Here is a 115343-nt window from a genome sequence, read left to right on the forward strand (position 1 = left end):
GGGTTTTCAACGAAGAGCTGGATGCCGAGCCCGAGTTCTCGCACGACCACGAGATCATCGATCTTCACCACAAGTCCAAGAGCGGTTCCGAAACAGGCGCGAATCCTGCAACCGGCGAATTGCCCTCGGTCAAGAATCTTTAGCGCTGGGAACGGCTGACGCGCTCGTTCTCCAGCAGGTGTTCGGTCACCTCAAGATCCGGATGTACCAGGACTACGGAGCCGTCTTCTTTCCACGCCCCCAAAGACGCTGCAAGGCTCGACTCCAGGCCCTCAGCTGCGCGTACCAAAAGCCGGACGCCCGGTTCCTGGGCGGCAGCAAAGCCATCCATGAGTTTTTCATGGGACAGCCCTGTGGTTCCGCGTACGGCGGGCAGGCTTGCCTCGGGTTCGTTATGGGCCATGAACACGTCACCGTGGGATCGGACTTCAGCCGCATAATCCACGACGCCGGATGGCAGCTCACCCGGCCACCGCATCGCAAGTGCCGCCAGCGGAACGGCGACGATCGCCTCGAAGCCGGCCCCGGCGCCGTCGTCGGGCTTGTCCGTTGCCAGCAGGTCCGCCGAGCTATGGTCGAAGACCACCTCCATGCCCAGTTGCCAGGCGGCCAAGGCCCACACGAACGACTTCCAGTGCGCCGGGAGATCCAGCCGGATTGACATTCCTGGTTCGGCGTCAAGTTCGTCCTGGAGCAGGTTGCTGGTTTTGGCCACCCAGTTGTCCAGGACCCGGCCTGAAAGCTCAACCCGCTCGGAGTCGGGGCCGTACCACGTGAGGCGTGGTGAGGTTGAATGCCCGGATCTCAGGGCGGTCATCAGGTTCGCTGCCGGGATGCTCATGCGTCAATCTTGCCACGCTGATTCCGCGGCGTGCCGGGGCAAGGTGGCGCGATTGTGAAATGCGACACACAAGCGTTTGTCCAGTCGATGGCCTCTTGGATCCAGGGACTCGGATTTCCGCGGAAATTCAATGAAAGTTCACGTAAGCCGAGGGAGGGCTTCCATTTGGCGCTGCGACACGCGGCGGCGCGGTCAGAATGTTGGGCGTGGCGCATCCCACGTTTTTACAGATTCTTGATTATTATCCCGGCGCGGCTTGACTGACGGGTAGTTACACGCGTGTAATTAGTAATCAACGCCGCTGCACAGATACCCGGAACGTCACCGGGAATCGGAAACACATCCAAGCAGCAGCTGCAAAATCAGGAGGGACGCCATGGGGCAAGCGTTGCGTATCCAGGAAGATGCAGTCGTCGCAGAACATGCGTCGGTGAAATACCGTTCGCGGGAAGTACCGGGGGATTGGTACGTTGACCCGGCGGACCCGGAGGCGGCAGACCGGTACAACCAGAACGTGCAGCAGTCGCTGGAGGATCAGGCTACGGCCCTCCTCGCCGCACATGAGGCCTTGATTGGTGACCTGCCGGCCGGGCCGGACGAAGATTTGGACGACCCTCCCATGGAGTTGCGCCGTCCCCTTGAAACGCCGGGGCAACCTGTGTGGATTGGCCTTCCCCAGGGGGACTTCGATGACGAAGGCGAACTGGGCTGGCAGACTGACGCTTTGTGCGCGCAGACCGATCCTGAAGCCTTCTTCCCGGAGAAGGGCGGGTCAACCAGGGATGCCAAGAAGGTCTGCGGAGCGTGCAACGTCCGCTCGCAGTGCCTGGAATATGCTCTCGCCAATGATGAGCGGTTCGGAATTTGGGGTGGACTCTCCGAGCGGGAGCGTCGCCGGCTAAGGAAGCGAGCGGTCTAATTCTCAAGGAAGTGCATGTTACCGCCGTCGTGGTTTCCCACGACGGCGGCAACTATCTGCCCAGAACATTGGCGGCATTGTCGGACCAGACGCGTCCGGCAGATGCCGCCATTGGCGTTGATACAGGTTCGGCGGATAACTCGCTGGAGCTGCTCAGCGAGGCTCTTGGCCGGGACCATGTGACCTCGTTCCATCATGCGAAGTCAGGTTTCGGTGCAGCCATCCGTGCCGGTCTTCAGGTGCTCGCCCCCTCTGCTGGTGCGGCCGATGGGGGCAAGGACAGCGCTGCCGGGGAAAGTTCCGGCGCGCAGTCCGTCGAATGGATCTGGCTCCTGCACGACGACGCCGCACCAGCGCCGGATGCCTTGGCGGAGCTTCTTCACGCTGTTGAACGCGCACCCTCCGTAACCGTGGCAGGCTGCAAGCAGCTTGGCTGGGACAACAAACGGCACCTGGTGGATGTGGGACTCTCAACCAGCCGCTGGGCTGAACGCCTGACGCTGATTGACGCTGACGAAGTGGATCAAGGGCAATACGATGCCCGCACCGACACCTTCGCGGTGAACTCCGCGGGCATGCTGATCCGCCGCGATGTGTGGGAACTGTTGCAAGGATTTGACCCCGCCCTGCCCGGGAGCGGCGATGACGTGGACTTCTGCTGGCGAAACTGGCTCGCAGGAAACCGCGTAGTTGTAGTCCCTGCTGCCCGCATGTTCCATGTGGAGCACCGCCCGCATGGACTGGGCACCTCCTCCGCTGCACGAAAAGCCCAAATCCACATGCGGCTCAAGCACACGCCGTGGTGGAATGTACCGTTCCAGGCGGTGGGCGCCTTGTTCGGTGCCGTGATCCGGCTCGTGCTGAGCATCCTGGTCAAGGAACCGGGGTATGGCCTCTCTCAGTTCAGCGCCACAGTGGCTGCGCTCATCCGCCCCGTTGCCATTGCCAAGGGCCGCCGCGTCGCAGCCGGAACACGCCGGGTCCACCGATCCGTGGTGCGCGGGCTGCAGACACCCACGCGGGAGGTGCGAGCCAACAGGCGGTCCTTGCTGGAAGCCATCCGGCCAGCCGATGAAACGCCGGCCTACTCCGATCTCCTTGCTCCCGAGCCCAGCGGAGACGCTGCAGATGATTTCGCGGCGCTGGCCACCAACGAGCGCGGCTGGGTAGGCACAGGTGCCGTGGCTGCTGTTGTGCTGGCCCTCGCCGCAGCACTGGTAGGACTGTTGGGACTCCTCCGTTCAGGCATTGTGGCCGGCGGGGGCCTCCTGCCTCTCTCAACCGCACCGGCAGATATCTGGGCCAACGCTTCCACTTGGTGGATCTCCTTGGGCGCTGGACTGCCCGGCCACGGCGATCCTTTCGGCTATGTGCTGTGGCTGCTTGCACTTGTTGGAGGCGGTGACGGCAACGCCGCCATGGTGTGGTTTCTGATCCTTGCCATGCCGTTGTCCGCTCTGGGTGCCTGGTTCGCGGCAGGCGCACTGACCACCAAACGCCGTTTTCGGATGGCCGCAGCCCTGGCATGGGCCGGGGCTCCAGCTCTGCTGATTGCCATCAACGAGGGCCGTGCAGGGGCTGTGGTAGCCCACGTCATGATGCCACTGCTGCTCTTGGCGCTGATTCGCGCCTCCGGCTCCTCAATCGCCCAAGGTCCGGCGTTGGCAAGGACACAGTTCAGCCGTCGACCAGCCGCCATAACCGGAAAGCCGGGCATTAACGGAACCCCGTCCTGGACTGCCGCTGCCGCAGCAGGTCTTGCCATGGCCGTGGTCACCGCCTCGGCGCCGTCGTTGTTGGGTCCGGTGATTGTTGCTGTGGTTCTGGCCGCCGTGGTCCTGGGGCAACGGGGCAAAACACTGTGGTGGTCACTCCTGCCTACCCTCGCCTTGTTCCTGCCCTATGGCATATCCGTGTTGGACAGGCCACGCTCGTTGCTGGCCGATCCCGGACTGCCAATGACCTTTGAAGCCGCGCCGTTGTGGCAGCAGCTTCTTGGCCAACCGCTGGCGTTTGATGTGGACGGCGGATTGACCGGTTTGGCGGTTTTCGCACCGGGCGCTGTGCCGTGGGCCCTGTTGCTGGCTCTACTGGTCAGTGCACCAGTCCTGATCCTCGCGGTGGCCGCCCTGTTCCTGCCCGGTAAACGAGCTGCGTTGGCGCGGGTCTTCTGGTTGGTTGCCTTGGCTGTCCTTGCCAGCGGCTGGCTGGTGGGGCACGTAGCCACCGGGGTCAACAACAACGTCATTGTTGGCCCGTTCACAGGCCCGGCCGTTTCAGCAGCTGGTGTGCTGCTCCTTGGGGCTGCCATCCTCGGTGCTGAGAAGCTCTTCTCTGCTCCCCGCCAAGCACCTAAGACTTCAAGTCGTTCGCTGCCGCTCCGGCGCATTGCCTCCGCTGTTGCCATGACGCTCCTGGTTGCCGGGCCCCTTGCAGGCATGGCCGCCTGGGCTGCCCAGAATGTTCTTCAGCCCACACCGATTGCCGGATCCAATGCCGCAACCGGGAACGGCGCTCCGGCATCTTCCCTGGGGACACCCCGCCAGGTTTGGCCCGTGGATACGGGAACGCTGCCGGCCACCGCCGTGGATCGTGGACAGGGACCCGAGCGCACGCGAACATTGGTGATCACCAGCGGCGAGCAGGGGGCCTTCTCCTCATCACTGATGCGTGGAGCCGGCACCACCCTGGACAGCTTGTCCACCATTGCCTCGGCCCGGACCCTCATTGGTGCGCCCGGACGTGAGGAAATTGCGGAAGACGACGCCGCAACGACCTCCCTGCGCCGGGCCGTGGCTACCATAGTGGCTGGCACGGGCGTGGACCCACGGCCTGACCTTGAACAGCTTGGCGCCGGATTCATCGTCCTTAAAGCAGAGGACAACGCCGCCCAGCTCACCGCCAGCAGGATTGACGCAGTCCCGGGACTGGTGGCCGTTGGTCAAACCGACGCCGGGTGGTTGTGGCGTGTGACCCCCCGGAACCAGGAAGCCGCAACAGCGGCTGACACTGCACACCGGGTGCGGATAGTGGACTCCCAAGGCGCTCTGGTCAGTACTTTGCCGTCTGAGGAAGTCAACGTGGATGCCACGGTGCCGTCAGGGGGCGAGGGCCGTAAGATCATCCTCGCCGAACGTGCCGATCCCGGCTGGACCGCGTGGGTGGATGGTCGCCAACTGCAGGCCACAACCTCCGGATGGTCACAGGCGTTTGAGTTGCCTGCCAGCGGCGGGGACCTTGAAATCCGTTTCACCAACCCCTGGGCCCTGTGGTTCGGATTATTGCAGGCGGTGGTGATCGGATTGACGGTTCTGTTGGCTGTACCGATGCCCGCGCGCCGTAGCCGTACCGGCATGTCGAGGGACGAAGTATCCCTCCGTAAGGAGTACAGCAGTGTCTGAGGACCAAAAGAACCCGTCCGCCGGCAGCCATGGGGCCCCGGCGCCTGCCAAGTCCCGCAGCACCAAGGCCCCCAGCACCAAGTCCCACAGCGCCAAGTCCCGCTCCAGCAACGGGGGTTCCGGCAGCCGCAGCTCCAACAAGGGTGTCATCACCGGCGTTCTCTCCGCCGTGGTTATCCTGGCGGCGGGCGGAGGGGCGGTGGCCGCCACTTCCATGGTGCCCGAGCCTTCCGGCGGAACCACCATGGATATCCGCCAGGCAGACGTACCGGCCGGCCGGGCCCTGGGAGTTTGTCCGGAACCGGCGCGGCTGGTGAACGGAACAGTAGTGGGAACCGACGCAGAATTCAGCCCCGTCTCCACCACTGCTGCCAGCGCCCTGAACGCGGTGGTGCTGAGCAACCCAGCCGGGACGGTGCCCGGCAGCAGTGTGGCATCGCTCGGTGGTGGCATGGTGGCGAAAATCGCGGACGCGCCAACCAGCACTCCCACGCCAACTGTTGGACCGCCGGTTCTTGCAGCCGGCGTTGCGTCCATTAGCCCTGTGACCTCGCCGGCAGTAGTGGGCGCCGATGCCGTGGGAAACGAGCAGGCGTCGTTGGCTGCGAACCTCAGCTACTCAGCCACTGACGGCGATCTCCGGGGGCTGGCATCAACTCAATGCCAGCCGCCGGGAAACGACTCCTGGCTTTTGGGCGCGAACACGGCCGTGGGCCGGACCGCGGTTCTGAACGTAAGCAACGCCTCCGAGACCCCGGCCACTGTGAACCTTGAACTTTATGGAGATGCAGGGCAGATCCAGGCGCCCGGTGCGCGCGGCCTCCTGGTGGCTCCAGGAACCACCCGTTCGGTGAACCTGGCGGGCCTGGCTCCCGGCGAATCCCAACTTGCCGTGCACGTGCGAAGCACAGGCGGACCGGTTGCAGCCACCATCCAACAAAGCGTGCTGCGTGGCATCGCTCCGGGTGGCGTGGAATACCTCTCTCCTGGCGCGGGGCCGTCGAACCAACAGGTGATGTCCGGCGTCGATATTCAGGACCCGGCCGGAGTCAAAGCTCTGGGCGCTAAGTCAGGTTTCGCTGATGCCGTGCCAGCTCTTCAGCTTGCGGTACCTGGATCTACTGACGCCGTGGTCCAAGTCAGCCTTTATGGTGCCAACGGTGAACGCAAGATTCCCAACGGGGGAGTGGTGACGGTCAAAGGCGGGACTGTGGCAACCCTGAACCTTGACGGCGTTCCGGCAGGCAGCTACACGGTCAGGGCCAGTTCCGATGTCTCGTTCCTGGCGTCATCGAGGATAACCCGGGGCGTCAAGGCCGAGGACGCAACGGACTTTGCCTGGTCGCCTTCTTCGGCCCGCCTCGGTAGCCAGCATCTGGTGGCCATACCGCGGGAGGGCCAGAGGTTCTTGAGCCTGGGAGTTCCTGAGGGGCGGGGCACCGTCAGCTACGCTCCGGTGACTGCCGATGGCAAGGTGGGCAAGGCTGTTGACGTTGATATGTCCGGTGGGACCACTTCCATGATTGAGCTGCCTGAGAAGTCCGGGGGCTCGGTGGTGGCCGGATACGTGGTTTCCGCCTCCGGTGACCCGGTGTACGGCGCATTGGTCCTGGGAAAGCAAGGCCGCACCGATGTCTCGGTGGTGGCAATTCAGGATGCAGCCGCAGGACTGCAGAAGGTGCCAGTCTCTGTTGGCTACTAGTCCTGGTTGGCTACTAGGCGTGCGGGTGGTTACTCATGAACTATTGGTATCGACGCCGGTAGACAGGGTCCAGCGTCTCCGGCGGCACGCCGAGCATTTCGGCAGTGTACTCCACCACGACGTCGTGGACGAGGTCTTGGAGTTCCTCCCGGGTGGACGCGCCCTGCTCCACCACCCGGCGGTAAACCGTGATCATGGGAGCCTCGCCGCGCCCTCCGGGAGTGTACGAGCCCATTGGGGCAGTGTTTCCTGAGGCGACAAGCTGCTCAAGGTTGGGCGGAATTTCGTCCACAGCAAAGAGGACACCGTCCAGTTGTTTGCCCCACATGTCCTGAAGCCGCTCTGCGGAGTCCAGCACCATGTCATCAAAACGTTCTGCGCGGGTCCGGAACCCGGGAAGATTGGGGAGCATCAATTCTCCGCGCAGTCCCCGTCCGTGACGATTGCGCCGGCGTCGTCGGAAACCCCGTACTTCCGAACCGGCGTGTTCCTGGGCCTGATCGCCATCGGCGTCAGTCCACCGGATATTGAACCCGGGAACATGTGGCTGTGACTGCATATATCGACTTTAGTACCGAGGAACCTTCAACGCGACCTCATGGCGTCCACCGCGCCGCGACGCTTGTTACCGCGGGACGCTTTACAGCTGATGCCCCCGCGAGATAGCGGGGCACGGGCCATCAATACACAAAGTAGGCGCCCAATGGCGCTAATCTGGGATGTTGTGGGTGCCATTCGTCAGTGTTCGAGATCAGCCTGCCGCCAATCCGCGGTGGCCACTTTGACGTACGTGTACGCAGAGTCAACAGCAGTTCTGGGGCCTCTGGCCACGTTCGCGGAACCGCATGCCTATGATCTTTGCTCACAGCATGCGGAGTCCCTCACGGTTCCTCGCGGTTGGGAAGTCCTGCGCCTGGCCATGCCCACAACACCGCAGGAACCGGGCCCGGATGATTTGCTGGCTCTGGCCAACGCTGTCCGCGAGGCGGCGTCTGCCCCTGCGGAAACTCCTGCCCGGCAGGGTCACGCCCAGATGGAGCCGCCCGTCGGTACTGAAGGCACCCGTCGCGGGCACTTGCGTATCCTCCGCGAACCGTCTTAGCAGGTCGCATTCCGGAACCTGACCGGTGCCCGGAACGCAATTCGTCGCCGGTATCAAAACACGATCTCCCTGCGCGGTAGTCTGGAATCTGCAGATATATCCGCCAGCGGCGCCTTCCCGGCGCCACCCAGGGAGCATCATTCATGCCAAAGGTCAGTCCTGAACTGTTGTCCATCCTGCGTTGCCCTGTAACGGGTTCACCGTTGGTCCAAGAGGGCGATGAGTTGGTTTCCACCGACGCCGCCGCGGACGGCGAGAAGCTCCGCTACACCATTGAGGATGGCATCCCGTTGCTCCTGCCGCCGGAACTGCTGGCCGCCGCCAACACAGCTACCTCCGGCCAGCACGATTCCAAGGCCTGAGTCGCCCTCTCCCACCCCACCCGCACGGTACCCCTAAGGACTTCCATGACTTTTGACTTCAAAGTGGCTGACATCACTCTCGCGGAGGCCGGGCGCCACCAGATCCGCCTCGCCGAGCACGAAATGCCGGGCCTCATGTCGCTCCGCGCTGAATTCGGCGCCTCCCAGCCCCTCAAGGGTGCCAGGATCGCAGGGTCCTTGCACATGACGGTCCAAACCGCTGTGCTCATTGAAACCCTCACTGCCTTGGGCGCGGAGGTTCGCTGGGCCTCCTGCAACATTTTCTCCACCCAGGACGAAGCCGCTGCCGCCGTCGTCGTTGGCAAGGGCACCCCGGAGAACCCGCAGGGTGTCCCGGTGTTCGCTTGGAAGGGCGAAACCCTGGAGGAGTATTGGTGGACTGCGGAGCAGATCCTCACCTGGCCCGGAGCTGACGAGAACCCTGAGCTGGGCCCGAATATGATTCTCGACGACGGCGGCGACGCCACGCTGCTGCTGCACAAGGGCGTCGACTTCGAAGCCGCAGGGGCCGTGCCCACCGCCACCGAGGATGATCCGGAAGAGTACGTCCTCATCCTGGATCTCCTGCGCAGGACCCTTGCCGCTGATCCGCAGAAGTGGACCCGTCTGGCAGCCCGTATTGAGGGCGTTACTGAAGAGACCACCACCGGCGTGCACCGCCTTTACCAGCTCGCTGAGCAAGGCAAGCTGCTGTTCCCGGCCATCAACGTCAACGACTCCGTGACCAAGAGCAAGTTCGACAACAAGTACGGCATCCGCCACTCCCTCCCGGACGGCATCAACCGGGCCACAGATGTCCTCATGGGTGGCAAGGTTGCCGTTGTGTGCGGCTATGGCGACGTCGGCAAGGGTGCCGCTGAGGCGCTGCGCGGCCAGGGCTCACGCGTCATTGTCACTGAGATTGACCCCATTTGTGCGCTCCAGGCCGCGATGGACGGCTACCAGGTGGCCAAGCTGGAGACGGTGCTTGCCCAAGGTGACATCTTCATCACCACCACAGGCAACAAGGACGTCATCATGGCCGAGCACATGCTGGGCATGAAGAACAAGGCAATCGTTGGAAACATCGGCCACTTCGACAACGAGATCGACATCGCCGGGCTCGCGAAGATTCCAGGCGTCAAGAAGGTTGAGATCAAGCCGCAGGTTCACGAGTGGGTGTTCGAGGCCGGCACGGATTCGGAGCGATCCATCATTGTGCTGTCCGAGGGCCGGTTGCTGAACCTGGGCAACGCCACAGGCCATCCGTCGTTCGTGATGAGCAACTCCTTTGCCAATCAGACCATTGCCCAGATTGAGCTCTGGACCAAGAAGGACCAGCCGGCCGGTGAGCGCGAGTACCAGAACCAGGTGTACGTGCTGCCCAAGATCCTGGATGAAAAGGTTGCGCGCCTTCACCTTGACGCCTTGGGCGTGGAGCTCACGGAACTGAGCAAGGACCAGGCAGACTACCTGGATCTGGATGTTGCAGGCCCGTACAAGCCGGAGCACTACCGGTACTAGCCGAGGCGGTTCGCCCGGCGCTGCTAACCCAAATCGATGGCGAAAGGCCGGACACGCGATCTGCGTGGCCGGCCTTTCGGCTAGAATTGGGTGTTCAGTAATGCTTGCGGGGGACAGGATGACGGGAACCATGACGGAAGTCGCCAAACGGAAAAAGGGCAAGGTCCTTGCCATCATAGGAGTCTGCGCAGCCCTTGTGCTGGGCGGAATCGGCGTGGTCACGGTACCGGGACTTCTGGCTGGTTCTCCCCAGGGCGCGGCCGTCACTCCGTCGCCGGCTCCCACTGTGGAGGCCAAACCCGTGGAGTTGGGCATCACCCCGTTGGACGGCGCAATGGAGTGGAATCCTGTGGTGGGTCCGCAGATTAAAGCGGTCAACGGCAAACTCAAGGATGTCACCCTGACGCCCGTGGGTGGCGGGGTGCCCGTGCAGGGGCAGACCAGTCCCGATGGAAGCACCTGGACCACCCTCGAAGTCCTGAAGTTCAAAACGCAGTACAACTTTGCCTTTACGGTGGTGGATACAGCGGGCAAGGAGACCCGGAAGTCCCAAACCTTCTCCACGGTTTCGGCGGCCTACGAGGCAGACGCTTCCATCTACCCCCGCAACGGCACCACGGCAGGTTCGGGGCAGCCTATTGAAATCAACTTCAGTGAGCCGGTAGTGGACAAAGCGGCCATGGAGAAGCGGGTTGCCATCACTGTTTCGTCCGGCCAACCTGTGGCCTGGCACTGGTACTCGGACAAGAAGGTCAGGATCCGTCCTGAGGCGTTCTGGGCCTCCGGCACCACCGTTACGGTGGACATGAAACTTCTGGGCGTGGACTTCGGCAACAACATGATCGGCAACGGGGACGTCGTTTCCACGTTTACCACCGGTCCGCAGAGGATTGCCGTAGTGGATGACAAGACCAAAACCATGAATGTGTACTCGGACGGCCAGTTGGTACACACGGCACCCGTTTCGCTGGGTGGGGAAGATTGGCTTTCGCCCACCGGTTATGCGGTGATTATGGAGCAGGAACGCCACTCCAACTTCAACGCCGGCACCATTGGTCTGAAACCCGGGGACAAGGGCTACTACCCGCCCCTCGTGGTGGAGTATGCCAACCGGCTGACGTGGTCCGGTGTCTATGTGCACCAAGCCCTTGAAGCTGCCTGGAGCTCCATTGGAGTGGCTAATGTCTCCCACGGCTGCGTTGGCTTGCTGCCTGCCGATGCTGCATGGTTCTTCAACAACATGAAGACCGGAGACGTTGTGCAGATCCTTAACACCGGAGCGCCGGCAGTGGAGCCGTTGGAAGGCTTCGGGGACTGGAATATTCCCTGGGCGAGCTACGCCCAACGGTAGTCCTGCTGTTAAGATAGCGGCAGTGATTCTTTCCTGCGCGCTTTGACCCATTTCTTCAGCGCTGACAACACGTCAGTACTGCTCTTCGTGCTGCCCTCCAAGGTGATCACGGGTGTCCCACAGGGGAACCCGTTCATGGGTTCCCCGGCTCTTCCACCGGATACTTTCTCTTCACCTGGAGCATGCATGACCTTCTCACCAAACCTCAGCCCTGACTGTGGCAACTGCTTTGCCCTTTGCTGTACCGCATTGGGATTTTCCCGATCCGCTGACTTTGCGATCGACAAACCTGCCGCTTCGCCATGCCCGAACATGGCAGACGATTTCTCCTGCACCATCCACCAACGCTTACGACCCCGGGGTTTTAGCGGTTGCACGGTTTTTGACTGTTTCGGGGCCGGCCAAGTGGTGTCCCAACATACGTTCTCCGGAACCAGCTGGACACAGGATCCGTCCTCCAAGTCCTCCATGTTCGCCGTGTTCAAAGTGGTCAGGCAACTTCACGAGATGCTGTGGTACTTGGCAGAAGCCCGCGAAAGGACGTTCGATCCCGAGCTGGCTGCTGCGGCGGACCAGCTGTCCGGGGGCATTGCTGCCACTGCCCGAGGCGACGCATCCACGGTCCTCGCCGCCGACGTCGAAACACTTCATGGCGAGGTACGGGCGCTTCTGATGGAAGTCAGCGAAGAAACCCGCGCCTCCTACCGGGCCGAAGACCAAAACCTCGACGGCGGCTTCCAGCCGGGTGCCGACCTCATGGGAGCGAGGCTGGCGAACCGGCGTCTCTGCGGATCCGACCTCCGCGGTGCCTACCTGATCGGAGCAAACCTCAGCGGCAGCGACCTCATAGCCGTGGACCTCCTGGGAGCTGACCTACGCGGAGCACAGCTCCACGGAGCTGATCTCTCCAAGGCGCTCTACCTGACTCAACCCCAGATCAACGCCGCCGAAGGCGACCCCAAAACCCTCCTACCCCCAAGACTCACCAAACCGGATCACTGGTGAGTGCAACTGGTGCGGCGGTCGCCAGCTGTCCGGCAGCCTGCGTCCAAGCGAAGAATGAGCGAGCAGGCAGAGGATGTCGGCCATCGGCCGATCGTCAGGCCAAGTTTCAGGCTTCAGTGAACGGCAGCTTCCTGAGTCGCTCGCCTATGACCGCGTTCCGCTGTTCTGCTTGTCGCAGGCGGACAAGTTCGCGGTTGCGCCGTTCCCCGAGGACTGCGCCTATGTAGTCTTCGGGGATGGTGCCGGCCGGTGGGGGCGGGGCCACGTAGCGCGCAAGTTCGGATGCCAGCGACGCAGCCATGTTCACGCGTGAGGCCGGTGCCATGAGGTAGGCCTGTTGGACGAAGGTGCCGGCCCTGCGCGCGGTGGCGTCCGGGACCCGTCCGATGTCCGCCATAGCCACCCAGGATTGCAGGTGGTGGGGGGCTACGGGCATGATCCGGGGCTTTGAGGGTACGCGTTGCCGGAGGGAGTATGTGCCTGCAACGATGTCGCCGAGACGCTTGGATTTGTCGTTGAAGATGGCCACGCCGATCGCCAGGCCGCCGAAGGTCAGATAGATCTCCAGGAACCCCAGGAGTCCGCGGATGAGGGCGTGCCGGAAGCGGATGGACCCGCCGTCGTCGCGGACTATGCGTAGCCCTGCTGCAAGCTTCCCCAAGGACCGCCCGCGGGTCAGTGTCTCCACGGTGACGGGGACGATCACCACAGAAAACACGACGCTGCTGAGGATCAGTGCTTGGACAGCGGCATCGTCAAGATCCCGGGAGGCTGAGGAGATGAGGATGATCAGGAGTATTGCGAGGATCACCTGGGAGATGACGTCCAGGATGAGGCCCAACGCACGGGCGGCAAAGGACGCGGGGCGAAGCTCAAGGACTACTGCCTCGCCAGTGATGATTGAACTCATGCCGCCCCCAGGTTTTCCCATGCTGCGGGCGCTGTGAATGCCCGCACCAACGAGTCTAGCGGCGGGGCTGACCGTGCGGTGGATACAGGCGCTAGGGTGGTGGCGTGGACATTGATGCCTTCTCGGCCGTACATGGGGACAAATGGTCGCGGCTTCACTTCCTGGCGCATAAGCGCAGGCTTAACGGAGCCGAGGCGGACGAACTGCTGCGCCTGTACCAAACTGTGTCCGGGCACCTTTCCCTGATCCGTTCAGTGGCACCGGAAACGGGGTTGTCGGCATCCTTGTCCGCAGCGCTGGCCCAGGCACGGACGCGTTTTACCGGGGCCCGTTCCAATTTCATGGAGGATCTGGCACGATTCTTCGTCATTTCCCTCCCCGCCGCGTTCTACCGAATCCGGTGGTTGACCCTCTGGTGCGGACTCGCCTTTGTGTTGGTAGCGGGTGCCTACGCTCTGTGGATTGGAACCTCACCGGAGGCATTGAGGGCCGTTGCCTCCAGCGACCAAAGAGTCCAGCAGTACGTGGAGGAGGACTTCATTGACTACTACTCCGAGAATCCCGCGGCGTCCTTCGCCGGACAGGTGTGGACCAACAACGCCTGGATTTCCGCCCAAGCCGTAGCTTTCGGGGTTACCGGCTTTTGGGTGCCCTTCATCCTGTTCATGAATGCGCAGGGGTTGGGAATTGCTGCCGGACTTTTCCTTGCCACCGGCAAAATGGATATTTTCTTCAGCTACATCCTTCCGCACGGCCTTATGGAACTCACGGCCGTCTTTATAGCCTGTGCTGCGGGACTCAAGATTTTCTGGGCCATGGTGCGGCCGGGCCCGAGGACGAGGCTGCAGGCCGTGGCTGATGAGGGCCGTTCACTGATCACCATCGCCATGGGGTTGGTCCTTGTCCTGCTGGTCTCCGGCATTGTGGAAGGCTTTGTCACGCCCAGCCCGCTCCCGGTCTGGGCCAAGATCACCATAGGCGCGTTGGTTCTGGCCGGCTACTGGGTGTACACCCTGATTCTGGGCGGGAAGGCCGTCCGCGCCGGCGTGACGGGGGATATGGACGCCAACGACGCCGGCTACCGCAGCATCGCGGCGTAGAGCTTACAGTTACGTTTCAATCTGGTCGCAGGCGGGGTGGCACCGCGTGTCTCTGACATGCCGGGCGGTAGGCTCGAATGCAGACAAGAGAGCCGGCAGCAAGCAATCGCCGGTGGATGCCTACGGAAGTGAACCCCGCTGTGAGCGACAAGAGCCCAACACCACACGAACCGGACACGGACGTCCACGAGGACCCCAACGAACCGGCCTTCGACTGGATGAAGCCGAAGACGTCCGGTGGCTCTACCGAGGCCACTCCTGCAGCCAACACCGGGGCCACACCCGTGGCAGCAAAACCGGCAGCGACTTCCTCAACTGCGACGCCGGCCAACGGTCAGCCGGAGAGCCGAGCGGACCGCAAAGCTGCTGAGGCCGCTGATGCCGGTACTGAAACTCCCTTGTTCGCCGACACCCTTGCGGAGGCGTCCACCCCCAAGGCGTCGTCGCACTATTCGGAACCTTTGCCGACGTCGGCCCTTCAGATCCGTCCACCGGACGATGAAGTTGCGCGGCGAAATGCCGAGCGCGAGCAAGCAGCAAAGGTCAAACCCATTGGGCCACGAATTTTCCAGGTGCTGCTGGCTGTTTTCTACCCCGTCATTCTCCTGGTGCTCGCCGTTCGGGCAGTTACCAGTCCGCTGTTCCTGTGGGTGGAATACAACCGTCCGGGATTCCCCGGCGACGGATATGGCTTCAGCACTGATGACCGCATGACCTATGGTTCCTATGCCGTGGACTACCTCAGCAACTGGGCCGGCCCGCGCTACCTGGGAGGCTTGGTCAACCAGGACGGTGAGAAGCTCTTCACGGACAGCGAAGTCTCCCATATGGCCGACGTGAAGCTGGTCATCCTGTCCTCCTTTGGGGCAGGTCTCCTGCTCATCATCCTCAGCATCATCGCCATCCTGTATCTGCGCAAGCGAAGCAACGGCGGAATCCGGCGAGGTCTGTTTGCAGGCTCAATCGTCACGTTGGTCATCATCATTGGTCTCACAGTCCTGGCTGCCCTGAGCTGGCAGCAGTTCTTCACAGAGTTCCACCGGATCTTCTTCGCCAATGGAACGTGGACCTTCTCGCTGGAAGACACGCTCATCCGCCTCTTCCCGGGCCAGTTCTGGATTGATGCGGGCATCGTGATCGGCGCTCTGGTGTTCCTTGCAGCGACGCTGACGTTCATCTTCACGTGGCCCACCAAGCGGCGTCGTGGCCTTGCGGACAAGCAGGAGGCCGCGGACGAGAATGCAGAGCTTTCGGACGAAACGCCTGAGGATGCCAGCCTGTCCAAGGACACAACGGACGCCACACGCTAGTCGAGGTACCGTACTGCTGGATGGGCCGCAGTTGCGAATTACAGGAGCAGCAGGGGCGGTTTGTGGGACAACGTGTTCTGCTCTTCTAGCTGGTTGACCCGGTAAGAATGCTGATGAGGGTTTCGGGTTTGTTAGTGCTGGCGAGGACGGTCTTGCGGTTTTTCATTTCGATATTGATCTCGGGACCGCCGACGAGGTAAGCGACCATGCCGGGCCCCATATATCGAAATCCGTAGCCGCTGGGACCGGCCGCGTTGTCGGTGGTCACCGTTGCGATGTCATCCCTGGGCAATGTCCGTTTGAAGATGTCGCAGAAGGCGATCATGACGTTGTGCTGGTCGACCTTGACGGTGACTGTCATTAGCGCGACGAATGAACCAGCTGTGGTGGTGACCAGCGGTACGAAGAGCACCTCTGGCGTGTTCTTCAGGATGGCCAGAACGAACAGCACAGGGCCGAGCGCAACCATCGCATAACCCACAATCCGCGGTACCAAGGTAGCCCGGACACGTGAGTAGTAAAGCGCCGGTGTTGGTAGGCCTGATGGTGTTGCCATGAGTTCCCCCTTTAACGTGTGGTTCGTGAGGGCAACGCTACGGGCCGCACACGGACCCCTAGATAAGGGAACAGCGAATTAGGTGGCGATTTGGACCGAATTAGGTGCTGAATTGATAGGGCTAGGTGGTGCTTTAGGGCGGCCTAGGTGGAGCCGCTACTTCTGGTACAGCTTTTCCACTGCCGCTGAGAAGTCGCTGAGCACCGCGGCCCGCTTCAGTTTCAGTGACGGCGTCAGGTGCCCGGACTCGACGCTGAGCTCCGCCGTGATGAATGCGAACTTCTTGATGGACTCAGCAGCTGAGACGAGCTTGTTGGCCTCGTCCACTGCAGACTGAACGGCTGCCTTCACCCGGTCATCGGACGCGGCTTCCTCGGGGGAGAGGACCCCCAGCTTGTTCTCCGCGCACCAGTCGGCAAGGCCCTCAGGGTCCAAACCGATCAGGGCCGCCACGAACGGCCGGCCATCGCCAACCACCACTGCCTGTCCCACCAAAGGGTGTTCACGCAGCTTCTCCTCCAGGGGAGCCGGGGCCACGTTCTTGCCTCCAGCGGTGACCAGGAGGTCCTTCTTCCGGCCGGTGATGGTGAGGAAACCATCGGCGTCGAGCTCGCCCAGATCGCCGGTGCGGAAGAAGCCGTCAACAAAAGCAGCCCGGGTGGCCTCGTCATTGTTGTGATAGCCCTTGAAGACGCCAATGCCCTTGACCAGCACCTCCCCGTCCTGGGCCACCCTGATGGTGGTTCCCGGCAGGGGAATCCCCACCGTACCGATCCTGGACATGCTGGGCGTATTGACGGTGCAGGGCGCGGTGGTCTCCGTCAGCCCATAGCCCTCAAGAACAGGAACACCGGCGCCATGGAAAAAGTGGTTGTCCCGGAGGCTAAGGGGGCTGGCACCGGAAACGGTATAGCCGACGTCGCCGCCGAACAGTTCCCTCACCTTGGGGTAGAGGAGCTTGTTGAAGGTGGAATGCTTCAGGCCCAGGAGCCAGCCCGGACCCGGCCCCTCGCCACGGGCGGCGAGGTCCACCGCCGTCGAGTATTGCACCGCGGCAGCGGAGGCTGCCGTGAACAGGGCAGACTTGCCGCCCATGGCCGCCTTGTGGCTGGCACCGGCGTAGACCTTCTCGAAGATGCGGGGGACAGCCAGCAGGAAAGTGGGCTTGAAGGATCCAAGGTCAGCCATGAGGCCACTGGCCCCGGCACTGTGCCCCAAAGTGATACCGGCGGTGAGGCAGACAACCTGGACTGCCCGGGCGAGGACGTGCGCCAAGGGCAGGAACATCAGCGTCCGGGCGCCCTCCTGCATGAGGAGCTCGGGCAGGAACGGGATGACATTCCGCGCCACAAGGACAAAATTGCCGTGGGTAATTTCGCAGCCTTTGGGCTTGCCCGTGGTTCCGGAGGTGTACACGATTGAGGCTACGCTGGCCAGATTTGCTGCGCTGCGCTGACGCTCGAGTTCGCTGTCCATAATGCCCACCCCCACCGCGGAGACGCTGGTCAGGTTGGGTGCATCGCCGTCGTGCTCCATCCGGATGATGGTCACGGGATCCTCGCCAAGAACGGCGGATTGCTCCACCAAGGCGTGGACGAGTTCTGCTTTGGCGGTGTCCTCCACGAAGATGCGCCGGGCTCCGGAATCGGCGAGGATCCACTCGATCTGGCTCGCAGAGGACGTCTCATAAATGGGAACCGTGACGCCGCCGGCCATCCAGATGGCGAAGTCCACCAGCGTCCATTCAAAGCTTGAGCGGGACAAAACAGCCACAGGATCCCCGGGGTTGAGCCCGCCCGCAATCAAGCCCTTGGCCAAGGCAGTGACATCGGCGAGGAACCTCGCCGCGGACACGTTCAGCCAGCCGTTCGCCGTCTTGTGTGCGTACAGGTTACCGAAAGGATCCTTGTGGCAGCGTTCCAGGAGGAGGTCCGTCACGTTGCTGTCCGGGTCCGCTTCGACCAGAAGTTCCGTGCTTGCTTCCCTCACTGTTTGCCTCCTCCTAAATCCACGATGGCATCCACATTCTCATCCGCCATTCCTGGTAGCTGATGACTTCCGCTGTGAGCACAGGATAGAAGAACGCGGTGGCCAGCACGGCCAACACCAGGACCAAAGCCACAATGTACAGCCCGGACCTTCGACGCCAGACGGGGTCGCCGCTGCGTCCCAAAACCAGCCCCAGCACATACGTCAGGGCCAGAACCAGGAACGGTTCAAAGGACACAGCGTAGAAGATGAACATGGTCCGTTCCGGGTACATGAACCACGGAAGGTAGCCGGCGGCCACGCCGGCGAGGATGGCACCGGCACGCCAGTCGCGGCGGCCGGCCCACCAGAACAGCACAATGACCAGTGCGATGGTCCCGCCCCACCACACCACCGGATTTCCTACAGGCAGGATGGCCGAAGAACACGTCTCAACAACACAGCCGGGAGTGCCTTGCTTGGGCGTCTGGTAGAAGAATGAGGTGGGTCGGCCCATGATGAGCCAGGTCCACGGACTGGACTCATAAGGGTGGTCTGAGCTGAGACCCTGATGGAATTTGTACGCTTCAAGGTGGTAGTGGGCCAAGGATCGCACGGAGTTGGGCAGCCAATCCCAGCCCGGGGCAGGGTTGGTGGCGGCCCATTGCCGGTAATACGCGTCCTTGGAAAGGAACCAACCCGTCCACGTTGCCACATAAGTCACTGCGGCGACCGGAATAATGGTGACGAACGCGGGCAGGCCGTCCTTAATGACGCCGGCGCTGAACCAGCTCCGGATTCCGGCAATGCGCCGGGCGTTCATATCCCAGAGCACGGTCATGATGCCGAAGACAGCTACGAAGAACAGTGCCGACCATTTGGTCCCCACGGCAAGGCCGAGGCAGAGACCAGCAACCAGGCGCCACCACCGCATACCGAGCCAAGGACCTGCCACCAGTTGCGTGGGTGCCGGGCGGCCCCCGGGCGAAGCAGCCGCTTGCGCGGCGAGCCGGGATGCCAGACGACGGCGGCCGTCGTCGCGATCCATCAACAGGGCACCGAAAGCGGCAAGAATCCAAAGGGCCAGGAAAATATCCAGCAGCGACGTCCGGGAGAGCACCAGATGATGGCCGTCGATTGCCAACAATAGCCCGGCAACAGCACCGAGGGTGTGGGAGCGGAACAGCTTCAGCGCGATGAGTGAAACCAGGAACACCGTCAGTGTGCCCGCCAAAGCTGCACTGAACCGCCACCCAAAGGGGTTGTCTCCACCGAAGAGCCACATGCCGAAGGCAATCATCCACTTGCCCACGGGCGGGTGGACAACGTACTCAGGAGTGTTGAGGAGGACATTGGGGTTTCCGGCAATGAAGGAGTCATTGGCATTTGCCGGCCAACTGCGTTCGTAACCGCTCACCACATAGGAGTAGGCATCCTTGACGTAGTAGGTTTCATCAAAAACCAGGCTGCGCGGTGCATCCAGCCGGAAGAATCGCAGGATGCCGCCCAGAATGGCTGTGAGAGTGGGGATCAGCCAGAACCACAAGCGCAACGACGCCGGGTAGTCCCTCCAACTCCGGACTTCGCCCATCAAACGTTCCTTCAGGGCCTGGGCGGTGTAGGCCTCGGATGGCCGCGCAATCCAACGGTGCCCCTCCAGTCCTCGACCCGTCCGGAAGCGGCGGGACAAAGCGGTGCCGGCCCAAGCGCCACCTGCACGTTCAGCGCCGGAGGGCTGCTGGGATTCCGGTAGTCCGTGGCTCTCCTTCACCGTTGAGTCGCCTGGTTCCGGGGTGGCCGGGGTTGCAGGGGACCCTGCCGGGGATCCGGAAGCGGTGGCAGGAACGGGCGACTGGTTCACCCGCCCATGCTACCTTTCCATCCTTGCTGTATCCCTGAACCCGGCTGCTGCATCTTTGAACCCCGCTCGGCATTAGGCTTGGCAGGTGGACGAACAACGCGGCACCCCTGACGATGCTCCTTTTGACGACTCCCTGGAAGCAGCACCTTCTGCTTCAGGGGCAACCCCCGGCGTCGGCAGGATTGTCCTGGCGGCAACGCCTATTGGCAACGTTGGGGACGCTTCTGCGCGTCTGATTGAGCTCCTTGGAACCTCGGACATTGTGGCCGCGGAAGACACGCGGCGTTTGCACCGGCTGGTCACTTCCCTCGGCGTTGAAGTCACCGGACGCGTCATCAGCTATCACGAGCACAATGAAGTGGCCAAGACCGGTGAATTGCTGGACCACGTCCGCGCGGGCAAGACCATCCTGATGGTCAGCGACGCCGGCATGCCGGCAGTCTCGGACCCCGGATTCCGTCTGGTGGAGGGTGCGGTTGCTGCCGGGCTGACAGTCACTGCGGTTCCTGGTCCCTCCGCAGTACTGACGGCTCTGGCACTGTCCGGTTTGCCCACCGACCGTTTCTGCTTCGAAGGATTCCTGCCCCGGAAGTCAGGGGACCGGAACTCGCGTCTTGCAGACCTGGCAGACGAACGCCGCACCATGGTTTTCTTTGAGGCCCCGCACAGGCTCGAAGTAATGTTGCGGGCACTCCATGAGCGCTTCGGATCGGATCGCCGCGCAGCGGTTTGCCGTGAGCTGACCAAGACCTATGAGGAAGTCATCCGCGGCAGCCTGCGTGAACTGCTGGAGTGGGCGGAGAACAACGAGGTCCGCGGTGAGATCGCAGTGGTAGTGGGCGGTGCGCCCGAACAGGAGCCGGGCAAACCGGAGGACCACGTGGCAGCCGTTAACGAGCTCATTTCCCAGGGCATCCGGTTGAAGGAAGCCGTAGCAGCAGTGGCCGAGGACGCCCGTGTCAGCAAGCGCGAGCTCTACTCGGCGGTTCTCGCGGCACGCTGACTCAAGCTGTGCACCTGCACAAATCAGCGACCATGTGGCAGTGCGTGAAGGCGTAGACACTGCTTCTCGCGGGGCAGTACCGTGGCAGTAATTCAAGCCACTTCCGGCAACGAACCCCAGTGGTGCAATTCTCCAAAGCACCCTAGACGAAGGAGTCGCCATGACTGTCACGGTTGAACGCGAAAGCGAACTGCTGGCTTCCGTCCCTACCGGCCTGCTGATCAACGGTCAGTGGCGCCCGGCCGGTTCCGGAAAGACCTTTGATGTTGAGGACCCGGCAACGGGCAAAGTACTCCTCAGCATTTCCGACGCCGGTGCTGAAGACGGCGCTGCCGCCCTCGACGCCGCTGCTGCCGCCCAGGCCGATTGGGCCCGCACCGCACCGCGCGAACGCGGCGAGATCCTGCGCCGCGCCTTCGAGCTGGTCACCGAGCGTGCCGAAGACTTCGCACTGCTGATGACCCTCGAAATGGGCAAGCCCCTGGCCGAAGCCCGTGGTGAAGTCACCTACGGTGCGGAGTTCCTGCGCTGGTTCTCCGAGGAAGCCGTCCGCGTGTCCGGCCGTTACTCCGCAGCTCCGGATGGCAAGAACCGCCTCCTGGTGCAGAAGAAGCCGGTGGGTCCCTGCCTGCTGATCACCCCGTGGAACTTCCCGCTGGCCATGGCTACCCGTAAGATCGCCCCCGCTGTAGCTGCCGGCTGCACCATGGTGCTCAAGCCCGCCAACCTGACCCCGCTGACCAGCCTGCTGTTCGCACAGGTCATGCAGGAAGCCGGCCTGCCCGCTGGTGTCCTGAACGTCATCCAGACCTCCACCGCCGGCGCCGTCACGGGCCCGCTGATCAAGGATGACCGTCTCCGCAAGATCTCCTTCACCGGCTCCACCCCGGTGGGCCAGGCCTTGATCCGCGAAGCCGCGGACAAGGTCCTGCGCACCTCCATGGAGCTCGGTGGTAACGCCCCGTTCGTCGTCTTCGAGGACGCCGACCTGGACAAGGCCGTTGAAGGCGCCATCGCGGCCAAGATGCGCAACATGGGCGAGGCCTGCACCGCAGCGAACCGCTTCATTGTGCACGAGTCCATCGCCGATTCCTTCGCGGAGAAGTTCGCCGCCAAGATCGGTGCCCTGACCACCGCCCGCGGTACCGAGGCCGAATCCAAGGTGGGCCCGCTGATCGACGGCAAGGCCCGCGACGGCGTTCACGCCCTGGTGTCCGAAGCCGTAGCAGGAGGTGCCACTGCCGTCACCGGTGGTGCCGCCGTCGAGGGCCCCGGCTACTTCTACCAGCCCACCGTGCTGAAGAACGTTGCCGCCGATGCTCGCATCCTGCGCGAAGAAATCTTTGGACCGGTAGCGCCCATCATCACCTTCTCCACCGAAGACGACGCCGTCCGTCTGGCCAACAACACCGAATACGGCCTGGTTGCCTACGTCTTCACCAAGGACCTCAACCGCGGACTGCGCATCAGCGAGCGGATCGAGACCGGCATGCTCGGCCTCAACGCCGGCGTGATCTCCAACGCCGCAGCACCCTTCGGTGGCGTCAAGCAGTCCGGTCTGGGCCGCGAAGGCGGTTCCGAAGGCATCGAAGAGTACCTCTACACCCAGTACGTAGGTATCGCGGACCCGTACGCCGACTAGGCAGGACTGGATCCGGTTCGCCGCTCTCGCAACAAGAACGGCTGACAAACACAGGGGCCCGGCCCCGGAACCACAAGTTCCGGCGTCGGGCCCTTTGCTGTCTGTACCCCAATCAGCGGTCCGGAACCTAGCGACGCTGGGGGAGCAGCCCCTTGAGCCTGCGCCAAGCCAGTGTTGCGGTCCTTCCCGCAGCCCTCCCAAACCTTCCCATCGCACGGAACGGCGCACCAAGGGCGCCCACCCAGCGGCGCATCATGGATGGCGGCAGCCAGTCTGCGCGCAAGCGCACCAACCAGCGGGCATTGCTGCGCAGTGATTCGCGGACCACCCCAATACGGGTGGCTGCTGCCGGTGCGGAGGTAGCCGTACGGCCATAACGTTGGCGTTCGAAGTCCGCGGTGAGGGACGCGACTGCCTGGTGGGCGGCGTCGTCGAGGCCTCCCCGGACACCAAGAGCGGAACTGGAGCGCAGGCGGGCGGAGAAATTCCTCGGTGTCTCGCTGGGCGTTGAGGGCACACCGTAGTCGGTGGCGAGATCCTGCAACTCCGCCCACGCCAGTTCAGGGGCCGGATCAATAGGGTCCGGGAGGTCCGAATCCTCCGGTGGCCGTTGGTTGAGCCGGCGTCGCCGGAGAACGGTCCTGCTCAGCCTGGGCGAGCACAGGAACCCGGCAAGCACCAGGATCCCGGCTGCGGCCGCGCCGATTGCCGGCCACGGGTTCACGCCCGAGGAACCTGCCGTGGGCGTATCCAGGCCCGGGAGCGGAGCGGCCGGTGTTGGAGCGGGAGCCGGTGTGGTGAGGACCTCTTTCTCGTCCGCATTGGTGCTGAGGTTGCTGGGCACCGACGTTTCCGTGGCGTATTCGGGGACCACACCGCGTGATGGCGTCGGTTCAAAGGGGACCCACCCCAGGCCCTCGAAGTACAGCTCAGGCCACGCGTGGGCGTCCCGGGCGTCGACCTCGTATTCGGGGAAGGAACCCTGTCCCACCAAGGCCACCGACTCACCCGTGAGACGGCCGGGGGCGTAACCCACCGCAATCCTGCTGGGGATACCTTCTGCCCGGGCCATCACCGCCATGGCGGAAGAGAAATGGACGCAATAGCCGCTCTTCACAGCGAGGAAGTCAGCCAGGACCGAGAGACCATTGCCGTCATAACCGTTCTGAACGGGAGCCTGAAGGGAATAGGTGAACTCGCCTGAACGCAGGTACTTCTGGATGGCCAGAGCCTTCCCGTAATTGCTGCCTGCGGAGGCCGTGACAGAATCGGCCGTCTGCCGCACGATGTCCGGAAGGTTCCCCGGGATCCTCAGAAAGTCTTCAGAAATACCCTGCGGAACGGCCGTGGCTTGGGACAAGGACTGTGCCGTGATCTTGGGGGCTGCAGAGAAAACCACATACCGTTGCGCGCGCGTAGTGGTCTCCGTGCTCATGATGCTCAGGGTGGCTGGATCCCACGTCCACCGGCCGTTGAGGCCATTCACGGACGCCGGAGCAAAAGGAGCGGGAAGGTAGGGGCTGGTGAACAGGCCTGCGTTGACCGAGGTCACAGCATTGACCACCTCGCCCTGCACTGCGTACCCGGTCTCGATCCTGTCCGCACCTGGCCTGCGCTCTGCTGCACGGTCATTCGGGGCCCAGGTTTCGCCGTCGAAGTTATCTATGGTGACGGACCTGAGGTACAGGGGAGTGCTGGCACTGGTGGCGTAGGTGATGCGCCCTGAACCGGTGGGACTGCGGAGGCTGTTGCCCAGGGTGATCATGGGGTTGAGCCCGTTGGAGGTTCCCCACGGGCTAAGCCGTGAGCCCTGCGGAAAAGTACCTGTCTCAAAACCTGGAATCGCCAAAGGGACGGTCATGGTCAAAGCCAACGCCAGCCCTCCCGTAACCACCGAACGCCTCAACTGTCCGGTTCCCCGCCCCGAACCGGACTGCAGTCTGGCGTCCGGGGCGAACCAGTGGCTGCATCCCAGGATCAGCAAATACCCCACCGCCGCGCCGATGAATCCGGCCACTCCCACGCTCTGGGGTTTGATGGTGGCCGGGACCACCATGACAGCCAAAAGACCTATACCGCTGGCGGCCGGCATGGACAGTGGAACGGCCAGGGCGTCGATCAGGATGACCAACAGGCCCAGGCAGGCGCACATGACAAAGACGATCCCGGCGTTGGGTGCAACAGGCGCGCTCTCGGACACCACAGTCTCTGCTGCCCGCCTGATATGGCGCCCGACGGCGGTGAAGGTTTCGGTGGTGGGGATGAAGCCCGCGAGGCTTTCCTGGCGGCAGAAGATGAAGCTGAGAATGCCGGCCAGCGAAACGAACGAGGCCAACGTCACCAAGAGCGGCTGGGCACGGAGCGCCCGGAGCACAGCAAGCGTCAGCGAAACCACCACCACCGTGGTGATCAACGGCATGAACCACGCCCACCCCCTCAGGACACCGTTCAGGGACAGTGCAGCGCCAAGAACCGCCACGGCGATGGAACCTGCCATGGCCCAGGGATAAGGTCCCGCGCCCGGGGCCTGCGGCCGTGGCTTCCCGGTTGACGGTGTGCCGGCAGCGGCGTCCGCTTGGGACGGGGCAGCGGGGGAGCCCCGGTGCGATGTAGCGGTCATCGGGGCACCGCCGCTCCACGACGTACGTCCATGGCTGCGTCTGCGGCCGCAACGATTTCGCCGGCATCGAAGGCTGACCAGGCCGCAGTCAACTGGGTCTTTGACGTCACAGCAGCCGCCCTCCAACCGGCCAGGCGCAAAATCTCCAGAACTTCCTCGTTGTTCCGCGAAGCATCAGTGATCACCAAGGCGAAAGCATTGGCTCCGTACCCGGCCGCGGGAGCAAGAGCCCGGGCCTCAGTGGTCGTTAGATTGCCCACCAGAGCCAGCAAGGGGCCGCGCAGTCTGTGTGCTGAAAGTTTGTCCATCAGGCGGTCATTGAAAGGTGAATCCGGACTCTCCGTACCTGCCGTGGACGGGGAGTTCTCCCTGTTACCTGAAGCATTCCTTGAAGCGTTCCCTGAACCGTTCCCTGAACCGAAGGTTGATTCCGCGTGTTCGTTCCGGTGGTGCTCGGCCCTGGCGTGCCTGGGGCCGCTTAGCTCCACCGCCGCCAAGGCCTCAGCGATTGCCTGAAGACCGCCCGCCCCTGAGAACTCCTCCGCATCCGGGTCCGCAGCAGAGCGCGAACGGCGGAACGCCGGACCGCCGAACGAGTCAAGGAGCCGCAGTGCATAGCTCCGTTCCGCCAAGTGGGCGCAGATGGACATAGCTGCCGTAACAGCCCACTCAAAGTTGATGCTGGTCACCAGGTCCGAGTCTTCATCGCGGCCTCCAAAGATGGAGCTGTTGGCGGGGGCAAACGCTGAGAGCCTCTGGTCGATGATGAGGGTGGCTTCCGGCGTGGTCACCGATTCCTCCTGGCGCACCATCAGTTGACCGTGCCGGGCGGTAGCGGCCCAGTGGACGCGGCGCATGGGATCACCGTGCCTGTACTCGCGGGTCATGATGTCATCATCGCTGGGATTGGCCCTGATGCGGGTGGCCGTCACACCGTCGTTGCCGCGGGCGCCGGCGAGCCCGGTTACGGGAAGTTCGACGGCGGCAGGGGTCACGGTGAGGATGTCGCCGTCGTCAATTGCATGCCGCCGCAGAGATAAGCCGAACGGGTCACTGAACTCTGCCGTCACCGGTCCAATCCGGAACTGTCCCCGTTTGCCTGAGCGAAGGTGATACTCATAGCGGCTGGTCCCTCCCGACGCTGACCGGGCCGGAAAGCGGAAGGCAGGTGGCTCGCCGAAGCGAGGAGGCAGCTGCTCCTCCATGATGACCTGCCCCGTGCCGGATGAAGTACGGGCCACGGCCAGCCGGACCGTGGTGGTGCTGGATGTCTCTACCGTGGACGGATTGAACTCCCGGTACACCTGGAATTTGGGTTTGAGCACCCGGACGCCGGCAAGCGCCACGAGAGGGAGGAGGAACAGAAAAACAGCCAGCGAAAGCAGGTCCCGCCTACCCATGACGTAGGCGCACCCCAGTGCGAGGGCCCCGGCTGCCAGGAGCCCCCAGCCGCGGTTGGTAAACAAGTGCTTGGGCAGCCGATCCATGAGCGCCATTGGGCCACGTCTCCTAAACGCTGTGCCTGTCCCTGCGCCACGCGCCGGGCGGTTCCTGCGCGACGGGCAGGGAAGCAAAGATGCCCCTGAGGATGCTCTGCGGCGTATCACCGGAGCTTGCGGCCTTGCGGTCCAGGATAATCCGGTGGGCCAGCACGGACTCCGCCACATCCACAACGTCATCCGGGAGCACAAAATCGCGTCCATCCAAAGCCGCCGTAGCTTTGGCTGCCCGCAACAACTGCAGCAAGGAACGCGGACTCGCGCCGAGGCGAAGACGGGCACTTTCACGTGTTGCCCGTCCAATGGCCACTGTGTACTCCTTGATGGCCGTGGATACAAAGACCTGCTGGACGGTGGCGATCATCGCAGCGACATCGGCGGCCGTAACCACCGGGGTCACCTTGACCAAGGGCGAGGACGCCTGATGGGTTTCCAACATCTCAATCTCGGCATCCTTGTCCGGATACCCCATGGAAATTCGTGCCATGAAACGGTCGCGCTGGGCTTCGGGCAGCGGATACGTGCCCTCCATTTCGATGGGATTCTGCGTGGCCACCACCATGAAGGGCAAGCCCAGCTGGTACGAATGGCCGTCCACGGTGACCTGATGCTCTTCCATGCATTCCAGGAGCGCGGACTGGGTTTTTGCCGATGCGCGGTTGATTTCGTCGCCGATGACGATGTTCGCGAATACAGCGCCCGGGCGGAACTCGAACTGCCGGGAAGACTGGTTGTAGATGGACACACCGGTGACATCCGAAGGCAGCAAGTCAGGGGTGAACTGGATCCGGGACACCGTGCAGTCAACGCTGCGCGCCAGCGTCTTCGCCAGCAGGGTCTTACCCACGCCCGGAACGTCCTCCAAAAGAAGGTGTCCTTGGGCAAGAAGGACCGTCAAGGCAAGCTTTGCAGCATCGGCCTTTCCGTCAATGACCTTGTTGATGGAGCCGAGGATGCGCTGGCTGGCATCGTGAAACCGCTCCGCATCCATGACGTGCGGCCTATGACCGTTCAGTCCCGCGCCATCCCGCGGCAGGGGGCTGTACGCCTCGGCCTGGACAGGCGAAGGCTCAACGGTGACTTGTCGCTTGGACTCCATGGATCGCCCTTCAGCCGTGGCCGCTCCACCAGTGATTCTCTACTGAACCCTGGTGGTGTTGGCCGCTTGTCCGTTCCAGACTACCCAGTCATTGGCCGCCGCTGACATAGTGCTACCGAATTTATGTGCCAACCGAATTCATCGAGCACCGAATCGTCAGGGCCCAAGGAGGACCACAGTCCGATTAAGGTGGAACCATGTGCAATTCCCTCGCCCCCGCACCCTACAGGGCATCAGCTGACGCAGCAGAAGAAAAAGACTCCCGCCGCCAATACCCGCCCGCGCCTGAGCCCCTCCCCGTGGCGGTCATGGATAACCACACCCACCTGGACTTCCGTCACGGCCTGATTGAGGTCTCGGTCAAGGATGCGATGGACTCGGCCGAGGCTGTTGGAGTGCAAGGCGCCGTTCAGGTTGGTTGCGACCTCGAATCGTCGCGATTCACAGTACAGGCCGTGGACGCTGACTCACGGCTCCTCGGCGCCGTGGCCATCCACCCCAACGACGCGCCCGAATACGCCGCGCGTGGGGAGTTGGAATCGGCGCTCGCAGAGATCGAGGAATTGGCCCGCCACCCCCGGATCCGCGCGATCGGTGAAACAGGTTTGGATTTCTTCCGGACCCACGGGGACGGACTGGCTCATCAGCGCTATTCCTTCCGACGACACATTGACATTGCCAAACGGCTTGGCCTGACGCTGCAGATTCACGACCGCGACGCCCACGACGACGTCGTCCAGGTGCTGCGTGAGGAGGGTGCCCCGGAGCGGGTGGTGTTCCATTGCTTCTCCGGAGACGAAGAACTGGCAAGGATATGTAACCGGAACGGCTGGTACATGTCCTTCGCCGGGACCATGACGTTCAAGAACGCCGGGAATCTCCGCGCCGCTCTGGCCATAGCCGAGCCAAGCAGGATTCTGGTGGAAACGGATTCGCCGTTCCTTACCCCGCATCCGCACCGCGGGAAGCCAAATGCAAGCTATATGGTCCCCTACACGGTCCGGTCCATGGCGGACGTGACAGGAGATGACTTGTCTGAACTTTGTTCGCGGTTGGCCGAAAATACCCTGACTGCCTACGGATCCTGGGCCTGAAACGGATCTTTCCCGTCCTGATTGAGGTCACGGGCTGGATACCCGGTATGCACGTTTCTTGGTTCGTTTATAACGGATCGGTTACTGTGTTAAACAAGTAGCCGGGGTCGGGGAAGGCCATCGGATCACTGCTCCGCTTCACACCGGGGCAATAAGTTCAGTGTTTTTGGCGGCGCAGATGCCGGCAGCAAGAGTAGGACCAGGCGTAATGCCTGGCCCTTGCGTTTTTGCGGTCGGCATTATTTTTGCGCTTTTCCCCGTGCCCGGATGGTCTGAGAGTAATGGGCAATCGTGATCAAGTTCTTCACAACGGATGGCAAGTTCAGCTTCCTCAAAGTAGGCACCCAGTTGCTGGTAGTTGCAGCCCTGGTGGTTGGTGTTGTGGCCTTTGTGGGCAACAACAAGACCGTCACGCTCAACGTGGACGGCAAAGTGAGCTCCATCCAGACCTTCGGCGGCACTGTGGACCAAGTGGTCAAGGCAGCCAAGGTCGAGTTGAAGGACGCAGACCGCGTTTCCCCGGCTCTGGACGCAAAGATCGACAACGGCTCTGTGGTGAACGTCAATCTGGCCAAGGCAGTGTCCATCGAACTGGACGGGGCCCGGAAGACCGTAAACACCACATCCCCTGACGTCGCTGGCCTGGTCAGTGAGCTCGGGGTGGCGAGCTCCTCCGAAATCTCACAGCCCAAGGACGCGTCCCTGGAAGTGACCGGTTCATTCGTTTCCATTTCCACACCCAAGACCATCAGCGTGGTAGCTGACGGCAAGGACACCAGCACCACCACGACGGCGGCCGACGTCGCCACCGTGCTCAAGGACACCGGCATTGTTGTTGGTGCCAATGACCACATCTCCCAGCCCGGCAATGCCCCCATCGTCCAGGACATGGTGATCAAGGTCTCCCGCGTGGATACCAGCAAGACTGCCGAAGCTACCGAAGAGGTTCCCTTCGAAAGCGTCAAGAGCGACAGCGCAGAGCTCTTCAAGGGCGAAGAGAAAGTAACCCAGGAAGGCGTAGCAGGATCCTTGGTCAAAACCTTCAAGCTGGTCCTCGTGGACGGCCGTGAAGCCTCCCGCACCCTGGTATCCAGCAACGTGGCCACCCAGCCGGTAGCCGAGAAGATCAGCGTGGGCACCAAGCCACGCCCAGTAGCTACTCCCGCTCCGGCTACACAGGCAGCAGCGGCTGCACCCGCAGCCAGCGGTCCCACCGGTGCCCCGAACGAAGCCATGTGGGACAGGATTGCGCAGTGTGAATCAGGCGGAAACTGGTCCATCAACACCGGTAACGGGTACTACGGCGGCCTTCAGTTCTCCAGCCCCACCTGGTTGGCAAACGGTGGCGGAGCCTATGCTCCCAACGCCAGCTTGGCCACCAAGGCCCAGCAGATTGAGATCGCCAACCGCCTCTACGCAAAGAACGGCCTCAGCGACTGGGGCTGCGCCCACGCGGCCTGACCCCGTACAGGCGATACGATACCTAGGTGACTGAACCGAATTCCCAACCCGCCGCCGTCGCGCCTTTGATGGGTGCCACAGATATCCGACGGCTCGCCGAGGAAATCGGTGTACGCCCTACCAAAACCCTGGGGCAAAACTTTGTGATCGACGGCAACACCATCCGCAGGATCGTGTCCGCCGCCAACATCGCCGATGGCGAGACCGTGCTGGAAGTAGGCCCCGGCCTGGGCTCGCTCACGCTCGGCTTGCTGGACGCGGCCAAGGCGGTGGTCGCCGTCGAAATCGACCCCGTGCTGGCGGAAAAGCTGCCGGAGACCGTGCGCGCATGGCGTCCAGGGGCGGAAGAGAACTTCCATCTGGTGCTCTCCGACGCCATGAAGGTCACTGAACTGCCGTTGCCGCCCACCGCGTTGGTGGCCAACCTGCCCTACAACGTGGCCGTCCCGGTGGTGCTGCACCTGCTGCAGCATTTCCCCAGCCTTCAACATGGCCTGGTGATGGTCCAGGACGAGGTTGCGGACCGCCTGGCTGCTACGCCCGGTTCCAAGATCTACGGTGTCCCGTCGGTCAAGGCGGCCTGGTATGGGCACATGCGCAAAGCCGGCGTGATCGGGATGAACGTGTTCTGGCCTGCACCTAAAATCCACTCCGGCCTTGTGGCCTTCACCCGGCATGACCCCCCGGTAACGCATGCAACCCGGGAACAGGTGTTCGCCGTCATTGATGCTGCCTTTGCGCAACGGCGCAAAACCCTGCGTGCCGCACTGGCCGGATGGGCGGGGAGCGCAGCCGAAGCTGAGCGCTGCCTCGTAGCTGCCGGCGTGGACCCCACGGCCCGCGGCGAGGTCCTGGACATCAATGCCTACGTCAAGATCGCCGAAGCCCGCCACCCCGTGGACGCATGACCCCGGGCAACCGCAAACCAGGCAGCCTCCCTTATGTGGGGGAGCGTTTTCATGCCCGAACAGTCCGGGTTAAAGCACCGGGCAAGGTCAATGTCTCCCTGAGCGTAGGTCCGTTGCGCCCGGACGGCTACCACTCGGTTGCCAGCGTGTACCTGGCCGTTTCCTTGTACGAGGAAGTGGCCGCCACGAGTACAGAAGCTGAGGGGATCACCGTCAGCATCAGCCCGGACAGCACGCTGGACCTGGACGGTGTGGACATCCCGCTGGACGAGCGGAATCTCGCCTACAAGGCTGCGGCCATCATGGCTGAAATGTCCGAGAAACCAACCGGCGTGCATCTGGAGATCACCAAACGCGTTCCAGTGGCCGGCGGAATGGGTGGCGGTTCGGCAGACGCGGCGGCAACGCTGCTGGCATGCGACGCCCTCTGGAACAGCGGCCTGTCCCGCGAGGAACTGGCACACTTGGCCGCCGAGCTGGGCGCGGACGTTCCGTTCTCCCTTCTGGGTGGCACCGCCGTGGGGCTTGGTGTGGGAGATAAGCTCTCGCCGGCCCTGGCCAAGGCGCAAATGGACTGGGTGCTGGTTTTTGCGGACTACGGTCTCTCCACCCCGGATGTTTTCCGCACTCTTGACGGACTTCGGGACTCGGAAGGGGCTGAGATTCCTGAGCCCGTGGACGTTGACCCCACCATCCTCCAAGCCCTTCGCAACGGAGACCCGGAGACCCTCAGCCGGGTGCTCATCAACGATCTCCAGCGGGCCTCCATCACCCTGGCGCCGCAACTGAAGGACACCATAGGACTGGGCGAAGCACGCGGTGCACTTGCCGGCATGGTCTCAGGCTCCGGTCCCACCATCGCCCTGCTCGCCCGCGATTCTGTCTCTGCCGCGGTCCTTGCCGAAGAACTGGTTCACCGTGGACACAATGCACTGGCCGTTCATGGGCCAGTTCCCGGCGCTCGGATCATCTCCGATACCCTCCTTTAGTACCCCCCGCATTCCAGCAGTAGAAAGTAGTACCCATTGGCCCACCTGCTCGGCGGCGAAAACCTCACCGTTTCGTTCGCGACCCGCACTGTCCTCGACGGCGTCACCCTCGGCTTGGAGGACGGCGACCGCATAGGCATGGTGGGGCGCAACGGCGACGGAAAATCGACGCTCATGCGCCTCCTGGCCCTCCGTTCGACGCCTGACTCCGGCCGCGTCACCAAGCGCGGAGATGTCAACGTGGGCTACCTGGACCAGGGCGACGTCCTCGACGGCGACCTCACCGTGGGCGCAGCGATCGTCGGCGACCGCGCGGACCACGAATGGGCGGCCAACGCCAAGATCCGCGAAGTCATGGGTGGACTGGTGGGAGACGTCGACTGGCACGCCAACGTCCACGCCCTCTCCGGCGGGCAGAAACGCCGTGTTGCCTTGGCGAAGCTCCTCATAGAAGACCACGACGTCATCATGCTGGACGAACCCACCAACCACCTCGACGTCGAAGGCGTCGCCTGGCTGGCACGGCACCTGAAGACCCGCTGGCGCGCCAACCAGGGAGCCTTCCTGGTGGTCACCCACGATCGCTGGTTCCTGGACGAAGTATGCAACTACACCTGGGAAGTTCACGACGCCATGGTGGACATGTTCGACGGCGGGTACGCCGCCTACGTCCTGGCGCGCGCCGAGCGCGACCGCATGGCCGCCGTCGTCGAAGGTAAACGGCAGCAATTGGTCAAGAAGGAACTGGCCTGGCTCAGGCGCGGCGCTCCTGCCCGTACCGCCAAGCCCAAATTCCGGATTGAAGCTGCCAACGACCTCATTGCCGACGTTCCGGACCCCCGCGACTCCGTGGCCCTGAGCAAAATGGCAACCGCACGCCTGGGCAAAGACGTGCTGGACCTTGAGAACGTAACGCTGGACTTCCTTGACGGAGCCGAGGGACAGAAGCTGTTCGACAACATCACCCTGCGCCTCGCGCCCGGTGAAAGGCTCGGCCTGGTGGGCGTCAACGGAGCCGGGAAGTCCACGCTCCTGAAACTGCTGAACGGCGAAATCCAGCCGAGCTCGGGCAAAGTAAAACGCGGCAAAACCGTGGTCACCGCCGTGCTTACCCAGGACGTCAAAGAGCTCGACGAAGTCTCGGACCTGCGTGTTATTGAGGTGATCGAACGTGAAAAGCGGTCCTTCAGTGTGGGCGGCAAGGAATTCACCGCCGGTCAGCTCGTGGAACAGCTCGGGTTCACCAAGGAAAAACAGTGGACGCCTGTTTCGGACCTGTCCGGTGGTGAGCGGCGGCGACTCCAGCTCCTGCGCTTGCTGGTAGGTGAGCCCAACGTCCTCATGCTCGACGAACCCACCAACGACCTCGACACCGACACCCTTGCCGCCGTCGAAGACGTCCTGGACGGCTGGCCCGGCACCCTCGTAGTGGTCAGCCACGACCGTTACCTCTTGGAACGCGTCACAGACAACCAGATGGCCCTGCTCGGCGACGGCAAGCTCCGCGGCCTTCCCGGCGGCGTGGATCAGTACCTCCAACTGCGCGAAGCTGCACTGGCCTCAGGCGCCGTTGGTGGCGGTTCCGGTGCTCCCACTGCTGCCAGCGGGGGCTCTGCAGGATCCGCTGCCCCGTCCGGTGCCAGCGAAGCCGAGAAACGAGAAGCCCGAAAAGACCTCAACAGGATCGACCGCCAACTCGGCAAGATCTCCCAGCAGGAGGAAAAGCTCCACACCCAGATGGCTGCAAAGTCCGAGTCCGGCGATTTCGACGCCCTTGGGGAACTCAACACCAAACTGCGTGAACTGCTTGAGGAAAAAGAGGGTTTGGAAATGGAGTGGTTGGAGGCCGCCGAAATCCTCGGCGAATAGTACGCCGCCGGCCGTCCCGCCGCCGACTACCAACCGTCTCTCACATCCCGCGGGGTTTTTGGCGACGGTCTCTCACATCCCGTGGGGTTTTTGGCGACGGTCTCTCACATCCCGTGGGGTTTTTGGCGACGGTCTCTCACGTCGCGTGGGGTTTTTGGCGACGGTCTCTCACGTCGCGTGGGGTTTTTGGCGACGGTCTCTCACGTCCCGTGGTTTTTTGGACTGGTTCGTAGCCTATGAGCCAGCGCAGGCCGTGGCGGTCTACCACCTGGCCCTCCGATGCGCCCCAGCGTTTTGGCGCGAGCGGGGCCACGATCCTGTCCCCGTCGGCGAGCTTGTCGAACCACTCGTGGAGAACACCTGGTTCGGCCGCTCCCAGCAAAGACAGCATGACGCCTTCCACGGCCACCGATTTTTCGCCGTCCGCAGCGTCAGATCCCCCAGTGATACCCACCCACTCAGGACCCCGTGGGCGACCGCATCAAGCGGCCCGTCAGATCGGCTGAACTCAGCGTAGGTGTACAAGGAAAGTTCCCCGCCGAAAATCTCCGCGTAGAAGCCGAGCGCCTCACGCGCCGTCCCGGGGAAGCTGACATAGAGCTGCGGTGCAGTCATGACTACAGCCTACAAATCATCAAGCACGTGGAGGTGAGAGATGGTGGGGCCCAGAGGGGTGGGAGGTGAGAGATGGTGGGGCCGAAGGGCTTGGGATGTGAGAGATGGTGGGGCCCAGAGGGGTGGGATGTGAGAGATGGTTGCTTAGGAGTCGCTGCGGAGCTCGGGCTCTTTTTGCAACCCAGTCAGACCGTTCCAGGCCAGGTTCACCAGGTGTGCGGCCACGGCGCGCTTGTCCGGCGTACGGCTGTCCAGCCACCATTGGCCGGTCATGGCCACCATTCCCACGAGCATCTGGGCGTACATGGCACCGTCCGCCGCGCTGAATCCCCGGCGCGCGAATTCGTCGGAGAGCAGGTGCTCCACACGGGCGGTGACATGAGAGAGCAGCGTGGAGAAGGCGCCCTCGGGCTGCGAGGGCGGAGCGTCACGCATAAGGATCCGGAAGCCGTCGGTGCGGTCTTCGATGTAGCCGAGAAGGGCCAATGCAGCCCTTTCCACCAGCACCCGGGGCTTGGCTTCGGTGCTGAGCGCCTCGGTGATGGAGTCCAGCAGAATGCGGAATTCGGTGTCCACCACCTGCCGGTACAAGCCTTCCTTGGACCCGAAGTGCTCGTAGATCACGGGTTTGGAAACGCCGGCGGAGGCCGCTATTTCCTCAATGGTGGTGCCGTCCAGCCCGCGGGCGGCAAAGAGGGCGCGTCCAATGCCGATGAGCTGTGATTTGCGCTGCTGCCCGGTCATCCGTACGCGCGCTGCCGGAGCGTTGGTAACGTGCTCTGCGGGCTCGGATGCGGCCGACGGCCGGGGGAGTTCAGTGCGGTTGCTCACGTGACCATCATGCCCTAATCAGCCTCCGGAACGGCTGAGGAGCGGGTCCTCCGCAGGCGCGGGGGTGGGTCTCGGAGCGGTCAAGTCGCGAAGGACGCGGTGGTCATGGCAAACTAGATTCTTGTGTGTGCATCCCGGTGATCCGGGAAACCCTCCGGGCCGCAAGATTCGGGGGACGAAAGCATGCGCGGTCCGCTCTGGTGTAATGGCAGCACCCCGGCCTTTGGAGCCGTGGAGTATAGGTTCGAATCCTATGGGCGGAACGGTCGGAAAATGCGCTCCTTCTCTGTACCTGTAGCGGCTCTCATGGTGCCTGGGTCCATTGTTGGATGGCGGCATTCCGAAGCCGGGATACCCGGGACATACCGAGCAAGGAGAGCCAGTACGTGAGCCCCGAAACCATCGGTCCCGCAGCGGTGATCGTTTTGGCCGCAGGTGCCGGAACGCGCATGAAGTCGCGGACTCCCAAGATCCTCCACGAAATCGGCGGCCGCTCCATGGTTGGCCACGCTCTTCTTGCCGCACGTGCCATCAATCCGTTGAAGCTGGCCCTGGTTGTACGCCACGAGCGTGACCGCGTGGCCGAGCACGTCGCAGGGCTGGACCCCGAAGCGCTGATTGTTGACCAGGACGAGGTGCCCGGCACTGGCCGCGCAGTGGAAGTAGCGCTCAACGCCTTGGACGCTGACGCCGAGCTGTCCGGCACCGTGGTGGTCACCTACGGCGATGTCCCGCTGCTGACAGCTCAGCTTCTTGGTGAGCTGGTGGCTACGCACGAGGCTGAGCGCAACGCCGTCACGGTCTTGACTGCGGTTCTGGATGACGCAACCGGTTACGGCCGGATCCTGCGCGCTGAGGATGGCACGGTCACCGGGATCCGCGAGCACAAGGATGCCAGCGAAGCCGAACGCAGCATCCGCGAGGTCAACTCCGGTATTTACGCTTTCGACGCCGCCGTGTTGCGCACTGCGCTGGCCAAGGTCACCACGGATAACGCGCAGGGCGAGATGTACTTGACCGACGTCCTCGGCTTGGCCCGGGACGCAGGCGGCCGGGTGGCCGCCGTCGTTACCGAAGACCGCTGGCAGGTTGAAGGCGCCAACGATCGCATCCAGCTCTCTGCTCTGGGTGCCGAGCACAACCGCCGCATCATCGAGTCATGGATGCGTGCAGGGGTAACCGTGGTGGACCCCGCCACCACCTGGATTGACTCCACTGTGACCCTTGAAGAAGACGTCCGTCTGCTGCCCAACACCCAACTGCACGGCGCCACCACTGTGGCGCGCGACGCCGTCGTGGGCCCGGACACCACCCTGACCGACGTCAAGGTGGGCGAGGGCGCCAAGGTGATCCGCACGCACGGATCCGGCTCCACCATTGGGGCCAAGGCGAGCGTGGGGCCGTTCACGTACCTCCGCCCTGGCACGGTCCTGGGCGAAACCGGCAAGATCGGCGCGTTCTACGAAACCAAGAACGTCACTATCGGCCGTGGCTCCAAACTGTCCCACCTGGGTTATGCAGGCGACGCCGAGATCGGTGAGGACACCAACATCGGCTGCGGCAACATCACAGCCAATTACGACGGCGAGAAGAAGCACCGCACGGTGATCGGCTCGGGCGTCCGCACAGGTTCGAACACAGTCTTCGTAGCTCCTGTGACGGTTGGCGACGGTGCCTACAGCGGCGCCGGGGCCGTCATCCGCAAGGATGTTCCCGCGGGAGCCCTGGCCCTGAGCCTTGCGGCGCAGCGGAACGCTGAAGGTTGGGTCATCGCCAACCGTCCGGGCACCGACTCCGCAAAGCTGGCCGAGGCCGCGCAGGAGCTGGCACCCGCCTCCATATCCTCACAATCCCCGGCAACCACAGAAGAGGGCAAATAGGCATGAGCGAAATTACCGCACACGGCGAGAAGAAACTGATTCTCGCCGCCGGAAGGGCGCATCCGGAGCTGGCGCAGGAAATCGCGAAGGAGCTGGAGACCGAACTCCTGCCGATCGACGCCTACGACTTCGCCAACGGGGAAATCTACGTCCGTTCGGCTGAGAGCGTGCGAGGCACCGACGCCTTCGTCATCCAGGCCCACCCGGCTCCGTTGAACAACTGGCTCATGGAGCAGTTGATCATGATCGATTCCCTCAAGCGCGCCTCGGCCAAGAGGATCACGGTTGTTTCCCCGTTCTACCCTTACTCCCGTCAGGACAAGAAGGGCCGCGGCCGCGAGCCCATCTCCGCCCGCCTGGTTGCCGATCTTTACAAGACCGCCGGCGCGGACCGCATCATGTCCGTTGATCTGCACACCTCCCAGATCCAGGGCTTCTTTGACGGCCCTGTTGACCATCTGATGGCCATCCCGCTGCTGGCTGACTACATCCGCACCAAGGTTGAAGCGGACAACATCACCGTTGTTTCCCCTGATACCGGACGTGTCCGTGTTGCCGAGCAGTGGGCCGAGCGTTTGGGCGGTGCCCCGCTGGCGTTTGTTCACAAGAGCCGCGATCTCACCGTTCCCAACCAGGCTGTTTCCAAGACCGTTGTTGGCCAGGTTGAGGGCCGCACCTGTGTTCTGATCGATGACATGATCGACACCGGTGGAACCATTTCCGGTGCTGTCCAGGTTCTGAAGAACGCCGGCGCCAAGGACGTCATCATTGCCTGCACCCACGCTGTGTTCTCCGATCCTGCCGCCCAGCGTCTGGCCGATTCCGGTGCCCGTGAAGTTGTGGTCACCAACACTTTGCCCATCCCGGCAGAAAAGCGCTTCCCGTCGCTGACAGTGTTGTCGATCGCACCGTTGATCGCACGCGCTATTCGTGAAGTGTTCGACGACGGTTCGGTCACCAGCCTGTTCGACGGCAAAGCATAACGCCGGACTGCTGTTTGTGAGCGGGCCATCCGCCGCCTTGGGGCGTGCGGGTGGCCCGTTTTCCTTTGGCCGTTTTCAGAAAGAGCCCACACCGCTGCTAAACTCTTGGGGATACCTTGGCGAGGGAGAGCACATCCGGTCCACATTTCGTGGATCAGGGTTGCGGGTCTCCGTTATCGACTGGGTCTGCATCTCCTTCAACACAGGCGGAACGGCTGCTCGGCGGCCAATCTCAGCCGGGCGTAGAAGGTCTCCAGACCTCCGCCCTTGCTGATAGACCAGCCCGGATCTTCCGGGTGCCACAGTAATCAAGGAGTACACATGTCTGAGCAGAAGCTCACCGCAGAACTGCGCACCGAATTCGGCAAGGGTTTCGCCCGCCGTGCACGCATGGCCGGCCAGATCCCGGCTGTCATCTACGGTCACGGCGCAGAGCCGATCCACATCAACCTTCCGGGCCGCGCCACCACGCTGGCAGTGCGCGTTTCCAACGCCCTCCTGGCAATCGACGTCGACGGCGAGCAGCACCTCACGCTCGTCAAGGACATCCAGCGCGATCCCGTAAAGCAGATCATCGAGCACGTTGACCTCCAGACCGTGAAGGCCGGCGAGAAGGTTACCGTCGACATCGCCATCCACGTTTCCGGTGAAGTTGCTCCGGGTGCTGTTGCCAGCCTCGAAGCCACCACGGTTTCCCTCGAAGCTGAAGCAACCCACGTTCCCACCGCCGTCGAGGTTAACATCGATGGCCTCAAGGCCGGCGAGAGCATCCACGCTTCGGACCTCGTGCTGCCGAAGGGTTCTACCCTCCTCACCGAAGGTGACACCCTGGTGGTCCGCATCGCCGAGGCCGCTGGCTCTGAAGAAGAAGAGACCACGGACGCCGCTGCCGAGTAGTCTTTTGACTGCTTGAGGCTAACGCCGTTGAGTGGCCGGGCACCCTTGGGGTCCCGGCCACTTTCTTCTTTGCCGCCGCAATTTCTCCCGAACCTACGCACGCTCCCTAGGATGAGACCATGACTGACACCTGGCTGATTGTTGGCCTCGGCAACCCCGGCAGTGAGTACAGCAACAACCGGCACAACGTTGGTCAGATGGTGCTCGATGAACTGGCCTCCCGCATGGGTGGGAAGTTCAAGGTGCACAAGGCCCGTGCGCAGGTTGTTGAGGGGCGGCTGGGTATTGGTGGTCCCCGCGTGGTGCTCGCCAAGCCCATGACCTACATGAACGTTTCAGGGGGACCCGTTGCGGGGCTCTGCAACTTTTTCGACATCGCACCGGACCACGTGATTGCGGTCCACGATGAAATCGACATCCCTTTTAACACAGTCAAGCTAAAACTCGGCGGCGGCGAGGGCGGCCATAACGGATTGCGTGACATCTCCAAAGCGCTGGCCACCAAGGATTACCTGCGGGTCAGGGTAGGGGTTGGCCGCCCACCCGGGCGGATGGAAACAGCGGACTACGTTCTCCGTGATTTCGGCACTGCGGAGAAGAAGGAGCTGCCATTTCTTCTGGACGAGGCAGCCGACGCCGTGGAATTGCTCATGGACCAGGGCCTGCTCGCTGCCCAGCAGAAACACCACCCCGCCAAATCTTGAGCAGATCTTGAGTAAAGCCTGATGAAAGCCTGACGGTCCCAAGGAGCTTTAGGCCTACAAACTACGGGCGCCCGACGGTAGTGTGCATGGTACGCAGGTAAGCGGTGGGGGTCTACCGCGAATGTGTAGCTAAGGATGCGGATGTCGGCGGAGTTGCTAAACAGGAGCGGTGGAGGCGCAGCAAGGGCTGCGGCTCCCGATCTTTTGGGCGGACCAACGGATCGTCAAACATGGTCGCTGTTGGCCCGGAGCCACGATTTGTCCAAGGCGGGCAAATACCTGGAAGCACCTGAATCCTATGGGGTAGTGCTCACCGGGGAACGGGGCATAGGCAAGTCAGGCCTTGCAAGGGCCGTGGTCTCTTCCTTGGGTCCCAAAGTTCATAGCCTCCAACTGCGCAACACAGTGGCCAGCGGCCAAACCCCGTACGGATGCCTTGGTTTCCTGCTGGCCCGCCTGCCCTCAGGGGCTGTAGGGTCACCAACGGGCATCCTGCATGCTGTCACCAACTTGATCAGGACAGAGGCTGCGGGCCGGGACACCGTGTTCATTGTGGACAACGCCGGCGGCATGGACCCCATGAGCACCGGTGTGCTCCTGAACCTCATGGCCACCGGCACGGCAAAAGTCATTGCCACTGTCCAACGCGCCAGCGACCTCCCCGCCGATTTCCATCGGTTGGTCCTTGAAGGAGGGCTGGGTGAGGTTCATCTGAACACGCTCAGCGAGGAGCAGACCAAGCAAGTCCTCGGCTCGGTCCTTGGACATTATGTTTCCTCAACTTTGGTGGGTTCCCTGCATTCTGCCGTGGGTGGGAACCCCATGCTCCTGCATGCGCTTCTTGAGGAGCAGCGGCACACCGGAAACCTGGTCCTCAACGACTCCGTCTGGACACTCCGTGACCGGATCAGTCTGGAGGGCGCCACAGTAGTGGAGGACTTTGTCCGTTCCAGACTGGCGCGCGAACCGCAAGCCAGCAAGACGGTGGTGGAAATCCTGGCCTGTGCGCAGCGCGCAACATTGTTGGATCTGGCCGGGATCTTCGGCACGGAAGTCCTGGTGGACATGGAAGAGTCAGCGCTGCTGACGATTGAAAAGACCGGCGAGCATTGGGTCTCGCTCCGGGACCCGTATGTGGGAGAGGTTGTCCGAGGCTGGTTGAGTACCCGCCGCATGCGTGAGCTGCGCTTGATGCTGCACGGTCCCAAGGAGCCCGAACTGCAGATCCTGGCACCCCAGGATCTCCTGAGTTACGCGGCATGGATGCACGCTTCCGAGGATGAGCCCGCGCCGCCGCCCGAGCATGCACTCGCGGCTGGTCGGGCGGCGTTGGATAACTACGATCCCAACTTCGCCATCCAATGCACGCTGTCCTTGGACCCGAAGGACAGCGAATGGGTCCCCGGGCAGCGACTGAAGGCGGCGGCTTACCTCATGCTGGACCTGCCGTTGCATGCGGCTCAGGCTTTGGATGAGGTATCCGAGCCACAGCTGGCTGCATTGGAGCCGCTGGAGTTTGCTGAGGTAACCGCAGCAAAGTGCCAGGCCATGACGTGGATCGACGGACGGTCAGGGATGGTTCCCGGCGTGATCGCGGCGGGTCGGGAGACCCTGGAGGCCAAGGCCGGGCACTATCCCGCACAGGCCATGAACAAGGCCCGCAACCGACTGCAGCTATGCACCTATGAGTACAAGACCTTCACGGGTGAGTACGCCGCCATGATTGAGGATTTGGAAGCCGAATGGGCCAAGGATCCCCAGGAGGACCGCGAGCACTGGCTTAGGTCCTCCTTCTTCCTCATCGAAGCCCGCTGCATGCTGGGCAGGGAGTTGGAGGCCCAGCAGCTGGCCCGTACCGTTTCCCGGCACCTGGGGGACGTGGACCGGCCGGCGCAGTTGGAGGAATCCTTCGCCAGGCATGCGTTCCTGGTGCTGTTGTTGTCCGGGCAATGGCGGAAGTGCATCGAGCTGATGCGCCGCACGCCCTCGGGCTCCTCACGGCTCCAATACAGGGGTTCCCTCACCGAACTGGGCGTCGGGCTTGCGTTCGCCTATGCCGGCAAGCCGGCCAGTGCCATTGAACCCCTGCGCTCAGCCGTGGCCCAACTTGAGCTCCGGCCCAGCATGAACATGAACAAGGTTGCCTATGCGGCCACCGCCTTTGCCTATGCTCAATTGGGCAATTCCGTGGAAGCCGGCCGCTACCTTGACCTGTACAGGACATGCAGGGGCGTGGGGACGTTCTTTTCCGAGTCCGTGGCGGAGTTCTGCGCGGAAATGGCTGGGCGCTGGATGGGGGACCCGGATGTGAAGCAGCGGCTGCTGGCCCGGGTGCGCAACGATCTGGAACAGCAGCGGCTCACAACGGCCGGTATCAACCTCTTCGGCGCCACCGTTGAAGGCACGGATGAGGAATACCGGCTCCTTGAAGACATCGCAGGCCGCAGGCAGGGACCCTTGGCGAAGATCTCCGGTGACCTGGCCCGGGGTGCCCTGACCAAGAGTTCGGCTTCGCTGCTGTCAGCCGCAGACGCCGCAGCGGCCTTGGACCTGTTGGTGGTTGAAGCCCGGTGTGTGGCCATGGCACTTGACTACGCCCGGGATGCGGGTGAAACAACGGCGGCCAGAACGGCGCAGCTGCGGCTTGAACGGTTGGAGCACTCGGTCCCGGCCTTGCCGATTCAGCCACGCAGCGACGCGCCGGTACTGACCGAACGGGAACGTCAAATTGCTAAACTCGCGGGAAAGGGTGTCAGCAACCGCGAAATCGCGATGGATATTGGGGTGTCTGTGCGAACTGTAGAAGGTCATCTGTACCAGGTATTCACCAAGCTCGGCGTTTCGTCTCGGGGCGAGCTCAATGGGCTGCTCTGAATCCAGACGTGAAGCGTCCGTAGCCCTGACGTGGGTTGCCCATGCAGGCTGAGCACCTTGTAGGCCGGGACGCTGAACTGGAACTGGCCATGGAGATCCTGAGGCAGGAAGGCACCGGGGCCGTGCTTCTGGTTGCCGATCCAGGGATTGGCAAGACGGCCCTGGCAGCCGAAATTGCCTCCCGCCTGTCCGGCGAGATGGTGGTGTTGCGGGTTCACGGGAGCCCTGCCTTGTCCGCCGTTCCCTATGGTGTCCTTGCCCCCTATCTGCTGGATCTTCCCGTGGAGCAGGCAACCTCGCCGCTGGCAATTCTGCGCGAGTTCTGGTCACAGTTTGAGAAGCGGCGTGGTGGCGAAGGCGCCCGGCTGCTGCTGATTGTGGACGACGCCCATGAGCTCGATGAGGGCAGCACCCAGATCCTGGCCGAGCTGGTCACGGCCGGATGGGCACGGTTGGTGGCCACCAGCAGGCCCAGGCCCGGCTTGCCCGCGGCGTTGCTTCAGCTCTGGTACGACGGCTTGGCCGAGCGCCTGGAGCTTCACCCCCTGGACAAGGAAACTGTCACGGAGTTGGCGGAAAAGACCCTGGGAGGCGCGGTCATGTCCAGCGCGGCCGAGGTCCTGCACTCCATGTCCCAAGGCAACCCTTTGCTGCTCCACTGCCTCCTTGAGGATGCCAAGGCGGACGGAAACCTGGTCCGCAGGAACGGCATCTGGTTCCTCACACGTGCTATTTCCGGAAGCGGCGAAAGCCTTGCCGACGTTGTCCGCAACAGGGTCCTCAGGACCAGCGAAACCGAACGGGAAGCGATGTACGTCATTGCCCTGGCCGAGCCCGTTCCGGCCGCCGTGTTGGATGCGCAGGTAGGCAGGGACACTGTACGTGCGCTGATTGACAACCGGCTTGTGGTCTCCTCGAACGGACCCGGCGGACCGCTGAAGATGTGGCACCCGTTGTACAGCGAGGCGCTCCGGCAGATCGTTTCGCCCGCCCGCAGCCTCCAGATCCGCCAGCGCATGGTCCAGCAGTTGCCCGCAGAACCGTCCACGCCCGAGGCCCTGTTGCGGATGGTGGGCTGGGCGCTTGACTGTGGTGCCGACGTCGATGATGAACGGTTGCTGCAGGCAGCCTTCCTGGCCGCCAGGACGCTTCAGTACCCCCTGGCGCTGGCGGCGGCCGCGCGGGTCCGCTCTGAAGCACTGCTGCCCCGGGCGCGCGCCGTCATGGCCCTTATCAGCTACTACGACGGCGACTACCGCGGTGCCGTCCGGCTGCTGGAGGAAGGCTCCGGGTTCCTGGATGTTGACGGATCCGGCCCCGTGGGTGCCTCGCTGTTGTGGGCTGCTGCCCGCACCGCTGCGGGGGACGCGCCAGCTGAGATTGTCACTGATGCCTGGGCCGCTGCAAAAACCCTGATGCGCGAGCGGGAGTCCTCCGATCCTGTGCTCCGGGAGGTGGAAGGGCACGCCCGGGCCTTGGAACTGGCGGCACTGGCCAGTGAGGGCCACTACGAGGAACTCCGCGAGGGCTTGGACCGCTTTGCCGAAGAGCTCGCCACGGATGGTCCCGATGCTGCCATGAACCGGATTTTCCTGCGCGCCATGCAGTGTGAACTGCTGACGGTGGAAGGGCAGGCCGTGGAGGCCTTGGAAGCGGGCCGGGAAGCGCTGCTTTTGTTGGACGAGTACCCGCATGAGCTTTTGTACCTTGGCGACTTCGTCCTGCTCAGATACGCACTTGCGGCCTTGGAATCCGGGGACTGGGAGGCAGCCGAGGCTGCCCTTGACCGCTACGCCGCGGCGTCGGCCAGGGGACTGATCTACTTTGGCGGCGACGTTGAGACGCTCAAGGGCTTGTCCCTTCTGCGTCAGGGCCGCTTGGAGAAAGCAACGGAACTGCTGACCCCTGCCGTGGAGGCACTCCACGCAAGGGACCCGCTGCAGTTGCGAAGCCTGGGAGTCGCATTGGCATTCTATGCCGCAGCCAAAGCCGGCAATGCCCCGCTTGCCCGGCGGCTGGAAAACGAGCAGGCGGCGGTCGCCACCGGCGGTGCGTACGTGGAGGCCCTTGCCGAGCTTTTCAGGCTTGCCGGCAGGGAGCTTCTTGCCAAGGGCACGGGTCTGCAGAAACTCGCCGGGCTACCCACGTCAGATCCCCTGCACCAGTTGCCGGGGATTCAGCTGCAAAACCTGGTACTCCGGGCAGAGCTGGGGGACGTGCGGGCTCTGGAATCGATGGGCGGCACGGCGGGGTTGATGGCAGGAAACTGGGCTACCGGCTGGCAGTCGCTGGCGGAGGCACAGCTGCGCGGTGAAGGCCAAGGGCTGGTCAATGCCGGCAATCTTCTGGCTGCCTCCGGGATGCCCGGGCCGGCCGCGCTGGCGTTCGACAAAGCGGCTGTGACATTTGACGCCGAAGGCAAGCGCCCTGAAGCCCGGCAAGCGGCGGTACTGCGGGATGTCAGCGAGGCAAGTCTCGGCGACGCCGTAGTCCACGACGCCCAAACGGAGGCGGACCGGGCGGTGCCACTGACCCGACGTGAGCAGGACATTGTGGCGTTGGCCGTCTCGGGACTGACCGACCGTCAGATTGCCGAGAAACTCATGGTGTCCGTCCGGACCGTGGAAGGCCACTTGTACCGGAGCTACGCCAAACTGGGGATCCGTCGCCGCGAAGATTTGGGCGCTGCAGTCCGTCACTGACGCCCGGTTCCGGGTAGTCGCGCAAGATGCCTACTGAGTACCTGCAAAACTGCCCCCGAGTGCATGGGCCCCTGATATCCTACGGAATTTAACCAGTCAATGGAGTAATACGCGTGTATTTCGTGTCGCATCCAAGTAGTGCCCTGTCCGGGGACTGAGTACAACAGAGTACCGGGGCAGTGAAAGCGGCCCGTTTTTCGAGTACCAACTACTGATGTACGCGATGTTGAGCCCCGGCAGTATTGATCTTGGAAGAACGGTTCAGCCCCAAGCATCACCGGGATTCCGCACACCGCATCACCCGCATCGGTTGGTCTCTATTGCCGATGCTCCGGCCACCGACAGGTGGTCCGGCCCTGTACGAAGCCGGCGGCGACAGAGTCTTCTGAGACCGAGACTCTCCCCCCAGCCGCCGCCGGCTTCTAGGCCAGGGACCCCGCGCATCGCGGAACCAAACCCCCTCCCGCACCATGGGACGTTGCTGACGGAGTGTGCATGTTGCCGGACCCTTGGCTGGACGAAGATACCGTCGCAGCCGGTCTGAGGTCATCAAAACTCCCGGATAGAGCGCAACTTCTGGACCTGATCCTTTCGCTGGTACCGTCCCCGTCCACCAGCGGCATTGTGGTGGTGGGAGAGCGGGGCTCCGGAAAGAGCCACCTTTTGCTCTCCCTCAAAGAGGGACTCCCCAAAAGCCTGGATGTCCGTACCTTCAGCGGAAAAGCGGAACGCAGGGCACTGAACTTTGGAGCCTTGGGTGCCGTCCCGGCAGCTGAACCGGAAGAGGCCGTAGCCCCCGGTCTCCACATTCTCCGGGCCCTGAGCAGCACTTTGGGCCCGGCGGAGTATTTGTACACGCCGCCACGCGGACGACGCCGGAACAAACGGCATGCTCAGCCGCCACGGCCGCAGCTGGTGACATCCACTACATCGATCCGGCCTCCTTGGCGGTTCTGCTGCAACTCATTCCCGGCTTCGGAGCAACCCTGGTTGCCACTGCGGAGAGCCGGCACCCCCTTCCTCCGGATCTTTATCAGCTCTGGGAGGACGGCTTCCTGGAGCAGTTTTTCCTTCCACCCTTTAGCTTCATTGAGGCGCACGCCCTGTGCGAGACGATCCTTGGCGGGCACGTCCAACGGCGCGCCAGCAGCCTCCTCGCGGCCATGAGCGGCTTCAACGTAGGGTTGCTCTGCCTGGCCGTCAATGACGCCCGGGCCTCCGGTTTCCTGGTTCGGATTGACGGTTACTGGACCATCGACGTCCGGGCACATTGTGACTGGCCCGGTGTTGTTGAGCACGTGCGGGGGGAGAACATTTCACGGCCGCCCGAGGAGCGTCAAGCGCTCGAACTCATCGCTCTTTCGGAGCCCGTGGCCCTTGAGGTAGTGGAGCGCCACTTCGGCCAGAAAGCCCTGGAACATCTCCTGGCACAGCATGAGATCCGGCTGCTGCCCGGCCGGCCCCTGCTGCTCCGTACAAGTTCCTGGCTCAGGGGAGAAGGAACCCGGCTGTCCGTACCGCGGTCCAGGAGCATGGCGCTCCGGCTGGGCGTGGAGGAGCCTGTGCTGACTGCGGAGACCGCGCCCACCATGCTGCGTTGGATCACATGGACCCTGGACTGCGGACTGACGCTTTCAGACGAACTTCTCCTCGCTGCTGCCCCTGCGGCGGACAGGCCATCCACCGCCGAGCTTGCACTCAGGGCCGCCTCGGCCGTCTCCGGTGCCGGGCATCTGGACGAGGCCAAGCTGGTCAGGGCGCGGGCGCTGATCGCCGAGGGTCACCTCCGGGAAGCAGCTCCGGAGCTTCGGCAGCTGGCAACTGTGGGCGGGCCCCCTGAAGTGAAGGCGGACGCCGCCCATCGCCTTCTGGCATTGGGGCTGCTGGGCGTTGCACCGCTGGATGCCGCACCCCTGGGGGCTGCGCCGCTGGATGCCGCACCGCTGGGGGCACCAGACGCGAGCGATCCTGCCGGGCTGATAGTGGAGAGCGTGCGCGAGGCCGAGCGTCTGCTGCTGTCCGGGGCGGCGCCGGAAGCCGTGACCAGTACCTCGGCCGCCATGGACGCCATCACCTCCGATCCAACCCTGGACATGTTCCTCCCGGGTGTCCTGCTCCGGCACGTCGTTGGCCTGAGATACAACCTGGCGTGGGACCTGGTGGATCCGCTGCTGCTCCCGCCCGCCGACTACACCATGCCCGTGCACCTTTCAGCGTGCCTGGATGTGGCCCGGGGCTACGTCCACATCAGCCAGGGACTCCCACGGGCGGCCGGCGCTGCTTTGGAGCCCGTCCTGGCAGAACTGCACGACGCCGGCCTGCCGCCGGTCAGCGCCTTGGCTGCGGCACTGCTGGCCTACTCCGAGGCGCTGTGCGGAAACTCCCGGCAGGCCATGGTCAGGGCCCGGCAATCCATGGTGGCGCAGGAATCCGCCGCTGGGAGTTCGCAAAGGCAGCACGATCTCCTCAGGGATCTCAGCGCCGTATTTGTGGCCGCCGCCCAAGATCTGGCTGCCGGCACTTCGGGGCATCTGATGAATCTTGCAGAAGAGTTCCACTCCCAGGGCAGCACCTTGATGGAAGCCGAGGCTTTCTCGCTCCTGATACTGAACGCGGCCTCCTCCGGCGTTCACGATTCCGGGAGCCAGCGCCGCCTTGGCGAGCTGGCAGCGGCCGTCCATGGACCCGGGGGTGCGGCGATGGTGACCTTCGCAGCCGCCTTGGTGGACAACGACCCCAAAATGCTCGAGTCCGCTGGCCGGAGCCTGTCCGCCGACCGGCAGTTTGCCCACGCCGCGCTGTGCTACTCGCGGGCCGCTGAGGGCTATGCGGCCAGGACGCGCACCGCTGCCAGCCGCCGGGCCTCGGTGCTGCTGGAGAGACTCCGGGGCGCCTTCGACAGCGGAATCGTTCCACCGCTGGGTTGGGTGCCGGGCCGGGCCGGCGGCTGACGTGTTGCAGGGCACACCGCCGGCCGGGTGCCACCGTGGGATAATGAGGAGTCCCTGAAGGATTTCCAAGGAGCGTCCCTTGACTGCCGTATCAACTCCCGTCTCATTGCAGCAATCCATGCATGCCATGGACAACGCGGAGGTGTTGCGGATCCGGAATGACTTCCCTGTGCTGGACCAACTGGTCAACGGCAAACCGTTGATCTACCTCGATTCCGGTGCCACCTCCCAAAACCCGCTCAGCGTGATCGAAGCCGAGCAGGAGTACTACGAGCAACGCAACGCCGCCGTTCACCGCGGTGCCCACCACCTTGCCGTGGAAGCCACGGAGGTTTTTGAAGACGCGCGGCAAACCGTGGCGGACTTCATTGGCGCACAGTACGAGGAAACCGTGTGGACCTCCAACGCCACGGAGGGCCTGAACCTCATCAGCTATGCGCTGTCCAACGCGGCGTTGTGGGCTGCCCAGGGGCGCGGCGGTTCGGCCTTGAAAGAGCTCGCAATCGGTGCTGGTGACGAGATCGTGGTCACTGAGATGGAGCACCACGCCAACCTCATTCCGTGGCAGGAACTTGCGTTCCGGACCGGCGCCACCCTGAAGTACATCCCGGTCACGGACGAAGGAACCCTCCGGCTTGATGCTGCCGCCGGGATCGTGGGAGAGCGGACGAAACTCCTGGCCTTCACCCAGGCCTCCAACGTGCTGGGCACCATCAACCCTGTAGCTGAACTGGTTGCCATGGCCCGCCGCGCAGGTGCACTGGTTGTCCTGGACGCCTGCCAGTCGGTGCCGCACATGGCTGTGGACGTCAAAAACCTGGACGTCGATTTCGCGGTGTTTTCCGGCCACAAAATGTTGGCCCCCACCGGTGTGGGCGTTCTCTACGGGAAGCAGGAGCTGCTGGACGTCCTGCCGCCGTTCCTGACGGGCGGTTCCATGATCACCACGGTCACCATGGAACGCGCCGAGTACTTGCCGGCGCCGCAGCGGTTCGAGGCCGGAACCCAGCGCATCTCCCAGGCTGTTGCGCTCGCAGCCGCTGTAAATTACCTCACCGAGACAGGAATTGACCGCATCCATGCGTGGGAATCCCACCTCGGCCAGCGGCTGGTTAAGGGACTTGAATCCATTGATGGCATCCGGGTGGTTGGTCCTGCCTCCGGCAGCGAACGGATCGGGTTGGCGGCGTTCGACGTCGCCGGGGTTCATGCGCACGACGTCGGACAGTTCCTTGACGACCGCGGAATCGCCGTTCGCGTCGGTCACCACTGCGCCCAGCCGCTGCACCGCCGCCTGGGTTTGACGGCAACCACCCGCGCCAGCACCTACCTTTACAACACCACGGACGACGTCGACGCTTTCCTTGAGGCCGTGTCCGGCGTCCGGGCCTACTTCCAGGCCTGAAACAACACGGTACGGCCCCTGGCCGCTCAGCCGTCATCCCACGATTTCCCCAGAAAAGGCACCAAGCAACATGAGTCTTGACCAGTTGTACCAGCAGATCATCCTGGACCACTCCAAACAGCGGCACGGCAGCGGCCTTGCCCAAACGGACGCTCCGGAGGGCGCGTCCACCGGTCAATCGCACCAGCTGAACCCGGTGTGTGGAGACGAGGTGACGTTGCGGCTGGCGGTATCCGACGGAACGGTCCAGCAGATCAGCTGGGACGGTGCCGGTTGCTCCATCTCCATGGCCTCTGCCTCGGTGCTCAGCGAACTTGGCGAGGGCATGTCCGTGGAGGAGCTGCACTCAGTGATAGATAACTTCCGCGAAGTTCTCCGTTCCCGCGGGAAAGTACAGGCAGACCCTGAGATCCTGGGCGATGCCGCCGCATTCGAGGGAGTGGCCCGCTACGCGGCCCGGGTCAAGTGCGCCATGATCTCCTGGGTTGCTGCCGAGGACGCCCTCAACCAGGCCACCGCCTAGCCACTGCCCAAGCAGCTCCGCCTCAGGCGCGGGCAAAGACGTCCGGCACGCCGTCGCCGTCGTCGTCCCGTTCCTCATCTGCCTGCACTGCGCGGTAGCGCCGGTTGCGGGCCCTCAGCACGACGGCGGCCAGCAGCGCCGAGATCAGGGAACCTGCCAGGATAGCTACCTTGGCGTGGTCGTTATGGGCGGAGCCGGCGCCGAAGCTCAACTCGCCGATCAGCAGCGAGACGGTAAACCCGATGCCGGCCAGCAGCGCCAGCCCGAAGAGGTCAATCCACGCGATGCTCGAATCCAGGCTGGCGCGGGTTGTCTTGGTGACCAGGAAAGTGGTGCCGAAGACGCCCACGGCCTTGCCCACCACCAGCGCTGCCACAATGCCCAAAGCCACGGGGTCGCGCAGGGCAGCTCCCATGCCCTCCACACCGCCCAGGGCCACGCCGGCGGAGAAGAACGCAAAGACCGGTACGGCAAAGCCTGCCGAGAACGGGCGCAGCTTGTGCTCAAGGTGTTCGGCGAGGCCTTCGGCCGGTTCACCCTTTTTACCGCTGGCCAGGACGGGAACCGCGAAGCCCAACAGAACTCCGGCCACCGTGGCGTGGATCCCGGAGGCGTGAACAAAGCCCCAAGTGGCCACCGCGAGCGGCACCAGGAGATACCAACTGCGGATCCGTTTCTGGACCAGGAACGTGAAGAGCGCCAGGGGGACCAAAGCAGCCAGCAACATGAGGGGCTGAAGTCCTGTGGAGTAGAAGAACGCAATGATGCCGATTGCAATGAGGTCATCCACCACTGCAAGCGTCAGCAGGAACGTGCGGAGCGCAGCGGGCAAGTGTGTGTTGATCACGGCCAGCACGGCAAGGGCGAAAGCGATGTCCGTGGCCGTGGGGATGGCCCAGCCTTTGAGCGTTTCGCCGGCTGTCCCCAGGTTGAAAAGGACGTAGATCAGGGCCGGAACCACCACGCCGCCAACAGCGGCGGCTACGGGGACAACGGCTTTGGCGGGTTTACGGAGTTCCCCGGCCACGAATTCGCGTTTGAGTTCAAGCCCGGCAAGGAAGAAGAACACGGCAAGCAGGCCATCCGAAGCCCAGTGGCCAAGGCTCAGCTCAAGATGCCAGGGTTCATAACCGATCTTGAGGTCGCGGAGTGCAAAGTAACCGTCCGCGGCAGGGGAGTTGGCCCAGATAAGCGCAACCACGGTAGCGGCAAGAAGGAGGGCTCCGCCCACTGTTTCCGTGCGGAGGATTGCCAGGATCCTGCGATATTCCGGGTAGCTGGAGCGGGAGAAGACTTTGCTTGTCTGGGAAGAGTTGTTTGGAAGTCTGGGTTGGTCAGCCACGAAGGCTCCTTCAAGGGTGTGCGGACACGGAAAATCACTCCGCCGACCAGACTTCCCGGCACACCATTACCCATCTTACCCAACCGGGCAGCCGTTCAGGCTACCCGGTTGGGTGAAACTCAGGCGATCAGGCCCGCGATCCCTATGCCCGCCGTCGCGAGTCCGAGCACCATGGAGATGGTGACCAGCACAACGTGAACCGTGAGGAACCTGGTGGCCTTGCCTGCGGCGTCGCGGGCGCGGGGGTCCTTCATGACGCGCTTGAGGAACTGCGGCCACACCACCAAGGACCAGACGCCGGCAACGATCAGGACAACCGCAAGGATTGCGGGGATCTCCACGCTAGTGGCTTTCGAGCCAGGCCTGGGCCTGCTGGGACTGGATGCCCAGTGCCTTGCCCACCATGGGCTCTGCGGCGTCGGCAATCTTGCCACCGAGGAACGGAACCGAGGAGGTCACGTTGCCTTCGAGTTCAATCCGGGTGCTGGCGCCTTCGGCCACCAGGCGCTGGACAGCGGTAACATCCAGCGGAGCGCCGGAGATCTTCAGGGCAATGGTGCTGGACCGTGAACCGTCGGCAGCCGGGGCTTCCCACTTCTCGGTCTGGGTAACCTTCAGCGTTTCACCAACGAACTTCCGGGCGATGTCCGGCAGGCGCGTTGTGGGCAGCGTGCGGACCGTGGTGGTGGTGAAAGCGCCCGCGGTGTCGCCGTCAATGGTGAACGATTCCAAGGAGCCGCCCACGTATTCGCTGGTGTGACGCAGGAAATCTTCGTTGACGAAGACTGCGGCTACGCGGTCAACGCTGTGGGGCAGGGTGGTGGATGCACTCAGGGCCATGGGTCCTCCGTGGATGGTTGTGGTGAAGCTTTTTAGCTCCCAACATCCTACGGGGTTTGGGTGGACACCCCTGAACCGGACTCTTGGAGCGTCATGGCCGCAGCCGAGATGTTCCGGGCCATGGAGGGAAAAATGAACCCGTGGAAGGGGTACACACCAAGCCAGTACAGCCTTCCAGCCAAGCCACGCGGGAAGAAGATGGCCCTTTGCTTGTAGAGGCTGCCCTCACCATCAGGTTCCACCGCCAATTCAAGCCAGGCACCGCCCGGGGCTCGCATCTCGGCGCGGAGGCGGAGCAGGTGTCCGCGATCGATCGCCTCCACCCTCCACCAGTCCACAACCTCGCCTGTGTTCAGGGTTTTAGGGTGCCTGCGCCCCCTCAGAAGCCCCGCGCCGCCCTGCAGCTTGTCCAACCAGCCCCGGACCCGCCATGCCAAAGGTAGGGAGTACCAGCCGTTCTTGCCCCCGATGCCCTCAATGATGGTCCATACATGTTCAGGCTTTGCTTCGCTGTGGAAAGTCCGTTCGTCCAGGAACACTTTGTACCCGGCCCAGTCGGGGTCGCTCGGCAGGGGATCGGCATCAATGCCCGCATTCGCCCACGTTGTTTCAACCTGTCCGTCCCGTTCCTTACCCAACGCCAAGGCGACGGCGCGCCGGTAGGGTGTCAGGCCGCCGTCGGGCTGCGGAATGTAATGGTCGACGTCGTGCTCCCGCGACACCGCATCGTGCTGCAGCGACTGCACCAAAGGCAGGGACATGGACAACGGAATGGGCGTCACCAGTGCAACCCACAAACCGGCGAGCTTGGGCGCCGGTACCGGCAGGGCTATCACCAGCCGCCGGGGGAGTCCGCGCTCCACGGCGTAATCGTTCATCATGTCCTTGTACTTCAGGACATCCCGGGATCCGATGTCGAAGGAGCGGTTGAGCTTCTCCGGGATCGCGGCGGCAGCCACCAGGTAATGCAGAACGTCACGTACAGCGATGGCCTCCACCCTGTTGTTGACCCAGCTGGGCGCCGGCATGACAGGCAGGGTCTCGGCAAGGTGCCGGATCATCTCAAAGGACGCTGAACCGGAACCGATCACCACTCCGGCCTGGAACACGATGGAATCCACCGCAGACTCAAGGAACACCCGGCCCACGGTTTCCCGGGACCGCATATGGATGGAAAGTTCCTGGTTCTCCGGGTGCAGGCCACCGAGGTAAACGATCCTGTCCACACCTGCTTCCTCGGCCGCGACTGCAACGAGCCGGGCCATTGCTTCTTCCTTGGCCTCAAAGCCGCTCCCGGAGGCCATCGAGTGGACCAGGTAATAGAGCACGTCCACACCGTCCAGGGCGGTGGCCAGGCTTCCGGAATCGGACAGGCTGTCCTGGATGATCTCCACCTGGTCGTGCCAGGGAACGTCCGCGATTTTCTGCGGCGTGCGGACCAGAACCTTGACCCTGTGCCCGGCTTCCAGGAGCCGGGGGACCAGACGCCCGCCGATGTAACCGGTGGCGCCGGTGACCAGCACTGTCTTGGTTTCCTGCGGGGTGTTGGAATGTGTGGCTTCCGAAGGCTGCAAAGGAACTCCTGTGGCTGGGGGTAGAGGTAGGCTGGAATGACCCGGCATTCATCTGAATTTCCGGGCATTTGTGTTGCCTGCCCTTGGACCCACCCTAGGAGTTTCTGCCATGAGCCTCAACGGTCTGCGCCGCGCACTGGCGGAGGACAAGACTTTTGCGCGCGTCCGCACGGAGGCGCAGCGGTCCTTCAGCGATCGGAACGCCGACTACCAGATCAGCGCCCCGCAAGGGATGCGCGCGGTGTTGCTCGCCGAAATGGCCGACGCCCTGGCTTCCGGCAGTGGGGAAGATCACAGCAGCCCCGTGGTCCTTGCAGTCACCGCAACCGGACGTGAAGCCGAGGACCTCACCGCCGCGCTCGCCTCCTACCTTCCCGCGGATTCGGTGGCCACGTTCCCCAGCTGGGAGACCCTCCCGCACGAGCGGCTGTCGCCGCGCTCGGACACCGTTGGCCGCCGGCTCTCGGTCCTGCGCCGCCTGACCCACCCGGAAAGCTCGACGGCGGCCCCGTTGCGTGTGGTGGTAGCCCCGGTTCGCGCTGTTGTCCAGCCGATTGTGGCCGGCTTGGGTGACCTGGTTCCCGTCACCTTGCAGGTGGGGCAGGAACGTTCCTTCACAGAAGTTGTCCGCGCCCTGTCCGACGCCGCGTATGCCCGCGTTGACATGGTCACGCACCGTGGCGAGTTCGCAGTCCGCGGCGGCATCCTTGATGTCTTCCCGCCCACCGAGGACCATCCCATCCGCGTGGAATTCTTCGGTGACGAAGTGGACCAGATGCGCTGGTTCGCCGTGGCTGACCAGCGCTCGCTGTCAGCGCCCGGAATCCACCATCCCACGGAATTGCATGCCCCGCCGTGCCGGGAAATCCTGATCACGGCGTCGGTGATGTCCCGTGCGGCCAAGCTCAAGGCGGACATGCCAGCAGCGGCGGACATGCTGGAGAAGATTGCCGGCGGGATCGCCGTTGAAGGCATGGAATCCCTGGCCCCCGTGCTGGTGGATGCCATGGTCCCGTTCGTGGATCAGCTTCCGGCCGGCTCGCTTGCCGTGGTGATCGAGCCGGAAAAGGTGCGTACCCGCGCGCACGATCTCGCTGCCACCAACGAGGAATTCCTGGAAGCTGCCTGGTCAACTGCGTCCGACGGCGGTGCGGCGCCCCTTGACCTGTCTTCCCAGGCCTCCGCCGATCTTCATGCTGCCAGTTTCCGTTCGCTCACCGACACCCGCTCGGCAGCCTTGGAACACGGTGTGTCCTGGTGGTCCATCACGTCCCTTGCTTCCGATGAGGACCTCGTCCTGGACATCGACGTCCTGAACATGCGCGCACGCGAACCCCGCGGTTACCAGGGTGATGTGGCTGAGATGCTGGAGTTCATCGGCTCCAGGGTCCGCGAGCAGTGGCGGGTAGTGGTGGTCACCGATGGCCCCGGTCCTGCCCAGCGCCTGGCCGAGCTGTTCCATGACGCGGAGATTCCTTGTTCCCGCGTTGATTCCCTGGATGTGGAACCCCAGCCGGGCATCATCGAGGTGACCTGCGCCGCCGTCGGACGCGGTTTTGTCCTGGACGGCCTCAAACTGGGCCTGCTGACCGAAGCTGATCTGCTGGGCCGCGCCACGGCCAGCTCCACCAAGGACATGCGCCGCATGCCGTCCAAGCGGCGCAACGCCGTGGACCCGTTGCAGCTTCATGCGGGCGATTTTGTGGTTCACGAGCAACATGGAATCGGCCGGTTTGTGGAGCTGATCCAGCGCAAGGTGGCCGGTACGTCCTCCTCCGATGCCGGACTGCGCGAATACCTGGTGCTGGAGTACGCGCCGTCCAAGCGTGGCGCGCCGGGGGACCGGCTGTTCGTCCCCACCGATCAGCTGGACCAGGTGACCCGCTACGTGGGCGGTGATGCGCCCGCGTTGAGCAAGATGGGCGGCGCGGACTGGGCCAGCACCAAGTCCAAGGCGCGCAAGGCCGTCAAGGAGATCGCCGGGGAGCTGATCCGTTTGTACTCCGCCCGCATGGCCTCCCGGGGGCACGCCTTCGCGCCGGACACTCCTTGGCAGCGCGAGCTTGAAGAAGCGTTCCCGTACGTTGAAACACCGGACCAGTTGACCACTATCAATGAGGTCAAAGCGGACATGGAACGGGAGATCCCCATGGACCGGCTGGTCTCCGGTGACGTTGGCTACGGCAAAACCGAGATCGCTGTCCGGGCAGCCTTCAAAGCCGTCCAGGACGGCAAGCAGGTGGCTGTTCTGGTACCCACCACCCTTCTGGCGCAGCAGCACTATGAGACCTTTACCGAGCGCTTCTCCGGTTTCCCCCTGAGGGTCAAGCCGCTGTCCCGCTTCCAGAGCAGCAAAGAAGCCAAGGAAACAGCTGAGGGCGTCAAGAGCGGAGCTGTGGACGTAGTGATCGGCACCCACCGTCTCCTGTCCAAGGACTTCCAGTTTAAGGACCTGGGCCTGGTGATCGTTGACGAGGAGCAGCGCTTCGGTGTGGAACATAAGGAAGCGCTCAAGAAAATGCGCACCAACGTGGACGTGCTGGCCATGAGTGCAACGCCGATTCCGCGAACCTTGGAAATGTCGCTGACAGGCATCCGCGAAACCTCCACGTTGGCCACGCCGCCGGAGGAACGCCACCCCGTGCTCACCTACGTGGGCCCCTACACCAACAAGCAGACCTCCGCAGCGATCCGACGCGAACTCATGCGCGAAGGCCAGGTGTTCTTCGTCCACAACCGTGTCTCTTCCATTGAACGCATCGCCGCGCAAATCCGCGAGCTGGTTCCGGAAGCAAGGGTGGAAGTAGCGCACGGGCAGATGTCCGAGAGCCGCCTGGAAAAGATCATTGTGGACTTCTGGGAGAAGCGATTCGACGTCCTGGTCTGCACCACCATCATTGAAACCGGCCTGGATATCTCCAATGCCAACACCTTGATTGTGGATGGGGCCGACAAATATGGCCTCTCGCAGCTCCACCAGCTCCGCGGGCGTGTGGGCCGTGGCCGTGAACGTGCCTATGCCTACTTCCTGTACCCCTCTGAGAAACCGCTGGGCGAAGTGGCGTTGGAGCGGCTGAAGGCCGTGGCCGCGCACAACGAGCTCGGCGCCGGTATGCAGCTGGCCATGAAGGACCTTGAGATCCGCGGAGCCGGCAACCTGCTGGGCGGGGAACAGTCCGGCCACATCCAAGGTGTGGGCTTTGACCTCTACATCCGCTTGGTGGGCGAAGCTGTGGCCGAGTACCGCGGTGAGGCCGAAGAGAAGGCCGCCGAGATGAAAATCGAGCTGCCCGTTAACGCCCACCTGCCGCACGACTACGTACCCGGAGAAAGGTTGCGCCTGGAGGCGTACCGCAAACTGGCGTCCGCCATCACGTACGAGGCCATCGACGAAGTCCTGGCCGAACTCGTGGACCGCTACGGAGAGCCGCCGTTGCCGGCCCAAAACCTCATTGCCGTGGCCCGCTTCCGGGTAGGTGCCCGCGAGGCCGGCCTGTCCGACGTCGCACTCCAAGGAAACTTCATCCGTTTCTCCCCGGCGCAACTGCCCGAGTCCAAAACCATGCGCCTGAACCGCATGTACCCGGGCTCGCAGGTGAAGCCGGCCCTGGATGCGGTCCTGATTCCCAAACCCAAGACGGCCAAAATCGGTGGACGCGACCTTCAGGACGCCGAGATCCTGCAGTGGGCCAACAACGTTATAGAGGCGATCTTCGCTGAAGTACCTGTAAAGGCTGGCTAACTGCATGATGGGAGGACATCACGCCGCGTCAGGAGCCGCGGCGTGGATAGCTATTGCCTCAACCGGGCCATATGCGTTGGGCTGGTACCCCTTGGATTCCACCGGAATCCTCATTGGCGCCATGGCGACGGCGGGAACTGCTTTGGTGGTGGACTGGGACCACCGCCACAGCACCATCGCCAACTCGCTGCCTCCACTGTCCAACGTCATTGCGGTGGGGATAGAAAAAGCCAGCGGCGGGCACCGGCAGGGAACACACTCGTTATTGGGGGCCTCCGCCTTTGTGGTGCTCGCAGCCATGGCCGCGCAGTTCCAGATGGTCACCCCGGTAGGCAAGCTTTCCATCGGCGCCGGGTTACTGTGCATGTTCATGATCAACCTGGCTGCCAAGGCATTGAACCTGTTCCCCAAGTCAGGCTGGATCACCAACTGGCTGTTCGCGCTGGTCATGGCCGGCCTGGTGACGTGGTTCGCACCGGACCAGTGGGGCTGGTTGCCGCTGTCCATGCTCACCGGCGTGGTGGTCCACATTGTGGGGGACATGATCACTGTGGGCGGGGTGCCGCTGCTCTGGCCGATCGTTATCAAACCACCCAAATTCCTGCGTAAATCCGTGATCCGGGGCATCTGGCGGCCGAACGGCGCCTTCTCCATCCCGTTGCTGGGACGGGCTGGTTCACGCCGGGAATGGTTGGTCCTGATCCCCGTGAGCGGGTACGCCATGGTGGGCATGGGGGTTGCCGCGTGGACGTTGGCGCAACAGCACTGGCCGGGCGTCCTTGCTGCTCTGGGCGGGGTAGTACAAATGCCCTGAACAACCCGTGTCAGCAGGGCAACCCGTGTCAGCAGCGGGTGAAATTTCCTGCCACAACGTTGCCGGGGGCGTCCTCAAGCATCATGGTGCCGGCCTGGCAGGTGAGGTTGTTGGTCACCTCGATGTTTTCCAGGTCCCCACTGAAGTTCAGCCAAGGCCCTTGCAGGTTGAAGAACTCGTTGTTCCTGACCGTAACATCGCGAACCGCAGCATGGCCGCCGTCGTAGTATCCCGTGATGAGACCATCGGGCGAACCCCAAAAGCGGTTCCCGTCCACGGTGATGTTGTGAATTTCGTGCGTGCTGAGGGCTAACTGCAGGCCTGAACCGTGGGAGCCGCCGCGGACGTCATTGTTCCGGTAAATCACGTGATGAACGGGTGCGCCCAGGGCCTGGGCCACCAGTCCGTCGTCGCCGTCGGCTCCCTGACGCTGGTCAACGGTGTTTCCCTCCACCAGGCCGTCATGGGAATCGGTGATGTGAATGCCGTCCAATTGGTCGTAGTGGTCGCTGCTGGTCACGGTGGTCCGGCTCTCCCGTACGCAGAAATTGCTGCTGGCCACTACAGCTATGGAATACGTGTAGGGATTCCGGGTGGTGACCCCCTGCACCAGGGCATTGGTGGAATGGCGGACATCCACCAAATATTCGCGCAGGCGTCCGGGCAAGTTGCCCTCCAGCTCTTCCCCGTTCTGATCCGCGGTGAGCCAGGAGATGGTGACGTTCTGCGCGCCGTTTGTGGTGATCAGCGGGTGACCGCCAAACGGGCCCTCAAACTCGAGGAAATCCGGGCCGGCTTTCAGGACGGTGTCCGGTCCGGATCCCCTGAGAGATACGTTGCTCTTGATAACCAACGGGCGCTCCAGGGTGAAGACGCCCTCCGGCAGCTGAATGATGGCGCCGCCAATTTTGGCCGCTGAATCTATTGCCTGTTGCAAGGACCTGGAGGTGTCCTGGGCGTCCAGGTAGCCATTTGCTGTCCACTCTTTGACGTTGGTGGCTTGGCTTCCGTAGGCATCGCAGGCGCCCGGTTCGGCCCGCTGGAGAGCGTCAGGCTGGGCCAGCGCATCAGGATGTCCCAACGGGGTGGCCGAACCGCAGCCTGTTACCAACAGTGCTGTGGCCAGGGCCATTAACAACAAATGGCCCAGGCGGGAGCCCGGGCCATTCAAAGTCATCAGCGAAGTCTAGTTTTCGCCAGCAGAATCAGAGCGACCAAAAATGGTCTGCGGGATCCAGAATGCCAGAGCGAAGAGGCCCAGGCAGACGGCCATCGGCCACGGGTTGTCCAGCGTGAGGAAGGACAGGGAGTAGATGGCGGCCAGGAAGAGCACGATCATGACCACGAACAGCACAATGCTCTGGACGAGACTATTCTCTTTTTCAATGGGGGCGCTTGTGGCGTTCTTGGACATTCATTCCTCCTCGGCCCCGCAGGGCTCAAAATCTGTGACGGCAGCGGAAGCCTTAGTAGGCAGATGAACCCTGTTCACCTTTGACAATGGCAATTCCGGAGCTCGCTCCGATACGTGTTGCACCAGCAGCAATCATAGCCTGTGCATCGGCCAGGGATCGCACTCCACCGGAGGCCTTGACCCCCAGGTCAGGTCCAACGGTCCTGCGCATCAGCGCAACGTCCTCCACGGTTGCGCCGCCGCCGTTGAATCCGGTGGACGTCTTGACGAAGTCAGCCCCCGCTTCAACAGCGGCCTGGCAGGCGATGACCTTCTGGTCATCGCTGAGCATGGATGTTTCGATGATGACCTTCAGGATGGCTTCACCGGCGTGGACAACCTCGGACACGGCCCTGATGTCATCCACCAGCGCGCCCTTGTCATTCGCGCGCGCGGAAGCCATGTTGATCACCATGTCGATTTCATCGGCACCGTCCAACACGGCACCGCGGGCCTCAAAGGCCTTGACGTCGCTGGGGGTGGCGCCCAGTGGGAACCCGATCACCGAGCACGTGAGCACACCGGAACCCTTGAGGGCCTTGGTGACGGTCTTGACCCACACCGGGTTCACGCAGACTGACTTGAACTTGTACTCAACGGCCTCCGCGCACACCTTGAGGACGTCAGCCTCGCTGGCCTCCGGCTTCAACAGTGTGTGGTCAATGTAGGAGGCGATATTTGCAGGGGCGACGGCTTCGTTGCTCATGGAATCCTTCCGTGCAGGGCGTGGCCGGCCCGGTGGCCGCAGGGTTGTCACTGCCCGTCAAAGGACCATCTTGCCACAAACCCGTGCGCGCACCCGTGGGCCTTCGCCTGCGGCAGCGCCAGCCTCAGCCGGTAGCGATTCAGGCGGCCATGAGCGCCGGCTCGTCCTCTTTGCCGGCGCTCAGGAGCAGGCCCGAGGCACACAACATTGCGGAGGATTCGGCGGAGAGAAGCAGGCCCAGCCGAAGCCCGTCGCAGGAGGCGGCATCACCAATCGCCCAGATGCCCGGGACGGACGTGGCGAGGTCGCGCCCCACTGAAATACCGCCGTCGGGAGATGTTGTCAGTCCGGCGCTTTCGGCGAGGTCGTTGCGGGCGGTGCGCTCCTCGGCCAGGATCACCAGATCGCCTTTCATGCTGCTGCCATCTTCGAACACGATGCCCGTTGCCGGCAGCGCGGTACCTTGAACGGCGTTGTCGGTGCCGGTACCGGCACCGCTTTCAGTGGCGGAGAAGGGAACGACGGCGGTGGGGCGGAGGGTTGTGCGGACGGGCCGGACTCCGCGGGCCCGCAACACGGCCTCGGCCTGGCCCGCTGCGGGTCCGTTTCCAACGAGGATTCCCAGCGGACGGCGGCCCACCAGACGGGTGACGTCCTTGACTGCTTCGCCGATGCTTGCCGCGTCATCGATGGTGGAGTAGCTCAGGCCTGATTCGGCCCCTGGTACCGGCGGAAGGGCGGGGGCGGAACCGGTAGCGATCACAAGCTGGTCATAAGAGAACTCCATGCCATCCACGGTGGTCACCATCTTCGCATCAGCGTCAATGAAGCTCGCCGCCTGCCCGAACCGGACCGATACCTGCGGCAGTTCTGCCAGTTCCAGGAGGGCTTCCGGGCACTCGTCGCGGTTGCTGAGGACTGTGATGGTTCCGTGGAAAGCGCGCTGCCGGGAGTCTGACCCTCCAGCAATCCGCCGCACCAAAGCCTGGGCCGCTGGGCCTGCTCCGGCAATGACGATGTGGAGGGAAGGTGCGGACTGGATGGCGGACATGTTTGGCCCTTTCGCTCATGTGACCTGCTGTTGATCATCAGCGTAGGGGGCCGGTTTTTCGCGGGTGTTTCGCCGCTGTTGCCATTAATGGCCTATCCGTAGCGTGGTGTTTACCGGCCGGTAATAACGTGGATCACATCAGGCGTGGCTCAGGCCCAATAGAGTCGGAGCATGACGTCAAAGACGAAGGTGGCATTGGTAACCGGAGTAGGAAGGCGCCGTTCCATCGGGGCGGGCCTGGCTGTTGGCTTGGCGCGGGATGGCTGGGATCTGGCCCTTAACTACTGGACGCCATACGATCAGCGTCTGGGGATGGAGGGATCTGAGGAGGATCCCGAGTCAGTGGCCCAGGAGTGCCGGCGGCTCGGCGCCGCCGTCGAGCTCGTATCCGGTGACCTTGGCGATCCTGCGGTGCCAGCCGAACTCATCGCTGCCGCGGGGCGGCTTGGGACCGTGAACGGGCTGGTCCTCTCGCATTGTGAGTCCGTGAACAGTTCCATCCTGAGCACCTCGGTGGAAAGCTGGGACCGCCATTTCGCTGTGAACTCGAGAAGTACCTGGCTGCTCATCAAGGCTTTCGCCGAGCAGCTGCCGGTTGCTGTTCCCGGTGAGGTGGGTGGGCGCATAGTTGCCCTGACCAGCGATCATACGGCCCACAACCTGCCGTACGGCGCCAGTAAGGGAGCCTTGGACAGGATCGTGACGGCCGCCGCAGTGGAACTCGCGGATCGTGGAGTGCGGGCCAATGTAGTGAATCCCGGGCCGATTGATACCGGATGGATGGACGAGGCAATGCGCCAATGGGCGAGCTCCGCCACCCCCGCCGGCCGGTTGGGTACAGCGGAGGACACCGCAAACCTGGTGCGTTTCCTGTTCTCTGATGCCGGCTCCTGGATCAACGGTCAGTTGTTGCACAGCAGCGGTGGTTTCAACGCAGGTTGATGAACCCGCTGACCCTTGCGGGCGGTGGTGGCATGATGGGCCCATGAGCCAAGTCACGTGCGATCTGACTGTTTCACTGGACGGGTTTGTTGCCGGACCCAACCAGCGCCTGGAAGAACCGTTGGGCGATGGCGGAGAGCTCCTGCACAGATGGATGTTTGAAGACCCGGAGGCGAACGCCCCGGAGATCGACGGGATCCTCGCGGCAGGAGCTTTCATCATGGGACGCAACATGTTCGCAGGTCCCGGACCAGCGGCGTGGGACAAGGAATGGCGGGGCTGGTGGGGCGAGGAACCGCCGTATCACGCTCCGGTCTTCGTTCTGACGCACCACCGCCGTGAGCCGCTGGAGATGGAGGGCGGCACAACGTTCACCTTTGTGACCGAGGGCATCGAATCGGCGCTGGCACAGGCCCGGGAGGCGGCCGGGGACAAAGATGTGGCCATTGCCGGGGGAGCGCTGACCGCCCGCCAATACTTATCTGCCGGGCTCATGGACGAACTGCGGCTCCACATTTCACCCATGGTTCTTGGTGGCGGTGAGCGGCTGCTCGACGGCGTGGGGAAACTGACGCTGCAGCAAACCGAGGCGCGCGGGACCGGACTGGTCACGCACGTGCGGTACCGGGTAGTCCGCTAGAAAGCGGGACGCGACGGGATCGGCAGAACCGGGCGGCGATCGCCAGTCGGTCGCGAAGCCTGCACAGCAATCATCGCCGGCGCGTGACTCGACGGGTCTCGCGGAAATCCGCCGGCACCGTGATTTCGCCCTTCGGAGCGGCAACTGTCACACCCTTTTTCGTAACGCTGGTGACCTTGTATCCCAGTTGCTGTGCATGCTCCACAATGGGGCGCGAAGCATCCCTGTTGCGGATGATGCCGACGAGCACGCTGGCGAGCAATGCGAGGGTCAGCAGCCCTGGAATCAGGATGGCCAGGATCGGGCCGATGAGTCCGGTCAGGTACAGGGCCGGACCGATAAACCATAGGGCCACCGAGGAAAACATGAACGCGAGTACCAGTTTCTCGGAGCGCGCATGGGCGGCCTGTGCGCGGGCTAACTCATCCGGGTAGCGCTCCTTGAAAATGCGCGTGACGTCGGCGCTGAGCGCCCCGGATAGATCTTTGCTCCTGGCGGTCATGACTCTCCGATACGGGGTGCAGAGTCCGGCCACGGCAGCAATGTGCACCGGCGCCGGTGGTTCTGTGTTTGTCCCTGCTGTGTTTGTTCTTGCCCGGAAGTCCTCGCTTGGCCTTCCCCCACGGGGAGTCTACGCGATGTCTGCCATACGCTGTACACTGAATTATCGAACATATATTCGAAAAAAGGTGTGTTGTGGGCGTGATAGTCGGCCCCCGCGTGATAGATGCGGGCTTTTCCCTGATGTCGGTACTGCTGGCCCCCATCCCGGTGGCGGCGGGGTATCCCTCGCCCGCGCAGGATTATTTTGACGGCCGGATCGATCTCAATGAGCACCTGATCAAGGATGTCACCAGCACGTTCGTGGTGAGGGTGACCGGTCAATCCATGGAGGGTGCCGGGATCAGTGACGGGGATGAGTTGATCGTCAACCGGGCGCTGGAGCCCAAGGATGGGTCCGTCGTCGTTGCCGTCCTTGACGGTGAGTTGACCATCAAAAGGCTCCGCGTCACGCCGACGGGGGTGGTGCTGGAGGCGGACAACCCCAAGTATCCGGACATCAGGGTGCCCGCGCTGTCGGAGCTGACCATCTGGGGTGTGGCCACAACGTGCCTGCATCACATCTAGTGACTGGCGTCGCCACGGCGGATTTGGTGTTGATCGTTGCCCTGTTCCTGCCTCTTTCGCCTACAGCGCACACGCCGCACGGCGCTTCCTACGCCCCGTAGAATTAAGTGCACTATGGATGACCCTCCTTCACATATGCCCAGGCCCCTCAACCTTCTGACCGGATCGCCGGCCAACACGGGAGAGGGGCGCCCGAATGTATGAATGGATCATGCTCGGCATCGGCCTTGTCCTCACGGTCGGCACCGGATTCTTCGTCGCTTCCGAGTTCGCGCTGGTCAATCTCGACCGCAATGACCTCGAAGTCCGCCAGGCGCGCGGTGAGAAGCGCCTGGGGCCCACCATCAAGGCCCTCAAGATCACCTCAACGCACCTTTCCGGCGCGCAATTGGGCATCACGCTGACCACCCTGCTCACCGGATACACCTTCGAGCCGGCCATCAGCTCCATGCTCCGCGGCCCACTGCTGTCAATTGGACTGCCCGAAGCTGTAGTGCCCGGTATCGGCGCGGTGGCCGGTATCTTCCTGGCCACCATCTTCTCCATGGTCATCGGTGAGCTGGTCCCGAAAAACTTCGCCCTCGCCCTTCCGTTGGCCACGGCCAAAGTCGTCGTACCGTTCCAAACCCTGTTCACCACAGTGTTCAAGCCGGTGATCCTGCTGTTCAACAACACGGCAAACGGCATCATCCGCTCCTTTGGCATCGAACCCAAAGAAGAGCTCTCCGGTGCCCGCAGCGCTGAAGAACTCAGTTCCCTGGTCCGCCGCTCCGCTTTGGAAGGTTCCCTGGACCTTGACCACGCCGTCCTGCTGCACCGTACCCTGCGTTTCTCGGAGCACACCGCAGCTGACGTTATGACACCCCGGGTCCGGATGGCCGCAGTGAATGCCGATCACTCCGCGGAAGACATCCTGGCCTTGGCCACGGCCACCGGTTATTCCCGGTTCCCCGTGATCGGCGACGACCGCGATGACGTCCTGGGTGTGCTGCACGTAAAGCAAGCCTTCGCTGTTCCCCTCGATGATCGCGGGACCGTCACCGCGCAGGCTCTCATGATCGATCCGTTGCGGGTCCCCGAATCCATGGGCGTCGATACTTTGCTGGGCCTGCTCCGCAAACAAGGCCTGCAGGTCGCCATCGTCTCGGACGAACACGGAGGAACGGCCGGAATCGTCACGCTTGAGGATCTGGTGGAAGAAATCGTTGGCGAACTGGAAGACGAGCACGACCGGGCGCGCGTGGGCGTGGTCAGGACCGGCCGCTCCATCACCTTTGACGCCTCCCTGCGGCCCGATGAACTTCTCGACCGGACCGGAATCGTGGTCCCTGACGGTGAGGAATACGACACTATGGCCGGCTTCATCACCGACCAGTTGGACCGCCTCCCCGAACTTGGCGACGAGGTCATCATCAACGGCGGAAGTCTGCGTGTGGAACGCGTCGTGGGCACGCACGTGGAACGGCTCCGCTTCACCCCTGACGACAGCGGGGAAGCGCCCATGAGCGCCCACGACAGGATTGTTGAGAACCTCACGCAGGAGCTGACCCATGAGTGAATACCTTCCCGGCATCATCTGGCTCATCGTGCTGCTGGTTGTCAATGCGTTCTTCGTGGGCGCTGAATTCGCCGTCATTTCAGCCCGGCGTTCCCAGATTGAACCCAAGGCCGAGGCTGGGAGCAAAGCCGCGAAAACCACGCTCTGGGCGATGGAGCACGCCACCCTCATGCTCGCCACAAGCCAGTTGGGCATCACCGTCTGCTCGCTGGTGATCCTGAATGTCTCCGAACCGGCTATCCATCACCTGCTTGAAATCCCCCTGGGACTGACCTCGCTTTCCGGGGAAGCCATCGGCATCATCGCCTTTGTCGCGGCGCTGCTCCTGGTGACTTTCCTGCACGTGGTCATTGGTGAAATGGTCCCGAAGAACATCTCCTTCTCCGTTCCCACCCGCGCCGCGCTGATCCTTGCACCGCCCTTGGTGGTGGTCTCCAAGATCGTCAAGCCTGTCATCTGGACCCTGAACGGGATCGCGAACTCCATCCTGCGCCTGTTCAAAGTCCAGCCGAAGGACGAAGCTACCAGCGCCTACACCCTGGATGAAGTGGCCAACATCGTGGAGCAGTCCACCAGGGACGGGATGCTCAGCGACACCACCGGCGCCCTCACGGCGGCCTTCGAGTTCACCGCCAAGAAAGTGGCGGACGTCGAAGTTCCCATCGGCGATATGGTGCTGCTGCCCGCATCGGCCACCCCGGCCGACATCCAATCAGCCGTCGCCGAACACGGCTACTCCCGCTACATCCTCACCAATGACGACGGCGACCCATCCGGTTATCTGCACCTCAAGGACGTCATGGACCTGACTTCCGCGGAGAAATTCACCACCCAGGTGCCTGCGAAGCGCATCCGACGGCTCGCATCCGTCTTCAGCGGCAGCGACCTCGAAGATGCCCTGGCGACCATGCGCCGTACAGGTTCCCACGTTGCACGGGTCTTCGACGCCGAAGGCACCACCACCGGCGTGCTCTTCCTTGAGGACATCATCGAAGAACTCGTCGGCGAAGTCCAGGACGCCACCAGCGCCTGACCACGTGGCTGCATCCCGTCCGCCGGACTTTTTCCACATACGGCGGGCGGGATGCTTTCTTGTCGGACCTCGGCAGTACAGTAGAGGTATTCGAATATATGTTCGAATGCACGGCGTGTCCCGCACCGGAATGGGGGTTCGCGTGCTAATGCGAGCCAAGGAGCGGAATGTCCAAGCCAGCGCTCATGCATCGGATGCAGGAGATCGCCCACGTGGATATCAACTGCTTCTACGCCTCGGCGGAGCGTGCCTTCAACCCTGCGTTGGAGGGCAAGCCTTTGATAGTGCTGTCCAACAATGACGGTTGTGCCGTGACGCGGTCGCCCGAGGCCAAAAAGCTGGGGATCGGGCTTGGGGAGCCGTGGTTCAAGCTCGCTCCGCGTGCCAAAGAGTGGGGGCTCATTGCGCTCTCAAGCAACTACGAGCTCTACGGAGACATCAGCTCGCGTGTCATGGAGCTCCTGGCGCGGTATTCGGCATGGCAGGAGGTGTACTCCATTGATGAGGCATTCCTGGGAGTGAAGGGGCAACCCGGAGAGCTGCTGGAATTGGGCCGCACCATCAAGGACGCCTGCCAACGCCATGTGGGGGTTCCCGTGTGCGTAGGCATTGCGCGCACCAAGACTCTCGCCAAGCTGGCCAATAAGTGGGCCAAGCATAATCCGGCCTTCAACGGTGTGTGCCGCTGGGACTCCATCCCCGAGGGCCATCGCGAAGCGCTCATGGCGCGGCTCTCCGTGATCGAGATTTGGGGCGTAGCCAGCCGGCTCACCAAACGCCTGAATGCGATGGGGATCTTCTCGATCCTGGACCTGGTCCGCGCTGACCCCGTGGCGTTGAGGGACAAATTCTCCATCGTCATGATGCGCACGGTCCTGGAACTGCAAGGTACACCCTGCATCCCCATGGAGGAGGAACGAGTCGGGCGGGATCAATTGATCTTCTCCCGGTCTTTTTCCACACCGATCACCACGGCCGCCCAGCTACGGCAGGTGCTGAGCGTCTACGGCCAGATGGCAAGTGCAAGGCTGGCCAAGCATGACCTTCAGGCCAAACTGCTGACAGCCTTCGCCGCAACTTCGGTCTACAACCCCAACGACAAATCGTTCCCCACTGTCAACGTCAAGTTGCCCATGCCCACCTCGGACCCGGTGCTGCTGACCAAGGCCGCACACGCGCTGGTCCTCAGGATCCAGGAAGGCGTGAAGTATGCCAAAGCCGGGATCATGGTCACCGACCTCCGCCCCAGCGGAAACCAGAAACCCCTGCAAATCTTCGAAAACCGGCACGAGGAACGGGGCATAGGCCCCCTGCTGGAGCAAGTCAGCAAGCGATATGGCCGCGGCTCCATCGGCCTGGGCCACGCCGGCATCAAGGGCGGCCCGGACTGGTCCATGAAACGGGACATGCTTAGCCCCCGCTACACCACCAACTGGGACGAACTTCCCTTGGTGAAGGCGGCCTAGCGTGGCCGGAAACTACATACGGGAGAACTCAGGCCCGCAGCCGGTAACCCCTCTTCACCACGGTCTCCACGAGCTTGCCATCTGGAAGCGCAGACCGCAGTCGGCTCACCGTCATGTCCAGCGCGTGCACCGAACCGCGCAAGTCCAGCAGATCAGAGAGAGCTTCCCTGGACAGGACGGCCCCACCGGCACCCAGCAGCGCTCGCAGCAGCAACAGGGGAGCCGGCGCAAGATCCACCACTTCCCCGTTGATCCGCAAGCAGCGGCCGCGGAGCTCTATGGTGGCGCTCTTGGTTTCCAGGCGCCGCACGTGATTCAGCGAGAGATGCTCGGTCACCAGCCTGATGAGCGCACCCATACGGTAGCGATCCGGAATCAGAGGGCTCAATCCGGCGTCCACCAGCGGCTGAGCAGTGACCGGCCCCACCGCCGCAACGGTAACCGGACCCTTAAGGGCTTCGATGAGCTGGCGGTAAAGGCCCATTTCGTGGGCGGTGCTCCACATCGCGTCCACCGCCGGGGCACTGGTGAACGTCAGCACATCCACGTTTCCGCTTACCACGGCTTCGATCAGGCGCGGCAACTTGTCCTCGCCGTCCGGCTTCACCCAGCGGTACGGTGTCACGGTCAAAACAGTGGCCCCGGACATGCGGAGCCTCTCCAGCTGCCGGACATCCGTGTAGCCGTGCAGCTGTACCGCCACGGTCTTGCCGCGGACACCTTCTGCAAGGAGCATGTCCACCAAAGTGGCGGTGGTTTCATCACTGCTGATTCCGACGTCGGCAAGACCTGCCGCACGCACCGCACCGCGGGCTTTGGGTCCACGGACAAACATGCGGCAGGCGGACAGAGTCTCCAGCAGTTGCTCGCCGATTCCAAAGGAATCCGCAGCCTCACACCAGCGGCGCATGCCGTAGGCGGTGGTGGCGATGCAGATGTCCGGTTTGGCCGCGATGATGGTGCGGGTGTCCTCGATCAGGACCATGTCCTCCTGCACCGGAGCGATCTTCAAGGCAGGGGCGTGCAGCACGCTGGCACCGCGGCGTTCCAGGGCCTCAATGAGGTCCCGGGAGCGGCGGTGCGAGGTGACGCCAATGCGGAATCCATCCAGCGGCGCGTCCACCGCTTCGGAAACTTCCGGAGCGGCAGTGGCGTCCTGGACTTCGATGGCACGTGCAACAGTCATGTGTTCTTACCTTCAGGCTTCAAGGAGCGAAGCCGCGAGTCGGCTCAGTTCAGCGGATGCTTCGGCATGGTTCCGGTTGGCTTCAGCTACCCGAACCACTTCGCCGATCACCAGTACGGCTGGGTTGCTGCAGCCGGTGGCTGCTGTTTCGATGGTACCGAGGTCAGCGATCGTGGTGCGCTGTCCCGGGCGGTATCCGCGTTCCACCACGGCCACGGGCATCTCAGGATCCATGCCCGCGCGGCGCAACCCCGCCGCCAGCTGGGGCAAGGTTCCAATCCCCATCAGCACCACGATCGTACCGCCAAGGCCGGCGAGGTGGGTGTGTTCCTTCTCCGTCAAGGGAGCATGGCCGGACACCACGGTAAACATGTGACTCACCTCGCGGTGCGTCACGGGGATGCCGGCGGCGGCCGGGACGGAGATAGCGCTGGTGACACCGGAAATGACTCTTACAGGGACGCCGGCAGCAACACAGGCCGCCACTTCCTCGCCGCCACGGCCAAACACGTACGGATCTCCGCCCTTGAGGCGGACCACGTTCTTGCCCAGCAGTGCAGCTTCGACCATGAGCTTCTCAATGTCCCGCTGCGTTACTTTGTGGAGCCCGGGCTGCTTTCCCACGTCCACCAGGTCCGCAGAGGTCAGGTCAGCCAGTTCCTGGCAGGGAGCGAGCCGGTCATAGAACACCACGTCAGCATCCGGCAGCGCATCAACGGCGCCCACGGTGAGCAGGTCCAAGGCGCCCGGGCCTCCGCCCACCAAGGTCACGTGGCCCTCAGCTCCGGGTGCAGGCTCGAAAGCAACGGGAATACCGGCGTCGCGGCAACGCTCCACCAGCGGCAGCCAGCCGGTACCGCTGTCGTCAACTATGGCCACCAGGAAGGGTCGCTCGGGCAACTGGCCGTCACCAGGAAGGCCTTCAGGGGTGCTGAGCCGGTACACGTTGGCACCGGCACGCTGGTAGCGGCGGACTGCCTGTCGGGCGGATTTTTCAGATCCGGTGACAAGGACGTCCCGGCCGGTGAGATCAATGGTGAGCTGCATGGTGAACCCCTAGTTCTCTACGCCGACGGTTTCGCTGCGGACCGGGATGGTGGAAGCGATGAGCACGCCGCCCTTTTCCTCGTTGGTGGCCGGACGAATCTGGCCGCGCTCCGGAACGAAGGAAATGGACTCGTCCTTCTGGTTGGGAGCATTGACGAACGAACGGAACCGGCGGAGGCGCTCCGGGTCCTTCAAGGTCTCGGCCCACTCATCCTCGTAAGTGTCGATGTGCTTGGCCATGGCTGCTTCAAGCTCTTCGGCAATGCCCAGGGAATCGTTGACCACCACTTCCTCCACATGCTTGATGCCGCCGTCGAGCTCTTCCTGCCAGCGTGCGGTGCGCTGGAGGCGGTCAGCAGTGCGGATGTAGTACATGAGGTAACGGTCGATGTATTTCAGCAGGGTCTCGTCGTCCAGGTCCTTGGCCAACAGCTGGGCGTGGGCCGGGGTGGCTCCACCGTTGCCGCCAACGTACAGGTTCCAACCGTCGGCCGTGGCAATCACACCAACATCCTTACCGCGCGCTTCAGCACATTCACGGGCGCAACCGGAGACACCCATTTTCAGTTTGTGCGGGCTGCGGAGGCCGCGGTAGCGCAGCTCCAAGGCGATGGCCATGGCAACCGAGTCCTGCACGCCGAACCGGCACCAGGTGGAACCAACACAGGACTTCACCGTGCGCAGGCTCTTGCCGTAGGCCTGGCCGGATTCGAAGCCGGCATCCACCAGTTCCTTCCAAATGTCCGGCAACTGCTCCAAGCGGGCACCGAACATGTCTATCCGCTGTCCACCGGTGATCTTGGTGTACAGGTTGTACTTCTCAGCCACCGCCGCGATGACACCAAGGCCCTTTGGCGTGATCTCGCCACCGGCAATACGGGGAACCACCGAATAGGTGCCGTCCTTCTGCATGTTCGCCAGCGCGCGGTCGTTGGTGTCCTGCAGCGAACCCCGCCCGGCGTCCAACACATAGGCGGAGTGCTGGCTGGCCAGGATGGAGGCAATGGTCGGCTTGCAGATATCGCAGCCCGCGCCCGTACCGTACTTGGCCATGATCTCTTCAAAGGAAGTGAGCTCCAGGACGCGTATGGCATCAAAGAGTTCCTGGCGGGACAAGCTGATGTGCTCGCACAATGCCTTGGAAACCTCAATGCCGGACTTCTGCAGTTCGCCTTCCAGCAGCTTCTTGAGCATGGGGACGCAGGAACCACACTGGGTGCCTGCACGGGTGCAGCCCTTCAGTTCCCCAAGTTCCTGCACGGGGGAGTTGCCCTCGCAAGCGCCGCAACCATTGATGGCGTCGCGGATGGTGCCGGCAGCTACGTTGTTGCAGGAGCACAGGATGGCATCGTCCGGAAGCTCAGTCTCAGGAGCCTCCCCACCACCGGCAGCACTCAGGTAGGCGCCCGGTTCGGCGGACAGTTCGCGGCCAAGGAGCGGACGGAGGCTCATGTAAGGGGAAGCATCACCCACGAAGATGCCACCCAGAAGGGTCTTGGCATCATCGGTGGTGACAATCTTTTGGTACACGCCACGAGCGGGGTCGGCGTAGACGATCTCCAGGGAATGCTCCGTCCGGGCAAAGGCGTCACCAAAGCTGGCAACATCAACACCGGACAACTTGAGCTTGGTGGCAGTGTCAAAGCCCGGGAACGTGGCTTCTCCGCCGTGCAGGCGATCGGCAACGATCTCGGCCATGGTGTTGGCCGGAGCCACAAGGCCCAGGCACATGCCTTCAAAGTTAGCCACTTCGCCGATGGCCCAGATGCCATCCACTTCCGTGGCACAGAAATCATTGATGACCACGCCACCGCGCTGGCCCAGGCTGAAGAGCTGCTCCTCGCCTTCACCCGCCCGGAAGAGGTCGTCGCGGGGCTTGACGCCGATGGCAACGATCACGAGGTCGGCGTCGATGGTGCGGCCATCAGCCATGAGGACTCCGGTGACATTGCCGTCGTCGTCAGTAACAACCTCGGAGGGGAAGACGCCGCCGTGGACCTCGAAGCCCTTGGCCTCGATCAGCCGACCCAAGGCCTGCCCCGCGCCTTCGTCCAACTGGGTGTTCATGAGCCAGGGCGAGCCGTTGATCACGATCGGGGTAGCACCCAGCTGCTCGGTTCCGGCCGCGGACTCGAGGCCGAGAAGGCCACCACCGATGGTGACGGCGTTGACCTTGCGGCCCAGCTTCTCCGTCAGCCCGGCAATGGCCTTGTTGATGGCCCATACGTCTTCGAGCGTCCGGTAAACGTGGGTATGTTCCGCGCCGGGGATAGGGAGTCGGGCTGCATCCGAACCCGAGGCAACCACCAGGTGGTCGTATTCGTACTTGTTGCCGGCAGCCGTGAGGACGCTCTTGGCAGCGGAGTCGATTTTGACGGCGCGCTCGCCGGTCTTGAGGGTGAGCGCTTCGTGGTCCCACATGGACGCGTCGCCCAGGGTGAGGTCCACGCCGGTTTCCGTCAGCGCCTTGCTCAGGGCCACGCGGTCATAGGGGAGGTGCGCTTCTTCGGTCAGCACCGTAACCTGCCAACCTTCAAGTCCGCGGTTGACCATGGCATCGGCGAAGCGGTGGGCAGCAGGGCCGCCGCCGACGACGACAACGCGGCGCAGGTTCTCTGTACTTGAAGTGTGTCCGGTCACTGGTGGCCTTTCGCAGATGTTGCAGACGGATCTGTCGCAACTTGTGGTTCCAGCCTAGGGACGGGCAGTTTCGCTTCAGTTTCCCTTTTGTTTCGTGATCTTAACTTCTGCATCACGAACGCATTTCCCGGGGTGTGAGGTCTCTTTTACGCGTTTGACACAAACGTGCACCCCTGTTGAAACACCTCGGTCCTAGCGTGGAGGAGTGGCCGCAAGCGTGGCCCGGTCCGGGGGAGTGACGGTGAAACTGCCAGCACCCGGACACAGTGAGAGGGGCTGAAATGACCGTAATTCTGGACCGTGCCGAAAATCTGACCGCCACTGCCACCGCCACGTGGCACCGTGTTTGCCCGGTGGACGAGCTGGAACTGGCGTGGGGCGAGGCTGCACTGATCGCCGGACGTCAGGTTGCCCTGTTCCGCACTGCTGCCTCCGAGGTTTTCGCGGTTGCGCAGCAGGACCCGGCGACGCTCGCCAACGTCATGGCGCGCGGAATCATCGGATCCCGCGGGAGCCGGCCCACCATCGCCTCGCCGCTGCACAAAGAGGTCTACGACCTCGAAACCGGGGAATGCTTCACCAACCCCGAACTCAGGCTCGACGCCTTTGCCACCCGCTTGGTGGATGGCTTCATCGAAGTTGAGCTCTAAGAGTTTTACAAACCCAACGCTTCGCGGACGTCCCTGAGAACATCATCCAGGGACGTTCGCGCTGTTTGGCGCGCAGCGTCAAGCTCCGCCGCGGATTCCACGGCCTGGATGACTTCCAGATAGCACTTGAGCTTGGGCTCCGTGCCGCTGGGACGAATGATGACGCGGCTCTGGTCCCGCGTCAGGTACAGCAGACCGTCCGTGGGAGGCAGGGCTTCGCTTCCCTCGGCAAGATCAGTGAAAATCTCGACGGCGGAACCTCCGAACGCTTCCGGCGGGTTGACCCGGAGGCGGTTCATCATGGCGTCCAACAAGCCCAAATCGGCTACGCGGATACTGAGCTGGTCGCTCGCATGCAGTCCGTGGACCAAATAGAGGTCATCAAGGGTGTCAAAGATGGTCTTGCCGTCGGCCTTGGCTGTTGCTGCCAGTTCCGCGATCAGCACTGCCGCTGAAATTCCGTCCTTGTCCCGCACCAGATCCGGTGCAACGCAGTATCCCAAGGCTTCCTCATACCCGTAGGTGAGGCCGGGAACCCGTGAAATCCATTTGAACCCGGTGAGGGTCTCCTCGTGGGCGTATCCCGCTGCAGCGGCAATCCGGGACAGCAGGCGTGAGGAAACGATCGAGTTGGCGAAGACACCCGTTTGCGGCTCGTCCCCGGCGGCGGCAGCCATGCGTGCCACGACGTGCGCGCCCAGGAGTGCCCCTACTTCGTCGCCACGCAGCATCCGCCAGGCTCCCGTGGCGGGGTCCAAGGCAGCAACCGCAGCGCGATCGGCGTCGGGATCATTGGCCACAACTATGTCCGCGTCCGAGTCGGCGGCGGCCGCGAGGGCCAGGTCCAGCGCGCCGGGTTCTTCCGGATTGGGGAACGCGACGGTGGGGAAGTCCGGGTCCGGCTCGGCCTGTTCGGCCACCAGGGTGACATCCGTGAAACCTGCGGCGTTCAGGACCGAGACAGCCGTTTCGCCGCCGACACCGTGCATGGGTGTGAGGACGATCTTGAGGTCCCGGGCCGGGAAATGTTCCCTATCCACCAAGCCCGCCATGGCGCCTTCATAGTCGGCCGCGATGGAGGTGGGCAGTACGGTCCACCCGTCCTCTGCCAGCGTGATCGAATCCAAGGCACCTACAGCCTCGATTTTGGCCGCGATTTCCGCGTCGTACGGCGCCACGATCTGCGAACCACGTCCGCTTTCGGAAACTGCATGCCGTCCGAGGTAAACCTTGTACCCGTTGTCCTGCGGCGGGTTGTGGCTCGCTGTGACCATCACGCCGCCGTCGCAGTCCAGTGACCGGACCGCAAAGGCGAGCAACGGCGTCGGAAGTGCTGCCGGCATCAGGAAGGTGTCGATGCCCGCTGCCGTGAAGATGGCCGCGGTTTCCTGCGCAAAAATGTCCGAGTTGTAGCGGGCATCAAAGCCAACGACGGCGCGCGGCCGGGTTCCGGGCGCAGCTGCGGCTACGGTCCCGGTGAGGAAAGCGGCGAGCCCTGCCGCCGCCCGGCGGACGACGACGCGGTTCATCCGGTTGGGGCCCGGGCCCAGTGCTGCCCGGAGGCCCGCTGTGCCGAATTGCAGGGTGCCGTTGAAGCTGTCTCCCAGTTCCTGAGCCGCTCCCGCATCACCGTTTTCGGCGAGCTCGGCGAGCTCGGCCAGGGCAGCAGCCGTGGCCGGGTCCGGGTCTTGGGAAGCCCATTGGCGGGCTTCGGTGATCAGCTGTTCAAATGCGGCATCGCTGGATGTCATAGGGACAAAACTATCCTCAATGTCACCCCCGCGGGCAACGAGGGGTGGGATCCCGCCCCTAAAAGCGGTTGTAAAGGGTGAGATCCCGCCCCTGAACAGCCCTCAAAGAGTGCGGGAAGTAACAATGAAGTCCGTGTCGCCGTCCATGCTGAACGCGGAGGCTGCTGTGCTGTCCCAGTCAGGGAAGAACGTGTCCGAAACAACCGCAGTCCCGCCCGCAGCGAAGACTTCCACGGAAGATGAGTCCAGAAGGATGGTGAGGCTGACTCTGCTGCCGGAGGAGGGCAGCGCCACCTCATGGAAGGGGCTGAACTTCGGGGAGAAGTTACTGGTGCCGGCCTGTGAACGGTCCACCCGGACAGTGCCCGACTCCTTGTTGTAGGAGATGCGCAGACCTGACCCGGGGCCTGATGAATGGCGGAGGAGAACGCCTGCTTCGCGCGCCGAGGTGAGGTCCATGTCCAGTTCAATCAGCTGGCTGCGGCCCCGGAAGTCCTGTCCCAGGTCCGTCAGTGAGGAGCCGACGGTGAGGTTTTTGCTCTTCGCTTCACCGGAGCGTTCCAAGGTTTCCCGCGCCACCTGGGCTATGGCGGAACGCAATTCCAGCCGTTTCGCACCCTTGACCAAGGTCAGTTCGCGGGGTATTGCCATGGAGCCCCGCCACGGCGTGGTGGGCACATCCTGGGCATAGTCCCAGTTGCCCATCCATCCCAGGAGCACGGGTTTGTCTCCGGGCGCGCCGGAAATGGAATTGGCTGCGTAGTAGTCCGCGCCGTGATCCAGCCACTGCGATTCCTCGAGCGGCGCATCCGGGGCAGCTGCGTTTTCGGCCGTGAACCGGGTGCCGTCGAATTCGCCCACGAAGTACTGCATGCCCGAGCCGCCGGCAATGCCGCCGGGGTTGATGCTCAGCAGCATCACCCACTTTTTGGCGGTGGAGTCCTCCACATCCATGTGGATGAGCTCCGGCACTTCCCACAGGCCTCCCTGGGCGCCGGCCCCGGAGAAATCACTGAGGAAATCCCAGTGGAGCAGGTCCGTGGATTTGAACATTTTGACTACCTGGGCGTCGGCCACCACGGTGGTCATCACCCAGTAGCGTCCTGGCTCGTACCACGTAATTTTGGGGTCGCGGAAGTTGTTGTTGGTGGGAGCCAGGTTCAGCACCGGGTTGCCTTGGTACTTTTGCCATGAGGTCCCGTTATCAAGGCTGAACGCCACCGACTGCGCCTGGGCTCCTTCAGGCAGTGCGCCGTTCTTCCCGTAGGCACTGGTGTAGAGGGCCACCATGGGAGGATTTTCCGCAGAACCAAGACCTGATGCGTTGTTCTTGTCCACCACGATGCAGCCGGAGAATATTTCTTCCTCCGGGCTCGCTTCCATGGCCACTGGTTGCTGCTCCCAGTGGATCAAATCCTGGCTGGTGGAGTGCCCCCAGGACATGTTGCCCCAGGAGTTTCCGCGGGGGTTGTACTGGTAGAAGGCGTGGTATGTGCCGTCGTGATAGACGAGGCCGTTGGGATCATTGAGCCAGTTCTTCCCAGCAGTGAGGTGGGCTGCCGGACGCCAGGGATCGGACGGGGACGGGCGGTGGCCGCCCGGGGCGGGGACCGGCGTCGGGCTTTCAGGCTGGGTGCAGGACGCTGCCGAGAAGGCGACCACGACGGCGGCACTTGCGGCCAGCATCTGGCGGCGCGAAAGGTGGGGGCTGGGAAAAGTCATGGGAAAAATCCTGGGGGTTGGGGTGGCAGGGGCGGCCAGTCCTTATGGGACCGGCTACCCCTGCCGTGGCCTGACGGCCGAGGTGTTGCTGCTTACTTGTAGAGGCCTTCGCCGCCAACACGGACGTTGGTGGGAAGGTACCCGTACGGGCCGAGGCCGTTCTGGCCAAAGCTGCGGTCCACTTCCGTCACGCCGCCCTGGAAGTTCATCTTCACGGTGGGGGAGAGTGAGCCGCCGCGGACTCCGTCAACGTTGTCAATGAAGGACTGGACCAGCCCGCCTGGCTGTACATAGTGCGAGTAGGCCTGGAACTGACGGCCGTTCTGGCGCGGGTCCGGGCCCTCCGGAGCGTTGGCCGGCATGTTCAGGTCCGTGGGGGAGCCCAGAGCCAGGCCGCTGTTGTTGACCGGCTGGTAGTCCGAACGGACGCCGTCGCCCACAAAGCCGTACACGCCGTCCGGGCCGCGCATCCCATCTGCGTACGTGAACTGGTGGCTGATGGTGAACAGGTAGTACTTGTTCTTGCCGTTCTCGTTCTGGATGAAGATTTGCGGACGCTCAGTCTGGTCGTTCACACAGTTGGCGGAGAGGATGGGAGGCAGGAAGCTCCACTTGGTGAGGTCCTTGTTGTCCGCAACTGCGAGGCCCACGTTGGCTGTCTGGAACCAGGCGCCTGTGCTGTTGACTTGGGCTACGGTTTCAGCGTTGGGATCTCCCGCGGCGTAGCCGAGGTCTTCCTGCTTGCACTTGTAGGAGCCGCGGGCGCCGCCGGTGTTGCCTTCAAAGACCATAAAGGTTTTGCCCGGGTGGGCGGGGTCGGCAAAGGTGTACGGATCCCGGAACGCAAAACCGGGGTTCTGGGCCTTGTTTTGGTACAGCTTTCCGTCCGGTTCCAGGAGCTTGGTGTGCTGGAAACCGTCGAAGGTCACGCCGTCCTTGGTGGCGTGGATGTTGCCCAGGGCCTTGGCGATCGCGGCATCCGGAGCGATTCCGCCGCCGCCGGCATTCCTCTCGGCCACATCATGGAAGGTGGTGGCCGTGTAGAAGACGTTGATTTTGTTGCCCTGCATCAGGCGCGTGGAGCCGGACCATTCGGTGTTGCCAATGGACGTGTTGTCCAGGAACAGGTGTCCGCCGTAGTTCCATTTGTCCTTGGCGGGATCGGCGTTGGTCTTGCGGAAGAAGTAGCCGATCCTGGCATTCCAGTGGCGCTGGTCAAACCCATACCCGGCATGCCGGTCAGCAACCAGGGAGAAGACTACGTCCCAGCCTTTGTAGCTGATCTGGTTGGCGTTCTCGTCCGTGAGGGACCAGGTGTCCCACACCCAGACGTCCTCGTTCATGGCGGGGAAGTCCTTGGGGATCTCCGGCATGGTGACGTCCGGGCTCATGGAGTTCTCACCGGGAGCAACGTGCGGGTTGCTTTGGGCCATGATCTGCTTGGCGTCTGCACGCGTCCATTTGGACGTGAAGTTTGCCGCCGGATCGTAGGCCTGTTGCGTGTGCTTGGTGGGGAGCGGGAAGCCGGGCGTGGGTGCCGGCATGGTGCTCGACGGCGGGTCGGCCGGCAGGTTCGCTTGCGCGGCCGGCGTCACCAGCAGGATGCTGCCGGCAACGCTGGCCGCTACTGCGACGGCGGCAGCCTTACGTAGCCGGCGGCGCGGCCGATGAGGGGATAAGTGCGTGTTCATGCTTGCTCTTCTCGCGGAGTTGTACTTCGTGGAGTGGGGCGCATGCCCTGAACCCCGGGCTGGGGGTCCTCTACTCAGGCGTCCGATCGATCCGCTCGAGGCGTCATCGAGGGACGCCATCGTTTGTTTCAGGTGCGGGGAGCTTTTCAGCTATCCGCCGCGGTGGCTCCGATACGTCGACTTACCGGAGCACTCTCCACGCTAGACACGTGTTAGGTCCAAGATCAAAGGGCATTGCGGAAGCCCTTTCGGTTACTCCGGAGTAGATGTGCAAGCGCTTACATTGTCAACGTGCGCGCGTGGCATTTTCCCGGGTCCTCGGTCAAATGTTTCGCCATAAAGCAGATTTATCCTGAGAATCCGCTGTGTGTTTGATTCTCGGGCGAAAATGTTAGCGCATACCAAGGAACGGCACTGCTTAAACAGCTGCGGGTTCACCATTCAGTGGTGAACCCGCAGTCGTGCTTGGGGTGGTTGCTAGAGCTTGGCGATGATTTCTGCCAGAAGCTTGGAGATCCGCTTGCCCGCTGCATGCCCGGCTTCGAGAACCTCGGCGTGGCTCAGCGGAACGGGGCTGATGCCCGCTGCAAGGTTGGTGACCAGGGAAATGCCGAAAACCTCCATTCCGGCATGGCGGCCGGCAATTGCCTCAAGTGCAGTGGACATGCCCACCAGATCCGCCCCGATCCGCTTGGCATACTGAACCTCTGCCGGGGTCTCGTAATGCGGGCCTGTGAACTGTGCGTACACGCCTTCCTGGAGGGAAGGATCAACTTCACGGGCGAGGCCGCGGATGCGGGAGGAGTAGAGATCGGTGAGGTCAACGAACGTCGCGCCCTCTAGGGGTGAGGTGGCGGTGAGGTTGATGTGGTCGCTGATAAGTACCGGGGTTCCCGGGGTCCAGTCTTCATTGAGCCCGCCACAACCGTTGGTGAGTACCAGCGTTTTGCAACCGGCAGCTGCGGCGGTGCGGACGCCGTGGACTACAGAACGCACGCCGCGGCCTTCGTAGTAGTGCGTCCGGGCGCCAAGAACCAGGGCGCGCTTGCCTTCCTTGGTCAGGACGGAGCGGATGGTGCCAACGTGGCCCACCACCGCGGGCTTGTGGAAGCCGGGCACCTCAGAGGCGTTCAGCGTGGCCGTGGTTTCACCGATGAGATCGGCGGCCTCAGCCCAGCCGGATCCGAGCACCAGGGCTACATCGTGGGACTCGACGCCGGTCTCCGCGGCAATGAAGTCTGCGGCGGCCTGTGCGGCTTCGAAGGGGTCAGTGTTCATCAGCTCAGTGTTACTCACTGGTACAAGCTACCTTGCAGCTGCAGGAGTTCGGTAGGGACCCGGCCATGAGTGAGGGTGGGCTGGGTGGCAGCCAGCGTGGGAATGAGCGAGAATTGAGGATTGTGACCACCCAAGTTGACTTCAGTGCCCCCCGTATCGCGATCCTGGGAGGTGGTCCCGGCGGATATGAAGCTGCCATGGTGGCCGCTTCGCTCGGCGCGCACGTCACCATCGTCGAGCGGGCAGGCCTCGGCGGCTCAGCCGTGCTGACCGACGTCGTGCCTTCCAAAACCCTCATTGCCACCGCAGACCTCATGACCCGCGTCGGTGAGGCCGACGAGCTGGGTGTGAAGTTCGACGGCGACGGCACCGCGTCCAAGCCCCGCGCAGACCTTAAGCACATCAACGATCGCGTCCTGACCCTGGCGCATGGCCAGTCTGATGACATCCGTGCCGGCCTTGAGCGACTGGGCGTGGAAATCGTCATCGGCTCCGGCAAGCTGCTGGACAACAACACCATCGAAGTCCTCACTATCGACGGCACCCGCACCATTGACGCCGACGCCATCCTCCTGGCCGTTGGCGCGCATCCCCGTGAACTTCCCACGGCAAAGCCGGACGGCGAACGCATCCTCAACTGGGCCCAGATCTACAACCTGGACGAACTTCCCGAGGAACTGATTGTTGTGGGCTCCGGCGTTACCGGTGCCGAGTTCGCATCCGCCTACAACGGCTTGGGCTCCAAGGTCACCTTGATTTCCAGCCGTGACCAGGTCCTCCCGGGCGAAGACACAGATGCTGCCAAACTGCTGGAGGGCGTCTTTGAGCGCCGCGGCGTCAACGTGCTTTCCAAGTCCCGCGCCAACGCGGTGGAAAGGACCGACGACGGCGTGAAGGTCACCTTGGGTGACGGATCGATCGTGACAGGTACCCACTGCCTGGTATGTGTCGGCTCCATCCCCAACACTGCCGGAATCGGCCTTGAAGAAGCCGGCGTGACCCTCACGGAGTCCGGACACATCAAGGTGGACGGCGTTTCCCGCACCACTGCTCCCAACATTTACGCTGCCGGCGACTGCACTGGTGTGTTTGCCCTGGCATCGGTTGCAGCCATGCAGGGGCGCATCGCCATTGCCCACTTCATGGGCGATGGCGTCAAGCCGCTCAAGCTCAACCAGGTGGCTTCGAACATCTTTACGTCCCCTGAGATTGCCTCCGTGGGTGTTTCCGAGGCCGACCTCGCCTCGGGCAAGTACCAGGGCGATGTTGTGATGTTGTCCCTGCTCAGCAATGCCCGCGCCAAGATGCGCAACACCAAGGATGGGTTCGTCAAGATCATCGCCCGCAAGGGATCCGGCACTGTGATTGGTGGTGTGGTGGTAGGGCCGAACGCCTCCGAGCTCATCTTCCCGATCTCCGTGGCCGTGACCCAGAAGCTCCACGTGGACGATGTTGCCAGCGCGTTCACGGTGTACCCGTCGCTGACCGGCTCCATCTCGGAGGCCGCGCGGCGCCTGCACGTGCACATGTAGCTCTACCTTCAGCCAAGACGGACGCCCGTTTGGACGGTTAGCTGCCCGTTAGACGTTTCCTACCGTCTAACGGGCAGCAAGCCATCGAAACGGGCGTTTTCCGCTTTCTTCGGCGAACTGCGCTAAGCGGCCTCAGGCGGCAGCCGCTTGGAAGTGTTTTTCGATGATCCCCTTGATGTCCTCATGGCAACCTCCGCAGCCTGTGCCGGCACGGGTGGCCTTGGATACTTCACCCACCGTGCTGCAACCCTCCATTACGGAGCCCTCAATGCCGGCCGCGCTGACGCCGGCGCAGCGGCACACTGTGCGTTGGGGATCGTTGCTGGTGGCGCCGGCATCGAGTTGGTCCGGCCCATCCAGGCGGAGCAGCAAGGACCTGTCTGCGGGCAGCTCCGAGGCCCTTTCAAACAGGACCACCAGTTCAGCAGCAGTGCGTGGCATGCCCACGGCCACCAAGCCTTCCAGCACTCCGCCGCGGGTGGTCATCTTCACATAGCGGCCATGCTCGGGGTCGGCCCACTGGGAGATCTGCCGCCGGGGTCGCCCTGAAATGGCCCCGGCTTCGAGCATTTCCTCGTCCCAAGGATCGGCTTGGTTGTCCCCTGCCACTGCCAGGTTGATGCCGCGTGCTTTCAGGACCACCACGCCTGGCTTCTCAGATGGCAACGCCTCCAAGGCATCAGCGGCGTCCTGACCATCGCGGGCAAGGACCACAAGGTACTCGGCCAGCCACTCGGCCTGCCGCCATCCCGGACCGACCAGACCGGAGGGACCAGTGGCAGTCCGGCAAGCAACACAGGCAGAGTCCGGGCAACGCACTTCAGCGCAGTCGCCTATCGCGAACATGTGGGGCTCGTGGTAGGTCCTGAGATGGTGGTCCACCAGGATCCCGGTGGCGGTAGGCAGCCCGCAGCCCTCCGCCAACTCGGTGCGGGGACGGACGCCACAAGAGAGCACCAGGAGGTCGCCGTCGATCGCGGAACCGTCGTCCAGCAGCAAAGCCGAGAAACTTCCACCGGGCCCGGCCGTCTCCACTCCGGTGGAGCGCGCGTTTCCTGCCATGCGGACGCCACCGGCGCGCAGGCTGTTGGTGAGGACTGATCCACTGCCGCGGTCAATGCTGCGGCCCAGCGGGAAGGGACCGTTGTGGACCACGGTGGTCCGGGCACCTTCCTCGGCGGCAGCCAAGGCAGTTTCCAAGCCGAGCACGCCACCTCCCAACACCACCACATGCTTGCCTTCGGCCACGGCTGCGCGAAGCACGGCAGCATCCCGCAAGTCACGCAGAGTGGTAACCCCAGCCGGAAGTACCGGGCCGGAGGGATCCGGGTTGAGCCCGGTGAGATTGGGAATCACAGGACGGGAACCGGTGGCAAACACCAAACGGTCGTAGGGTGCGGCGGAGCCATCGGACAGGACTGCCACTTGACGGGCCCGGTCGATTCTTTTGACCTTCACGCCCAACCGCACGTCCACGCCGTCGGCTTCCAACCCGGCGGCGTCAGCCATGGCCAAAGCCTCCGCTGTGGTGCGGCCGACACCCAGCTCGGCAACCATCACGCGGTTATACGCTGCCTCGGATTCCTGGCCCACCACCAGCAACTGCACCAGCCCGGTGCGCACGGCGGGGAGCAGTTCGTCCACGAACCGTGCAGCCACTGGTCCGAATCCAACAACAACAATGCGCTCGCTCATGAGGCCTCCTTGACGTGAACTGGCAACTGGAGCCCGGCAGGAACCGCAAAGGTGGCCGGGACCGAGGTGGATACTGCCTTCCGGACCCACACCCGGCTGGTCTTGAACTCGGGCATTCCGGAAATGGGATCCGTAACGGCCTCCGTGAGCCGGTTGGCGTTTTCCTGGCCGGGGAAGTGGAACGGCAGGAAGACAGTGTCCGGGCGGACCGAGGTGCTGAGCTCGGCACGGCAGAGCACTTCTCCGCGCAGGTTCGTCACGGTGGCGTAGTCGCCATCGGCGATGCCGCGGGAAGCAGCGGTGCCCGGGTGGATGAGGAGACGGGCTTGCGGCTGGGATGCCAGGAGCTCGCTGACGCGCCGGGTCTGTGCTCCGGATTGGTAGTGCTCCAGGAGTCTGCCTGTGGCCAGTGCGAGGGAGTCGTCAGCAAAGGAACGTACGGCCCGCTTGGACGGAGTCACCGGAACCATTACGGCGCGGCCATCGGCATGGGCGAAGCCGTCAGTGAAGAGCCTCGGCGTCCCGGTGCTGCCCACAGGGTAGGGCCAGTAGGCAGCCTCGCCACGGTCCAGCAAGGCGTAATCAATGCCTGAGTAATCGGCCAAACCACCGGCTGATGCGAGGCGAAGTTCTTCGAAAACGGTCTCGGGATCATCGCTGAACGTGGAAGGAGCCTCGAGCATCTCTGCGAGCCGGGCCATGAGCCACAACTCGCTGCGCACGCCCGGGGGAGGCGTCAGCGCGCGTCGGCGGCGTATCACGCGTCCCTCAAGGTTGGTCAGCGTGCCCTCTTCCTCGGCCCACTGCGTGACCGGCAAAACCAGGTCCGCTTCCGCCGCTGTCTCTGACATGAAGAAGTCGCACACCACCAGGAAGTCCAGGCTTCGGAGGCCCTGGGTCACAGCGTTGGTGTCCGGAGCGGAGACCACCACATTGGCGCCGTGGACGAAAAGGCAACGGACGCCGTCGGGCTTTCCGAGGGACTTGAGAAGTTCTACGGCGGGCAGGCCGGGTCCCGGGATCAGCGACTCATCGATGCCCCACACACGCGCCATGTGGGCGCGGGCGGCGGGGTCCGTGATCTTGCGGTAGCCCGGGAGCTGATCGGCTTTCTGTCCGTGTTCGCGGCCGCCCTGACCGTTGCCTTGTCCTGTGAGCGTGCCGTAGCCGCTGCGCGCGGAGCCGGGCAGGCCCAGGAGGAGGCTGAGGTTGATGGCCGCGGTGGCAGTGTCTGTGCCGTCAACGTGCTGCTCCACGCCGCGGCCACTGAGGATGTAGCTGCCGCCGGCCCGGGCTCCTTGGGCCAGACGGCGGGCTGTTTCGCGGATGAGGTTGGCCGGCACACCAGTGATGGTCTGGACGCGCTCGGGCCAAAACGATGACAGGCTGCGCACCACCGCCGGGTATCCGGACGTGTTCTTCTCGATGTAGGAGGCGTCGGCCAAGCCTTCGTGCACCACCACATGGCTGATCCCCAAAAGAAGCGCCAAATCGGTACCGGGCGTCGGCTGGAAGTGGAGGCCGCCGCCGTCGGACGTGAACGCAGCAGTAGCCGAGCGGCGGGGGTCCACCACGATCAGCCCGCCGGCGTCGCGGGCAGCCTGCAGGTGCTGGACGAAGGGCGGCATGGTTTCGGCAACGTTGGAGCCGAGCATGAGGATCACGGACGCGGTGTCCAGGTCCGTCACGGGGAAGGGGAGCCCCCTGTCCACTCCGAACGCGCGGTTGCCTGCGGCTGCCGCCGAAGACATGCAGAACCGGCCGTTGTAATCGATCCGCGAGGTGCGCAGCGCGAGGCGGGCAAACTTCCCCAGCAAGTACGCCTTTTCGTTGGTGAGGCCGCCGCCGCCGAACACACCCACAGCATCGTTTCCGTACTGCTGTTGGGTGTCCTTCACCGCTGAGGTGATCAGCATGAGGGCCTGGTCCCAGGAGACGGGCCGGTGCACGCCGTCAGAGCCCTTGAGCAGGGGTTTGGTGACCCGGCCGCTGTGATGCAACAACGACGCCGATGTCCAGCCTTTGCGGCACAGCCCGCCCCGGTTGGTGGGGAAGTCGCGCCCGGAGACCTCCAGGGGCACGGCAGGCTGTGCCGGTTCTGCAGTGGGAGCCGGTGCTGCCGCTGTCCCTGAGTCTGCGGATGCAGCCGGGGTCAGCGTCATGGCGCACTGGAGCGCGCAGTAGGGGCAGTGGGTATCGGCGCCGTTGGGCATCTAGATGTGTCCGATCGTGTTGCGCTTCTGCGCGGGACGGATGTAGCAGACCCAGCAGACGGTGAGCATCAGGACATAAGCTCCAACGAATCCGTAGAACGCCGGGGTGTAGGAGCCGCTGGCCGAGTTTGAAGCGTTGAGTACCTGCGGGATGACGAAGCCGCCGTAGGCACCGATTGCGGAGATCAGGCCCAGCGAGGATGAAGCAAGCCGTGCAGTGGTGGCACTGGGGGCACCTGAGCGGGCTGCCCGGCTGGAGGTTGCGAAGATCACCGGGATCATGCGGTAGGTTGCGCCGTTTCCGAACCCGCTGGCCAGGAAGAGCAGCAGGAACAAGGTGAGGAAGAGCCAGAAGTTCTTCAGCGGCAGCGTCCAGATCATGGTCAGGGTGATGATGGCCATGGAAGCGAACGAGGCAATGGTCATGCGGGCCCCACCCATGCGATCGGCCATGCGTCCGCCGTAGGGGCGGGCCAGGGAACCCACCAGCGGGCCGAGGAAGGCCAGGGACAGTGCCACAGCGCCCACGTGGATGGAGGAGAAGTCCGGGAAGTAGTCCTTGATCAGCTTGGGGAAGACGCCCGCAAAGCCGATGAACGAGCCGAACGTTCCAATGTAAAGGAACGCCATGATCCACAGGTGCGGTTCCTTGAGGGCGGCCAGGGATCCGGCCACATCACCCTTGGCGCTGGTGAGGTTGTTCATGTACTTGTAGGCGCCGAAAGCGGCGATGATGATCAGCGGGATCCAAATGATCCCTGCCATGGGCAGGTTGACGGTCCCTGCAGCCAGGAGGGTGATGGCGATGGGGACAACAAGCTGCGCGACGGCGGCACCGAGGTTGCCGCCGGCAGCGTTCAGGCCCAGCGCCCAGCCTTTTTCGCGGGCGGGGTAGAAGAAGGTGATGTTGGCCATGGAGCTGGCGAAGTTGCCGCCACCGAAGCCGGCAAGTGCGGCCATAAGGAGCATGATTCCAAACGGCGTTTCCGGATTGGAGACGCAGATGGCAAGGCCCGTGGTGGGGATCAGCAGGAGCAGTGCGGAGACGATGGTCCAGTTCCTGCCACCGAACTTGGGGACCATGAAGGTGTAGGGGATGCGGAGTGTGGCGCCTACGAGGCTGGGGATGGAGATGAGCCAGAAGATTTGGTTGGTGTCGAACTTGAAGCCGGCTGCGGGGAGCTGGACCACCACGATGGACCAGAGCTGCCAGACGACAAAGCCGAGGAACTCGGCGAAAATGGACCAGTAGAGATTGCGCTTGGCGATGGACCGGCCTTCGGACTCCCATTGGCCCTTGTCTTCGGCATCCCAGTTGGCGATCCAGCGGCCGGGGCGGTGCTCAAGGGTGGAAGTGGCGGTGGCAGTGGACTGGACGGGAGCCAGTGCATCTGCGGTGCGGTCAACAGTCACGGAAGTGCCTCCTTGATGGGGGACGTTGTTCTTCCAAGGTAGGTTTGGCGCATTTCGTGGACGGTCGCCGTTTGTAAACGCCCTGTGACATTTCCCTATCGGCGGGGTCACCGGCGCGTGAGGCCGTGGTGAGGTAATGTGGCGCGGACCACAAGGTGAGATTTTCTTGTGTGTCCGCATGTTGGACTTAGTTGTCCAGTCAATGGACAGCGGGAACTATTATTGAACTCTCGAATAATCCTTCGCCGGGTAGGCTCTCGGGGCATCGGCCGGCGTGAAAGAAAGCTGCAAATACATGTCTTCCACCGCACCATCCAAGGAAGGCGAGTCCACTAAGCCAGTGAACTCGCGGGGCAAGGTGATCTTCGCGAGCCTGATCGGCACGACGATCGAGTTCTACGATTTCTACGCCTATGCCACCGCGTCGGTACTCGTCTTCCCGAAGCTCTTCTTCCCGGACGCCACTGACATCAATGCGCTGCTCAGTGCGTTTGCCATCTTCGGTGTTGCCTTCTTCGCGCGGCCCATCGGTGCCGTGGTCTTCGGCCACTTCGGTGACAAGATCGGCCGCAAGGGCACCCTGGTGGCATCGCTGCTGACCATGGGTATTGCAACCTTCCTCATCGGCCTCCTCCCCACAGCTTCCATGCCGGGCTGGGCCATCCTGGCCCCCATCATGCTGGTGATCCTGCGCTTCTTCCAGGGCCTGGCACTGGGTGGCGAATGGTCCGGTGCGGCACTGCTCGCCACCGAGAACGCACCCGAGGGCAAGCGCGCCATCTACGGAACCTTCCCGCAGCTGGGCGCACCCATCGGCTTCATCATCGCCAACGTCATCTTCATCTGGATGAACGTCTCCCTCAGCGCCGAAGAATTCCTTGCCTGGGGCTGGCGGGTTCCCTTCATCCTCAGCGCCGTCCTGGTAGTGGTGGGCCTCTACGTCCGCCTGAAGCTGGTAGAGAGCGCCTCCTTTACCAAGGTCATCGAGCAGGAAAAGGTCCAGAAGGTGCCCTTGGCGGCAACCCTCAAGAGCCACTGGCGCCCTGTGGTTGCGGGCACCTTCATCATGTTCGCCACCTACGTGCTCTTCTACATCATGACCACCTTCACCCTGTCCTACGGCACCAAGCCCACGCTGGCCGGAGCCCAGGCAGCAGCAGAGAAGGCCGGGACGCCCATGACGCCGGAGCAGGTTGCTGCGTTCGTCCCCGGCCTGGGAATTACCCGCTCCGACTTCCTGTGGATGCTGATCATCGGCGTCGTCTTCTTCGGCATCTTCACCGTGGTCTCCGGGCCGCTCGCCGAGAAGTGGGGCCGGCGGAAGTTCCTGCTGGGCGTCACCGCCGGTATCTTCGTGTTCGGTGCGCTCTGGTTCACCATGTTCGGACCCGGCCAGGCAGCAGCCATGGTGGGCCTCATTGTGGGCTTCACGCTCATGGGCCTCACGTTCGGACCCATGGCCGCCATCCTCCCCGAGCTGTTCCCGGCCAACGTCCGCTACACCGGGTCAGCGGTTGCTTACAACCTCTCCTCGATGATCGGTGCAGCACCTGCCTCGTTCGTGGCCATCGCGCTTTGGTCTGCAGCCAACGGCAGCACCTGGCTGGTGGGTGCCTACATGGCCGCCGCCGCTGTGGTGACGTTTATCGCCCTCTGGTTGACCCGCGAAACCAAGGACATGGACTACGAGAACAACGTGGCCTAAGTAGTTCGAGTACGAACGTCGGCCCCGCACCATATGGTGCGGGGCCGACGTCGTTAAGAGGTTCTTTTCGTTAGTCCTCGATGGTGGCGATGACCGCACCGGCGGCGACGGTCTCGCCTGCGGCGGCGGTAAGTCCGCGAACGGTACCGGCCTTGTGGGCAGTCAACGGCTGCTCCATCTTCATGGCTTCCAGGACCACAATCAGATCGCCCTCGGCCACAACATCACCCTCAGATGCGGCCACCTTGACGATGGTGCCCTGCATGGGGGAGGTCAGTGCATTGCCGCCGGCAGCCGCAGCTGTGGCGCCAGCCGAACGGGAGCGCTTCTTGGACTTACCGGACTTGGTTCCTGAACCGCTGGAAACAGCCGCCACGCCGCCACCCAGGCCGGACGGCAGAACCACCTCAAGGCGCTTGCCACCCACCTCGACTACGACGCGCTGGCGCTCACCGGCGTCGGGCGTTTCAGCGGAGCCTGCCGCCGACCACGCCGGAATGCTGTTGACGAATTCGGTCTCGATCCAGCGCGTGTGGACCGTGAATGGCCCTTCCGCCGGGGCGAAAGCGGGATCGGTGACCACTGCGAGGTCGAACGGGATGACCGTGGGGATACCCTCAACCACCATCTCCTCCAACGCCCGGCGTGAGCGCTGAAGTGCCTGTTCGCGGGTGGCGCCGGTGATGATCAGCTTGGAGAGCATGGAGTCGAAGTTGCCGCTGATGACATCGCCCTGCTCCACGCCGGAATCGATCCGGACGCCGGGGCCAGTGGGGTTCTTCAACGTGGTGATGGTGCCGGGGGCCGGCATGAAGTTCCGGCCCGGGTCCTCGCCGGTGATGCGGAATTCGAAGGAGTGGCCGCGGACCTCGGGGTCCTCATAACCCAGCGCTTCGCCGCGGGCAATGCGGAACTGCTCGCGGACGAGGTCGATGCCCGTGACTTCCTCGGACACGCAGTGCTCCACCTGGAGGCGGGTGTTGACCTCGAGGAAGGAAATGGTGCCGTCCTGGCCCACCAGGAACTCACAGGTGCCGGCGCCGAGGTAGTTGGCTTCCTTCAGGATGGCCTTGGAGGATTCGTAAAGGCGCTTGTTCTGCTCGTCACTGAGGTACGGAGCGGGGGCTTCCTCAACAAGCTTCTGGTTGCGGCGCTGCAGCGAGCAGTCGCGGGTGGAGACCACTACCACGTTGCCGAAAGCATCAGCCAAGCACTGTGTTTCCACGTGGCGGGGGGCATCGAGGAACCGCTCGATGAAGCACTCGCCGCGGCCGAAAGCTGCGACGGCTTCGCGCACTGCCGATTCGTACAGCTCAGGGATTTCGTCCATGGTGCGGGCAACTTTGATGCCGCGTCCGCCGCCGCCAAAAGCTGCCTTGATGGCAACGGGGAGGCCGAATTCTTCAGCGAACTTCAGGATCTCGTCTGCGTTCTGGACCGGGTCAGCCGTGCCGGGAACCAGGGGAGCGCCTACCTTTTCGGCGATGTGGCGGGCCTGGACCTTGTCACCCAAGGCGGAGATGGCTTCCGGTGAGGGGCCGATCCAGGTGATGCCGGCGTCAATGACCTTGGCGGCGAACTCGGCGTTTTCGGCAAGGAAGCCGTAGCCGGGGTGGATGGCATCCGCGCCGGACTGCTTGGCGACCTCAATGATCTTATCCATCACCAGGTACGACTCCGCGGCGGTGTTACCGCCCAGCGCGTAGGCTTCGTCGGCGAGCCGGACGTGGAGGGCGTCACGGTCGGGGTCGGCGTAAACGGCTACGGAGGCAATGCCTTCGTCCCGGGCGGCTCGGATGATGCGGACCGCGATTTCTCCGCGGTTGGCAATCAAGACCTTGGTAAGAGGGCTGGAAATGGGCTGCGCCGGGTTAGCTGACAAGTTGTTGACTCCTTCTGTCCTTGAGGAGCCTAGCGCGATTGTGAGGGTTCCGCCCATATTGATGGGGGATTCCGTGTGTGAGGCGATGTTCCTTTGTAGGGTTGCTACAAAACGCTTCTACTGCGGGTTCGCGGTCCACAGCTCCGTAATGCCCACGTTCGCGTGGACCAGAAGGTCCCGCAGCGTGGAGATGGAAAGCCCGACCACGGCGTGCGGGTCGCCGTCCACTTTGCGGATGAAGGCCCCGCCCAAGCCGTCAATGGTGAAGGAGCCGGCGCAGTGAAGGGGCTCCCCGGTGGCGATGTAGGCTTCGATGTCCTGCGGGCTCATCTGTGCGAAGTGGACCTCGGCACTCGAAACTGCGCCAACGGTGGCGCCCGTGCCCTCGGGGGTCTCATTGTCCTCTGCATCAGCGGCGGTATCGCGGCAGTCAACCAGCCAATGGCCCGTGTGGAGCACGCCCTGCGAGCCGCTCATGCGAAGCATCCGCTCCCGCGCTACCTCAGCGGTGTAGGGCTTGCCGTGGGACTCGCCGTCGAACTCAAAGACCGAGTCGCAGCCGATCACCAATGCGCCTTCAGCCTCGGGGAGGGCTGCAACGGCCTCGGCCTTCGCGCGGGCTAGGAGCAGGGCGGTGTCGTGGGCGTCGGTTACACCGTACTTGGCCTGCACGGCGTCCTCGTCCACGTCCGAGACCAGGACATCGTGCCCGATTCCGGCTTCGGTGAGCAGCTTGGTACGGGCAGGGGACTGGGAGGCAAGAATCAATCGGGTCACGTTCCCCAGCCTAATACCAACCATCTCTCACCTCCCGCCCGTTTAATCCCAACCATCTCTCACTTCCCGCGGGCCTAAACCGAACGCTCGCTCACTTGTCTCAAGCAAGTGAGCGAGCGGTCGGAAATATCAACGGTTACGTGAGAGAGCGTTAGTGGACGAGTTCCTCCGAACCGGCCTTTGAACGGTCGCTCCGCTCCAGCTTGGCGCCCTCAACATCCACATCCGGGAGGATGCGTTCCAGCCACTTCGGCAACCACCATGCCTTTTCGCCCAGCAGGTACATCACGGCGGGAACAATGGTCATGCGCACCACGAAGGCGTCAATCAGCACGCCGAACGCCATGGCGAAGCCGAGCGGACGGACCATGGTGAGGTGGCTGAAGATGAAGCCGGAGAACACACTGACCATGATGATGGCGGCCGCAGTAACCACGGCGGCGGCATGGCTGAATCCGGAGCGGACTGCGTGCTTGGCGGACTCACCGTGCATGAAGGATTCCCGCATACCCGAAGTGATGAACACCTGGTAGTCCATGGCGAGTCCGAACAGCACGCCAATGAGGATGATGGGCAGGAAGCTCAGCACTGCGCCAGGGTTGGCGACGTCGAAGATGCCTCCCAGCCAGCCCCACTGGTACACGGCAACCACGGCACCAAAGGCGGCGGCCAGTGAGAGCAGGAATCCGCCGGTGGCCAGCAGGGGAACCACAATGGAGCGGAAGACCAACAGCAACAGCAACAGTGAGAGTCCGACGACGATCGCCAAGTACGGCGGCAATGCGGCGCCGAGCTTGTTGGAAACGTCAATGTTGCCTGCGGTTTGTCCGGTCAAGCCGATCTGCACGTCCAGGTCCTGGCTGATCCCGGAGCCTTTGGCACGGAGATCGGACACCACCTGCACAGTGCCGGCACTGGCCGGGCCTTCCTTGGGGATGACCTGGAAGACTGCGGTGCGGCGGTCTTCACTCAGAGCAACAGGAACCGCAGCGATGACATTTTCTACGCTGCGGAGCTGGTCCGCGACGTCGAACTGCTTGTTCTTGGCATCATTCTCGCTGAGGCCCTCGGGGAACTCACCCACCACAATGATGGGTCCAGTCATGCCTTCGCCGAAGCTGGTACGGGTGAGGTCGTAGGCCTGGAATGCCTGGGAATCAACCGGCTCGGAGCCGCCGTCGGGGAGTGCCAGCCGCAACTGCGAGGCCGGGAGCGCCAGGGCGCCCAACAGCACCACGCTGGCTACCAGGGCAACCCACGGGTGGCGGGTGACCATTCCACCCCAGCCGCCGCTGCTGCGCTTTTCTTCGCGTTCACGGTCCGCAGCTTCGTGGCCGGGCTCGGCGTTGTGCTTGGCAGCCTTGGCCCAGGCGCGCTTGGAAATGAGTCGGCGCCCGATCAGCGCCAGGACTGCCGGCGTCAGGGTCAAGGCTACGACGACGGCCACTGCGACTGTCGCTGCGGCAGCAACACCCATGACGGCGAGGAAGGGGAGCCCCGGAACCACAAGGGCGGCGAGGGCGATGATGACGGTGAGGCCGGCGAACAGCACGGCGTTGCCGGAGGTGCCGGTGGCCAGTGCTGCGGATTCTTCGGCATCCATCCCGGCCAGGAGCTGTGTCCGGTGGCGGTTGACGATGAAGAGTGAGTAATCAATGCCCACTGCAAGGCCGAGCATCAGGGCAAGCATGGGCGAGATGGAGCTCATGTCAATCACGCTGGTCAGGGCGAACGTTCCGCCCACACCCACGGCAACACCGATCAGTGCCATCACCAGCGGCAGGCCGGCAGCGATCAACGTTCCGAGCATCAGGATCAGGACAAGAGCTGCAACAGCGACGCCCACGATTTCAGCAATACCGAAGATCTCCGAGACGTCCTCGGTAATTTCCTTGCTGGCATAGGCAGTGACGCCGGCGGAGGAGACCCCTTGGACGATTTCCTGGACTTCTTCACGGACGGCCGGGTCCACGGCGTTGATGGAGGTCTTGAACTGGACCTGGGCTATGGCTACTTTGTTGTCGCTGGAGACGAAGCGGAGTCCGTCAGATGATTCAACCTGGCGCTTGCCAAGAGCCAACGCGGCGGCGCCGTCGGCAGCTTCCTTGGCTCCGGCGTCGAGCCTTGCTTTGCCTGCCGCCAGTTCTGCGCGCTGCGGAGCCAGCTGGGCTTCAATCTGCGCCGGTGTGAGGCCGGATGCGGCCAGTTGCTGTTCCAGGCCGGCCAGTTGGGTCTCGCCCGCTTCGAGCTGTGCGCGGGATGCTTCGAGTTGGGCCTTGCCTTCAGCGGCTTTGGCTTCACCGGCGGCTATGTCCGCGGCGGCCTTCTCCACTTGCTCTTGCGTGGTGAACGGGTTGACCGTTCCCTGTACGTCAGGCATGGCTTCGAGTTTGGTGAGCGCGGCTGCAACCGCGTCCTTCCTGGCTTGGTCGAATCCGGCATCACCGGCGTCGAAAACTACGCTCGCTGAGCCGCCCGATGATTCAGGAAGGGCTTCCTTGAGCTTGTCCGCCATCTGCTGGGTTTCGGTGCCCGGGATGGTGAAGTTATTGGACATGGTGCCGTGGAATGCTGCGGCCGAGCCGCCCACTGCCACCATGACGGCAAGCCATATGGAGATGACGAGCCAGCGGCGGCGATATGAAAACTTGCCGAGACGGTAGAGGAACGAGGCCATGTCAGAACCGATCTTTGGTGGTTGGAACGGAAGGGGAGGCTGCGGTTTGCGGGTACGCGTCCGACGGCGGCGCGAAGCCGGCGCCGAGGAGGCCCATCGCATCGATGAGGTGCTGGCGGAGTGCAGCGAGTGATTCAGCTGAGAGATCCGGCCCGTACTCGGCGAACCAGACGGTCATCGCTGCCTTGCCGCATGAGATGACTGAGCCGGCGAGAGCGTGGAGGTAGAGCTCACTGACTTCGGTGCCGAGCCTGCCGCGGGCGGCGTCGATGATCTGCTCGGTGCAGTGTTCCCAGGCTTCAAGCTCGGAGCGGGCCAGTTGGCGGTTGTCCTGGGTCAGGCTGAACAACTCGGCCATGGGCGCTACGGACATGGGGTCGGCCAGCGCCATGAGGGCTGCCTGGGCGGACTCAAGAATGGACTCCTCCGCGGGGCGCAGGCGGAACTGCTCCAGGGCATGGTCCATGAAACCGTCCGCAACGGATGCGAGGGCGGCTTCGAGGCTGGGGAAATAGTTGAAGAAGGTTCGCCGTGAGACGCCCGCACTGGCTGCGATGTCCTCCACGGTGAAATTGCCGGGCCCTTGGCTGCGCAAGAGGTCCAAGGCTGCGGATGCGATGGAACTGCGGGTGGCCGCCTTGTTAAGCTCCCGCCGCGATGGCGTTGCTTGCTCAGAGGGCTCCGTGAGGGCTTCCTGGCTACTGGTTTGGGTCACATACTTACACTAAGTGCAAGTTTGCACTGTGCGCAATTTAAGATGTTTGCCGACATGCGAAAAGTCCCGCCCTGGTTCGCTGAACCCGCCGTTGAACGGGGAGGTGGGCGAACCAGAGCGGGACCTTTGGAGGTTCAGATCAGAACTGGGTGGGCGGTGCAGAGGGAGCGGGCGGAGTCGGCTGGGAGGTCTGCTGGGCAGCAGTTTTAGTCAGGTAGATGGACTGTCCCGTGGCTCCAGGTTCGCCCTCACCCAGCGGCAGGACGTATACGGCGGTGCCGTATGCACATACTTCGGTCCAGTTGGTGCCCATTTCCGAGGTATCGAACCGCATGGCCACAATGGCGTTCGCACCACGCTGCTGCGCTTCGTTGACCATGCGGGCCATGACTTCCTGGCGGCTTTCGTAGAGTGCCTTGGTCATTTCGGGCAGTTCGCCGCCACCGAGGGAGCGGAAACCGGCCAGCATCTGGGAGCCGATATCGCGTGAACGGACAGTGAGGCCCATGACTTCGCCGAAGACGGCATCGATCCTGTGGCCCGGGATTTCATTGGAAGTGACGATCAACATGGTCCGAGCCTATCCAGAGTTGTCCCCTTTTACAGGGAAATCCCCCGGGGAGAACTCCCCGGGGGATTTGCGCGGTTTCACAGCGGCTGAGGCTAGGCCTTGGAATCGGCCAGTTCGCGCTCGTTGCTTTCGGCTGCTGCCTTGTCGGCTGCGAACTCATCGGCAAAGGCGGCGCCATTGCGGGGTGCGTTGTACAGCGATTCGTCCAGGATGCCCTGCCGCTTGGCCACGATGGCCGGGACCAGTGCCTGTCCCGCGACGTTGACGGCTGTGCGGCCCATGTCCAGGATGGGGTCAATCGCCAGCAGCAGGCCGACGCCGGCAAGAGGCAGTCCCAGCGTGGACAGGGTCAGCGTGAGCATGACCACAGCACCGGTGGTACCGGCCGTGGCGGCGGAACCGAGGACGGAGACCAGCACGATCAGCAGGTACTGGCTGAAGTCGAGGTTGATGCCGAAGAACTGTGCCACGAAGATGGCCGCGATGGCCGGGTAGATGGCTGCGCAGCCGTCCATTTTGGTGGTGGCACCCAGCGGCACGGCGAAGGATGCGTAGCCGGAGGGGACGCCCAGGTTCCGCTCAGTGACGCGTTGCGTGAGCGGCAGCGTGCCAATGGAGGAACGTGAGACGAACGCCAACTGCACGGCCGGCCACACGCCGGAGAAGTACTGCTTGACGGACAGGCCGTGGACGCGGACCAGGATGGGGTAGAGCACGAAGAGCACCAGCGCCAGGCCGATGTAGATGGCGGCCGTGAACTTGCCAAGGGAGCCGATGGTGTCCCAGCCGTAGATGGCTACAGCGTTACCGATCAGGCCAATGGTGCCCAGCGGGGCAATGCGGATGATCCACCACAGCACCTTCTGAATGACGGCCAGTGCGGAAGCGTTGAAGGTCAGGAAAGCTTCGGCCTGCTTGCCCACCTTGAGGGCTGCAACGCCGATGGCGATGGCGATCACCAGAATCTGCAGCACGTTGAAGTTGACGGCAGTGCTCACGGTGGTGGCCGCGTTGGCGCTCTCGGTCACGGTGGAGCTGGCGCCGAGGCCCAGGAAGTTCTTGGGGAACAGGCCGATCAGGAACGCCCACCAATCGCCGGTCTTGCCGGCGTACTTGGCTTCCTCGGTGATGCCTGTGGCTGCGCCGGGCTGCAGGAGTACACCCAGGCCGATGCCGATGAGCACCGAAACGAGCGAAGTAATGGCGAACCAGAGCAGCGTGTTCCATGCCAGCCGCGCGGCGTTGGACACCTGGCGCAGGTTGGCGATGGAACTCACCACGGCGGTGAAAATCAAAGGAACGACGGCGGTCTGCAGCAAGGAGACGTAGCTGGAGCCGATCGTCTGGAGAGTAGCGCCGAGGCCGTTGGGGGCTGCTTTCGTGCTGCCCGTGTACTTGGCGATGAGGCCGAGAATGAGGCCCACAATGAGGGCTGCGATGATCTGGACGCCGAAGGAACCGGCCCACTTGGGGAGCCGGAAGCCGGTCTTACCAGCTGCGGGGGAGGTGTTGGTTGAGGTGCTCACCGGAACACGTTAGGTGTCTTGCAAATAACATAGCGAACGGACGTTGAGAAATGTTACGTGCGCAAGAGATATTCCCGAGCCCTAGTGACGTTGCTCTCACCCGGGAGGGGCGTTGGGGCTTTGCTGCTGGGGGAGCCCGACTCCCTCCGACGGCAGGGCGACTTCAGTACCCCTTTGGATATGCCCATCCGGTTGTCCACAGATGGTTTGTCTTTTTGTTGGATTTATTGGGTGGTGTTGGTAGTTTAGGCATCGTCTGGTCGCCCGGGTTTGTTTGGCTTGGGTGAGGGGCTGGGGCAGGCTACCTTGTCAGTGGGGGTCCTCACACGGTCACGGGACTTCTTGACGCTACTGCGCGTGGAACCATGATTGGAGCGGGCACCGGCGGAATTGCTCACGGAGCAACCTCCAAAGCGGATAGTCTCCTCGGGGGCCGTCATGGAGCAATGGGGCCCAACAACTACGCCGCCGACCCTGTAATGGGCCAGCTCGAGCCACAACCGACTGTGACTCTTTATCGGGGTGTGGATGGCGCTGAGTTCAGTTCAATTGCGAACGAGGGAATTTGGAATATACCAACGACAGCCTCGAGCGCAACGAACGGTAAGTATTTTACTAGCGAAGCGTCAGCAGCTGATCAATGGGGTGCTTTCATGAATAAAAATGATGGTTTAACGTTGCAATCCACAGCCCCGTCCTCAGTGCTGACTCACCCCGGTGTTGCCTACCTCGGTCCCCGACACGATGGTATCGGCCCTGCATACTTCTTCGACACGGAAGCAGTACGGAACCTTAATTCACAGATGGATGGAATTAGTCTTGTGGATTAGGTTGGTTTCCCAGTAACAGTTAGGTATATGGATGGTTAAGAAAGACGTTATGATCCGGTTTCTAGGACCTGACGACGGAGGGCGCCCGCATTTCCCGCTCCTGCGAGGTTACAGACCCCACTTTCGTGTGGGACAGGGCGATCTCATGGGCGTTGTACTGGCAGAATCGGACAGGGAGTTCGGTGATGGACAGTACCAACGCGTAACCGTGGATTTGGTATACGAAGGCCTTGTTGATTACTCGGCTCTAGACCCGGAAGTTCACTTCAACGTTCTTGAAGGCCTCAGGGTAGTTGGTGATGGATATGTCATCGGCAGCGCCAGGCAGGAAACGTAGTTTATGACCGGCGAGTATCAAGTCCAGTGCATCGGCAGGGCCGGTGCGATCTGACCGGGCTTGAGGTGCACTACTGAGTCTCCCATCAGCAGTACACCACCACCTGGACCTACGCGCTGCCGACGGGAAGCGACCTCCAGTTGGTGGGGGACATTCCCAGGATGAGAGTCTGTGGGATCCGCTTAGGGCATCGGATGGTTCATGTGATGCCCACATACGCTCGGTTGTTGCCTTGTTTCAGGCGGGCCGCAAAAAATTACTGATGATCATTTGGATAGCAATCCAAGGGCATCGGAGCGTCCACCATGAGCGCGCTAAGTTGCGAACATTTGGGCCCATAGATCCTGATATGTCACAGCAGGTGGTCAGCGTTCGTTCGTCTGTGCAGTTGGCTGTCCCTGCGACAGCCGGGGGTGCACGGCGGGCGTGCCACCCGCCCCTGGGACCAACACGACCCATGGGTCGTCCTCGGCACGCCCACCACCCCCAACCCCACCACAACAACCAACACACGTGCAGGCAAACGCGCCTACGACCCGGCCACCCGGGGGTTCCTTTCCACCGACCCCCTCGCCCCCATCCTGGGAACCGTCTGGGACGGGAACCCTAACTCCTACGCCAGGAACAACGGAGCCGCGGAGATGTTTTATGACGCGATGGGTGGGGCGCTGCTTGCACGCTTCCACGGGGCATCCGAACTGAGTTCCAGCCCTAGCTGGATGACTCACAGCATGGCTGCGTACGGCGGTGCTCATGCCGGCGCTATCGTTGAAAGCGTCAATTTGTAGGTAATGAGGTAATAGAGCACGGAACGGGAACGCCACTTTGGTAAACGATGGAGCAGGGCACTCAGAAGAGGGGCATCCTAAGGATGATCTAACCGACGAAGAATTGATTCTAGGAAGAAGAGCGGAAATTTGGCTGGCTGACTCAATACCAGCTGCCTCGGTAGGGATACTAATCGCCAATGAATAGGGTGTGCATTAGTTGGTTAGTGCGAGGAACGAATTGCTGCGTAGTGGATGAGGAACCTCTTGTGCCCACAACTCCGCTCCGCCACAGGAGAGTCTGAGGTCGCGAGTCAGGGCCTTCGGGCGACGTTCAAGTTACCTGCCGTTGTTCAGCGCGTTGCTGTGGAGGGTCTTCTGGTTGAAGTCTTGGTGGGACTCAAGCTCCGTGCGGATCTCCTCCCTAGGCGTCTGCTCAATTTGTAGATTGGCATGCCCGGGCCAGCCAAGTTGGCGGACAATTCCACTAGGGAGCAGTTTTCTTCCTATATTGAGAATAGATACTTAGCGGCAGGCCGCGTTACTTACGAAATCGCAAGAGTTTCGGTCCGCGCGACAATATAATCGTTATAAGAACCCCAAAGGCTGGCGATGGTGGGCACATTCTTCAGGCCAGATGAGGGAAACTAATATTCTATTTTGAGTTCTTAAGGTGGGTAATGCGCTGGATTCTTGAAGAGCCGGGATATGAGGTCGACGACCGCCGCGAGGAGGTGCTGCAGGAGTGCCCGCCGGGCCGTTTCCTCATCGGAACAACTCCGCAGCCTCTTGTTGCTCTCGCAAACTGCCTATATGAAGCATCGGCAACTGCCGTGGACCGGGCCAGGTTTGCTGACGCAAGGAATGCGCTTCGGCGCGTTCAGGAGCATGCGGGTCCGTTTTGGCTGGAGAACCCACACGGATCTTTCAGTTCCCAAAAACCACTGATGTGGCGGTCCGTGGAACTGCAGGAAAAAGAACTCATCGATCTCTTCGACTGCTATGAGGAAGGCTGGTTTCCGGTAACTGTCGACGACGGAGAAACTGATGTCTTTCGGGCGGCCATATCGGCAGTATTGCGGACAATTGATAATGAGGAACTTGTCTCACGCATCGACGCTACTGAAACTCAGTTGAGGGAACTCGTTCACCATATGAAATGACCCGTAGAGTCTGTTCGAGAAATTCAATTGTAATTGTCAGCCGCCTGGAGAGAAACCATTGACGCAGAACGTCGCATTGCCAGCGCTCTATGACCGCATGATCGAACGTGGAATTGTCGACCTGGAGCCATGGGAACTTCTCCGAGGAGCAGAGCAGGCGCATCGATTGAAGCACCTTGTCGAGACTTTCCCAGAATGGCCCCTCAATCCCTTTGCACACAGGTCCGATAACGATGATGTGGCTTGCTGGACGGGCGAAAACGTCGTAGTCGTCGATGACTACGACGTTGTAAGGGACGCAAACGAGGCGGCCGTACGGCACCAGCCAGCCGAATACCACTCGATGGATGAATGGCTGATTGTGGCAATACGGGACTTCATCGAGTTTGATTAAACCGCCATCGCGGCGCACCGAGTGCCTCCGGCCTCTTGCCGGAGGCACTCGAGCAGATCAGCCCAGCAACGCCCGGCGCAGGACGTCCAGGCCCACAGAGCCGATGTTCAAGGCCTTGCTGTGGAAGGACTTCAGGTCGAAGCCCTCCCGGGATTCAAGCTCGGCGCGGATCTGTTCCCACAAACGCTGGCCCACCTTGTAGGAGGGCGCTTGTCCCGGCCAGCCCAGGTATCGGGTGAATTCGAACTGGAGCTGGCCTTCGCTGATATCGAGGTTGGCTTTGAGGAAGTCGAAGCCCTTCTCCGGTGTCCAGGTGCCGGTGCCCCAGCGTTCGGGAACGGGCAGTTCAAGGTGGACGCCGATGTCGAACACCACGCGGGCTGCCCGCATGCGCTGGCCATCCAACATGCCCATGTGGTCGCCCGGATCCTTGAGGTAGCCCAGTTCCAGCATGAGCTGCTCGGCGTAGAGTGCCCAGCCTTCGCCGTGGCCGGACACCCAGCAGACGTTGCGTCGCCAGTTGTTGAGTAGTTCGCGCCGGTAGGTTGCCGTGGCGACCTGGAGGTGGTGGCCGGGGACGCCTTCGTGGAACACGGTGGTGGTTTCGGACCAGGTGGTGAAGGTGTCTTCACCCGCCGGCACGGACCACCACATGCGACCGGGCCGGGAGAAGTCGTCAGAGGGGCCGGTGTAGTAGATGCCACCCTCGTCGGTAGGGGCGATCATGCACTCGAGGGTCTTCATGACATCCGGGATGTCGAAGTGGACGTCGGCCAGCTCGGTCACTGCGCGGTCGGAGAGTTCCTGCATCCAGGCCTTGAGGGCGTCCGTGCCTTTGATCTGGCGTGCGGGATCGCTGTTGAGGATGCTCTTCGCTTCCTCGATCGAGGCTCCGGGTTTGATCTGGTTGGCGACCTTTTCCTGCTCGCTGATAAGCCGCTCAAGCTCCTGCACGCCCCAGGCGTAGGTCTCTTCCAGGTCGATTTCCGCGCCAACAAATGAACGGGAGGCCAGCGCGTACCGGTCCCGTCCCACTGCGTCTTTTTCGGGGGCTGCGGGAAGGAGCTCGTCCCGGAGGAAGTCGCCCAAGGCGCTGTACGCTGAGCGCGCGGCTGCGGTACCGGCGTCGAGCCTGTCCTGAACCTCGGCGGGCAGCGGCGAACCTCCAACGGCGGCCGCCGAAGCCATCTTGGCGAAGAAGCCGTCCTCTGCGGCGTAGCGGCCGGTCTGCTCGATCACAATCCGCACCTGCCGGGCTGCGGCCACTTTTTCTTCGGCAGCAGCCGAGCGAAGGGAGGCGATGTACCCCTCAACAGCCCCGGGAACGTTGGCGGCACGGCCGGCAATATGCTCCCACTGTTCCACCGTGTCCGTGGGCATGAGGTCAAAAATGGCGCGAATATCCTGGGCGGGCGAGGCAATGTTGTTCAGGTCCGCGGCATCCCAACCGGACTCGTGAATCTCCAGTTCCAAGCCGAGCCGCTCGCGCATGGCGTCGAGGGTGACAGCGTCCACATCATCGGACGGCTCAAGGCCAGCCAGGGCATCCAGGGCCAACTTTGTGGCCTCCGCATGAGCCTCGGCACCGGCAGGGGAGTAGTCCTGATATTCGGTTTCATGTCCCGGCAAGCCCAGCGTGGTGGCGAAACTGGGATTGAGCTCGATCAACTTTTCTGTGTACGCGTCAGCGACGGCATCGATGGCGGACTTCGGGCGTACAGGTGTGTTTGCAGTAGTCACCCACAGAGCCTAGCCGTGACGCCGCCTACGTGAAAGGGTTGTTGAACTCTTCTACGGCAGGGAAAAATTACCCGCGGCTGCGCTTCCACGCGCCGGGCCCCGGTGTGGGGTCCAGGCGGAGTTGCTGGCGGCGCACCCAATGCCGAACATTCGGCTTCGACGCGGCAGCCTCCGAAGGAGCGCCGAGGGAAACCACGACGGCGGCAATCGCCGCCAGCTCTTCGGCCGTCGGTTCGCCCTTGACCACCGAAAACAGCGGCGCAGCGGCTGCTTCAGCGGGAACCTGATCAGGCGCGGCGTCGGCGCGATGCTTTGGCGCGCTCACAGCGGGATGTTTCCGTGCTTCTTGGTGGGCAGGCTTGCACGCTTGTCGCGGAGTGCGCGGAGGCCACGGATGATCTGCAAGCGGGTGTCCGAGGGGGCAATGACTGCGTCGATGTAGCCCAGCTGTGCGGCCTGGTAGGGGTTGAGGAGTTCTTCCTCGTAGCCCTGAATGATCTCGGCGCGCTTGGCTTCGACGTCTCCGCCGGCTTCTGCTACGGCAGCCAGGTCCCGACGGTAGAGGATATTAACGGCACCTTGGGCACCCATGACGCCGATCTGGGCGGTGGGCCATGCAAGGTTCAGGTCAGCGCCCAGCTTCTTTGAGCCCATCACGATGTACGCGCCACCATAAGCCTTGCGGGTGATGACGGTGAGCTTGGGAACGGTTGCTTCAGCGTAGGCGTAGAGAAGCTTGGCGCCGCGGCGGATGATGCCCTGGAACTCCTGGTCTTTACCGGGCAGGAAGCCGGGGACGTCAACCAGCGTGATGATGGGAACATTGAAGGCATCGCAATGGCGGACAAACCGGGCTGCCTTCTCCGAGGCGGAGATGTCCAGTGTTCCCGCGAACTGCATGGGCTGGTTTGCTACGATCCCTACGGTGTGACCCTCAACGCGGCCGTAACCGATGATCACGTTGGGCGCGTACAAGGACTGCATTTCGAGGAAGTGGGCGTCGTCCACGATCTGCTCAATGACCTTGCGCATGTCGTACGGCTGGTTGGCGGAATCGGGGATCAGTCCGTCCAGCGCGTGGTCGTCGTCGTTGAGTTCCAGTTCCTGGTCATGCTCCACCACGGGCGCTTCGGAGAGGTTGTTGGAGGGCAGGAAGTCCAGGAGTTCACGGACGAACTCAATGGCGTCTGCTTCATCGGAAGCGAGGTAGGTGGAGGTGCCGGTGGTGGCGTTGTGCTGCCGCGCGCCACCCAGGGTTTCCATGTCCACGTCCTCACCGGTGACCGTCTTGATGACGTCAGGGCCGGTAATGAACATGTGGGACGTCTTGTCCACCATGACCACGTAATCGGTCAGGGCGGGTGAGTAGGCGGCGCCACCGGCGCATGGGCCCATGATGAGGGAGATCTGGGGGACTACACCGGATGCATGGACGTTGTTGCGGAAGATGTCCGCGAACATGGCCAGTGAGGCGACGCCTTCCTGGATGCGCGCCCCGCCGCCGTCGTTGATTCCTACTACGGGGCAACCGTTGCGGAGGGCGAACTCCTGGACTTTGACGATTTTTTCGCCGTTGACCTGGCTCAGCGAACCGCCATAGACGCTGAAGTCCTGGCTGTAGATGGCGATCAGGCGGCCGTCCACGGTGCCATAGCCGGAGACCACGCCGTCACCGAGCGGCTTCTTCTTTTCCATGCCGAAGGCTGTGGAGCGGTGCACTGCCAGGGCGTCGAACTCCACGAAGGATCCCGGGTCAACCAGGAGATCAATGCGTTCGCGGGCGGTGTTCTTTCCGCGTGCGTGCTGCTTCTCAATGGCTTCCGGGCCGGAAGGCTGCTCTGCACGTGCCTGGCGATCGCGGAAGTCGGCAATCTTTCCCGCTGTCGTTGTCAGATCGTGGCTCATCAAGTGTCTCCGGCTCTGTAGCTGATTTTCGTCGGCGCAGTTCGTTGCAGTTCGCAAAGCTTAAGTAGCTTCCGTACAAAGAAACGGCCCCGCAGGCCAGTCTAGTGACGCCTTTGCCGCGAACCGCTGTAGAAACCCTACAATTTTCAGCCCCCAAGCCAAAGCCATCACTATGTTACCCGTCAGTAACATAGGTGAGTTAGAGTGTCTCCATGACATCAAGCAACGGCGCTTCCTCCGCCTCCACAGAGGGTCAAACGCAACGCACCAGCCCTTATGTGGCCACCGCTTCGCTCAAGGGCAAAACCATCCTGATGTCCGGCGGCAGCCGGGGCATCGGCCTGGCCATCGCCACCCGGGCGGCCCGGGATGGCGCCAACATTGTGCTCATGGCCAAGACCGGGGATCCCCATCCCAAACTCGAAGGCACCGTTTTCACCGCCGCGGAACAACTGGTGGAAGCAGGCGGCCAGGCGCTGCCGCTTGTGGGGGACGTCCGCAATGATGACGACGTCGCCGCAGCAGTAGCCGCCGCCGTCGAGCGTTTCGGGGGGATTGACGTTGTGGTCAACAACGCCTCGGCGATCGACCTCTCCCGCACCGACGCCGTGGACATGAAACGCTACGACCTCATGCAGGACATCAACGTCCGTGGAACGTTCCTGCTCTCCAAGCTGGCCCTGCCTGCGCTGCGCGAATCAAGCCACGGCCACATCCTCACCCTGTCCCCGCCCCTGAACCTGGACCCCAAATGGGCCGGCATGCACCTGGCCTACACCATGGCCAAGTACGGGATGAGCCTGACCACCCTGGGACTCGCCGAAGAGCTGAAGAACGACGGCGTCTCGGTCAACTCGCTCTGGCCATGCACCTTGATTGACACCGCCGCAATCCGCAACATGCCCGGCGGGCAGCAGATGGTGCGGGCCGCCCGCGGACCGGAAATCATGGCTGACGCTGCCCATGCGGTGCTGACGGGATCGGGCTCCACGGGAAACTTCTACACGGACGAGGAAGTGCTGCGCTCTGCCGGCGTGTTGGACTTCACTCCCTACAGCCTCGGCGCACCCGAGGACCGCTTGGTGCCGGACATCTTCCTCTAAGCGGATCTTCCCGGCGGATTCCCAGCCGTTTTCGGGGCGGGCAACATCCGCCGGACGCTGCAACTGGATAGGATTCAGCTATGGATGCCGAACAGCCAGAGAGCAGTGAACCCCAGGCCTCGTCCGGAGGGGTCTCTTCCGGCGGTGACCCGTCCGCGCAGCCTCGTGAAGCTCTGGACCGTGATGCTCTGCTCCAGCCGGAGTTCCTGGCGGCCACGGGCATCTCTCATCTGGACATAGTTCAATCCACGGGCTCTACCAACCAGGACCTTGTACGGGCTGTGACAGTGGAGCCCAAAAAGTGGGCCGACCTTTCCGTGTTGACCGCTGAACACCAGACGGCGGCGCGTGGCAGGCTGGATCGCCACTGGGAATCACCCGAACGCTCGGCGGTTTCGGTTTCCATGGTGTTGCGCCCGGTCACGGCTGAGGGCATGCCGGTCCCCACCCAAAGCTATTCCTGGCTTTCGCTGCTTGCTGCTGTGGCGTTGCGGGAGGCCCTGCAGGAAACTGCGGGCGTCACCGCTGAGATCAAGTGGCCCAACGACGTCCTGGTCAACGGACGCAAGGTGGCAGGGATCCTGGCGCAAATGACTCCCCTGGGCGACGGCTCTGTTCCGGCAGTCATCCTGGGCGTTGGGCTCAACGTGTCCCTGGCCCAGGAAGAACTGCCGGTTCCCACGGCAACATCGCTTGCCCTGGAGGGGGCAACCACCACCGACCGCACCGCGTTGCTGAAGAGCTACCTGTCCCGCTTTGCACGGCTTTACCGCAGCTTCTGCAACTCCGAAGGGGACCCTGCGGCCGGTTTGGTGGGCGGCCCTTCGCTTCATAAGCGCGTTGAGTCGGCCATGGTCACGTTGGGCCGCGAAGTGCGGGCACACTTGCCCGGGGATCACGAACTCGTGGGGCATGCCTCGCGTTTGGACGAGCACGGCTCGTTGCTGGTGGTGGACCACGGTGGCAGGGAGCATGTTGTGACAGCCGGCGATGTGGTGCATTTGCGTGCCACAGAAAGCGGTTATGCGTAAAGAGTTACTCCCGGGGGAGCAGGTCATCACCATCACGCGCCAACAGGCCCGCTCACTCTTTTTTCCGGTGCTGGCCTTCATTGTGGTCCCTGCCGCTGCCGGCTTTGCCTGTGCTTGGATTGTCAGGGAAAACCCGCAACGCCTTGCGCCGTTCATCACAGCGGCGTGGACACCGTGGCTCATTGGAGCGGTGCTTGTCCTCGCCGGGTGGTTCCTTGCTGCGTTCAGCCTCAAGCGGGTGTTGCGCTGGCGTTCGGTCAAGTACATCCTGACGAGCAGGCGCGTACTTGCCAGAAACGGAATGTTCAGGCGGAATGATTGGCAGGTTTCGCTGATGGCCATCCACAACGTAGGTGTCCACCAGAGCATGCTCCAACGCTCATTGCACTCGGGGAATATATCCTTGGATACCGGGCACTCCGGAATAGCCGTCCTGACCGACGTTCCCGAAGTGGGGAAGTTCCGCGGTTTCATTCTTGACGCCATGGACGAACTTCCGCAGGGTGAGGTTTTTGAGGGTGAAGTACTGAGGGATTTCGAAGAATTGCCGTGGGAGTTTAAAGAAGGTGGAAGAGATGAGCGTTGAGGATCAGCAGTCCGGCGAGGACCTGGACCAGGAGTTCGACGCCGTACCGGAACCTTCCGTGGACGAGGATACTGAGGCCGGGCCTGCTCCGACGCCGGTGCCCACCGGGCCGCCCACTGGTGTGATGTCAGCTGAACGGCTGGCTATTAAAGCGCTCGAGGCGAAGCTCCTTGGCGGAGAACGCAAGCTTCGGCGTCGTGAAGTTGCTGCCGGTGCAGGCGTGTCCATCCTGTCCGCGCGGAAAATCTGGCGTGCGCTGGGATTCCCTAACTTTGGCGACGAGGATGTTGCGTTCACCGAACGCGACCAGGCTGCTCTGTCCAGCATCCTGGACCTGGTCCGTGCCGGCCTCCTGACTGAAGAAGCCGCTATCTCCGTGACCCGTTCCATCGGGCAAATGACGGACCGGATGGTGGTCTGGCAGATCGAAGCCTTGGTGGAGGATATGGTTTCCGAGCAGGGAATCCCTGATGCCGTGGCACGTAAGCAACTGGTGGGCCAATTGCCGGCGTTGGTGGATTCCCTTGAAGAAATCCTGGTGTATTCCTACCGGCGTCAGCTCAACGCGGGAGTTCAACGCCTTGCCGTTAGGGCTGAGGCCGGATTGCAGGCGAGCGAAGAGGGCCGGGAAGGCGACGAAGACGATTCACCGTTGCCGTTGGCCCGGGCAGTCGGATTCGCTGATCTTGTCTCCTACACCAGCCTCTCGAGGCGTATGAACGAAAAAACGCTGGCCCAATTGGTGCAGCGTTTTGAAAACAAGTGCGCCGAGATCATTTCCGTGGGTGGCGGACGACTGGTCAAGACCGTGGGCGACGAAGTCCTGTACATAGCGGAGACCCCCGCGGCGGGAGCCGAAATCTCCCTGGCCCTGGCCCAAGCGTTCACCGAGGACGAGATCCTCCCGCAGTGCCGGGTGTCCATGGTGTGGGGCCGGATTCTCTCCAGGCTTGGCGATATCTACGGGCCCACGGTCAACCTTGCTGCCCGGCTGACCACGCTGGCGCAGCCCGGGACGGTGCTCGTGGACGCCATGACCGCCGCAGCCCTTGGCCAGGACGATCGCTTTGTGCTGGTTCCCCAGAAGTCGGAGAACGTCCGCGGCTTCGGTGAGATCCATCCCGTGATGCTCGCCCGCGGCCGGGGCAAGGGTTTGGTGCTGGACTAGGCAACCAGCTGACAGCCCGTCTGGGCTGCACGCTCTCTCACGTCCCGCGGGCTTGAGCCGTTCGCTCTCTCACGTCCCGCGGGCTTGAGCCGTTCGCTCTCTCACTCTCTTCACCGAAGTGAGAGAGCGACCGGCGTTAACGGCTGTTATGTGAGAGAGCGTTGGAAATAGCTGAGGTTGCTGAGAACTGCGTCACGACTTAGCAAAACGTTGGATTAACCCGGTAGTCTTAGCGTTGTTTGTGTGTCGTGAATTGCCGTGGGGCGCGGCGATGGCTGCCTGGTGCTGCCTGGATTGTGGGGGAATGTGGATGGCTCTTCCTGACGGAACCGGAAACCGCCGTGCCAGGAATCGCCGGCGGAAGGTCATATCGGCAACCGCTTTTTCTGTCGCTGCTGCAGTCCTGGTGACCGGTGCCATCCTTTATCCGGGGTTCAAGACCGCTGAAGTGGACCTCAATGATGGCGGCGTCTGGGTAGTCAGCAAGTCCAAAAATGCCGCCGGGCGCCTCAATTACCCCTCCAAGTCCCTGGACGGCGCGGTGACCCCGGCCAGTAAGGATTTTGACGTACTCCAGCAGGCCGGTGACGTCTTTATTGACGACCCCGAAGGGGCCACCATCAACCCGGTCAGTGCAGCCAACATGCGTCTGGGCGGTGATCAGAAGCTCCCCGGCTCCGCTGACGTAAGTTTCGGCCACAAGGTGCTGGCTGTTACCGATCCCTCGAAAGGCAAGGTCTGGGCTCTCTCCGCTGGATCCGTGGGCGGGTTCAGCGATGAGTCTGAGCCGCTGTTCGAGCAGTCGCCCGGAATTGTCTCCGTTGTAGGCGTGGACGACACCATCCACACCGTTGACCCGGAGTCCGGCAGCGTCACCGCAACGAAGGTGGACGCCAACGGCAAATCAGTGGATTCCCAGGTCCGCACGGACGCCGCCCTCAAGGGCGCCGGTGACCTTCAGCTGACGGCCGTGGGGGACAAAGCAGTGGTCCTCAATGAGGCCTCGGGAAACATCGTTCTTCCGGGCGGTGCAACAGTGCACCTGGACGATGCCCGCGACGCCAAGCTGCAGCAGGCCGGACCAGCAGCGGATTTCGTGGCCATCGCCACCACCAAAGCCCTCCTGCTTCAGCCATTGGACGGTGGAACAGCCAAAACCGTGCGGCCTGACGGCGAAGGCATTCCAGCAGCGCCCGTGCAGTTGGGGACGTGCACTTATGGGGCGTGGTCCGGTGCCAACAAGTACATCCGCGAATGCAGCAACGAGGCTGACAACCGCCGCGCCGATGTCCCCAAGGCGAGTGCATCGCCGTCGTACGTTTTCCGGGTCAACCGCGAACTTGTGGTTCTGAATGACGTAAACTCCGGCAACGTCTGGATGGTCAACCAGAATATGCAGTTGGTGAACAACTGGGATGACGTCATCCCGCCCCAACAGACCTCGGACGACGCCGACAAGGACTCGGCGGATGAAGTCCAGCAGACGGTCCTCCCGGACCGCAGCAAACCGAACACGCCGCCAGTGGCCAAACCGGACGCCTTTGGCGTGCGTGCGGGCAAGACCACCCTGCTGCCAGTGCTGGATAATGACGCGGACACCGACGGTGATGTCCTGACAGTCTCTGCTGACCAAGCGGTGAAATCGGGCGCCTTGGCGCCGGTCTATGGCGGCACGGGTTTCCAGATCTCCGTCCCGGCGGACCAAGCAGGCTCTGAAACGTTCAAGTACTCCGTGGATGATGGCCGCGGTGGGACGGCCTCCGCCGACGTTGACCTCCGGATTGTTCCAGCCGGTGAGAATAACGCTCCCCGGCAAAAGCCCAACCGGAACAATGCCTTGGTGGTGCAATCGGGGAAGATCGCCAATCAGTACGTCCTCAATGACTGGCTTGATCCCGACGGCGATGACATCTTTGCTGTTGCTGCCGTCAGCAGTGATCCCGCCGATCAAGTTCGCATCAGGCCAGACGGGCTATTGACCTTCCAGGATTCCGGAGCCGGGCCGGGAAAGAAGACCATCGCCGTTTCGGTCTCCGACGGCACCCTCAGTGCTGAGGGGCGTATCAGTGTGGACGTTCGTGCTCCGGGTGCCCTGCCGCCTATCGCAAACGCGGATCACGTGGTTGCAGTGGCCGGCCAGGATACGGTGATTGCCCCGCTGAAGAATGACACTGATCCGCAGAGCGGCGCGCTCCGGCTTGCTCAGGCCCAACCGGATGAACAAGCCACGGCCGTCATCGGTCCGGACCAGCAAACGTTCACGTTCAACTCCACCACCGTGGGCGCGCATTACGTCACGTATATGGTGACCAACGGCCCGGCAAGCGCGCAGCAATTGGTGCGGGTGGATGTGGTGTCCGGCAACAACGACGGCGCGCCTGTTGCCGTCCGCGACATCGCACTTCTGCCCAGTGGCGGCAGCACCGTGGTAGACGTGCTCGGCAATGACTCGGATCCCGCGGGCGGGGTACTGGTGGTCCAATCGGTCACGGCGGAGGACGGACTCCCAGTGACCGTAGCGGTTCTGGATCATTCGGTGGTCAAAGTAACCGACGTCCATGCAACGGGTCAGTTGTCACTGAAATACACCATTTCCAATGGCAAGGCCTCGGCCACCGGAGACATCTCCGTCCAGGTGGTTCCTGCTCCCAGTAAGCTGCAGGCGCCGCAGGCTAAACCTGACGAGGTGTCTGTCCGCGTGGGCGATGTTGTTACCATCCCCGTCTTGGAGAACGATTCAGACCCCAACGGCGGCGAATTGACCCTGGACCCGGCACTGGCGCAGCAGCCGGACCCGGCGGATGGCCGGATGTTCATTGCCGGCAACACCCTGCGCTTCATTGCAGGCGAAGTCCCCAAGACTGTTTATGCCATCTACAAGGTCAGCAATGCGTCCGGCCAGACCGACTCCCAGCAAGTCACCATCCGCATCCGTGCCCGCGATGACGCCACCAACACCCGGCCCGAGCCGCGAAACCTGACCGCCCGGGTGGTAGCCGGCATGACCGTCAAGATCCCTGTGCCGTTGGATGGCATTGACGCCGACGGCGACTCCGTCCAACTCATCGGCGTGGACAAAGCACCCGCGCTCGGGACCGCCATAGTCCGGGACGGTTACATGGAGTTCACTGCTGCCGCTACGTCTGCGGGTACTGACACGTTCAGCTACCGCGTACGGGACCGGATCGGAGCGGAGAACACCGGCACCGTAATTGTGGGCATTGCGCCGGCAGAGGCGAACAACCAAAAGCCGATCGCCGTGGATGATGCCATTGATGTCCGGCCAGGGCGTCGCATTGCGGTGGATGCCCTCAAGAACGACTCAGACCCCGACGGCGATCCCATTGGCCTGGTGAGTTCCTTCGAGGCGAACCCGGAACTGCAGGTGGAAGCCGCTAATGGCAAGGTCCTCCTGACCGCCCCGGGCGTCACCGGGAATGAAAGCATCAGCTACCGGATCCAGGACGACAAAAAGGCCGAAGCCAGCGCCGTCATCAGGGTTCAAACAAGTCCGACGGCGGCCCTCCACGTTCCCATTGCGGTGGATGATCGCATCACGCTGGCGGAAACGCTCGGCAAGACCGCTGTGGACGTCCCGGTACTGAAAAATGACTCGGACCCGGACGGTGTGGCGGAGGATTTGACCATCACCTTGCCCGACGCGAATCCGAACGCACGGGTGGGTACCGCTGGAAACGTTGTGGTGACTCTCGCTCCCCAGGACCAGCTGATCCCGTACACCGTGACGGACATGGACGGGCAAACGGCCACTGCGGTGATGTGGATTCCCGGTCAGGGCCTGCAGTATCCAACCCTTTCCAAAACCGAACCCGTGGAAGTCATGTCCGGCAAGGAAGTCACTCTCTCGCTCCAGGAATACGTCCGGGTGCGGGAAGGCCGCCAACCCCGGCTTACTGTTGCGGATAAGGTCCGTGTTCAGGGAGCCGATCCCAACAACGTCATAGCCGGAGATGGAAATGCGCTGCGGTATGCAGCTCAGACCGACTACGTTGGTCCGGGATCCATCACTTTCGAGGTGACGGACGGATCCGGCCCGGACGATTCTCAAGGGCTGAAGTCCACCCTGACCATCATCACCAAGGTGATCCCGGATCCCAATGCGAACCATGCGCCTACTTTCAGCGGCGCGTCCATCGAAGCACCCAAGGGTGAAACCACCGAGCTTGAGTTGGCCAACCTTGCCAAGGACGTGGACCAGCGGGATCAGGGAAACCTGAAGTTTGAGCTGGACGGACAGCAACCTGCCGGCTTCCAAACCAAGGTGGAGGGAACGGTTCTCAAAGTCACCCCGGACCTCTCGGTGACTCCGGGCGCGGTAGGCACCTTCCCGTTGAAGGTCACGGACGGCCGCTCCGACGCTGTTCGGGCCACGGTGACCGCTACCGTGGTCTCGTCCAACAGGCCCAAGCCTGTAGCCAACGACGACTCCGTGGACAAAGCCAACGCCGGACGTTCCGAAACCATCAACGTACTGGCCAATGACTTCAACCCCTTCAATGACTCCTCGCTCACCATTGAAGGCGCCGCAGTGGAAACTGGTTCCGCCGCCGGGCAGCCCACCGTGTCAGGTGACTCCATCACGGTCACCCCGGCCGATGGCTTCAAGGGCGTCATGGTGGTTCGGTACACGGTGCTGGACAAGACCAAGGACCCCTCACGGCAGGCGGTGGGGCGCGTCAGGATCACGGTCCGGGACAAGCCCGACGCCCCGTCCGCACCTGTAGCTACCGACGTCCGCAGCCGCACCGCTGTGCTCAAGTGGGCGCCGCCGTCGGACAATGGCGCAGCCATCACCAAGTACACGGTTAAGGCGGCTGGCTTTGAGCAGGTGTGCCCCACAACCACCTGTACTCTGTCCGGGCTGACCAACAACGTGAAGTATGTCTTCACCGTGTCCGCCACCAACGAGGTGGGGGACTCGCCGGCGTCCATAGCGTCCAACGAGATACGGCCCGACGAGAAGCCTTCGCCGCCTGATGCTCCCACGGTAAAAGCCGGTGACAAGAACTTGGCCATCACGTGGACCCCGGCCAAGACCGAGGGCTCTCCGGTAAAGCACTACAACCTGGAGATTTCTCCGCCGCCAGCCAACGGCATTGCCGTGAAGAATGAGGTCACCGGGTTGAGCTACACCTGGCCTGGACTGACAAATGGCGTGAAGTACAAGGTCCGTGCCCAGGCCGTCAACGAGCTCGGCCCATCGGACTGGGGCATGTACTCCCTGGAGGACAACCCTGCTGGTCTTCCTGGAGCCCCGGCTGCCCCCACCACGGCCGTGGTGGAGTCCGTGGGAACCAATAACCAGATCCGCGCGGACTGGGCGGAGCCGGATATCAACGGCGACCCCATCAAGATGTACTACGTCACCATGAGCGGTGGTAACGGCGTTCCCCAGACGCAGACTGTCCCTGGAAACGTCCGATCAGCAACCTTCACTGCGCAGAACAACGAGACCGGCTACACCTTTACTGTCCAAGCGGAAAACAAGGCCGGGAAGGGCGGCGTCAGCGCACCTTCGGCGCCGCGTCGCGCCACGGGCAAGCTGGGCACCGTACAGAACGTCTCCGTAACGCCGGCCAACACCGGGGGAGCGGGACGGGCGGTCACCATCAACTTCGCAGTCCTCAGCCAGGAACAACGCAATGGTTCTACTGCTAACGAGGTCAGCTACCGCTACCTGGCCAGTACCGGTCAGTCCGGCCCCATCACGCCTGGACAGACGGTCAGCGGTTTTGCCAACGGGCAGGCTACGTCCATTACGGTGACCGCAGTGTCTTCAGTGGCGCCGAGTTCCAATGCCAGCGCTCCGGCAACCACCACTCCGTACGGTTCCCCCGGTACACCATCTGCTTCGGGCGCCAACGGCGGGCAAAACCAGACCACGCTGACGCTGAACTGGTCCTCGCCATCCACAGGCAGCAACGACGTCGCAGTGACCAAAATCAGGATCACCGGCGGTGGAACTGACACCGGGTGGATCAACGAATCCGCGTCCGGCAGCCGCGTGGTCAACACCGGTGGCTACAACCAGACGCGCACCATTGAGGTGCAGACGTTCAACTCCGTGGGAACGGGCGGCGGCGTTGCCTCTGCCAGCGCACAGAGCGGTCCGCAGAAGACCTCGTGGGACGCGACCCTGCCTCCCGGTAGCTACCGCACCTGCACGGATACCGCACCGTCGGGCCAGACGTCCTGGGATCCAAAACCAAATGAACACACGTGCGGTGGAAAGGTCTACGGCGCCCCGTGGCAGTACGAATCCAATGGTGCATTCACGGTTAATTGCTTCGTCTACCGCAGCACGCCGTACATCAACTACGCAGCGTGGTACCGCCTGACCAGCGGCCCCAACGCAGGCCGCTTCATCGCCCAGGGCAACACCACCTTGGGAGACCCCGGACCCCACCAGATTCCGCAATGCTGAGGCATGGGAAATCGGGGCGCCGGGCAGTTGTCCCCATCGCGCCCGCGGCCAGGGAGACAGTACGCTGTCAAAGCCAATGGATAGCCCGCTCCCGGGTTTCCTTGGTTGACCGCTGGGCGGGTGGGATAGTCTTAGGGACTGAAAATTCCGCCGCCGTACGGGGGAACTGCGGAATGTACGGCTGCCGGCATCTGCCGGTTGGCCTGGAAGCCACTGGGGAGCGGCTGGACACAAAGGGAATTTTGGGGCTGTGAGAACTTTCTTCGGCAAGCTGGGGCTGAAAAAGCGTCAACACAAGAAACTGGTAGCGGGAACTGCTGTCACCGCAGCGGGCGCTTTGCTGATCACCGGGGCCATCCTGTACCCGGGTTTCAAGACCACTGAGGTGGACTTGAACGACGGCGGCGTGTGGGTGGTGAGCAAAACCAAGAACGCCGTGGGTCGATTGAACTA

Annotated in this window: 86 protein-coding genes, 1 tRNA gene and 1 pseudogene (2 of these 88 cut by a window edge); 48 read left to right on the forward strand and 40 right to left on the reverse strand. The window is 62.9% G+C overall.

Features of this window, described 5'->3' with window-relative positions:
* A protein-coding gene (locus ABI796_RS06240; protein ID WP_141283028.1) for a GtrA family protein crosses the window boundary here: on the forward strand, positions 1-143 show its 3' portion. The gene continues 424 nt to the left of window position 1, outside the view; only the last 143 of its 567 coding nucleotides appear in the window; its start codon lies beyond the left edge, outside the window; the stop codon is at positions 141-143.
* Here ABI796_RS06240 and ABI796_RS06245 read toward each other — a convergent pair.
* Positions 140-841 (reverse strand): TIGR03089 family protein, encoded by a 702-nt coding sequence (locus ABI796_RS06245; RefSeq protein WP_141283027.1) that lies wholly within the window; start codon positions 839-841, stop codon positions 140-142. The genes ABI796_RS06240 and ABI796_RS06245 overlap by 4 nt on opposite strands.
* 376 nt (positions 842-1217) lie before the next feature.
* On the opposite strand from ABI796_RS06245, the gene ABI796_RS06250 reads away from it, so the two are divergent.
* The 3 genes from ABI796_RS06250 to ABI796_RS06260 are packed head-to-tail and all read left to right on the forward strand — an operon-like array spanning position 1218 to position 6863.
* The gene (locus tag ABI796_RS06250) at positions 1218-1760 is read left to right on the forward strand and encodes a WhiB family transcriptional regulator (RefSeq protein WP_014921116.1); all 543 of its coding nucleotides are present in this window, start codon (positions 1218-1220) and stop codon (positions 1758-1760) included.
* Positions 1761-1771: 11 nt separating this feature from the next.
* Complete coding sequence (locus ABI796_RS06255) at positions 1772-5161, forward strand: glycosyltransferase family 2 protein (RefSeq protein ID WP_141283026.1); 3390 nt, start codon at positions 1772-1774, stop codon at positions 5159-5161.
* Positions 5154-6863 carry a DUF5719 family protein gene (locus ABI796_RS06260; RefSeq protein ID WP_141283025.1) on the forward strand — a complete coding sequence of 570 codons (1710 nt, stop codon included), beginning with the start codon at positions 5154-5156 and terminating at the stop codon, positions 6861-6863. Before ABI796_RS06255 ends, ABI796_RS06260 begins: the two co-directional genes overlap by 8 nt.
* Positions 6864-6903: 40 nt before the next feature.
* On the opposite strand, the gene ABI796_RS06265 is transcribed toward ABI796_RS06260, so the two are convergent.
* On the reverse strand, positions 6904-7422 hold the full coding sequence (locus ABI796_RS06265) for a metallopeptidase family protein (protein ID WP_141283024.1): 519 nt from the start codon (positions 7420-7422) through the stop codon (positions 6904-6906).
* A gap of 144 nt (positions 7423-7566) precedes the next feature.
* Between ABI796_RS06265 and ABI796_RS06270 the strand changes: the two genes are divergently transcribed.
* The 4 genes from ABI796_RS06270 to ABI796_RS06285 all read left to right on the forward strand — a co-directional run bounded on the left by ABI796_RS06270 (position 7567) and on the right by ABI796_RS06285 (position 11202).
* The gene (locus ABI796_RS06270) at positions 7567-7965 is read left to right on the forward strand and encodes a DUF3499 domain-containing protein (protein WP_141283023.1); all 399 of its coding nucleotides are present in this window, start codon (positions 7567-7569) and stop codon (positions 7963-7965) included.
* Positions 7966-8108: 143 nt separating this feature from the next.
* Positions 8109-8327 carry a Trm112 family protein gene (locus ABI796_RS06275; protein ID WP_141283022.1) on the forward strand — a complete coding sequence of 73 codons (219 nt, stop codon included), beginning with the start codon at positions 8109-8111 and terminating at the stop codon, positions 8325-8327.
* 45 nt (positions 8328-8372) lie between these two features.
* Positions 8373-9851 (forward strand): adenosylhomocysteinase, encoded by a 1479-nt coding sequence (gene ahcY, locus ABI796_RS06280; protein ID WP_141283021.1) that lies wholly within the window; start codon positions 8373-8375, stop codon positions 9849-9851.
* A 130-nt stretch (positions 9852-9981) separates the two neighbouring features.
* Positions 9982-11202, forward strand: coding sequence for an Ig-like domain-containing protein (locus tag ABI796_RS06285; RefSeq protein WP_246095737.1), 1221 nt, complete (start codon positions 9982-9984; stop codon positions 11200-11202).
* An 8-nt stretch (positions 11203-11210) separates the two neighbouring features.
* On the opposite strand, the gene ABI796_RS06290 is transcribed toward ABI796_RS06285, so the two are convergent.
* A complete protein-coding gene (locus ABI796_RS06290) occupies positions 11211-11540 on the reverse strand; it encodes a hypothetical protein (RefSeq protein ID WP_246095736.1) in 330 nt (109 codons plus the stop codon).
* On the opposite strand from ABI796_RS06290, the gene ABI796_RS06295 reads away from it, so the two are divergent.
* Positions 11515-12207 carry a pentapeptide repeat-containing protein gene (locus ABI796_RS06295; protein WP_246095735.1) on the forward strand — a complete coding sequence of 231 codons (693 nt, stop codon included), beginning with the start codon at positions 11515-11517 and terminating at the stop codon, positions 12205-12207. The genes ABI796_RS06290 and ABI796_RS06295 overlap by 26 nt on opposite strands.
* Before the next feature lie 106 nt (positions 12208-12313).
* Here ABI796_RS06295 and ABI796_RS06300 read toward each other — a convergent pair whose 3' ends face one another.
* A complete protein-coding gene (locus tag ABI796_RS06300; protein WP_141283018.1) occupies positions 12314-13117 on the reverse strand; it encodes an RDD family protein in 804 nt (267 codons plus the stop codon).
* Between the two features lie 104 nt (positions 13118-13221).
* On the opposite strand from ABI796_RS06300, the gene ABI796_RS06305 reads away from it, so the two are divergent.
* Both ABI796_RS06305 and ABI796_RS06310 read left to right on the forward strand, forming a co-directional pair.
* Positions 13222-14217 carry a stage II sporulation protein M gene (locus tag ABI796_RS06305; protein WP_141283017.1) on the forward strand — a complete coding sequence of 332 codons (996 nt, stop codon included), beginning with the start codon at positions 13222-13224 and terminating at the stop codon, positions 14215-14217.
* A 116-nt stretch (positions 14218-14333) separates the two neighbouring features.
* Positions 14334-15527, forward strand: a complete 1194-nt coding sequence (locus tag ABI796_RS06310) for a TIGR01906 family membrane protein (protein ID WP_141283016.1) — start codon at positions 14334-14336, stop codon at positions 15525-15527.
* A gap of 85 nt (positions 15528-15612) precedes the next feature.
* Here ABI796_RS06310 and ABI796_RS06315 read toward each other — a convergent pair whose 3' ends face one another.
* The 3 genes from ABI796_RS06315 to ABI796_RS06325 form a co-directional block, all read right to left on the reverse strand.
* Positions 15613-16083 carry a hypothetical protein gene (locus tag ABI796_RS06315; protein WP_141283015.1) on the reverse strand — a complete coding sequence of 157 codons (471 nt, stop codon included), beginning with the start codon at positions 16081-16083 and terminating at the stop codon, positions 15613-15615.
* 156 nt (positions 16084-16239) lie between these two features.
* Complete coding sequence (locus tag ABI796_RS06320) at positions 16240-18072, reverse strand: long-chain fatty acid--CoA ligase (protein ID WP_141283014.1); 1833 nt, start codon at positions 18070-18072, stop codon at positions 16240-16242.
* A gap of 13 nt (positions 18073-18085) precedes the next feature.
* Positions 18086-19741 carry a dolichyl-phosphate-mannose--protein mannosyltransferase gene (locus ABI796_RS06325; RefSeq protein WP_373092946.1) on the reverse strand — a complete coding sequence of 552 codons (1656 nt, stop codon included), beginning with the start codon at positions 19739-19741 and terminating at the stop codon, positions 18086-18088.
* A 304-nt stretch (positions 19742-20045) separates the two neighbouring features.
* Here ABI796_RS06325 and rsmI point away from each other — a divergent pair, with 304 nt between their 5' ends.
* Positions 20046-20915, forward strand: coding sequence for a 16S rRNA (cytidine(1402)-2'-O)-methyltransferase (gene rsmI, locus ABI796_RS06330; protein WP_141283155.1), 870 nt, complete (start codon positions 20046-20048; stop codon positions 20913-20915).
* 160 nt (positions 20916-21075) lie between these two features.
* On the forward strand, positions 21076-22557 hold the full coding sequence (locus tag ABI796_RS06335; RefSeq protein WP_141283012.1) for an NAD-dependent succinate-semialdehyde dehydrogenase: 1482 nt from the start codon (positions 21076-21078) through the stop codon (positions 22555-22557).
* 127 nt (positions 22558-22684) lie between these two features.
* Here the strand turns inward: ABI796_RS06335 and ABI796_RS06340 are convergent, their stop codons facing one another.
* From ABI796_RS06340 to ABI796_RS06350, 3 genes are read right to left on the reverse strand one after another with little or no spacing between them, the layout of a single operon-like run.
* Positions 22685-25177 carry a DUF3488 and transglutaminase-like domain-containing protein gene (locus ABI796_RS06340; RefSeq protein WP_141283011.1) on the reverse strand — a complete coding sequence of 831 codons (2493 nt, stop codon included), beginning with the start codon at positions 25175-25177 and terminating at the stop codon, positions 22685-22687.
* Positions 25174-26673 (reverse strand): DUF58 domain-containing protein, encoded by a 1500-nt coding sequence (locus tag ABI796_RS06345; RefSeq protein ID WP_141283010.1) that lies wholly within the window; start codon positions 26671-26673, stop codon positions 25174-25176. Before ABI796_RS06345 ends, ABI796_RS06340 begins: the two co-directional genes overlap by 4 nt.
* 13 nt (positions 26674-26686) lie before the next feature.
* Positions 26687-27775: an AAA family ATPase gene (locus ABI796_RS06350; RefSeq protein WP_141283009.1), complete on the reverse strand. Its 1089-nt coding sequence runs from the start codon at positions 27773-27775 to the stop codon at positions 26687-26689.
* Positions 27776-27972: 197 nt separating this feature from the next.
* Between ABI796_RS06350 and ABI796_RS06355 the strand changes: the two genes are divergently transcribed.
* The 5 genes from ABI796_RS06355 (at position 27973) to ABI796_RS06375 (ending at position 34096) form a co-directional block, all read left to right on the forward strand.
* Positions 27973-28869, forward strand: a complete 897-nt coding sequence (locus ABI796_RS06355) for a TatD family hydrolase (RefSeq protein WP_141283008.1) — start codon at positions 27973-27975, stop codon at positions 28867-28869.
* A 291-nt stretch (positions 28870-29160) separates the two neighbouring features.
* Entirely contained in the window at positions 29161-30330 is a 1170-nt protein-coding gene (locus tag ABI796_RS06360; protein ID WP_141283007.1) for a resuscitation-promoting factor, read from the forward strand.
* 26 nt (positions 30331-30356) lie between these two features.
* Positions 30357-31238: a 16S rRNA (adenine(1518)-N(6)/adenine(1519)-N(6))-dimethyltransferase RsmA gene (gene rsmA / locus ABI796_RS06365; protein WP_141283006.1), complete on the forward strand. Its 882-nt coding sequence runs from the start codon at positions 30357-30359 to the stop codon at positions 31236-31238.
* Complete coding sequence (locus ABI796_RS06370) at positions 31235-32227, forward strand: 4-(cytidine 5'-diphospho)-2-C-methyl-D-erythritol kinase (RefSeq protein WP_141283005.1); 993 nt, start codon at positions 31235-31237, stop codon at positions 32225-32227. The genes rsmA and ABI796_RS06370 overlap by 4 nt, the downstream gene beginning before the upstream one ends.
* 36 nt (positions 32228-32263) lie before the next feature.
* Positions 32264-34096 carry an ABC-F family ATP-binding cassette domain-containing protein gene (locus ABI796_RS06375; protein WP_141283004.1) on the forward strand — a complete coding sequence of 611 codons (1833 nt, stop codon included), beginning with the start codon at positions 32264-32266 and terminating at the stop codon, positions 34094-34096.
* A 136-nt stretch (positions 34097-34232) separates the two neighbouring features.
* Here ABI796_RS06375 and ABI796_RS06380 read toward each other — a convergent pair.
* Positions 34233-34711: pseudogene (locus tag ABI796_RS06380) on the reverse strand (VOC family protein).
* Between the two features lie 144 nt (positions 34712-34855).
* Positions 34856-35455 (reverse strand): TetR/AcrR family transcriptional regulator, encoded by a 600-nt coding sequence (locus ABI796_RS06385; protein ID WP_141283729.1) that lies wholly within the window; start codon positions 35453-35455, stop codon positions 34856-34858.
* A 278-nt stretch (positions 35456-35733) separates the two neighbouring features.
* Between ABI796_RS06385 and ABI796_RS06390 the strand changes: the two genes are divergently transcribed.
* The 10 genes from ABI796_RS06390 (at position 35734) to sufU (ending at position 50461) form a co-directional block, all read left to right on the forward strand.
* A tRNA-Gln gene (locus tag ABI796_RS06390) sits at positions 35734-35805 on the forward strand.
* A gap of 123 nt (positions 35806-35928) precedes the next feature.
* On the forward strand, positions 35929-37422 hold the full coding sequence (gene glmU / locus ABI796_RS06395; RefSeq protein ID WP_141283725.1) for a bifunctional UDP-N-acetylglucosamine diphosphorylase/glucosamine-1-phosphate N-acetyltransferase GlmU: 1494 nt from the start codon (positions 35929-35931) through the stop codon (positions 37420-37422).
* 2 nt (positions 37423-37424) lie between these two features.
* Entirely contained in the window at positions 37425-38405 is a 981-nt protein-coding gene (locus ABI796_RS06400; protein ID WP_011774071.1) for a ribose-phosphate diphosphokinase, read from the forward strand.
* 321 nt (positions 38406-38726) lie between these two features.
* Entirely contained in the window at positions 38727-39302 is a 576-nt protein-coding gene (locus tag ABI796_RS06405) for a 50S ribosomal protein L25/general stress protein Ctc (protein WP_141283724.1), read from the forward strand.
* A 119-nt stretch (positions 39303-39421) separates the two neighbouring features.
* On the forward strand, positions 39422-40006 hold the full coding sequence (gene pth / locus ABI796_RS06410) for an aminoacyl-tRNA hydrolase (protein ID WP_141283723.1): 585 nt from the start codon (positions 39422-39424) through the stop codon (positions 40004-40006).
* Between the two features lie 141 nt (positions 40007-40147).
* Positions 40148-42880 carry a helix-turn-helix transcriptional regulator gene (locus ABI796_RS06415; RefSeq protein ID WP_246095787.1) on the forward strand — a complete coding sequence of 911 codons (2733 nt, stop codon included), beginning with the start codon at positions 40148-40150 and terminating at the stop codon, positions 42878-42880.
* 41 nt (positions 42881-42921) lie between these two features.
* Positions 42922-45582, forward strand: a complete 2661-nt coding sequence (locus ABI796_RS06420) for an AAA family ATPase (RefSeq protein WP_141283721.1) — start codon at positions 42922-42924, stop codon at positions 45580-45582.
* 944 nt (positions 45583-46526) lie between these two features.
* Entirely contained in the window at positions 46527-48533 is a 2007-nt protein-coding gene (locus tag ABI796_RS06425; protein ID WP_246095786.1) for an ATP-binding protein, read from the forward strand.
* Positions 48534-48612: 79 nt separating this feature from the next.
* A complete protein-coding gene (locus ABI796_RS06430; protein WP_141283720.1) occupies positions 48613-49938 on the forward strand; it encodes a cysteine desulfurase in 1326 nt (441 codons plus the stop codon).
* A 70-nt stretch (positions 49939-50008) separates the two neighbouring features.
* Positions 50009-50461, forward strand: coding sequence for a Fe-S cluster assembly sulfur transfer protein SufU (sufU, locus tag ABI796_RS06435; RefSeq protein WP_141283719.1), 453 nt, complete (start codon positions 50009-50011; stop codon positions 50459-50461).
* A gap of 22 nt (positions 50462-50483) precedes the next feature.
* Here sufU and nhaA read toward each other — a convergent pair whose 3' ends face one another.
* The 4 genes from nhaA to ABI796_RS06455 form a co-directional block, all read right to left on the reverse strand.
* Positions 50484-51803, reverse strand: a complete 1320-nt coding sequence (gene nhaA / locus ABI796_RS06440; RefSeq protein WP_141283718.1) for a Na+/H+ antiporter NhaA — start codon at positions 51801-51803, stop codon at positions 50484-50486.
* Positions 51804-51922: 119 nt separating this feature from the next.
* Positions 51923-52144, reverse strand: a complete 222-nt coding sequence (locus tag ABI796_RS06445; protein ID WP_141283717.1) for an SCO4848 family membrane protein — start codon at positions 52142-52144, stop codon at positions 51923-51925.
* A 1-nt stretch (position 52145) separates the two neighbouring features.
* Positions 52146-52643, reverse strand: a complete 498-nt coding sequence (locus ABI796_RS06450) for a DUF2505 domain-containing protein (RefSeq protein ID WP_141283716.1) — start codon at positions 52641-52643, stop codon at positions 52146-52148.
* 47 nt (positions 52644-52690) lie between these two features.
* On the reverse strand, positions 52691-54217 hold the full coding sequence (locus ABI796_RS06455; protein WP_141283715.1) for an SDR family oxidoreductase: 1527 nt from the start codon (positions 54215-54217) through the stop codon (positions 52691-52693).
* A gap of 109 nt (positions 54218-54326) precedes the next feature.
* Here ABI796_RS06455 and mfd point away from each other — a divergent pair, with 109 nt between their 5' ends.
* Together mfd and ABI796_RS06465 are read left to right on the forward strand one after the other, a co-directional pair.
* The gene (gene mfd, locus ABI796_RS06460) at positions 54327-57959 is read left to right on the forward strand and encodes a transcription-repair coupling factor (RefSeq protein WP_141283714.1); all 3633 of its coding nucleotides are present in this window, start codon (positions 54327-54329) and stop codon (positions 57957-57959) included.
* A 4-nt stretch (positions 57960-57963) separates the two neighbouring features.
* A complete protein-coding gene (locus tag ABI796_RS06465; protein ID WP_141283713.1) occupies positions 57964-58773 on the forward strand; it encodes a metal-dependent hydrolase in 810 nt (269 codons plus the stop codon).
* A 28-nt stretch (positions 58774-58801) separates the two neighbouring features.
* On the opposite strand, the gene ABI796_RS06470 is transcribed toward ABI796_RS06465, so the two are convergent.
* The 4 genes from ABI796_RS06470 to ABI796_RS06485 all read right to left on the reverse strand — a co-directional run bounded on the left by ABI796_RS06470 (position 58802) and on the right by ABI796_RS06485 (position 61983).
* Positions 58802-59950, reverse strand: coding sequence for a glycosyl hydrolase family 28-related protein (locus ABI796_RS06470; protein ID WP_141283712.1), 1149 nt, complete (start codon positions 59948-59950; stop codon positions 58802-58804).
* Positions 59951-59959: 9 nt separating this feature from the next.
* Positions 59960-60187 carry a hypothetical protein gene (locus ABI796_RS06475; protein WP_141283711.1) on the reverse strand — a complete coding sequence of 76 codons (228 nt, stop codon included), beginning with the start codon at positions 60185-60187 and terminating at the stop codon, positions 59960-59962.
* A gap of 52 nt (positions 60188-60239) precedes the next feature.
* Positions 60240-60932 carry a deoxyribose-phosphate aldolase gene (gene deoC, locus ABI796_RS06480; protein WP_141283710.1) on the reverse strand — a complete coding sequence of 231 codons (693 nt, stop codon included), beginning with the start codon at positions 60930-60932 and terminating at the stop codon, positions 60240-60242.
* A 139-nt stretch (positions 60933-61071) separates the two neighbouring features.
* Positions 61072-61983, reverse strand: coding sequence for an FAD-dependent oxidoreductase (locus tag ABI796_RS06485; RefSeq protein ID WP_141283709.1), 912 nt, complete (start codon positions 61981-61983; stop codon positions 61072-61074).
* A gap of 171 nt (positions 61984-62154) precedes the next feature.
* On the opposite strand from ABI796_RS06485, the gene ABI796_RS06490 reads away from it, so the two are divergent.
* Entirely contained in the window at positions 62155-62925 is a 771-nt protein-coding gene (locus ABI796_RS06490) for an SDR family oxidoreductase (RefSeq protein ID WP_141283708.1), read from the forward strand.
* 43 nt (positions 62926-62968) lie between these two features.
* Positions 62969-63565 (forward strand): dihydrofolate reductase family protein, encoded by a 597-nt coding sequence (locus ABI796_RS06495; protein WP_141283707.1) that lies wholly within the window; start codon positions 62969-62971, stop codon positions 63563-63565.
* Between the two features lie 70 nt (positions 63566-63635).
* Here ABI796_RS06495 and ABI796_RS06500 read toward each other — a convergent pair whose 3' ends face one another.
* Positions 63636-64067 (reverse strand): hypothetical protein, encoded by a 432-nt coding sequence (locus tag ABI796_RS06500; RefSeq protein WP_141283706.1) that lies wholly within the window; start codon positions 64065-64067, stop codon positions 63636-63638.
* A gap of 194 nt (positions 64068-64261) precedes the next feature.
* Between ABI796_RS06500 and ABI796_RS06505 the strand changes: the two genes are divergently transcribed.
* The 4 genes from ABI796_RS06505 (at position 64262) to ABI796_RS06520 (ending at position 68750) form a co-directional block, all read left to right on the forward strand.
* Positions 64262-64693, forward strand: coding sequence for a LexA family transcriptional regulator (locus ABI796_RS06505; RefSeq protein ID WP_141283705.1), 432 nt, complete (start codon positions 64262-64264; stop codon positions 64691-64693).
* Between the two features lie 196 nt (positions 64694-64889).
* A complete protein-coding gene (locus ABI796_RS06510) occupies positions 64890-66251 on the forward strand; it encodes a hemolysin family protein (protein WP_141283704.1) in 1362 nt (453 codons plus the stop codon).
* Positions 66244-67284, forward strand: coding sequence for a hemolysin family protein (locus ABI796_RS06515; protein ID WP_141283703.1), 1041 nt, complete (start codon positions 66244-66246; stop codon positions 67282-67284). The genes ABI796_RS06510 and ABI796_RS06515 overlap by 8 nt, the downstream gene beginning before the upstream one ends.
* 167 nt (positions 67285-67451) lie before the next feature.
* Positions 67452-68750, forward strand: coding sequence for a Y-family DNA polymerase (locus ABI796_RS06520; RefSeq protein ID WP_141283702.1), 1299 nt, complete (start codon positions 67452-67454; stop codon positions 68748-68750).
* 28 nt (positions 68751-68778) lie between these two features.
* On the opposite strand, the gene ABI796_RS06525 is transcribed toward ABI796_RS06520, so the two are convergent.
* The 3 genes from ABI796_RS06525 to nirB are packed head-to-tail and all read right to left on the reverse strand — an operon-like array spanning position 68779 to position 73623.
* Entirely contained in the window at positions 68779-69936 is a 1158-nt protein-coding gene (locus tag ABI796_RS06525; protein WP_141283701.1) for a uroporphyrinogen-III synthase, read from the reverse strand.
* 12 nt (positions 69937-69948) lie between these two features.
* Positions 69949-70983 carry a uroporphyrinogen-III C-methyltransferase gene (gene cobA / locus ABI796_RS06530; protein WP_141283700.1) on the reverse strand — a complete coding sequence of 345 codons (1035 nt, stop codon included), beginning with the start codon at positions 70981-70983 and terminating at the stop codon, positions 69949-69951.
* Between the two features lie 9 nt (positions 70984-70992).
* Positions 70993-73623 carry a nitrite reductase large subunit NirB gene (gene nirB / locus ABI796_RS06535; protein WP_141283699.1) on the reverse strand — a complete coding sequence of 877 codons (2631 nt, stop codon included), beginning with the start codon at positions 73621-73623 and terminating at the stop codon, positions 70993-70995.
* A 281-nt stretch (positions 73624-73904) separates the two neighbouring features.
* Between nirB and nirD the strand changes: the two genes are divergently transcribed.
* Entirely contained in the window at positions 73905-74273 is a 369-nt protein-coding gene (gene nirD / locus ABI796_RS06540; RefSeq protein ID WP_141283698.1) for a nitrite reductase small subunit NirD, read from the forward strand.
* A 5-nt stretch (positions 74274-74278) separates the two neighbouring features.
* Here the strand turns inward: nirD and ABI796_RS06545 are convergent, their stop codons facing one another.
* The 4 genes from ABI796_RS06545 to ABI796_RS06560 all read right to left on the reverse strand — a co-directional run bounded on the left by ABI796_RS06545 (position 74279) and on the right by ABI796_RS06560 (position 80715).
* Positions 74279-76024: a phospho-sugar mutase gene (locus ABI796_RS06545; protein ID WP_303409125.1), complete on the reverse strand. Its 1746-nt coding sequence runs from the start codon at positions 76022-76024 to the stop codon at positions 74279-74281.
* Positions 76025-76126: 102 nt separating this feature from the next.
* A complete protein-coding gene (locus ABI796_RS06550) occupies positions 76127-77746 on the reverse strand; it encodes a glycoside hydrolase family 32 protein (protein WP_141283696.1) in 1620 nt (539 codons plus the stop codon).
* 92 nt (positions 77747-77838) lie between these two features.
* On the reverse strand, positions 77839-79437 hold the full coding sequence (locus ABI796_RS06555) for a glycoside hydrolase family 68 protein (RefSeq protein ID WP_141283695.1): 1599 nt from the start codon (positions 79435-79437) through the stop codon (positions 77839-77841).
* 477 nt (positions 79438-79914) lie between these two features.
* Entirely contained in the window at positions 79915-80715 is an 801-nt protein-coding gene (locus ABI796_RS06560) for a purine-nucleoside phosphorylase (protein ID WP_174754548.1), read from the reverse strand.
* Positions 80716-80837: 122 nt separating this feature from the next.
* Here ABI796_RS06560 and ABI796_RS06565 point away from each other — a divergent pair, with 122 nt between their 5' ends.
* The gene (locus ABI796_RS06565; protein ID WP_141283693.1) at positions 80838-82247 is read left to right on the forward strand and encodes an NAD(P)H-quinone dehydrogenase; all 1410 of its coding nucleotides are present in this window, start codon (positions 80838-80840) and stop codon (positions 82245-82247) included.
* Positions 82248-82379: 132 nt separating this feature from the next.
* Here ABI796_RS06565 and ABI796_RS06570 read toward each other — a convergent pair whose 3' ends face one another.
* From ABI796_RS06570 to ABI796_RS06580, 3 genes are read right to left on the reverse strand one after another with little or no spacing between them, the layout of a single operon-like run.
* Positions 82380-83942 carry an FAD-dependent oxidoreductase gene (locus tag ABI796_RS06570; protein WP_141283692.1) on the reverse strand — a complete coding sequence of 521 codons (1563 nt, stop codon included), beginning with the start codon at positions 83940-83942 and terminating at the stop codon, positions 82380-82382.
* Positions 83939-86155: a molybdopterin oxidoreductase family protein gene (locus tag ABI796_RS06575; protein ID WP_141283691.1), complete on the reverse strand. Its 2217-nt coding sequence runs from the start codon at positions 86153-86155 to the stop codon at positions 83939-83941. The genes ABI796_RS06570 and ABI796_RS06575 overlap by 4 nt, the downstream gene beginning before the upstream one ends.
* Positions 86156-87568 carry an MFS transporter gene (locus ABI796_RS06580; RefSeq protein WP_141283690.1) on the reverse strand — a complete coding sequence of 471 codons (1413 nt, stop codon included), beginning with the start codon at positions 87566-87568 and terminating at the stop codon, positions 86156-86158. It lies immediately after the preceding gene.
* Positions 87569-87863: 295 nt separating this feature from the next.
* Here ABI796_RS06580 and ABI796_RS06585 point away from each other — a divergent pair, with 295 nt between their 5' ends.
* Entirely contained in the window at positions 87864-89273 is a 1410-nt protein-coding gene (locus ABI796_RS06585) for an MFS transporter (protein WP_141283689.1), read from the forward strand.
* A gap of 70 nt (positions 89274-89343) precedes the next feature.
* On the opposite strand, the gene ABI796_RS06590 is transcribed toward ABI796_RS06585, so the two are convergent.
* The 6 genes from ABI796_RS06590 to ABI796_RS06615 all read right to left on the reverse strand — a co-directional run bounded on the left by ABI796_RS06590 (position 89344) and on the right by ABI796_RS06615 (position 97421).
* Positions 89344-91212 carry a biotin carboxylase N-terminal domain-containing protein gene (locus tag ABI796_RS06590; RefSeq protein ID WP_141283688.1) on the reverse strand — a complete coding sequence of 623 codons (1869 nt, stop codon included), beginning with the start codon at positions 91210-91212 and terminating at the stop codon, positions 89344-89346.
* A gap of 60 nt (positions 91213-91272) precedes the next feature.
* Positions 91273-91932 (reverse strand): Maf family protein, encoded by a 660-nt coding sequence (locus ABI796_RS06595; protein ID WP_141283687.1) that lies wholly within the window; start codon positions 91930-91932, stop codon positions 91273-91275.
* Between the two features lie 151 nt (positions 91933-92083).
* Positions 92084-94609, reverse strand: a complete 2526-nt coding sequence (locus tag ABI796_RS06600) for an MMPL family transporter (RefSeq protein WP_141283686.1) — start codon at positions 94607-94609, stop codon at positions 92084-92086.
* 1 nt (position 94610) lies between these two features.
* Positions 94611-95324: a TetR family transcriptional regulator gene (locus tag ABI796_RS06605; RefSeq protein ID WP_141283685.1), complete on the reverse strand. Its 714-nt coding sequence runs from the start codon at positions 95322-95324 to the stop codon at positions 94611-94613.
* Between the two features lie 139 nt (positions 95325-95463).
* Positions 95464-95895: a YbjQ family protein gene (locus ABI796_RS06610; protein ID WP_141283684.1), complete on the reverse strand. Its 432-nt coding sequence runs from the start codon at positions 95893-95895 to the stop codon at positions 95464-95466.
* Positions 95896-95987: 92 nt separating this feature from the next.
* The gene (locus tag ABI796_RS06615) at positions 95988-97421 is read right to left on the reverse strand and encodes a dicarboxylate/amino acid:cation symporter (protein ID WP_141283683.1); all 1434 of its coding nucleotides are present in this window, start codon (positions 97419-97421) and stop codon (positions 95988-95990) included.
* 975 nt (positions 97422-98396) lie between these two features.
* Between ABI796_RS06615 and ABI796_RS06620 the strand changes: the two genes are divergently transcribed.
* From ABI796_RS06620 to ABI796_RS06630, 3 genes are all read left to right on the forward strand, one after another.
* Positions 98397-98588: a hypothetical protein gene (locus ABI796_RS06620; protein WP_141283682.1), complete on the forward strand. Its 192-nt coding sequence runs from the start codon at positions 98397-98399 to the stop codon at positions 98586-98588.
* A 1447-nt stretch (positions 98589-100035) separates the two neighbouring features.
* Positions 100036-100518, forward strand: a complete 483-nt coding sequence (locus ABI796_RS06625) for a hypothetical protein (RefSeq protein ID WP_141283680.1) — start codon at positions 100036-100038, stop codon at positions 100516-100518.
* A gap of 58 nt (positions 100519-100576) precedes the next feature.
* Positions 100577-100912, forward strand: a complete 336-nt coding sequence (locus tag ABI796_RS06630) for a hypothetical protein (protein WP_141283679.1) — start codon at positions 100577-100579, stop codon at positions 100910-100912.
* A gap of 57 nt (positions 100913-100969) precedes the next feature.
* Here the strand turns inward: ABI796_RS06630 and ABI796_RS06635 are convergent, their stop codons facing one another.
* The 3 genes from ABI796_RS06635 to ABI796_RS06645 form a co-directional block, all read right to left on the reverse strand.
* The gene (locus ABI796_RS06635; protein ID WP_141283678.1) at positions 100970-102652 is read right to left on the reverse strand and encodes a DUF885 domain-containing protein; all 1683 of its coding nucleotides are present in this window, start codon (positions 102650-102652) and stop codon (positions 100970-100972) included.
* A gap of 67 nt (positions 102653-102719) precedes the next feature.
* A complete protein-coding gene (locus tag ABI796_RS06640) occupies positions 102720-102977 on the reverse strand; it encodes an acyl-CoA carboxylase subunit epsilon (RefSeq protein ID WP_141283677.1) in 258 nt (85 codons plus the stop codon).
* Positions 102974-104557 carry an acyl-CoA carboxylase subunit beta gene (locus ABI796_RS06645; RefSeq protein WP_141283676.1) on the reverse strand — a complete coding sequence of 528 codons (1584 nt, stop codon included), beginning with the start codon at positions 104555-104557 and terminating at the stop codon, positions 102974-102976. The genes ABI796_RS06640 and ABI796_RS06645 overlap by 4 nt, the downstream gene beginning before the upstream one ends.
* A 212-nt stretch (positions 104558-104769) precedes the next feature.
* Between ABI796_RS06645 and ABI796_RS06650 the strand changes: the two genes are divergently transcribed.
* From ABI796_RS06650 to ABI796_RS06675, 6 genes are all read left to right on the forward strand, one after another.
* Positions 104770-105660 carry an NAD(P)-dependent oxidoreductase gene (locus ABI796_RS06650; RefSeq protein WP_141283675.1) on the forward strand — a complete coding sequence of 297 codons (891 nt, stop codon included), beginning with the start codon at positions 104770-104772 and terminating at the stop codon, positions 105658-105660.
* Positions 105661-105740: 80 nt separating this feature from the next.
* On the forward strand, positions 105741-106691 hold the full coding sequence (locus ABI796_RS06655) for a biotin--[acetyl-CoA-carboxylase] ligase (RefSeq protein WP_141283674.1): 951 nt from the start codon (positions 105741-105743) through the stop codon (positions 106689-106691).
* A complete protein-coding gene (locus tag ABI796_RS06660; protein ID WP_141283673.1) occupies positions 106684-107277 on the forward strand; it encodes a PH domain-containing protein in 594 nt (197 codons plus the stop codon). Before ABI796_RS06655 ends, ABI796_RS06660 begins: the two co-directional genes overlap by 8 nt.
* A complete protein-coding gene (locus ABI796_RS06665; protein ID WP_141283672.1) occupies positions 107267-108445 on the forward strand; it encodes an adenylate/guanylate cyclase domain-containing protein in 1179 nt (392 codons plus the stop codon). Before ABI796_RS06660 ends, ABI796_RS06665 begins: the two co-directional genes overlap by 11 nt.
* A 310-nt stretch (positions 108446-108755) precedes the next feature.
* Complete coding sequence (locus ABI796_RS06670) at positions 108756-114890, forward strand: Ig-like domain-containing protein (protein WP_141283671.1); 6135 nt, start codon at positions 108756-108758, stop codon at positions 114888-114890.
* 250 nt (positions 114891-115140) lie between these two features.
* Positions 115141-115343, forward strand: the beginning of a protein-coding gene (locus ABI796_RS06675; RefSeq protein ID WP_141283670.1) for an Ig-like domain-containing protein. The gene runs 5905 nt beyond the window's last position; the window shows 203 of its 6108 coding nt (coding positions 1-203); its start codon is at positions 115141-115143; its stop codon lies beyond the right edge, outside the window.

The sequence above is a fragment of the Paenarthrobacter aurescens genome (genome assembly GCF_041549525.1).
Classification (GTDB): domain Bacteria; phylum Actinomycetota; class Actinomycetes; order Actinomycetales; family Micrococcaceae; genus Arthrobacter; species Arthrobacter aurescens.

Coding starts and splice junctions, on each gene's coding strand:
- ABI796_RS06245 (WP_141283027.1), bottom strand. CDS start 841: ATGAGCATCCCGGCAGCGAACCTGATGACCGCCCTGAGATCCGGGCAT.
- ABI796_RS06250 (WP_014921116.1), top strand. CDS start 1,218: ATGGGGCAAGCGTTGCGTATCCAGGAAGATGCAGTCGTCGCAGAACAT.
- ABI796_RS06265 (WP_141283024.1), bottom strand. CDS start 7,422: ATGCAGTCACAGCCACATGTTCCCGGGTTCAATATCCGGTGGACTGAC.
- ABI796_RS06270 (WP_141283023.1), top strand. CDS start 7,567: ATGGCGCTAATCTGGGATGTTGTGGGTGCCATTCGTCAGTGTTCGAGA.
- ABI796_RS06275 (WP_141283022.1), top strand. CDS start 8,109: ATGCCAAAGGTCAGTCCTGAACTGTTGTCCATCCTGCGTTGCCCTGTA.
- ahcY (WP_141283021.1), top strand. CDS start 8,373: ATGACTTTTGACTTCAAAGTGGCTGACATCACTCTCGCGGAGGCCGGG.
- ABI796_RS06285 (WP_246095737.1), top strand. CDS start 9,982: ATGACGGAAGTCGCCAAACGGAAAAAGGGCAAGGTCCTTGCCATCATA.
- ABI796_RS06295 (WP_246095735.1), top strand. CDS start 11,515: ATGGCAGACGATTTCTCCTGCACCATCCACCAACGCTTACGACCCCGG.
- ABI796_RS06290 (WP_246095736.1), bottom strand. CDS start 11,540: ATGGTGCAGGAGAAATCGTCTGCCATGTTCGGGCATGGCGAAGCGGCA.
- ABI796_RS06300 (WP_141283018.1), bottom strand. CDS start 13,117: ATGAGTTCAATCATCACTGGCGAGGCAGTAGTCCTTGAGCTTCGCCCC.
- ABI796_RS06310 (WP_141283016.1), top strand. CDS start 14,334: ATGCCTACGGAAGTGAACCCCGCTGTGAGCGACAAGAGCCCAACACCA.
- ABI796_RS06315 (WP_141283015.1), bottom strand. CDS start 16,083: ATGGCAACACCATCAGGCCTACCAACACCGGCGCTTTACTACTCACGT.
- ABI796_RS06335 (WP_141283012.1), top strand. CDS start 21,076: ATGACTGTCACGGTTGAACGCGAAAGCGAACTGCTGGCTTCCGTCCCT.
- ABI796_RS06340 (WP_141283011.1), bottom strand. CDS start 25,177: ATGACCGCTACATCGCACCGGGGCTCCCCCGCTGCCCCGTCCCAAGCG.
- ABI796_RS06345 (WP_141283010.1), bottom strand. CDS start 26,673: ATGGCGCTCATGGATCGGCTGCCCAAGCACTTGTTTACCAACCGCGGC.
- ABI796_RS06350 (WP_141283009.1), bottom strand. CDS start 27,775: ATGGAGTCCAAGCGACAAGTCACCGTTGAGCCTTCGCCTGTCCAGGCC.
- ABI796_RS06355 (WP_141283008.1), top strand. CDS start 27,973: ATGTGCAATTCCCTCGCCCCCGCACCCTACAGGGCATCAGCTGACGCA.
- ABI796_RS06370 (WP_141283005.1), top strand. CDS start 31,235: ATGACCCCGGGCAACCGCAAACCAGGCAGCCTCCCTTATGTGGGGGAG.
- ABI796_RS06385 (WP_141283729.1), bottom strand. CDS start 35,455: ATGACCGGGCAGCAGCGCAAATCACAGCTCATCGGCATTGGACGCGCC.
- ABI796_RS06400 (WP_011774071.1), top strand. CDS start 37,425: ATGAGCGAAATTACCGCACACGGCGAGAAGAAACTGATTCTCGCCGCC.
- ABI796_RS06405 (WP_141283724.1), top strand. CDS start 38,727: ATGTCTGAGCAGAAGCTCACCGCAGAACTGCGCACCGAATTCGGCAAG.
- pth (WP_141283723.1), top strand. CDS start 39,422: ATGACTGACACCTGGCTGATTGTTGGCCTCGGCAACCCCGGCAGTGAG.
- ABI796_RS06415 (WP_246095787.1), top strand. CDS start 40,148: ATGTCGGCGGAGTTGCTAAACAGGAGCGGTGGAGGCGCAGCAAGGGCT.
- ABI796_RS06420 (WP_141283721.1), top strand. CDS start 42,922: ATGCAGGCTGAGCACCTTGTAGGCCGGGACGCTGAACTGGAACTGGCC.
- sufU (WP_141283719.1), top strand. CDS start 50,009: ATGAGTCTTGACCAGTTGTACCAGCAGATCATCCTGGACCACTCCAAA.
- ABI796_RS06450 (WP_141283716.1), bottom strand. CDS start 52,643: ATGGCCCTGAGTGCATCCACCACCCTGCCCCACAGCGTTGACCGCGTA.
- mfd (WP_141283714.1), top strand. CDS start 54,327: ATGAGCCTCAACGGTCTGCGCCGCGCACTGGCGGAGGACAAGACTTTT.
- ABI796_RS06465 (WP_141283713.1), top strand. CDS start 57,964: ATGATGGGAGGACATCACGCCGCGTCAGGAGCCGCGGCGTGGATAGCT.
- ABI796_RS06470 (WP_141283712.1), bottom strand. CDS start 59,950: ATGACTTTGAATGGCCCGGGCTCCCGCCTGGGCCATTTGTTGTTAATG.
- ABI796_RS06475 (WP_141283711.1), bottom strand. CDS start 60,187: ATGTCCAAGAACGCCACAAGCGCCCCCATTGAAAAAGAGAATAGTCTC.
- deoC (WP_141283710.1), bottom strand. CDS start 60,932: ATGAGCAACGAAGCCGTCGCCCCTGCAAATATCGCCTCCTACATTGAC.
- ABI796_RS06485 (WP_141283709.1), bottom strand. CDS start 61,983: ATGTCCGCCATCCAGTCCGCACCTTCCCTCCACATCGTCATTGCCGGA.
- ABI796_RS06490 (WP_141283708.1), top strand. CDS start 62,155: ATGACGTCAAAGACGAAGGTGGCATTGGTAACCGGAGTAGGAAGGCGC.
- ABI796_RS06495 (WP_141283707.1), top strand. CDS start 62,969: ATGAGCCAAGTCACGTGCGATCTGACTGTTTCACTGGACGGGTTTGTT.
- ABI796_RS06500 (WP_141283706.1), bottom strand. CDS start 64,067: ATGACCGCCAGGAGCAAAGATCTATCCGGGGCGCTCAGCGCCGACGTC.
- ABI796_RS06510 (WP_141283704.1), top strand. CDS start 64,890: ATGTATGAATGGATCATGCTCGGCATCGGCCTTGTCCTCACGGTCGGC.
- ABI796_RS06515 (WP_141283703.1), top strand. CDS start 66,244: ATGAGTGAATACCTTCCCGGCATCATCTGGCTCATCGTGCTGCTGGTT.
- ABI796_RS06520 (WP_141283702.1), top strand. CDS start 67,452: ATGTCCAAGCCAGCGCTCATGCATCGGATGCAGGAGATCGCCCACGTG.
- ABI796_RS06525 (WP_141283701.1), bottom strand. CDS start 69,936: ATGACTGTTGCACGTGCCATCGAAGTCCAGGACGCCACTGCCGCTCCG.
- cobA (WP_141283700.1), bottom strand. CDS start 70,983: ATGCAGCTCACCATTGATCTCACCGGCCGGGACGTCCTTGTCACCGGA.
- nirD (WP_141283698.1), top strand. CDS start 73,905: ATGACCGTAATTCTGGACCGTGCCGAAAATCTGACCGCCACTGCCACC.
- ABI796_RS06545 (WP_303409125.1), bottom strand. CDS start 76,024: ATGACATCCAGCGATGCCGCATTTGAACAGCTGATCACCGAAGCCCGC.
- ABI796_RS06550 (WP_141283696.1), bottom strand. CDS start 77,746: ATGACTTTTCCCAGCCCCCACCTTTCGCGCCGCCAGATGCTGGCCGCA.
- ABI796_RS06555 (WP_141283695.1), bottom strand. CDS start 79,437: ATGAACACGCACTTATCCCCTCATCGGCCGCGCCGCCGGCTACGTAAG.
- ABI796_RS06560 (WP_174754548.1), bottom strand. CDS start 80,715: ATGAACACTGACCCCTTCGAAGCCGCACAGGCCGCCGCAGACTTCATT.
- ABI796_RS06570 (WP_141283692.1), bottom strand. CDS start 83,942: ATGAGCGAGCGCATTGTTGTTGTTGGATTCGGACCAGTGGCTGCACGG.
- ABI796_RS06575 (WP_141283691.1), bottom strand. CDS start 86,155: ATGCCCAACGGCGCCGATACCCACTGCCCCTACTGCGCGCTCCAGTGC.
- ABI796_RS06585 (WP_141283689.1), top strand. CDS start 87,864: ATGTCTTCCACCGCACCATCCAAGGAAGGCGAGTCCACTAAGCCAGTG.
- ABI796_RS06590 (WP_141283688.1), bottom strand. CDS start 91,212: ATGGGCGGAACCCTCACAATCGCGCTAGGCTCCTCAAGGACAGAAGGA.
- ABI796_RS06600 (WP_141283686.1), bottom strand. CDS start 94,609: ATGGCCTCGTTCCTCTACCGTCTCGGCAAGTTTTCATATCGCCGCCGC.
- ABI796_RS06610 (WP_141283684.1), bottom strand. CDS start 95,895: ATGTTGATCGTCACTTCCAATGAAATCCCGGGCCACAGGATCGATGCC.
- ABI796_RS06620 (WP_141283682.1), top strand. CDS start 98,397: ATGGGCGTTGTACTGGCAGAATCGGACAGGGAGTTCGGTGATGGACAG.
- ABI796_RS06625 (WP_141283680.1), top strand. CDS start 100,036: ATGCGCTGGATTCTTGAAGAGCCGGGATATGAGGTCGACGACCGCCGC.
- ABI796_RS06645 (WP_141283676.1), bottom strand. CDS start 104,557: ATGAGCCACGATCTGACAACGACAGCGGGAAAGATTGCCGACTTCCGC.
- ABI796_RS06650 (WP_141283675.1), top strand. CDS start 104,770: ATGACATCAAGCAACGGCGCTTCCTCCGCCTCCACAGAGGGTCAAACG.
- ABI796_RS06655 (WP_141283674.1), top strand. CDS start 105,741: ATGGATGCCGAACAGCCAGAGAGCAGTGAACCCCAGGCCTCGTCCGGA.
- ABI796_RS06660 (WP_141283673.1), top strand. CDS start 106,684: ATGCGTAAAGAGTTACTCCCGGGGGAGCAGGTCATCACCATCACGCGC.
- ABI796_RS06665 (WP_141283672.1), top strand. CDS start 107,267: ATGAGCGTTGAGGATCAGCAGTCCGGCGAGGACCTGGACCAGGAGTTC.
- ABI796_RS06670 (WP_141283671.1), top strand. CDS start 108,756: ATGGCTCTTCCTGACGGAACCGGAAACCGCCGTGCCAGGAATCGCCGG.